The organism is Staphylococcus delphini, from assembly GCF_900636325.1.
Taxonomy (GTDB): Bacteria; Bacillota; Bacilli; order Staphylococcales; family Staphylococcaceae; genus Staphylococcus; species Staphylococcus delphini.
The window spans coordinates 230,687-346,029 of the sequence record NZ_LR134263.1 but is presented as its reverse complement, the minus strand read 5'-3'; the positions used below and the strand labels follow the sequence as shown (position 1 = coordinate 346,029).

90 protein-coding genes, 3 pseudogenes and 1 riboswitch (2 of these 94 running past the window's edge) are annotated in these 115,343 nt (G+C 38.9%); of the genes and pseudogenes, 38 read left to right on the top strand and 55 right to left on the bottom strand.

Annotation, left to right across the window (positions count from 1 at the left end; all coding sequences use genetic code 11):
• The 3 genes from EL101_RS01460 to deoC form a co-directional block, all read right to left on the bottom strand.
• Positions 1-4,074: the 5' portion of a Rib/alpha-like domain-containing protein gene (locus EL101_RS01460; RefSeq protein WP_126489868.1), read on the bottom strand. Its footprint begins 1,923 nt before the window's first position; only the first 4,074 of its 5,997 coding nucleotides appear in the window; the start codon lies at positions 4,072-4,074; its stop codon lies off the left edge, out of view.
• 609 nt (positions 4,075-4,683) lie between these two features.
• Positions 4,684-5,862, bottom strand: coding sequence for a phosphopentomutase (gene deoB / locus EL101_RS01455; RefSeq protein WP_096591218.1), 1,179 nt, complete (start codon positions 5,860-5,862; stop codon positions 4,684-4,686).
• 33 nt (positions 5,863-5,895) lie between these two features.
• Positions 5,896-6,558: a deoxyribose-phosphate aldolase gene (deoC, locus tag EL101_RS01450; RefSeq protein WP_014612903.1), complete on the bottom strand. Its 663-nt coding sequence runs from the start codon at positions 6,556-6,558 to the stop codon at positions 5,896-5,898.
• A gap of 333 nt (positions 6,559-6,891) precedes the next feature.
• On the opposite strand from deoC, the gene EL101_RS01445 reads away from it, so the two are divergent.
• From EL101_RS01445 to hisIE, 9 genes are read left to right on the top strand one after another with little or no spacing between them, the layout of a single operon-like run.
• Entirely contained in the window at positions 6,892-7,701 is an 810-nt protein-coding gene (locus EL101_RS01445; protein ID WP_096553937.1) for an ATP phosphoribosyltransferase regulatory subunit, read from the top strand.
• Positions 7,702-7,716: 15 nt separating this feature from the next.
• Positions 7,717-8,331, top strand: coding sequence for an ATP phosphoribosyltransferase (gene hisG / locus EL101_RS01440; RefSeq protein ID WP_019167086.1), 615 nt, complete (start codon positions 7,717-7,719; stop codon positions 8,329-8,331).
• Positions 8,321-9,580, top strand: coding sequence for a histidinol dehydrogenase (gene hisD, locus EL101_RS01435; RefSeq protein WP_096596386.1), 1,260 nt, complete (start codon positions 8,321-8,323; stop codon positions 9,578-9,580). Before hisG ends, hisD begins: the two co-directional genes overlap by 11 nt.
• On the top strand, positions 9,577-10,590 hold the full coding sequence (locus EL101_RS01430; protein WP_096596385.1) for a pyridoxal phosphate-dependent aminotransferase: 1,014 nt from the start codon (positions 9,577-9,579) through the stop codon (positions 10,588-10,590). The genes hisD and EL101_RS01430 overlap by 4 nt, the downstream gene beginning before the upstream one ends.
• Entirely contained in the window at positions 10,574-11,155 is a 582-nt protein-coding gene (gene hisB, locus EL101_RS01425; protein WP_096541832.1) for an imidazoleglycerol-phosphate dehydratase HisB, read from the top strand. The genes EL101_RS01430 and hisB overlap by 17 nt, the downstream gene beginning before the upstream one ends.
• The gene (hisH, locus tag EL101_RS01420; protein WP_096596384.1) at positions 11,152-11,727 is read left to right on the top strand and encodes an imidazole glycerol phosphate synthase subunit HisH; all 576 of its coding nucleotides are present in this window, start codon (positions 11,152-11,154) and stop codon (positions 11,725-11,727) included. The genes hisB and hisH overlap by 4 nt, the downstream gene beginning before the upstream one ends.
• Positions 11,720-12,424 carry a 1-(5-phosphoribosyl)-5-((5-phosphoribosylamino)methylideneamino)imidazole-4-carboxamide isomerase gene (gene hisA, locus EL101_RS01415; protein ID WP_096596383.1) on the top strand — a complete coding sequence of 235 codons (705 nt, stop codon included), beginning with the start codon at positions 11,720-11,722 and terminating at the stop codon, positions 12,422-12,424. Before hisH ends, hisA begins: the two co-directional genes overlap by 8 nt.
• The gene (gene hisF / locus EL101_RS13775; protein WP_096596382.1) at positions 12,421-13,185 is read left to right on the top strand and encodes an imidazole glycerol phosphate synthase subunit HisF; all 765 of its coding nucleotides are present in this window, start codon (positions 12,421-12,423) and stop codon (positions 13,183-13,185) included. Before hisA ends, hisF begins: the two co-directional genes overlap by 4 nt.
• Positions 13,176-13,805 carry a bifunctional phosphoribosyl-AMP cyclohydrolase/phosphoribosyl-ATP diphosphatase HisIE gene (gene hisIE / locus EL101_RS13770; protein WP_096596381.1) on the top strand — a complete coding sequence of 210 codons (630 nt, stop codon included), beginning with the start codon at positions 13,176-13,178 and terminating at the stop codon, positions 13,803-13,805. Before hisF ends, hisIE begins: the two co-directional genes overlap by 10 nt.
• A 246-nt stretch (positions 13,806-14,051) precedes the next feature.
• On the opposite strand, the pseudogene betA reads toward hisIE, so the two are convergent.
• Positions 14,052-15,745: pseudogene (gene betA, locus EL101_RS01400) on the bottom strand (choline dehydrogenase).
• A gap of 126 nt (positions 15,746-15,871) precedes the next feature.
• Positions 15,872-17,365: a betaine-aldehyde dehydrogenase gene (betB, locus tag EL101_RS01395; protein ID WP_096596380.1), complete on the bottom strand. Its 1,494-nt coding sequence runs from the start codon at positions 17,363-17,365 to the stop codon at positions 15,872-15,874.
• Between the two features lie 221 nt (positions 17,366-17,586).
• On the opposite strand from betB, the gene cudC reads away from it, so the two are divergent.
• Entirely contained in the window at positions 17,587-18,138 is a 552-nt protein-coding gene (gene cudC / locus EL101_RS01390) for a choline uptake/conversion transcriptional regulator CudC (protein ID WP_096541816.1), read from the top strand.
• A gap of 1,412 nt (positions 18,139-19,550) precedes the next feature.
• Here the strand turns inward: cudC and EL101_RS01385 are convergent.
• The 6 genes from EL101_RS01385 to EL101_RS01360 all read right to left on the bottom strand — a co-directional run bounded on the left by EL101_RS01385 (position 19,551) and on the right by EL101_RS01360 (position 28,744).
• Complete coding sequence (locus EL101_RS01385) at positions 19,551-21,155, bottom strand: BCCT family transporter (protein ID WP_096541926.1); 1,605 nt, start codon at positions 21,153-21,155, stop codon at positions 19,551-19,553.
• A gap of 412 nt (positions 21,156-21,567) precedes the next feature.
• Positions 21,568-22,890 (bottom strand): Nramp family divalent metal transporter, encoded by a 1,323-nt coding sequence (locus EL101_RS01380; protein WP_096596379.1) that lies wholly within the window; start codon positions 22,888-22,890, stop codon positions 21,568-21,570.
• 160 nt (positions 22,891-23,050) lie between these two features.
• Positions 23,051-25,915: a DEAD/DEAH box helicase gene (locus tag EL101_RS01375; protein WP_096596378.1), complete on the bottom strand. Its 2,865-nt coding sequence runs from the start codon at positions 25,913-25,915 to the stop codon at positions 23,051-23,053.
• A gap of 4 nt (positions 25,916-25,919) precedes the next feature.
• Positions 25,920-26,312 (bottom strand): (deoxy)nucleoside triphosphate pyrophosphohydrolase, encoded by a 393-nt coding sequence (locus EL101_RS01370; RefSeq protein WP_096541812.1) that lies wholly within the window; start codon positions 26,310-26,312, stop codon positions 25,920-25,922.
• A 148-nt stretch (positions 26,313-26,460) separates the two neighbouring features.
• Positions 26,461-27,882 carry an alkaline phosphatase gene (locus EL101_RS01365; RefSeq protein WP_096596377.1) on the bottom strand — a complete coding sequence of 474 codons (1,422 nt, stop codon included), beginning with the start codon at positions 27,880-27,882 and terminating at the stop codon, positions 26,461-26,463.
• Between the two features lie 133 nt (positions 27,883-28,015).
• Positions 28,016-28,744 carry a CPBP family intramembrane glutamic endopeptidase gene (locus EL101_RS01360; RefSeq protein ID WP_096596376.1) on the bottom strand — a complete coding sequence of 243 codons (729 nt, stop codon included), beginning with the start codon at positions 28,742-28,744 and terminating at the stop codon, positions 28,016-28,018.
• Between the two features lie 188 nt (positions 28,745-28,932).
• On the opposite strand from EL101_RS01360, the gene EL101_RS01355 reads away from it, so the two are divergent.
• Positions 28,933-29,565, top strand: a complete 633-nt coding sequence (locus tag EL101_RS01355; RefSeq protein WP_096596375.1) for a hypothetical protein — start codon at positions 28,933-28,935, stop codon at positions 29,563-29,565.
• A gap of 141 nt (positions 29,566-29,706) precedes the next feature.
• On the opposite strand, the gene lepB is transcribed toward EL101_RS01355, so the two are convergent.
• Both lepB and EL101_RS01345 read right to left on the bottom strand, forming a co-directional pair.
• On the bottom strand, positions 29,707-30,294 hold the full coding sequence (lepB, locus tag EL101_RS01350; protein ID WP_096596374.1) for a signal peptidase I: 588 nt from the start codon (positions 30,292-30,294) through the stop codon (positions 29,707-29,709).
• A gap of 108 nt (positions 30,295-30,402) precedes the next feature.
• Positions 30,403-30,951, bottom strand: coding sequence for a helix-turn-helix domain-containing protein (locus EL101_RS01345; RefSeq protein WP_096596373.1), 549 nt, complete (start codon positions 30,949-30,951; stop codon positions 30,403-30,405).
• A 108-nt stretch (positions 30,952-31,059) separates the two neighbouring features.
• Between EL101_RS01345 and EL101_RS01340 the strand changes: the two genes are divergently transcribed.
• Entirely contained in the window at positions 31,060-32,238 is a 1,179-nt protein-coding gene (locus EL101_RS01340; protein WP_096596372.1) for a CynX/NimT family MFS transporter, read from the top strand.
• 167 nt (positions 32,239-32,405) lie between these two features.
• Here the strand turns inward: EL101_RS01340 and EL101_RS01335 are convergent, their stop codons facing one another.
• The 3 genes from EL101_RS01335 to cls form a co-directional block, all read right to left on the bottom strand.
• Positions 32,406-33,416 carry a HoxN/HupN/NixA family nickel/cobalt transporter gene (locus tag EL101_RS01335; protein WP_096596371.1) on the bottom strand — a complete coding sequence of 337 codons (1,011 nt, stop codon included), beginning with the start codon at positions 33,414-33,416 and terminating at the stop codon, positions 32,406-32,408.
• A gap of 205 nt (positions 33,417-33,621) precedes the next feature.
• Positions 33,622-35,358, bottom strand: coding sequence for a phosphomethylpyrimidine synthase ThiC (gene thiC, locus EL101_RS01330; RefSeq protein WP_096596370.1), 1,737 nt, complete (start codon positions 35,356-35,358; stop codon positions 33,622-33,624).
• 195 nt (positions 35,359-35,553) lie between these two features.
• Positions 35,554-35,657, bottom strand: a riboswitch (TPP riboswitch).
• Between the two features lie 703 nt (positions 35,658-36,360).
• Positions 36,361-37,851, bottom strand: a complete 1,491-nt coding sequence (cls, locus tag EL101_RS01325) for a cardiolipin synthase (protein ID WP_096596369.1) — start codon at positions 37,849-37,851, stop codon at positions 36,361-36,363.
• Between the two features lie 144 nt (positions 37,852-37,995).
• Between cls and EL101_RS01320 the strand changes: the two genes are divergently transcribed.
• Complete coding sequence (locus EL101_RS01320; protein ID WP_096596368.1) at positions 37,996-38,844, top strand: alpha/beta hydrolase; 849 nt, start codon at positions 37,996-37,998, stop codon at positions 38,842-38,844.
• A gap of 83 nt (positions 38,845-38,927) precedes the next feature.
• Here the strand turns inward: EL101_RS01320 and EL101_RS01315 are convergent, their stop codons facing one another.
• Together EL101_RS01315 and EL101_RS13330 are read right to left on the bottom strand one after the other, a co-directional pair.
• Positions 38,928-40,118, bottom strand: a complete 1,191-nt coding sequence (locus tag EL101_RS01315) for an MFS transporter (RefSeq protein WP_096596367.1) — start codon at positions 40,116-40,118, stop codon at positions 38,928-38,930.
• 183 nt (positions 40,119-40,301) lie between these two features.
• A complete protein-coding gene (locus EL101_RS13330; protein WP_197718000.1) occupies positions 40,302-40,409 on the bottom strand; it encodes a hypothetical protein in 108 nt (35 codons plus the stop codon).
• 755 nt (positions 40,410-41,164) lie between these two features.
• Between EL101_RS13330 and EL101_RS01305 the strand changes: the two genes are divergently transcribed.
• Positions 41,165-42,112: a nucleoside hydrolase gene (locus tag EL101_RS01305; protein WP_096596366.1), complete on the top strand. Its 948-nt coding sequence runs from the start codon at positions 41,165-41,167 to the stop codon at positions 42,110-42,112.
• A gap of 68 nt (positions 42,113-42,180) precedes the next feature.
• On the opposite strand, the gene EL101_RS01300 is transcribed toward EL101_RS01305, so the two are convergent.
• Positions 42,181-45,177 (bottom strand): glycoside hydrolase family 2 TIM barrel-domain containing protein, encoded by a 2,997-nt coding sequence (locus EL101_RS01300; RefSeq protein WP_096596365.1) that lies wholly within the window; start codon positions 45,175-45,177, stop codon positions 42,181-42,183.
• A 26-nt stretch (positions 45,178-45,203) separates the two neighbouring features.
• Positions 45,204-46,574 (bottom strand): melibiose:sodium transporter MelB, encoded by a 1,371-nt coding sequence (melB, locus tag EL101_RS01295; protein ID WP_096596364.1) that lies wholly within the window; start codon positions 46,572-46,574, stop codon positions 45,204-45,206.
• Positions 46,575-47,139: 565 nt separating this feature from the next.
• Here melB and EL101_RS01290 point away from each other — a divergent pair.
• Positions 47,140-48,330: a YbfB/YjiJ family MFS transporter gene (locus EL101_RS01290; RefSeq protein WP_096596363.1), complete on the top strand. Its 1,191-nt coding sequence runs from the start codon at positions 47,140-47,142 to the stop codon at positions 48,328-48,330.
• A 155-nt stretch (positions 48,331-48,485) separates the two neighbouring features.
• Here EL101_RS01290 and EL101_RS01285 read toward each other — a convergent pair whose 3' ends face one another.
• On the bottom strand, positions 48,486-49,763 hold the full coding sequence (locus tag EL101_RS01285) for an anaerobic C4-dicarboxylate transporter family protein (protein WP_373364902.1): 1,278 nt from the start codon (positions 49,761-49,763) through the stop codon (positions 48,486-48,488).
• Between the two features lie 219 nt (positions 49,764-49,982).
• The gene (gene galU, locus EL101_RS01280) at positions 49,983-50,846 is read right to left on the bottom strand and encodes a UTP--glucose-1-phosphate uridylyltransferase GalU (protein WP_096596361.1); all 864 of its coding nucleotides are present in this window, start codon (positions 50,844-50,846) and stop codon (positions 49,983-49,985) included.
• 216 nt (positions 50,847-51,062) lie between these two features.
• Between galU and EL101_RS01275 the strand changes: the two genes are divergently transcribed.
• The 4 genes from EL101_RS01275 to EL101_RS01260 all read left to right on the top strand — a co-directional run bounded on the left by EL101_RS01275 (position 51,063) and on the right by EL101_RS01260 (position 55,662).
• Positions 51,063-52,256: an MFS transporter gene (locus EL101_RS01275; protein WP_096596360.1), complete on the top strand. Its 1,194-nt coding sequence runs from the start codon at positions 51,063-51,065 to the stop codon at positions 52,254-52,256.
• 166 nt (positions 52,257-52,422) lie between these two features.
• Positions 52,423-53,376, top strand: coding sequence for an extracellular solute-binding protein (locus tag EL101_RS01270; RefSeq protein ID WP_096596359.1), 954 nt, complete (start codon positions 52,423-52,425; stop codon positions 53,374-53,376).
• Positions 53,373-54,926 (top strand): sensor histidine kinase, encoded by a 1,554-nt coding sequence (locus EL101_RS01265; protein ID WP_096596358.1) that lies wholly within the window; start codon positions 53,373-53,375, stop codon positions 54,924-54,926. The genes EL101_RS01270 and EL101_RS01265 overlap by 4 nt, the downstream gene beginning before the upstream one ends.
• Positions 54,919-55,662, top strand: a complete 744-nt coding sequence (locus EL101_RS01260; protein WP_096596357.1) for a response regulator transcription factor — start codon at positions 54,919-54,921, stop codon at positions 55,660-55,662. Before EL101_RS01265 ends, EL101_RS01260 begins: the two co-directional genes overlap by 8 nt.
• Before the next feature lie 274 nt (positions 55,663-55,936).
• On the opposite strand, the gene uhpT is transcribed toward EL101_RS01260, so the two are convergent.
• Positions 55,937-57,316, bottom strand: a complete 1,380-nt coding sequence (gene uhpT / locus EL101_RS01255; protein WP_096596356.1) for a hexose-6-phosphate:phosphate antiporter UhpT — start codon at positions 57,314-57,316, stop codon at positions 55,937-55,939.
• A gap of 269 nt (positions 57,317-57,585) precedes the next feature.
• Here uhpT and EL101_RS01250 point away from each other — a divergent pair, with 269 nt between their 5' ends.
• Positions 57,586-58,521, top strand: coding sequence for a ketopantoate reductase family protein (locus EL101_RS01250; protein ID WP_096596355.1), 936 nt, complete (start codon positions 57,586-57,588; stop codon positions 58,519-58,521).
• Positions 58,522-59,012: 491 nt separating this feature from the next.
• Entirely contained in the window at positions 59,013-59,699 is a 687-nt protein-coding gene (locus EL101_RS01240) for an acetolactate decarboxylase (protein ID WP_096596354.1), read from the top strand.
• 307 nt (positions 59,700-60,006) lie between these two features.
• Here EL101_RS01240 and EL101_RS01235 read toward each other — a convergent pair whose 3' ends face one another.
• The 9 genes from EL101_RS01235 to EL101_RS01195 are packed head-to-tail and all read right to left on the bottom strand — an operon-like array spanning position 60,007 to position 70,617.
• On the bottom strand, positions 60,007-60,846 hold the full coding sequence (locus tag EL101_RS01235; RefSeq protein ID WP_096541761.1) for a class II fructose-bisphosphate aldolase: 840 nt from the start codon (positions 60,844-60,846) through the stop codon (positions 60,007-60,009).
• 14 nt (positions 60,847-60,860) lie between these two features.
• Entirely contained in the window at positions 60,861-61,862 is a 1,002-nt protein-coding gene (gene iolG, locus EL101_RS01230) for an inositol 2-dehydrogenase (protein ID WP_096596353.1), read from the bottom strand.
• On the bottom strand, positions 61,863-63,467 hold the full coding sequence (locus EL101_RS01225) for a solute:sodium symporter family transporter (protein WP_096596352.1): 1,605 nt from the start codon (positions 63,465-63,467) through the stop codon (positions 61,863-61,865).
• 45 nt (positions 63,468-63,512) lie between these two features.
• Complete coding sequence (iolE, locus tag EL101_RS01220; protein ID WP_096596351.1) at positions 63,513-64,394, bottom strand: myo-inosose-2 dehydratase; 882 nt, start codon at positions 64,392-64,394, stop codon at positions 63,513-63,515.
• A gap of 10 nt (positions 64,395-64,404) precedes the next feature.
• Positions 64,405-65,424 (bottom strand): Gfo/Idh/MocA family oxidoreductase, encoded by a 1,020-nt coding sequence (locus EL101_RS01215; RefSeq protein ID WP_096596350.1) that lies wholly within the window; start codon positions 65,422-65,424, stop codon positions 64,405-64,407.
• 13 nt (positions 65,425-65,437) lie between these two features.
• Positions 65,438-67,351 (bottom strand): 3D-(3,5/4)-trihydroxycyclohexane-1,2-dione acylhydrolase (decyclizing), encoded by a 1,914-nt coding sequence (iolD, locus tag EL101_RS01210; RefSeq protein ID WP_096596349.1) that lies wholly within the window; start codon positions 67,349-67,351, stop codon positions 65,438-65,440.
• Positions 67,352-67,361: 10 nt separating this feature from the next.
• A complete protein-coding gene (gene iolC / locus EL101_RS01205) occupies positions 67,362-68,324 on the bottom strand; it encodes a 5-dehydro-2-deoxygluconokinase (RefSeq protein ID WP_096533434.1) in 963 nt (320 codons plus the stop codon).
• A 12-nt stretch (positions 68,325-68,336) separates the two neighbouring features.
• Positions 68,337-69,149 (bottom strand): 5-deoxy-glucuronate isomerase, encoded by an 813-nt coding sequence (iolB, locus tag EL101_RS01200; protein ID WP_096596348.1) that lies wholly within the window; start codon positions 69,147-69,149, stop codon positions 68,337-68,339.
• 13 nt (positions 69,150-69,162) lie between these two features.
• The gene (locus EL101_RS01195; protein WP_096596347.1) at positions 69,163-70,617 is read right to left on the bottom strand and encodes a CoA-acylating methylmalonate-semialdehyde dehydrogenase; all 1,455 of its coding nucleotides are present in this window, start codon (positions 70,615-70,617) and stop codon (positions 69,163-69,165) included.
• Between the two features lie 203 nt (positions 70,618-70,820).
• On the opposite strand from EL101_RS01195, the gene EL101_RS01190 reads away from it, so the two are divergent.
• From EL101_RS01190 to EL101_RS01175, 4 genes and pseudogenes are all read left to right on the top strand, one after another.
• Complete coding sequence (locus EL101_RS01190) at positions 70,821-71,579, top strand: DeoR/GlpR family DNA-binding transcription regulator (protein ID WP_096596346.1); 759 nt, start codon at positions 70,821-70,823, stop codon at positions 71,577-71,579.
• Positions 71,580-71,942: 363 nt separating this feature from the next.
• Entirely contained in the window at positions 71,943-72,833 is an 891-nt protein-coding gene (locus EL101_RS01185) for a fructose bisphosphate aldolase (protein ID WP_096541741.1), read from the top strand.
• A gap of 127 nt (positions 72,834-72,960) precedes the next feature.
• A pseudogene (locus tag EL101_RS01180) lies at positions 72,961-73,239 on the top strand (M23 family metallopeptidase); the annotation flags it as partial.
• Between the two features lie 677 nt (positions 73,240-73,916).
• Entirely contained in the window at positions 73,917-75,140 is a 1,224-nt protein-coding gene (locus EL101_RS01175; protein ID WP_096598797.1) for an IS110 family RNA-guided transposase, read from the top strand.
• A 421-nt stretch (positions 75,141-75,561) separates the two neighbouring features.
• Here the strand turns inward: EL101_RS01175 and EL101_RS01170 are convergent, their stop codons facing one another.
• From EL101_RS01170 to nrdD, 4 genes are all read right to left on the bottom strand, one after another.
• Positions 75,562-76,761, bottom strand: coding sequence for an IS110 family RNA-guided transposase (locus EL101_RS01170; protein WP_338419000.1), 1,200 nt, complete (start codon positions 76,759-76,761; stop codon positions 75,562-75,564).
• Between the two features lie 267 nt (positions 76,762-77,028).
• Positions 77,029-78,627 carry a zinc ABC transporter substrate-binding lipoprotein AdcA gene (gene adcA / locus EL101_RS01165; RefSeq protein WP_096598393.1) on the bottom strand — a complete coding sequence of 533 codons (1,599 nt, stop codon included), beginning with the start codon at positions 78,625-78,627 and terminating at the stop codon, positions 77,029-77,031.
• 194 nt (positions 78,628-78,821) lie between these two features.
• Entirely contained in the window at positions 78,822-79,361 is a 540-nt protein-coding gene (nrdG, locus tag EL101_RS01160; RefSeq protein ID WP_096598391.1) for an anaerobic ribonucleoside-triphosphate reductase activating protein, read from the bottom strand.
• The gene (nrdD, locus tag EL101_RS01155) at positions 79,358-81,175 is read right to left on the bottom strand and encodes an anaerobic ribonucleoside-triphosphate reductase (protein ID WP_394371192.1); all 1,818 of its coding nucleotides are present in this window, start codon (positions 81,173-81,175) and stop codon (positions 79,358-79,360) included. The genes nrdG and nrdD overlap by 4 nt, the downstream gene beginning before the upstream one ends.
• Positions 81,176-82,000: 825 nt before the next feature.
• Here nrdD and EL101_RS01150 point away from each other — a divergent pair.
• The gene (locus tag EL101_RS01150) at positions 82,001-82,135 is read left to right on the top strand and encodes a type I toxin-antitoxin system Fst family toxin (RefSeq protein WP_414715323.1); all 135 of its coding nucleotides are present in this window, start codon (positions 82,001-82,003) and stop codon (positions 82,133-82,135) included.
• A gap of 132 nt (positions 82,136-82,267) precedes the next feature.
• Here the strand turns inward: EL101_RS01150 and EL101_RS01145 are convergent, their stop codons facing one another.
• From EL101_RS01145 to EL101_RS01065, 17 genes and pseudogenes are all read right to left on the bottom strand, one after another.
• A complete protein-coding gene (locus EL101_RS01145) occupies positions 82,268-83,629 on the bottom strand; it encodes a PTS ascorbate transporter subunit IIC (RefSeq protein WP_096598387.1) in 1,362 nt (453 codons plus the stop codon).
• An 18-nt stretch (positions 83,630-83,647) separates the two neighbouring features.
• Positions 83,648-83,932, bottom strand: coding sequence for a PTS sugar transporter subunit IIB (locus EL101_RS01140; protein WP_019167036.1), 285 nt, complete (start codon positions 83,930-83,932; stop codon positions 83,648-83,650).
• A complete protein-coding gene (locus tag EL101_RS01135) occupies positions 83,929-84,378 on the bottom strand; it encodes a PTS sugar transporter subunit IIA (RefSeq protein WP_096598385.1) in 450 nt (149 codons plus the stop codon). The genes EL101_RS01140 and EL101_RS01135 overlap by 4 nt, the downstream gene beginning before the upstream one ends.
• Positions 84,379-84,390: 12 nt before the next feature.
• Positions 84,391-86,325 carry a BglG family transcription antiterminator gene (locus EL101_RS01130; protein WP_096598383.1) on the bottom strand — a complete coding sequence of 645 codons (1,935 nt, stop codon included), beginning with the start codon at positions 86,323-86,325 and terminating at the stop codon, positions 84,391-84,393.
• 520 nt (positions 86,326-86,845) lie between these two features.
• The gene (locus tag EL101_RS01125; RefSeq protein ID WP_096598381.1) at positions 86,846-87,880 is read right to left on the bottom strand and encodes a sensor histidine kinase; all 1,035 of its coding nucleotides are present in this window, start codon (positions 87,878-87,880) and stop codon (positions 86,846-86,848) included.
• Positions 87,881-88,567: a response regulator transcription factor gene (locus EL101_RS01120; RefSeq protein WP_096598379.1), complete on the bottom strand. Its 687-nt coding sequence runs from the start codon at positions 88,565-88,567 to the stop codon at positions 87,881-87,883.
• Entirely contained in the window at positions 88,545-89,003 is a 459-nt protein-coding gene (locus tag EL101_RS01115) for a DoxX family membrane protein (RefSeq protein WP_019167024.1), read from the bottom strand. Before EL101_RS01115 ends, EL101_RS01120 begins: the two co-directional genes overlap by 23 nt.
• Positions 89,004-89,042: 39 nt before the next feature.
• Entirely contained in the window at positions 89,043-89,498 is a 456-nt protein-coding gene (locus EL101_RS01110; RefSeq protein ID WP_096598377.1) for a DM13 domain-containing protein, read from the bottom strand.
• A gap of 243 nt (positions 89,499-89,741) precedes the next feature.
• Positions 89,742-90,050 (bottom strand): TetR-like C-terminal domain-containing protein, encoded by a 309-nt coding sequence (locus EL101_RS01105; RefSeq protein WP_240622754.1) that lies wholly within the window; start codon positions 90,048-90,050, stop codon positions 89,742-89,744.
• Positions 90,051-90,135: 85 nt separating this feature from the next.
• A pseudogene (locus EL101_RS01100) lies at positions 90,136-90,705 on the bottom strand (MMPL family transporter); the annotation flags it as partial.
• Between the two features lie 2,479 nt (positions 90,706-93,184).
• Entirely contained in the window at positions 93,185-93,445 is a 261-nt protein-coding gene (locus tag EL101_RS01095) for a type II toxin-antitoxin system HicB family antitoxin (RefSeq protein WP_096598373.1), read from the bottom strand.
• A 113-nt stretch (positions 93,446-93,558) separates the two neighbouring features.
• The gene (locus EL101_RS01090) at positions 93,559-94,470 is read right to left on the bottom strand and encodes a D-ribose ABC transporter substrate-binding protein (RefSeq protein WP_096598371.1); all 912 of its coding nucleotides are present in this window, start codon (positions 94,468-94,470) and stop codon (positions 93,559-93,561) included.
• A gap of 18 nt (positions 94,471-94,488) precedes the next feature.
• Entirely contained in the window at positions 94,489-95,427 is a 939-nt protein-coding gene (locus EL101_RS01085; protein ID WP_096598369.1) for an ABC transporter permease subunit, read from the bottom strand.
• A complete protein-coding gene (locus EL101_RS01080) occupies positions 95,408-96,907 on the bottom strand; it encodes a sugar ABC transporter ATP-binding protein (protein ID WP_164715556.1) in 1,500 nt (499 codons plus the stop codon). Before EL101_RS01080 ends, EL101_RS01085 begins: the two co-directional genes overlap by 20 nt.
• 9 nt (positions 96,908-96,916) lie before the next feature.
• Entirely contained in the window at positions 96,917-97,306 is a 390-nt protein-coding gene (gene rbsD, locus EL101_RS01075) for a D-ribose pyranase (RefSeq protein ID WP_096598365.1), read from the bottom strand.
• Positions 97,299-98,183 carry a ribokinase gene (gene rbsK / locus EL101_RS01070; protein ID WP_096598363.1) on the bottom strand — a complete coding sequence of 295 codons (885 nt, stop codon included), beginning with the start codon at positions 98,181-98,183 and terminating at the stop codon, positions 97,299-97,301. The genes rbsD and rbsK overlap by 8 nt, the downstream gene beginning before the upstream one ends.
• Positions 98,183-99,154: a LacI family DNA-binding transcriptional regulator gene (locus EL101_RS01065; RefSeq protein ID WP_096598361.1), complete on the bottom strand. Its 972-nt coding sequence runs from the start codon at positions 99,152-99,154 to the stop codon at positions 98,183-98,185. Before EL101_RS01065 ends, rbsK begins: the two co-directional genes overlap by 1 nt.
• A 265-nt stretch (positions 99,155-99,419) precedes the next feature.
• Between EL101_RS01065 and EL101_RS01060 the strand changes: the two genes are divergently transcribed.
• Positions 99,420-99,935 (top strand): peroxiredoxin family protein, encoded by a 516-nt coding sequence (locus EL101_RS01060; RefSeq protein ID WP_096598359.1) that lies wholly within the window; start codon positions 99,420-99,422, stop codon positions 99,933-99,935.
• Between the two features lie 207 nt (positions 99,936-100,142).
• On the opposite strand, the gene EL101_RS01055 is transcribed toward EL101_RS01060, so the two are convergent.
• Complete coding sequence (locus EL101_RS01055) at positions 100,143-100,598, bottom strand: P-loop NTPase family protein (RefSeq protein WP_096598357.1); 456 nt, start codon at positions 100,596-100,598, stop codon at positions 100,143-100,145.
• 219 nt (positions 100,599-100,817) lie between these two features.
• On the opposite strand from EL101_RS01055, the gene EL101_RS01050 reads away from it, so the two are divergent.
• From EL101_RS01050 to EL101_RS01000, 11 genes are all read left to right on the top strand, one after another.
• Entirely contained in the window at positions 100,818-101,330 is a 513-nt protein-coding gene (locus EL101_RS01050) for a DUF4242 domain-containing protein (protein WP_096598355.1), read from the top strand.
• 159 nt (positions 101,331-101,489) lie between these two features.
• Complete coding sequence (locus tag EL101_RS01045) at positions 101,490-102,230, top strand: ABC transporter ATP-binding protein (RefSeq protein WP_096598353.1); 741 nt, start codon at positions 101,490-101,492, stop codon at positions 102,228-102,230.
• Positions 102,231-102,243: 13 nt separating this feature from the next.
• On the top strand, positions 102,244-103,191 hold the full coding sequence (locus EL101_RS01040; protein WP_096598351.1) for an ABC transporter substrate-binding protein: 948 nt from the start codon (positions 102,244-102,246) through the stop codon (positions 103,189-103,191).
• A 5-nt stretch (positions 103,192-103,196) separates the two neighbouring features.
• Positions 103,197-103,961 (top strand): ABC transporter permease, encoded by a 765-nt coding sequence (locus EL101_RS01035; RefSeq protein WP_096598349.1) that lies wholly within the window; start codon positions 103,197-103,199, stop codon positions 103,959-103,961.
• A gap of 15 nt (positions 103,962-103,976) precedes the next feature.
• Positions 103,977-105,020, top strand: coding sequence for an acyl-CoA dehydrogenase family protein (locus tag EL101_RS01030; RefSeq protein WP_096598347.1), 1,044 nt, complete (start codon positions 103,977-103,979; stop codon positions 105,018-105,020).
• 343 nt (positions 105,021-105,363) lie between these two features.
• Positions 105,364-106,536, top strand: coding sequence for an MFS transporter (locus EL101_RS01025; RefSeq protein WP_096598345.1), 1,173 nt, complete (start codon positions 105,364-105,366; stop codon positions 106,534-106,536).
• Between the two features lie 376 nt (positions 106,537-106,912).
• A complete protein-coding gene (fadX, locus tag EL101_RS01020; protein ID WP_096598341.1) occupies positions 106,913-108,484 on the top strand; it encodes a fatty acid degradation protein FadX in 1,572 nt (523 codons plus the stop codon).
• A gap of 18 nt (positions 108,485-108,502) precedes the next feature.
• The gene (fadD, locus tag EL101_RS01015) at positions 108,503-110,017 is read left to right on the top strand and encodes a long-chain-fatty-acid--CoA ligase FadD (RefSeq protein WP_096598339.1); all 1,515 of its coding nucleotides are present in this window, start codon (positions 108,503-108,505) and stop codon (positions 110,015-110,017) included.
• A gap of 42 nt (positions 110,018-110,059) precedes the next feature.
• The gene (gene fadE / locus EL101_RS01010) at positions 110,060-111,271 is read left to right on the top strand and encodes an acyl-CoA dehydrogenase FadE (RefSeq protein ID WP_096598337.1); all 1,212 of its coding nucleotides are present in this window, start codon (positions 110,060-110,062) and stop codon (positions 111,269-111,271) included.
• Positions 111,272-111,312: 41 nt separating this feature from the next.
• On the top strand, positions 111,313-113,574 hold the full coding sequence (gene fadB, locus EL101_RS01005) for a 3-hydroxyacyl-CoA dehydrogenase/crotonase FadB (protein WP_096598335.1): 2,262 nt from the start codon (positions 111,313-111,315) through the stop codon (positions 113,572-113,574).
• 24 nt (positions 113,575-113,598) lie between these two features.
• Positions 113,599-114,780: a thiolase family protein gene (locus tag EL101_RS01000; RefSeq protein ID WP_096598333.1), complete on the top strand. Its 1,182-nt coding sequence runs from the start codon at positions 113,599-113,601 to the stop codon at positions 114,778-114,780.
• A 98-nt stretch (positions 114,781-114,878) separates the two neighbouring features.
• Here the strand turns inward: EL101_RS01000 and gtfB are convergent, their stop codons facing one another.
• Positions 114,879-115,343, bottom strand: the 3' portion of a protein-coding gene (gtfB, locus tag EL101_RS00995) for an accessory Sec system glycosylation chaperone GtfB (RefSeq protein WP_096598331.1). Its footprint extends 867 nt past the window's final position; the window shows 465 of its 1,332 coding nt (coding positions 868-1,332); its start codon lies off the right edge, out of view; the stop codon is at positions 114,879-114,881.

Genomic DNA, 115,343 nt, shown 5'->3' with positions numbered 1-115,343 from the left:
TGTGCCGAAGTCTTTCGTAATTGGTGTTGTTTCTGGCGTGTACTTATCGTTATCCGCTTGTTCACCGATAGTCACTGGTACGGTGATGTGATCCGTTGTGCCGTCTGGATATTTTACTGTTACATCGATATCTGTTGTTCCTTCTTTTGAACCATCTGGTAATTGACTTGGATCATCAATTGTGATTGTCGGTTGATCTCCGTCTGTTGGATATCCTGGAACAGTAACTGAGCCTTTCACTTCATCTTCCGTTACTCCTGTGCCGAAGTCTTTCGTAATTGGTGTTGTTTCTGGCGTGTACTTATCGTTATCCGCTTGTTCACCGATAGTGACTGGTACTGTAGTGTGGTCCGTTGTGCCATCTGGATACGTTACTGTCACACTTACATCTGTCGTGCCTTCTTGTGAACCATCCGGTAATTGACTTGGATCATCAATTGTGATTGTTGGTTGATCTCCATCTGTTGGATAACCTGGAACAGTAACTGAGCCTTTCACTTCGTCTTCTGTGACACCTGTACCAAAGTCTTTCGTAATTGGTGTTGTTTCTGGTGTGTACTTATCATTATCTGCTTGGTCACCGATAGTCACTGGGACGGTGATGTGATCCGTTGTTCCGTCTGGATATTTTACTGTTACATCGATATCTGTTGTTCCTTCTTTTGAACCATCTGGTAATTGACTTGGATCATCAATTGTGATTGTTGGTTGATCTCCATCTGTTGGATATCCCGGAATTGTGATTGAACCTTTCACATCATCTTCTGTTACTGGCGTACCATGCTCTTTGTTGACACCTTCTGTTTCTGGCGTGTACTTATCGTTATCCGCTTGTTCACCGATAGTGACTGGTACTGTAGTGTGGTCCGTTGTGCCATCTGGATACGTTACTGTCACACTTACATCTGTCGTGCCTTCTTGTGAACCATCCGGTAATTGACTTGGATCATCAATTGTGATTGTTGGTTGATCTCCATCTGTTGGATAACCTGGAACAGTAACTGAGCCTTTCACTTCGTCTTCTGTGACACCTGTACCAAAGTCTTTCGTAATTGGCGTTGTTTCTGGCGTATACTTATCGTTATCCGCTTGTTTGCCTGTAACGACTGGTACTGTTAATTTGTCTGTTGAACCATCTGGATACGTTACTGTGACACCCACATTCACTGTACCTTCTTCTGTTCCATTTGGAATTTGAGTTGGGTCGTCAATCGTAATTGTCGGTTGATCTCCATCTGTTGGGTAATCCGGAATAGTGACTGCCCCTTTAATTTCATCTTCTGTTGCAGTAGTGCCATATTCCTTATTGATTGTTTCACTTGTCGGATCGTATTGTTCTGCAGTTGGCACAGCTTCTTGAACTAAAACTGATGCGAATACTGTTTCTTTTGAACCATCTGGATATGTGACGACAACAGGTACATTGTAATTACCTTTTTCCACATCTTGATTTGGTGAAATTGAAATCGAACCATCTTCATTAACAGTTGCCCATTCTGGTACATTATTACCACCTTCAAACTTTGTTCCATCTGGTAATGCTGCACCATCTTCATTTGTAGGTGTAGGAATTGTTACTGTTTGCTCTTGTTCAACTGTTGTTGTTGGATATACAGGTTCATAGGTTGTCGCATTTTCTTGTACTTGGACGATCAGTGAGTCTGCTGCAACGTCATTCCCTCCTGAAACGATATAAACTGTATAGATTTCACCTGTTTTCGCATCATCAGGAATAGTAAATGTGCCTGCCGCTTCAGCTTCCTCTACTGTAGTGACATCTCCACTCTTTTGAACGACATTCCCTTTTGAATCTCTCCACTCAACATGCGTAGGTAATGGTGACAATGCTGTAGAAGTCACATCAATGATAGCCGTATCGCCACGTTGTGCTGGGTTGGCTGTCACATCAAAGTTCGTGATGTCTACAGTTGTTTCAATTGTTTCTACAAGCGCAAAGTTCACATTCACCCAAGCATTTTTAGCTGGTCTATGATATGGCACTGTTTGTGGCACAAAAGATAAGTTACTGTTAGGCGAACGGAATAAAGGTGACGTGAATGATGAATAGCCTTTAACCAAGTTGCCTTTATTATCCAACACATAACCATAGAGATAATCTTTATTCAATGAGCCTGAAGGGAAACGTAATGTATACGCACCGCTTGCATCAGTTTTACCCGTCACTGTCGCAGAAATAAATTCTGGATGGTCAGTGAATAATTGGTGTGCTGCTGCCGCTTGTTGGTCTGTTGGTAACGATTCGACTTGTGCTTTATACGCTTGCGCACCAGCACTTGTTAATGAAGACATGACAACTTGATAACCTTCACGTGCAATATCGCCTGAGTTAAAGTTTGGACCTGTCGCAGAGTTCGCATAGTCACCTGAACCTGTCTCAGACCATACTTTACCACTGACAAATTCACTTGTGCTCGTTACTGCTGGGTTTGATATAGGTCCCTCATTGTCTTGAATCCATTTGCTTGGATCTGTAGTCATGTAATCGTTCGTTGGTATCACACCCATAAAAATACCTGTACGTTGCATGTTCGTACCGATAAGTGGAAATTGACCAATGTTATTACCTGTTACGGAATTAATATATGATCCAGGGAAGAAACCACCTGCTTGACGTAACATTGTCGCTGTATTACCGTCAGCTGTTTTGTAGTCATCAATCCATAAACGATAGTATTGACCACTTGTTGCGTTATATTTATGTGCTTTACCGTTTGAGTCTACCCATGCTTCACGCAAATCAAATGCATAAGCACCAGGACCTACTTGGCTACCACCACTTGAACTCAATTTGTTTGTCGTACTTGCTTGATACACCGGTGAAACTGCACCGTCCGTATCAATCCATTGCATATACACTTTTGTGCCTTCTGGAACAGCTGTTAAACCGTTTGACATTGTCGCTGGTGTCCCTGTATCCACAACCCAGGCACGACCTGACAATGTGTTTGCCGCATTTGTTGCGTCTGTTTGTGACTTGATGTAGCCATTTGCGAGTGCATCAGCCACAATGATGTTATCTTCTTCTGATACCACATCATTGCCAGAAGGACTATTCGCTAATGCTGCGCGGAACATTGGACTATTCTCAGTTAAAGCGATAGACTCTTCGTTCGTGAGTTCAGAATCTCTAGCTGCCAAAAGTGTCACACGTGGTGATAAGGCATCTTGTTGATCAGCTAAATCTTTAAGTAATGCGAAATAGACATCTTCTGCTGTTGGATTGTCTTGACTTAATTTCAAGCGTTCAACTGTTGCATCCACTTGTTCTGCTGAAAGGTTTGTGTTTTGAGTTAAATATTCACGTGTGTAGTTTGTTTTATCTTCTGTAGATGTTAATTGATTGAATTCATTTGAAAATTGTTCTTCTGGTGTAGTCATGGATGGATTTTCTTGCGTTGAGGATGTTTCTTCTTTTACAGGAGTTTGTGTCGTTGCTTCTTCATTTGTTGGCGCTTCTGCTGCTTGCTCTTCTGTTGACGCTTCTTCACTTGTTGGCGCTTCTACTGATTTCTCTTCCGTTGTCGCTTCTTCACTTGTTGGCGCCTCTTCTGATTGCTCTTCTGTTGTTGCTTCTTCATTTGTTGGCGCCTCTACTGATTTCTCTTCTGTTGTTGCTTCTTCATTTGTTGGCGCCTCTACTGATTTCTCTTCCGTTGTTGCTTCTTCATTTGTTGACGCTTCTACTGATTTCTCTTCCGTTGTTGCTTCTTCATTTGTTGGCGCCTCTACTGATTTCTCTTCTGTTGACACTTCTTCATTTGTTGGCGCCTCTTCTGATTTCTCTTCTGTTGACACTTCTTCATTTGTTGGCGCCTCTACAGTTGTACTTTCGTTGGTAGTTGCCTCTTCTGTACTATTTGAATTTCCGTTAGTTGTTTCTGCTTCTTGAGATGTTGCGTCTTCTACTGCTGCCGATGCATCATTTGAATGAATCCCAAAAATTAATGTTGCCCCAACAAGAATTGACGCAGTGCCCACTGAAAAACGACGTATCGCATATCGATTTTGACGGTTAGGTAAAAAATCAACACGCTTTTTTCTAGATTTTTTCATATAATTTATCATCTCCTTAATCAAATTAAATTGTGCTACGAATTAAAGAATATACCATTCTTTTGTATTACACAACTAAAAAAATAGGCGAATTAAGTAGAATGCTTTCATATAATTTATACAATTAATATTATTTGTTTTTTCTTACTTAATTTTTTTAGATTCCTCTTCTAAGCATACGAATGATAAAGTTTTTAAACACCTTTATCATTTTTAACAACTGTAATCTATTAAAAAATAATATGAACTTATTTGGTCTATCATGTGTTCCTGGAAAATAATTAATATATATAAACTTTAAAAATAAGCGTCTATACATATACTTTTTCACACTGGATATCATCCTGTATCACAGATGTATATCATTTCAATATTGATATCTTTTTAAATGATTTTTTATATAATTCAATGTGTTGTATATTTTTTATCAGCAATTTATGTATTGATTCGTATGTCATTGGATAAGTTTTAATCTCAATAAGACATCTGTTGATAATGTGTTGAAAAGTTTTTTGTATTGATTAAAAATTTCGACAGTCAAAAACTAGTGATGCCCCCAAAATAAAAAAGCAGCTGACACCCATTACAGGTATCAGCCACTCCTCTCAATTATTTCAATTCATTTAAATAGCTACGTCCAAACTCAGGCAATGTTACACCAAAGTTATCGGCAATTGTTGCACCGATTGAACTAAATGTTGTATCGCCTTCTAATGCATGTCCGCCTTTAAACTTCGGACTATACATGATGACTGGAATGTATTCACGTGTATGATCTGTACCCGGTGCCGTTGGGTCATTCCCGTGGTCCGCTGTAATGATCAATAAATCGTCTTCGCGCATCGCATCCATCAATTCTGGCAAACGATCGTCAAAATCTTTAATCGCTTGTGCATAGCCTGGCTTATCACGACGGTGACCATATAACGCATCAAAGTCAACTAAGTTTAAGAAGCTTAATCCTTTAAAATCTTTGTTGACGATGTTCATTAATTGATCCATACCGTCCATATTACTTTTCGTACGTACCGCTTCTGTTACACCTTCACCATCATAAATGTCGTTAATTTTACCAATCGCAATGACATCGTAGTCATTTTCTTTTAACGTATTCATCACGGTTTTACCAAATGGCTTCAATGCATAGTCATGACGGTTACTTGTACGCGTGAAGTTGCCAGGTTCACCCACGTATGGGCGCGCAATAATACGTCCAATTAAATATTTCGGATCTTTTGTCAATTCACGGACTTTTTCACAAATGTCATACAGTTCTTCTAACGGAATGACGTCTTCGTGTGCGGCAATTTGAAGTACAGGGTCAGCAGAAGTATAGACGATTAAGTCCCCTGTCTTCATTTGATGTTCGCCCCACTCGTCAATAATTTGTGTACCGGATGCTGGGCGGTTTGCGACAACTTTACGGCCTGACAGTTGTTCGATTTCTTGAACTAACTCTTCTGGAAAACCTTCTGGATACACTTTGAACGGTTGCATAATGTTCAAGCCCATAATTTCCCAGTGGCCTGTCATCGTGTCTTTGCCGACTGACGCTTCACTTAATTTTGTATAATACGCTAAAGGATGTTCAACAGCGTCAATCACTGGTAATGGCGCAATGTTCCCTAAGCCTAATTTTTCAAGGTTTGGTAACTTTTGATCAAATCCTTCAAGCGTATGTTTTAAAGTGTGTGAGCCTTCATCGTTAAAGTCTTTAGCGTCTGGGCCCTCTCCAATCCCAACTGAATCCATCACAATTAAATGAACGCGCTGAAAAGGTACTGTCATCTTAATCACTCCCACATTTATTGAATTCCTTGATTAATAATCTGAATCTACTTCTAAACCTTGCATAATTTGTACGCCGGCACTTGCACCGATACGTGTTGCACCTGCATCAATCATTGCTTTGAAATCTTCTAAGTTACGTACGCCACCAGCTGCTTTCACTTCTACTGATTCTCCCACTGTATCTTTCATTAACTTCACGTCTTCTGGTGTAGCACCACCTGTTGAGAAGCCTGTTGATGTTTTTACGAAATGTGCACCTGCTGCTTTAGTGAGCTCAGATGCTTTAACTTTTTCTTCTTCAGTTAAAAGTGCTGTTTCGATAATAACCTTAACTGTTTTACCTTCTGCAGCTTTAACGACCGCTTCAATATCTTTTTGCACGTCATCATAACGTTGGTCTTTTAATGCACCAATGTTGATCACCATGTCAATTTCATCTGCACCTTTACGGATCGCATCTTCTGTTTCAAATACTTTTGTTTCCGTCGTGTTCGCACCTAATGGGAAACCAATTACTGTACATACGAGCACATCTGAATCTGCTAATTTTTCTGCAGCATAAGCGATGTGTGTTGGATTAATACAAATCGATTTGAAATGATATGCTTTTGCTTCCTCAATAATTTTATCAATTTGTGCACGTGTTGATTCTGGTTTTAACAACGTGTGATCAATATATTTTTCGAAATTCATACGAAACGCTCCTTATTTTTATAATTTCTTGACCCTCTCAATTATACAATTAGATGCTTCAAAATACGATTTTTTTATTTTGGATTGATTGCGATAGAGTCGTATTGAATATGTGCGACGCTTGCTCGTACTTGAACCATTATGGCATGAGATACTGCCGTGTACAAATCGAACAATTTTGAGACAGTCTGATGATGAGCCTCACAGCAATCATCTATAACTAAAAATAAAATATTCAGAAAAATGTGTTGAAATCTGTAAACCTCTGTGCTACCATTGTCATATTCTATTCAAACACTTTAACTTGGTAGAGAACGAAAGCGAGGATGGACGATGGTACAACCTTTCATACAAAATAAACAATATGAAATTGATTTTTTAAAGTTAGCAGCAGCCAATGATTTCGAACCGATTGAGACTGCCTTTATCGAAACACTCGTGTGGGATGAACTGTCTCCAGACGATTTAAAACAAATGAAAGAGCGCAGTGTATGGCAAGCAGATGAGACATTATTTGCATTACGCAATGATTTCACCGATCAACTCGTGCGCTATTATCAACATTATCAACTGAGTCACCAGGCTGTAGCTTATACGGGACCGATTGTACGGCACCATCAAGTCCAAACACAACTTGGTCTGGAATGTTATCGACCACATATTCAAGAAATGTACCATGCTTTTGAGACGTTCCAACAATTTATCACGCAACACTTACAAGATGAAATTCAATATGTCGTAATTGGGCATTACCAGCTCATCGATTTATTGCTCGAGCATCAAGCTGAACGTGAACAGTTACTGACATGGGTGGAACAGCGCAATATTTCGGCACTTAAATCCGAGCTCGGCATCAGTCATCCGCTCGTACGGTTATTGCTCACACCGACACATCAGCAGCTCGAACTTTTAAATACGTTATATCCGCATGATCACGTCATTATTCGCAGTTTGAATCGTTGGCAAACTTACTTTAAATCGCTTCACATCGACACGATTCATCTCGATATTACACCGCAAGCCCCACGTTCATACTATAAAGAAACATTTATTCATGCTCATCTTAAAGATAGCGGGCGAACGTTATCAGGAGGCTATTACAACGGACCACTAGAAGGTTTCGGTTTAGGATTAACATTATGACGAGGAGGAATCGCTGTGCTTACAATCGCATTAGCTAAAGGTCGCCTACTCAAAAGTTTTATCGCCTATTTAGAATCACAAGGTCAAAACGATTTGGCGACACAATTAAAATCTAGAGAACGTCAGCTTCAAATTAAAGTACCACCTTTCCATTTTTTATTCGTTAAAGGCAATGACGTCCCTATTTACGTCGAACAAGGCATTGCTGATATTGGCATTACGGGCAGTGATATTCTCAACGAAACTCAATACGATGTCAATCAACTGCTTGCGCTCCCTTTTGGCCAATGTCACTTTTCAGTCGCAGCGTTTGACGAGACGACGGACTATCGTAAAGTCGCAACTTCATTTCCTAAAACAGCCGGAGATTATTTTAAAGCGACGGGACGCGATGTCGAACTGATCGAATTATCCGGGTCTATCGAACTTGCTTGCGTGATTGGCATGGTCGACGGCATCGTTGACATTGTTCAAACAGGGACGACATTGCGTTCGAACGGGTTAGTCGAAAAAGAACATATTGCAGAAATTCAAGCACAACTCATTACGAATCGACAAAGCTTTTTCACCCAATCATCAGAAATTGATGCATTTATAAACATGTTAGGAGTGTCGCTCATTGATCGTTAATAGCCAAACCTTTTTACAACAATTCGAAACAACAGAAACATTCAATCCTGAAGTTCACGCACAAGTCACTGCCATTTGTGAACGCGTGCGACGTGAAGGAAATCAAGCATTACATGACTATAATCAACAATTTGATGGCGTCAATGTAGAGACGTTGGAAGTGCCAAGATCTGACATCGAAGCGGCGTATTACAGTATAGATGAAGATTTACGTCACGCACTTGAACATAGTTTCCAAAGAATTCGAGATTATCAAACGCAAATCAAATACGACAATCAATATGCGACGCCTGAACTTTATGAAGTGTATCACCCGATTGAACGTGTCGGTATCTATGTGCCAGGTGGTAAAGCGAGCTACCCTTCCACTGTATTAATGACGGCCACACTCGCGAAAGTAGCAGGTGTGAAAAATATCAGTGTCGTCACGCCGCCTCAGTCGAATGGTGTTGCGCCGAGTGTACTCGCAGCATGTCATATTGCTGGTGTGGATCATGTATACCAAGTCGGCGGTGCACAAAGTATCGCAGCACTTGCTTATGGGACAGAAACCATCCCGAAAGTCGATAAAATTGTCGGTCCAGGCAATCAATATGTGGCTTATGCGAAAAAGGCATTGTACGGAGAAGTCGGTATCGATCAAATCGCAGGGCCGAGTGAAATTGCATTAATGATAGATGACACATGTGATTTAGATGCGATTGTCTATGATGTATTTGCTCAAGCAGAACATGATGAAATGGCACGAACATTTGTCATTTCAACAGATTTGGCATTGCTTGAAAGATTAGAAAGCCGTATCCAACAAACACTTAACGGTGCACCACGCCATGATATTTTAAAAGTCAGTTTGCAAGACCATCACTATCTGATTCACGCGACTGATTTTGAAGACAGTTGTCATGTGATGAATACCATTGCCCCAGAGCATGCGTCAATTCAAACCGTACAACCGGAAGCTTATTTACCACACATTCATTATGTCGGTAGCCTATTTTTAGGCGGCTATGCACCTGAAGCGATTGGGGACTATATTGCGGGACCGAGCCACGTCTTACCTACGCAACGGACCGCCCGCTTTCAACATGGTTTATCGGTCAATGACTTTTTAACGAAACATACGGTCATCCACTTATCAAAAGCAACCTATGAAAAAACGTATCGAGATGCTGCACGTATCGCACAAGATGAACAACTGTATCACCACCAACAATCATTAGAAATTAGACAAAGAGGTGACGACGCATGATTCGTATGAACAAAAATGAAAGTCCGATCAAACCATTATCGACAGAGATACTAACCGAACTCATTGAACAGTGTGACTATCACCACTATCCGGACGTAGCGTATGACCGTTTTCGTAAAGCTTATGCGCAATACTACGGTGATACTTTCACGCTCGAACAAATCACTTGTGGCAATGGCTCTGATGAACTGATTCAAAAGTTAATGCTCATCATGCCAGACGGTCCGTGTTTAACGCTTAACCCTGACTTTTTCATGTATCAAGATTACGCACGCCAAGTGAACCGCGATATTCAATTTGTGGATGCTACGCCAACGTTATCTTTTCCACTTGAAACCGTCTTGGACAAGATTCAAGCGATTCAACCGAGTTTCTTCATATTAAGTAATCCACACAATCCGACGGGTCACCGTTTTGATGAAAAATATCTTCTAGCGATTGCTGATGAAATGAAGCGACTTGGTGGTTACCTCGTCATTGATGAAGCGTATATTGACTTTTCGACACCACTCGATATTGCCTTAGAAGACCATATTTTAATCATGCGCACATTGTCGAAAGCTTATGCGATGGCTGGGTTACGTCTCGGTGTGTTGATCGGCACAGAACAAACGATTCAACGCGTTCGTCAAATTGAACACCCTTACCCACTCAGTGCACTGACGATGGCGATTGGGATTCACTTATTCGAAAATCAAGCAGATACAGAAGTCTTTGTGGCACATCAACGCCACTTGAGCGCACGTTTGAAAGCCATTTTACAAGACCATGCGAGTGCACATATGACGATTTACCCGAGCGAGACCAACTTTGTGCTAACTGCTGGACCAAAAGCAATGGCACTCGGACGCTATGTGGAACAACACGGCTTTCTTCCCCGTTTTTACAATGACCCATCTGAAGCAACGATGGCAGGATTTGTCCGCTATTCCATTGCGACAGAAGCACAGTTAGACCGTTTTGAACAAGTCGTCAAAGAATGGAGTGAACGTCATGACATATCAAATTAACCGTGAAACGAAAGAAACGAAAATTGCCATTGAACTTTCAGAAGCGCAAGAAACAAGCCATATCGATACGGGTGTCGGCTTTTTAGATCATATGTTAACACTACTCAGCTTTCACAGTGGGCTGTACTTCAATATAAATGTCGATGGTGATACGTGGGTGGATGATCACCATACCACTGAAGATATCGGTATCGTACTCGGTCAATTATTGTTACAACTGACGCGCGATAAAAAACATTTCGAGCGTTACGGTCAACAATATTTACCGATGGACGAAACGTTAGCGCGTGCTGTGGTCGATATTAGTGGACGCCCTTATTTAAACTTTAACGCGTCATTCAGTAAAGAAAAGGTCGGACAGTTTGATACAGAGTTAGTAGAAGAATTTTTCAGAGCGTTAGTCATCAATGCGCGACTTACGGTACACATCGATTTACTGCACCAAGGCAATACACATCATGAGATTGAAGCAGTATTCAAAGCATTCGCCCGCGCCTTAAAACAAGCATTACGTCCATCACAAGAAGCACGTATTCCTTCATCTAAAGGTGTGATTGAATCATGATTGTTATTGTAGATTACGGTTTAGGCAATATTTTAAATGTCCAACGCGCCGTGCAACATCTCGGGTATGATGTCGTTGTCTCACGTAATCCAGAAGTTATTGAACGTGCTGACCAGCTTATTTTACCTGGTGTCGGTCATTTTAAAGACGCGATGCAAGCTATTGACCGTTATGAACTGGCACCATTATTGAAACGACAACAAAAGCCCATTATCGGTATTTGTCTCGGAATGCAATTGCTCTATAGTTTTAGCGAAGAAGGTCATGTCCCTGGGCTCGGCTTTTTCGAAGGGCATGTGCGTGCGATTGACACACCTTACACAGTGCCGCATCTCGGTTGGAATCAGTTAAAAAGCGACGTCTCAGGTTTAGATAAAGACGTCTATTATGTGCATACGTACCAAGCGCCGATGAATGATGATGTTGTCGCCTATACAGATTACGGCACTCAAATTCCTGGTATCGTCCAACGCGGGACATATATCGGCATTCAATTTCATCCAGAAAAAAGCGGTAATTACGGCTTGGAGATCTTAGCACAAGCATTAAAAGGAGGATGGCAACATGATTAAAATTTGGCCTGCCATTGATTTAATTGAAGGCAAAAGTGTCCGCCTCACTGAAGGAGATTACAACACTTCTGAAGCGATGACGAGAAGTGCAGAAGACAGTATTCAATTTTACAATCAATTTGAAAGTGTCGACCGTATTCATATTATCGACCTCATCGGCGCTAAAGCACAACGCGCAATTGAAATGGATTATATTCAACAACTCATTCAAGCGAGTGACAAACCGATTGAAGTCGGCGGCGGCATTCGTGATGAGGCAACACTTCGCCGTTATTTTGATTCAGGTGTCGATTATTGTATTGTCGGTACACAAGCCATTACGAATACAGCATGGCTCGCTGAAATGAGTCAGTTATTTCCCGGGAAAATTTATGTGTCCGTCGATGCATATCGCACAGCAATCAAAATTAACGGCTGGACAGAAGATGCCGCGTTAGACTTATTTGACTATGTCGCTGAAATTGAAGATTTACCGTTAGGCGGCATCATTTATACAGATATTTCGAAAGATGGTAAATTAGCAGGTCCGAACTTTGAAATCACGGCACAACTTGCACAAGCGACTTCGTTACCTGTCGTCGCATCAGGAGGCATTCGTCATCGACAAGACCTTGAAAAGCTTGAAACTTCAGGTATCACTGCCGCAATTGTCGGTAAAGCCGCAAATCAAAGCGCATTTTGGGAGGGGTTAAGTTGATTAAAAAACGTATTATTCCTTGCCTCGATGTCAAAGATGGCCGCGTCGTGAAAGGCATTCAATTTAAAGGGTTACGAGACATTGGTGACCCTGTTGATTTAGCCATGTACTATAACGAAGCCGGTGCCGATGAACTCGTCTTTTTAGATATTTCTAAAACGGAACGAGGCCATGCTTTAACGTTAGATATTATCCAACAAACCGCTGAACAACTGTTTATCCCATTAACGGTTGGTGGCGGCATTGCTTCACTCGATGACATTTCTGATTTGTTAAAACATGGTGCCGACAAAGTGTCACTCAATTCTGCGGCGCTCAAAAATCCTGAACTGATTCGTCAAGCAAGTGAAAAGTTTGGACGACAATGCATTTGTATCGCGATTGACAGTCAATATGATCCAGCGTTAGATGATTATTTTTGCTGTACACATGGGGGTAAAAAGCGCACGGACAAACGCGTGTATGATTGGGTCCAAGAAGTCGAATCTCTCGGTGCAGGTGAGCTGCTCGTTACAAGCATGGATTTTGACGGGATGAAACAGGGCTTTGACCTAAAACATTTGAATGGGATTGCTGAACGTGTCAATATCCCGATTATTGCGTCGGGTGGTGGTGGCCATGCACGTCACTTTACCGAACTTTTCACACACACGTCTGTCTCAGCAGGACTTGCAGCAAGTATATTACACGACAAAGAAACGACTGTACACGAAATTAAACAAGAACTCGAAAATGGAGGTGTGCCTGTCAGATGGCCTTAAAACCAGATTTTTCAAAAGGATTACTCCCTGTCATTTTACAAGATGTCGATACAAAACAAGTATTGATGCTCGGCTATATGAATGAAGAAGCGTTCCAAAAAACGGTAGATGAAGCAGTCGCTTGGTTTTATTCTCGCTCCAAAGGTCGTCTATGGAAAAAAGGCGAATCGTCTGGACACATTCAAAAAGTGAAAGATATGTATTTAGACTGCGATCAAGATACATTGTTGCTGTTTGTCGAACCGATGGGCCCAACATGTCACACAGGCACACAAAGTTGTTTCGGGACAGAAAGCGGCTTTAATGTGCAACAACTAGAAGAAACAATTGCGACTCGTGCAAAAGAGACAGATAGTGGTTCGTATACACAGTACCTTTTGAATGAAGGAAAAGAGAAAATCACGAAGAAATTTGGCGAAGAAGCGTTTGAAGTCGTCATTGCGGCGACGAAAGATGACCGTGATGAATTGATTGCGGAAAGTGCGGATGTGTTATATCACTTGTTCGTGTTGCTACAAGCACAAGATGTGTCGTTTGCGGAGATTGAAGCGTTATTGGGTAAACGGCATGAGAAACGGAATAATTTTAAAGGTGAACGTCAAGATGTTGAGGAGTGGTAGGTTAAGCCTATACCTAACCTTGATGTTTTGCACGCCAGAGGGATCAGCTGAACTGGATAGTCCCACAAAGCTTCTGCAAATGTCAGCACCTGGGAAAGGGAGACCGTGGTGGCAATCTCCATATCATTTAAAATGGTGCATACTCAACGCAGTGTACTTCAAGTGCTGCATACACATTTTCAGTCTTAAATAAAAAAAACGATTGATTTTGAACACATCCAAAATCAATCGCTTTTTTATTAACACTTAATCAATCGCACCTGCATCTGGATCGCTCTTACCATGAATATAATAATCCACATATTCAGGTTCTAATGGTTGTCTACCACGGATAATGTCAGCTGCTTTTTCCGCTAACATGAGTACCGGTGAATGAATATTACCATTTGTCGTTGTTGGCATCACTGACGCATCCACGACACGTAAGTTTTCCATACCATGAACTTTCATTGTTAATGGGTCTACCACTGCCATTGGATCGCTCGCTGGCCCCATTTTCGCACTACATGATGGGTGCAATGCTGTTTCGGCATCACGACGCACCCAATCTAAAATTTCTTCATCTGTTTGTACGCTTGGTCCCGGTGAAATTTCGCCACCGTTAAATTTGTCTAATGCAGGTTGTTTTAAAATGTTACGTGCGACACGAATGGCTTCAACCCATTCACGTTTATCTTCTTCTGTTGATAAATAGTTAAACACAAATTTCGGTTTTACATACGGGTTCGTCGACGTAATTTTTAAACTACCGCGAGAGTTAGAGTACATTGGACCGACGTGCACTTGATAACCATGCGCCGTTTCTGCTTTTGACCGTCATAACGTACCGCTAATGGCAAGAAGTGGAACATTAAGTTTGGATAATCCACTTCGTCATTTGAACGTACGAAGCCGCCACCTTCAAAGTGGTTACTTGCGGCTGCACCAGTACGGCGTGTAAGCCATTCTAAACCAATGAACGGCATTTTCAGTTTATTTAAGCTTGGTTGCATGGACACAGGTTCTTTACATGTATGTTGGATGTAAACTTCTAAATGGTCTTCAAAGTTTTCACCCACACCTGGTAAATGAATGCGTGGTTCAATACCAAGTGAACGTAAATGTTCTGAGTCACCGATACCTGACAATTGCAATAATTGTGGTGTATTAAACGCACCGCCAGATAAAATCACTTCTTTCGCGAGCACTTTGTGTAAACGGCCGTTACGTTTGTATGTCACACCTGTAACCGTATTACCATCGAAGTGAAGCTTTTCTACAAATGCGCGTGTTTTTACTGTTAAATTCGGACGTTTCATCGCTGGACGTAAATACGCACGTGATGCTGATACACGACGACCGTTATGAATTTGACTATCGAATGGACCGAAACCTTCTTGGCGGAACCCATTCACGTCTTTTGTTTTGCGATAACCCGCTTCAACTGCCGCATCGAAAAAGGCGTGGAATAATGGATTATCAGCTGGACCACGACGTAATTTGATTGGACCATTTAAGCCACGAATCGGATCATCCGCATCTGCACCGAATGTCGTTTCTAAACGTTTGAAGTAAGGTAAACAATGGGCATAATCCCAAGTGTCCATGCCTTCAGGTTGCCCCCATTTTTCATAGTCTAACGGATTACCGCGTTGATAAATCATACCGTTAATCGAGCTTGACCCCCCTAACACTTTCCCGCGTGTGTGGAATACTTTACGGCCACCCATATGCGGTTCACCGTCTGTTTCGTATTTCCAGTCATAGAAACGATTGCCAGATGGATACATTAAAGCGGCAGGCATTTGAATTAATAAGTCCCATGGGTAGTCACTACGCCCCGCTTCAAGGACCAACACTTTTTTATCTTTGTCTTCGCTTAAACGTGCACCTAAAACGGACCCAGCACTACCGCCGCCGATAATGATATAGTCATACATTTTATCGTACGCTTTACTCATAACAAAAACTCCTCCACAACTTTGTATTTTCTCGTCTTTTTATGTACAAAAGTCATGAACTGTCGTGGTTGTCGGTACGTGATGTAAATCATGACTTTCTTCATCAATCTGTTCAACGTCCGTGTTTTAAGATTGGCTAAACCATTTCACTGGTTCAGGGTTCGTATTCATTAAAATATGTTTCGTTTCTAAATATTCTTCTAAACCTTGATGTCCGAGTTCACGGCCGATACCTGATTGTTTGTAGCCACCCCATGGCGCTTGTGCGAAATAAGGATGGAAGTCATTAATCCAAACGGTACCCATTCTCATTTTGCTTACGACGCGTTGGGCTTTACCGATATCTTTCGTAAAGACACCACCCGCAAGACCGTAAATCGAGTCGTTCGCTAAACGGATTGCTTCTTCTTCTGTCTCAAAGCCTTCCACTGTCACAACAGGACCAAATACCTCTTCTTGAACAATACGCATCGACGTGTCACAGTCTGTAATCACAGTTGGCTCAAAGAAAAAGCCATTTTGTAAGTCTTCGCGCTCTGGACGTTGACCGCCGACTGCAATCGTAGCGCCATCTTCTTTCGCAACTTCCATATAATTTTCAACTTTTGCGCGGTGTTCTGCTGAAATCAATGGTCCGAGTTCAGTTGATTTGTCAAAACCGTTACCTAAGCGGATTTTTTTCACCGCATCGATTAACGCTTTTTCGAATTTGTCTTTAATCGCATTATGAACGATAATACGCGAACCTGCTGAACATACTTGACCAGCGTGGAAAAAGCCACCATTCAACGCTTGGTCTACCGCAAGATCAAAGTCTGCATCATCAAAAATAATGTTTGGATTTTTACCGCCTAATTCAAGTGCGATGTTTGTCACATGATCCGCTGCTTTTTTCATAATGTGTTTACCTGTTTTAATACCACCCGTGAATGACACTAAGTCCACGTCAGGATGTGAAGATAAAACATCGCCAATTTCAGAACCTGCACCTAAAACTAAATTGATGACACCTTTTGGAAAACCAACTTCTTCCATTAACTCAAAAACACGAATTGTCGTTAAAGGTGTAATCTCACTTGGCTTCATCACAAGGGAACAACCTGTCGCTAATGCAGGCGCAATTTTCCATGATGCTTGTAATAACGGATAGTTCCAAGGTGTGATTTGTGTCACAACACCGATGGGCTCTTTCACAACTTTGCTTTCTGTATTTTCAATCGGTGAGTTAATCAATTCGCCACCGTCTTTATCTGCTAAACCTGCAAAATACATAAACACGTTATGAATGTCATCCATGTCGACTAATGACTCTTCATACGTTTTGCCTGTATCTAATGTTTCTAAATAAGCTAACTCTTCACGGTTTTCTTTAATTTTGTCCGCAATCGCACGTACTTTTTGGCCTTTCGTTTCACCCGTTTCGTTCGCATAATGCCCTTCGTCAAATGCGCGACGAGCGGCAAGGATGGCACGTTCAACATCTGCTTCAGTTCCTTCTGCCACCTCTAAAATGACCTCTTGATTGTACGGATTAATAATTTCACGTGTTGCTTTATTACTACTCTCGACCCATTCACCATCTATATATTGGCGACGAGATAATCGGTTTACAGCTTCCATCAGTATCCCTCCGTTAAGTTTGTTAAGTTTTTATTTAACGAATTTCACAAACTTAACTTTATCATATGAAAAATGACACTGTCAACTGCTAGCGATTGCTTTACACCTTCCTACAAAAAGCGTTAAATTGATAAAGAATGTTAGAAATTTTTTTAATTAATGACTCGCTTTTCTCAAGTTAAATGTTAAAATGTTTTATGATGATAGGAGGTGTCGTCATTATGGCACGTGCAAAAACATATGAAGCCAAATTAGAAGAAGCGAAAGATATTGTCATTAATTCTATCGCTGAGACGATGGACCTTTATGGCATTAATCGTAGCGTTGGGAATTTGTATGGCATTATGCTCTTTAAAGAAAGTATGACACTCGATGAAATGCGCCAAGAGTTACAGATGAGTAAGCCGAGTATGAGCGCGGGTGTGAAAAAGTTGCAAGAGTTCGATATTGTGAAGCAACGTCTGACACGCGGCAGTCGCAAACAACATTTTGAGGCTGAGAAAGATTTCTTTGAGTTTTTCTCCAATTTTTTCACGCAAAAATGGAATCGTGAAATTTCGATTAATTTGGCTGCGTTGAAAGAGTCTGAGGCAATGATTGATGAGATAATTGCGGCAGATGATGTGGCGGATGATGTGAAAGAAGAGGCGGTTGAGATTAAGGCACAGTTGGAAGATTCTCGTGTGTATTATTATTGGCTTGAGTCGATTAGTAATGCGTTGAAGAGTGGGAAGATTTTTGAGTATTTTCCTATTCCGGAGTCGAAGGAGTAGTGATGAAGCTTTATGCTGTATATGACTGACAGCATAAAGCTATTTTTGTATAGAAAATAAAATTCAAGTTTTGAGTAAGCACAGATTGCTTAATCGTGCTGCGCTTTCCGAGTCGCTGAACCCTTAACTAAATTCGGCTTGATTCAAGTGTACATTTGCTGAAGCCGAATTGGATTTTCGTGTTCAGCTGTTGACTCAGGAGTCTTGCACGATTTTGCAATCAGAGTTTTTGAGAGCCTTTTACTTTCTATCAGGGCTTTTGGTGTGATTTACACCACTTCGACTCTGAGTATAGGTAAAAATACTTCTGCATCTCTTTTCCTCTTCTTCTTGATTGGATTTGAGAGTGGGTATGGTGGGCATTCTTGCAATCTGGGGTGTGAGCAAGCTTTATTTTCTATCAGTGCTTATAAACTTACATCACTTCAACTTTGGGAGATGGATTAAATACTTCTGCATCTCTTTCCTTCTTCTTTTGATTGGATCTGAGAGTGGGTATAGTGAGCATTCTGACTGGCATTTAAAAAGTGTTGTCTTTTCTTTATCGTGGTGCTATAATTTGATTATCAAAAAAACACCTAGCAAGTGGGTTAAACTTGAGCTAGGTGCAAAAACATAGTAACATATTAGTGAGCTAGTAACTCAGCGTATGTTAATCATTATAGCCTATGATTAGGTGCTCTCGTTAGTGCCGTAACGGGAGCTTATTTTTTTGACTTTTTATACAAAACAATACTTTCTATTACAGTAATAGAAAGTATTGTTTTTTTCCGCAACCAATGATACAATTTAGACATTAAAAAAACACCTAGTCAGTCGGGAAAACTTGAGCTAGGTGCAAAAACATAGTAACATATTAGTGAGCTGGTAACTCAACGTATGTTAATCATTATAGCCTATGATTAGGTGCTCTCGTTATTGTAGTAACGGGAGCCTATTTTTTTGACTTTTTATACAAAACAATGGTCATGCATAAAGTGCCTATAATCGTCAAAGATATTGGAATATAAATATCTAAATTGATTATGATCGTCATATGCTACCACCCCACATCATTATAAATTTCATAGGTGTAGATGATGACATACGACTAATAGGCTGCTATGTTTTATGCAATTGATTATACTCAGATTTCCATCTTATTAAAAGAGTTAATATTTCACTTTAGTTGATGTATACATACTCCATTCAAGGTTCACTATAAAAGCTCATATATGTGCGCTCTCCATCCCTTATCACTATGTCTTACAAAAACTTCAATTCACGATAGTTTAGCATTTGATTAGCCCACCCCTATTCATGAATCAATTCGAAATATTTATCATTATAGACAACGTAACTCATGTAAAAATGGTGTAGGACGTTAAACTCTCTATGTTGAGATTTCTGTCCTACACCATTATTTTGTATCGCTATAAATTGTCGTCTTCTTCGTCTTCACCGACACGCAAAATTCTTAATGAGCGGCGTTCGATACGTTTAAAGCGATCGGCACGGCTTTGTAAGGCAATGCGATCTCCACCTAAAATCATCATAAAGGAAATCATAATGATGATAAAGATGACAATTAGTGGCACACCTGCAACGATAGAAGCGGTTTGTAAAATTTCTAACGCTTTTTCTCCTCCGACTAACATGAGTGAAAATGGGAGTAAACAAAGCGCAAATGCCCAGAATAAACGGTTTAACTTGATAGGTTCTCCTTTAACACGTGTTTGCGTAGCTGCCGCAACAATGTATGATGCTGAATCAAATGTTGTGACTAAGAATAAGAACGCTGACAAGATAAACAATCCGATAATGATTTTTGAGAATGGCAGTTGACTAATGACTTCGATGATTGTTGCTTCCGTACCGTGTGTATTTAAAAATTGGATGACATCGAATTGACCTGAGATTTGTAAATACACAGCGAAGTTTCCGAAAATACCGAAGAACAACACACAGCCGAATGTCCCGTAGACGATTGTCCCTAAAATGACTTCTTTTAACGTACGCCCTTTTGAAATACGCGCAATGAAAAGACCGATAAATGGCGCGTAAACAATCCACCATGACCAATAGAATATCGTCCATTGTTGTGGGAAGTTCGTCTCTTCACGACCTCCGATACCGCCGAATGGTTCGAGCCATGTCGCCATTTGGAAAAAGTTTTTCAACATGTTCCCAAAGCCTGTCACTGTTGTTTCCATAATAAAAATGGTTGGGCCAACGACAAAGATAAAGCCTAATAAAACAAATGATAGCCAGACATTCAAGTCACTGAGCACTTGAATCCCTTTTTTCAAACCTTGGTACGAACTGTAGGCAAATACGATTGTAATACAGATTAATACAATACTTTTGACGACCATACTTGACCCGTCGAAACCGAATAACTTTTCAAGACCTGCAGAAATCATCGGTACACCTAATGCGAGTGATGTCGCTGTACCGCCAATGAGTCCGAAAATGAATAAAATATCTACAATTTTACCTAACGCTTTATCTGTCTGCCCTTTTAAAATCGGACGACAAGCTTGGCTAATTTTGAAAACTGGTTGCTTTTTGACGAATACTAAATATGCGATCGGTAAGGCTGGCAAAACGTAAATCGCCCATGCGATAGGTCCCCAATGAAACATCCCATACATTGTCGCATAGTTTAAAGCTTCCTCAGAAAAGGGTTTCGCACTGTGTGGTGGTGCTTGGAAATAATAAGCCCACTCAATTACACCCCAGTACAAAATGTCTGAACCGATACCTGCGCAAAACAGCATCGAAGCCCACGCAAAGTCACTAAATTCTGGCTTGTCATTGGCACGACCTAAAGTGACCGAACCATATTTACCAAAAGCTATGTATAACACAAAACAAAAAATCGCAAGCCCCAATACGAGATAGATGGCCCCCATTTTGGATGTTACGAACCCATTCATCGCGACGACGACTGCACGACTTTGTTCAGGAAACACCATCATCGGTATGACGGCCATCAATAATACGATTGCCGTACCGATGAACACGACCCAGTCCATCAATTTATTATTTTTATGCAATTTTAAGCACCCCTTATTCTTTTTAACTCCTTTTCTGTTGATTCTTGATGTTAAACGTCTTGATACAAGCAATAGGTTATCGAAAATTAAATTTTAATGCAAATTTCATACATTCAATTTAATTGTCCGTTTTGAATATATATAACTTTTCAACAACCGAAATATTGTAAAAACGCCTTTATAAAGTACATAAATAATGTTAAAAATTTATTTAACGATTTAAATTGTGACTATTTATGCACATTTAATGAATATATATTTATTTGTAGTGGGTGCGTTTTCAGAGAGTAAAAGGAAACAAATTAAAACAACCTACTCGAATCATTTCGCATTTTTTAAAGCAAAAATAAGAGGCTTGAACAATGCATGTCCAAGCCCCGACTTAACCCTATTAACCGAGTTCGCCAAAAGTTGCGTAAATAAGATAGATATTCAAAACTGTTAAGATAATCGCCAATGCCCACGCAATGAAATTGACCCAACGCGGATTGGTAAAGTCTTTGCCCATAATTTTAGGATTATTGGTCGCAATGACTAACGGAATGACACTTAAAGGTAAGGCTAAACTTAAAAAGACTTGCGTAAAGATGAGTAGATTTTCGATTTTTTCAGTACTCGAACCGTATAACCATAAACAGAAAAAAACTGGAACCACCGCAATGATACGTGTCACAAGGCGTCGTACCCATTGTGCCATTTTCAAATGAACGAAACCTTCCATAATAATTTGGCCGGATAATGTGCCAGTGATCGTGGAGTTTTGTCCTGAAGCTAATAACGCTACGGCAAACAATGTACTCATCACCGCACCACCAATTACAGTAGATACTTCTGAATGTGTGAGGGCATCATATAAATCATAAAAACCACCGAGTGCTTCACCGCTTCCGAAAAACAGTGCTGCCCCTAAAATTAATAATAAACAGTTAACGATAAAAGCGAGTGACAATTGGACGTTTGAATCAATCGTCGCATATCGAATGGCTTCTCGTTTTTCTTCATCTGATTGACGTTCATAGTTTCGCGATTGCACGATAGATGAATGCAAGTATAAGTTATGTGGCATAATCGTCGCACCGATAATCCCTAATGCGATATATAAAGCACCGGGTTGTGTCACGACAGAAGATTGCGGTAAAAATCCACTGAACACATCGCCCCATACAGGATCTGACAAATAAACTTCAAAGACAAAAATGATAAACACGGTTAATACTAATACCGTAACGAGCGCTTCAATTTTACGAAAACCGAGCTTAATAATGGCTAAAAGTAAAAAGACGTCTAATACTGTCACCGTCACACCGAGCCATAGCGGAATATGAAAAAGTAAATTCAACGCAATCGCACTTCCGATAACCTCTGCAATATCCGTCGCCATAATCGCAAGTTCTGTGAAAAGCCATAAAACGACTGCCACTTTTTTAGAAGTCATCGCACGTGTGACTTGTGCTAAATCCATCCCACTCGCGATTCCTAAACGCGCACACATACTTTGGAGTAACATCGCAGCTAAACTCGAAATTAAAATGACCGACAACAGGATATAGCCATATTGCGCGCCCCCTGCCATCGACGTAATCCAGTTTCCCGGATCCATATAGCCTACCGCAACAAGGGCACCTGGTCCGAGAAAGAAAAACACTTTTTTCCATGACGGTGCATCACGATGATATGCGACCGTTCCATTAATCTCTTCTAAACTTTTTCTCATTTTACTCTACCTTTTCCTCTTCTATCTCTATCGTTAAATAACATATCCAAATTTTAAATTAGGATTGCCTAAATTGATAATGTTATTATATACAAATCGAGATAAAATTAAAAGCGACGCACATCGCAATCGCTTTTGTGAAATAGTATTCGATTGAGGGTTAGTGCTCGACAATATAACGATAAATATCGTCTCGAACAGGCGTTTCTAAATTAAAATGCATCGTGACAACGGGTTCTCCAGATTTCATCGTTGTTTCTTCCACGGTACCTTCAATGACATGCACACGTCCTAAATAATAGAAGTTTTTACCTTCTGCATCTTCTTTTTTAACAAATAGATATAGCGGAATGTTACGCGCTTGGTGATGAACGATATCATCTACTTCTGAAGATTTAAGTGAACGATTGGAACGGGTATACCATTTAAATTCACTTTGACTTATGAATGTGTCGCCATACTGTGTAGATGTCGTAATATCTTCTTGTTTATGATAAGTGACAAAAATAGGTACCATATGATGCCTTACTTGATAGCCATACATCGTACTCGACACATCTTTATCCCAATTCATTATTTTTACAAAGTCTTTACGGAAATACTTTTGATAGAGTATGAACTCATTTTGACCTTCAAATTTCATCTCATTGTTATATTGTCCAAGACGAATGATGTCCTCAACATAACGTTGAAATCGTTCATTTTTCAGTTGGCGTTGAAAATGTGCAGCCAATTCAATGACGTCACCTTTTCGATGAATGACTGGCGAACCGTATGACTTTTCAATATCGTTTTTAAAGTAGCTAAAATCCAAAATTTTTAACGTCGTCTCTATATCTGCGGGGGTCACTGCTGAATCAATCTGGTGCATGTATTCTAATAATTCTGCTATTCTCGCATCGCCTTCAATCAAACGTTGCAAAATGAAATGTTCTGTATTTTTTAATCCTGGTGCAACTTCTCTTGATAAAAATGTGAGATTTTTAAAAGCGTCTAGCTCTAAAACTTCTGTTGTATAACCACGTTTTTCAAGAAAATCATGATAGTTTTTGTATTTCTCTAAAATAATCAATGGATCAATCGCATTCTGGTCATTGAAATCCATCAGTAAAGGTTGACGACCAATGCGGCGTGCAACATTTTTATAGGCATCATCTAAAATTTTGACACTATTTAAAGTTGCTTTAGTCAGTGACTCGAAAATTTGTTTTTTCGCGACTTCTTCAAAATTAATTGTTGAAACGCCATTTAACACAGCCGGATTTGTTAAAAATTGACGATAGTTATCTTTGTGGTAACTTGGGTCTCCAGATAATGCAACCGGGATTAAGTAATTATTTTTATAGTTACCAATAAAATCTATCACTGTTACATAATCCTTATTGCTACTTTTACGGAGACCTCGACCGAGTTGTTGAACAAAAATAATACTCGATGTCGTCGCTCTGAGCATGACAACTTGGTTCACTTCAGGGATGTCGATACCTTCATTAAATAAATCCACTGTAATAATGTAATTCAATTCCCCTGAACGTAACTGTGTGATTACATCTGCACGGCGTTGTTGCGTATCCTCACCTGTAAGCGCCACTGATGGATAACCATAAGCCGATAACTTTTCAGCTAACGCATGCGCTTCATTTTTACGACTTACGAAAATAAGCCCTTTCAGCTGATCACCAGAGTAGCCGTAATATTTGGTGCGTTCAATGATATGTTGAACACGGGCGTCTGAGGCAAGCTTTTGAAGTGAAATCGTATCGTCGCTAATGATACCGTCCACCTCATAATCCGTGACACCAAAATAATGGAATGGGCATAAGATGTCATTTTCTAATGCTGCTTGCAAACGAATTTCATAAGCTATATTGTAATGAAACAGTTCAAAAATATTTAGTGTATCATTACGTTCAGGTGTCGCTGTCATACCTAAAATAAATTCAGGTATAAAGTAATCAAACACACGTCGATATGAGGCGGCAGCGACACGGTGCGCTTCATCAAACACGATGTAGTCAAAATGTTCACGTGAAAACTGCTCATAAATATCAGGTTTCGAAATCGTTTGAATCGTTGAAAACAAGTATTTTGCAGTGGTTTGTTTATCATTTCCAGTTAATAATCCAAATGCATCAGCGGGTTCATCTGCTAACACACGTCGATAATCTTCCATTGCTCTTCGCAAAATCCCTTCATTATGTACGATAAAAAGGAATTTTTCTGGTTGTACCTGTCTCACGTCAAGTGCAGACATGATTGTTTTCCCTGTACCTGTCGCTGAAATGATCAAGCCTCTACTTTCTCCTTGCTGTCTAATCATTTCCAGTTCTCTCAATGCTTCTTGTTGCATCATGTTCGGTATGATTGCTTGAGCTGATTGTAATTGCCGTTGTTTTTCAATTTGCGCTTGCTCTACCTCAAATATCGCTTGTCTCGTTTTCGGTTGGTACACTTGACGATAGTTTTCTATCCACGCCGCTGTTAATGGCTCACTTGTTTCCCATAATTGTTCAAATTGATTTTTAACTTTATGTACGATATCACCATTGCGATGAGATGAAAACATAATATTATGTTCGTAATTCACCTTTAATGCATGAGACGTCAGATTAGAACTGCCAACAATCATCGACGTATAGTAATCATGATCAAAAATATAACCTTTTGCATGAAAACCACTCACATTTGTGACACGCACATCTACATTTTCTAACTTCATTAACTCTTCATACATTTTAGGTGAATTAAACGATAAATAGTTAGAAGTTAAAATACGGCCCCTAACACCTTTCAGCTTCAATTCATAAAGATGTGTTTTCAAACTGGCTAAACCGCTCTCAGTTACAAATGCGACCGAAATACTAAATGATTCACAGCGATACAATTCATCAATAATTGTCGCTAATACATTTTCTTGTGCATTATTAATGAGAAGTTTAGGCAAAAAGTGACCTTGTTTTTCAATAGAACGATCAATAAAACCTTTATGTAACGAATTTTTAAAATCATCAAGTAAATGGTCCATCTCGTTACGCCTCGTTTACTATGATATCTACTGCTGGAACATCAGCTGGCGCCCATTCCAATTGATTCAAATCTTTGCTATCTAACCATTCAATCGCTCGGTGTTCAGTAAGTGTCGGCAAAGTCTCTTTCAATGTACAACGATATGTCGTTAACACGATGGTAGCAAAATCATATTCGTATTCAGTCGTTGTGACTTTGTCGCCCACTTCTAAATCACACTTCATTTCTTCACGAATTTCTCTCTTTAAAGCTTCAACGTCCGTTTCTCCTTGCTCAATTTTACCGCCTGGAAATTCCCATAATAAAGGTAAACTCATACTTTCACTTCTTTGCGCGCATAGCACTTTATGTTGATCAAAGATAACCGCACCTACGACATGAATCGTTTTCTTCATCAGGTATACCCCTTCCTCAAATTTCATTATATGTATTATAAATGATCTCATAAAATGTTTAAATGTGCATTATTTACTGCAAAAATTAAAAAAGACCAGGATAACGTGATATCCCAGTCTGTGTATCTTTATGTGTTCTTATTCACTGCTATTGCTTAACATCCCCAAAAAAGTTGAAGATGTTTTTCGCGTTGTCTGTGTTATCGATATTACCTTGGAATTGGTCAGCACCTGGTCCAAATGCGTAGGTGTTCACGTCTTCTCCAGTGTGACCATTTGTTGTCCAACCTGTATTGGATTTTTTGTTAATCGGTGCTTGAATGGCGTCCTCCAGTTTTTGTTGTTGTGCTTCATAGTCGTCACTTTCTTCATCTAACTTCTTCAATGCATCCGCTTCTTGTTGAATGGCTTTCATCTCTTTCTCACTCAAGTCAAATCCATATCCTGCTTGAATCGTTTCTTCTACACTTTTACCGTCAGCAATTTGTTCTGTCATCCATTTGCCTGAATGCTTCATTTGTTGAATCGGCTCTGGGTTCCATTCGTATGCACTGCCTTGCCCCATACTCAAGCCACCTGTTGAATGGTCAGCAGTTGCTACAACAAGTGTATCTGGATTTGCTTTGGCGTAATCAATCGCGTTCGCAAATGCTTTTTCGAATCCTTCCATTTCGGACATGACCCCTGTCACGTCATTCGCATGACCTTGTTTATCGATAGACGCCCCTTCTACCATTAAGAAGAAACCTTTATCATTTTTAGAAAGGCGCTCAAGTGCAGCATTTTGCATGTCTAACAATTCAGGTTGGTCCTCTTCTGCATCAATGGCGAGTGGCATGTTTTTATCCGCAAACAAACCAAGCAACTGGTCTTCCTTGGCGTTCTCTAGTTGTTGACGATTTGTGACGACGCCATAACCATCTTTTTTAAACTGGTCCGTGATATTTCCGTTTTCCTTACCAAAATATTTCGCACCGCCACCTAAAATGACGTCGACTTTATGTTGATTGTTAATACGTTGATCATAAAATTGATGGGCAATCTCATCTTTTTTATCACGGTCATCTATGTTAGCGGTATAAACGGCAGGTGTCGCATCTGTAATTTCAGCAGTTGAGACTAAGCCGGTTGATTTGCCTAACTTTTTCGCGCGTTCGAGTACAGATTCTAAGTCATTTTGCTCTTTATCCACACCGATTGCCCCATTATACGTTTTATGGCCAGAACTAAATGCCGTTCCTGCCGCTGCAGAATCGGTAATGTTTTCTTTATCATCATCGGAATACGTTTGTTGTGTCCCTACTAAATAATCATCAAAAGCTGTGTTTTCCACTTCTTTTGTGTCTGGATTATCCGCAAAGTAACGGTACGCCGTGTTGTAAGCTGGGCCCATGCCGTCTCCTACTAGGAAAATCACATTTTTAGGATGGCTCGTGTCCCCGTACATCGCCGCTTGTTGGCCTGGACCTTCACCTGAGCCTGAAGCGGATGCCACCTGTCCCGCTCCTAACGATGATGCGATCAGTGCACTCACGATGGATAATTGTGCAAACTGCCTTTTAAATTTCATAATTGTCATAACCCCCATAGCAAATATTCAATACACTGCCATTGTAATGAAACAATTTAAATATGGCGTGAGGTTATTATTAAAAGTATGTAAAAAAGGCAAAACAATTTATCTCGCCTTACCTTTTGAATGACTATGATGCATTGCCTGCTTTATAACGTTTCACTGTGTAAACCATAATTGGAATGACAACAACGAGTTCAACTGCAATCCCTATCAATGACACGGTATCGACTTGAGCACCTGTCAAAGGTTGCGCAATCAATACAAAATCCCATACAAAATGATAAATCATTAACGGAATAATGTTGCGAATTCGTATCGCAAGACAACTGAACACGAGACCAAATAAAAAGGTCGCTAATAACTGAATGGGAACCGCGGATAATGGTACACCTGCAAATACATTCACTGCATGCAGTAGCGCAAAAAATACGGCACTCATCACGATGCTGAATAACACACCGTGGCGTTCTAATAAGACAGGCAAGACGATACCTCTAAACATCAATTCTTCCGAAAAACCAACACATAACGTCGTCAACGCAATTAATCCTATCATTGGAAGGTGTCCTGTCCAGTTTCCTGTATATAAAAACAACCCTAACATCACGATAAAAATGATTATAAAAGGAATGAGCCACTTGGAAAATTGAAAGGGTGCAGATAATGCGGTTAATTTCAATTTTTTATAAACGCTAAAAGTCAATACTGCAAAAATGATTTCAAAAAAGACGATGACGCGCACCATTTCTGGGTCACTATAGCTGAAACCTAATGCGGACACCATCGCCATCCCTATACCCATGAGCACGATGTATATGACACCCGTCCCCACGGCAATTTGTTCTCTTTGAGTCATCAAAACATACCACCTATTTTTTAAGTTTGTTATTATCATACCAAAAATGATTTGAATTGCATTGGAAACAGATGAGAATGTTTATTTTACATACAATTTTTTCGTTATATTTTGCATTTTATAGTTGTTTCCAATTCTGCAACTAATTATAATGACAATATTAAAAGAAATAAAAGGAGGTTATTTTTTTGAAAAGCGACCTCACGTCTCGTAAACATAACCATGCCCATCCATCACAACACCGTCAACCCAACTATGAACCCTCTCCATCATCGAATCCGAAATGGCTTATTGCACTCATCATTTTACTGATTATCATTGTACTTGGTGGGATGATATATGGCGGTTACCGTTTGTCTCAAGTAAAGCTCCATTTCAACACGACTGAAAACAAAGCGACAACCACTCAAAGCGAGCAAGATACAGAAACCGTTCACCTCGATGTACTGTCATACGACTTCAGCCAAGACTTCATGCATAGTGACCGCATTGATGGTTATCAAAACTTTCATATCGGAGACACACGTAAAGATGTCGAGGCAACCCATGGCCCACCCAAAAAGACTGTTGAAATTGATGGTCGTGACGCCGCATCATATGGCGATCTTGCTATCAGTTATAATGCACAACACCAAGTCGAACATATTTATGTCACACCGCATGAAGTTACAACTGCACAATTTATCGGTGTCCATCAAGCGCCTAACATGACAGACGGCAATATATGGTATTACGATAGTCGCCAAGACAATCCCTATACTATCAAAGTGTACACACAAAATGATCAAGTCATCGCTATCGAAAACATTCCACAAATTTAATTGCTTCTAAAGTGTCTAGGAACGCACCGAATCGTTATCAATAAAAATGCAAACCAAAAAATCACGGTCACACTTCAAACAACGAAGTATAGCCGTGATTTTTACATTGCTTTAAATGCCGCCGTTTCACATGAAACATCCTTATGCTTCAACTTTTTCAAATGTGCCCGGATTAAACTGAAATTTCGCACGTTCTAACGGCCAATATCTCACCAATGCTTTGCCTACAATACGCTTGTGTGGCACGAGTCCTACTGTATACGAGCGACTATCGATACTGTTCATGCGATTGTCACCAAGGACGAGATAATGACCTTGAGGTATCGTTGTACTTCCATCTGAGCCCTCAATATCCGATACATCAAAGTTTTCGGTCAAAAATTCAGCTGCTTTTTCTTTTTGGTTCGCTTTTAAATAAGGTTCCTTTATCTTTTGACCGTTAATATACAATTGATCATTTTGATATACGACACGATCGCCCGGCAAACCTATAATCCGCTTAATAAAATCCCGTTCCGCATCTTCATGAAACACAATGACATCCCCGTGACTTAGCGTGTTGAGCTTTTTTGACAGTTGATTCACAATGACACGGTCACCTGTTTCGAATGTAGGATGCATAGAGGCGCCATTGACCGTGTAGGGTGTGAAAATCAACCATTTAACGAAACCGACAATTACTAGGGCGATGCCAATTACTATGAGTATATCTTTTGTTTCCTTTCTCATTCTATGCCCCTTTCATGCATACATTTTGATTGCTATGTTACTTGATTTTTCACAACGCCACAACAAGAGGCAGTCTACCGGCACACTTACCGTAGACTCCCTCCGCTATTAATATTGAATGGTCGCCGTAATTCTAAGCTGTTCCCCTGTTTGATTGCGATACGTATGCGCTGTATTGGCGTTAAAACTGATGGCTTGGCCCGCTTCAATTTCATAGTGTGTGTCTCCAACAGTAAGTGTTAAAGTGCCCTCATTCACAATAATGTACTCTTTCGCGCCTTCTTGATGTGCATCTGATTCGAGTATACTGTCCGCATCCATACGCATACAAAACATTTCAAACGCATGTGCCGCCTCATATGGAAAATACGGATAAACGACGACCGAGCGATCATCATTATAAATCGGCTGAATGTCTGAACGGTCTATTTTTTGAATCGCTTCATTTTCTTCACTAATTAATGAAGTCAATGGAATACGTAACCCATTTGCGATTTTCCATAATGTATTGATACTTGGATTCGCTGCCCCTTTTTCAATTTGACTAATCATTGTTTTACTAATACCAGTCAACTGTGCGATTTTATCTAAACTGAGACGATGTGCTTGACGGTAATATTGTAAGTTTTCTGCAACGACTGTGTTAATATTTTCCATTTTTGAGCCCCTTCTATTTACAATATAGTGAACATCATGTACGATATAGTGTGTTCTTTATATAGAACGTTTCGTCAATTATACCAAATATAGAGAGGAGTTGACACCTTGGAACAACAATCTAACCGTATTAACTGGTTGCTTTTTATCGGTATTATGCTCATTGCCGCTAATTTAAGAGCACCAATTACTTCAGTAGGCGTGGTATTACCCGCGATTAAAGATACATTAAACTTATCCAACACAGCCGTCAGCTTTATTTCCATTATTCCTTTATTAGCTTTTGCGATTATTTCATCACTTGTCGCTAAAGTAAGTCACCGTTTCGGAATGGCGCGTTCACTCTTTATCGCTTTACTTTTGATTCTATTCGGTGTCATTTTAAGAAGCATTACAGAAGTCAGTTTATTATATATTGGGACGATATTGATTGGGGTCGGCATTGCATTTGGGAATGTTCTTGCGCCTGGTATGATTAAATCCAAATTCCCGTATCGTATCGGCATTATGACAGGTTATTATACTGTTGTGATGAACATCTTTGGTGCACTCTCATCATATGGTGCCGCACCGTTACTTAAAAATTACAATTATAATGTTGCATTAGGCAGTATTGGCATCGTCTCGTTCATTGCTGTGCTTGTATGGACGTTCCAGTTACGTCATCATGCTGCACAAAAACAGGTCGACCTCTCAGATGCTGTCAATGTATGGAAATCACCACTCGCATGGCAAATTACGCTACTCATGGGTGGTCAGTCACTTATTTTCTATTCACTCATTAACTGGCTACCAGAATTTTTATTATCGTATGATATTCCGGTGTCACGTGCAGGCCTTTATTTATCGATATTACAAATTGCGATTATTCCATTCACTTTTGTTACACCGATTTATGCTGCACGACTTAAAAACCAAGTCTTACCTATCGCATTCACTGGCGTTCTCTTTACTGTCGCTATTTTAATCTTAATGTTTGCGCCGCGTATGGCACTCTTGTCATTAATCTTGATTGGTATTGCGCTGGGGATTGCATTCGGTTTGGTGAATACATTGTTTAGTTTACGTACCGAAAGTGGATTAACTGCAGCGAAATTGGCAGGGATGTCACAAGCAGTGGGTTATTTATTTGCATGTATTGGACCATTGTTCTTCGGTATTTTACACGATTGGACAGGACAATGGATCGTGTCGCTATCCGTATTACTCGTGACAGGTCTAGCGATTATGACAATTGGATCAAGATCAGGACGAAACACCACTATTGAAAAGACTTTAGAACCATAACGCTTGATTTGACTTAGCATATTTTCAACTTTCCCTGTTACATCAAGTGTCTCGAGTTGTTCTTGCAATCTGATCACTTTTCGTGAAATTTAAAAGACAGGCGTGGTTTGAATGATTTTTCAAACTGACGTCTGTCTTTCTGTTTGCTTAAAATAGCGCGTTTCGCATTAACCCCATCTTTCTTCAAAGCGGCCGACTTTCCACACGACTATCGCAATGATCCATGAAAGAATAAGCACGACGACTAATGCATAGCCGAGCCAACCGAAATCTAATTGGGTCACCCAGCCGAGAAAACCATTTTTCCAATGCCATTTTTCACCAAGTAATTGCATGATTTCTACGCCACCAATCAGTAGTGCGGCAACGACAGAAATGGCCGTCATCGTAATGTTATAGAAGATTTTACGTGCAGGTTTGTCAAATGCCCAATGATACGCGTTGGTCATCAATACCCCATCCAATGTGTCTAACAAGCTCATCCCCGCCGCAAACAATATAGGTAACGCGATAATCCCTAAAAACGGCACGGTATGTTGAGCAGCACCTGCTGATAATGCGAGTAACGATACTTCACTCGCCGTATCAAAACCAAGCCCAAATAAGAAACCTAATGGGAAGATGTGCCAACTTTTTTGAATAAACTGGAAGAGTGGTCGAACAAAACGCATGATTAAACCGCGTGATTCGATAAGTTCATCCATTTGTGCGTCTGTAATATTTCTTTGACGTAATTGACGGAATAATTGAATCAGTTGTATTAAAATGACTAAATTTAAAATACCAATGAGCAATAAAAAGACACCTGAAACAATCGTCCCAATTAATCCGCCTGTCGTTTGAAAGCTTTCCATATGACGTTGTGCCCAAGTCACCGCAATACCTAGTGCAGCCGCCATTAAGAATACAACAGACGAATGCCCTAATGAAAAGTAAAAACCTACACCCATTGGATTTTGTTTTTGTTGGAGTAATTTTCGCACGGTATTATCAATCGCCGCAATGTGGTCCGCATCAAACGCATGACGCAATCCGAGTGTGTACGCAATCACCCCCATACTCATTAATAACGGATATTGCGCGCCTCCAATCCACATTAAAACGATACCGACAATATGTAATAAAATGACAATGCCGAGATAAGGATAGGCATGTTTGATACTTTTTGTATGATTCATTTCATTTTCACCTTTTTCTATTTTCGGATAATAAAATCATACACCTTTTTTCTGCCATTTCAAGTTTTTAGATGTAGGGTATTGCAGAAAAACATTTAGAGAATAATGATATTTTTATTTAACACAAAACTTGTATGCCTATCAAGTGAGCAAAAATAATAAGAGCCAGGATCCAACTTCATCCTAGCTCTTGTGCTGATTTCGATTAATGGTAAATTTTACTGCCTTGTGCTTTAAATTCTTCGGCCATTTCTTGCATCCCTGCTAATTTGTCTTTATGCGCATCACGGATATTGTGAGAAATTCGCATTGAACAGAATTTCGGTCCACACATACTACAGAAATGTGCCACTTTAGCTGATTCTGCTGGCAATGTCTCATCATGAAAAGCACGTGCGCGTTCAGGATCAAGAGATAAGTTAAACTGATCGATCCATCTGAATTCAAAACGGGCTTTACTAATCGCATCATCTCGATCTGTCGCACCTGGTAATCCTTTGGCGATATCAGCGGCATGTGCGGCGATTTTGTACGTCACGACGCCATCACGCACGTCATCTTTATTTGGTAAGCCGAGATGCTCTTTAGGCGTCACATAACATAACATCGCTGTCCCATGACTTGCGATTTGCGCTGCACCAATAGCGGATGTAATGTGGTCATATGCTGGTGCAATATCCGTTGTTAATGGTCCAAGTGTGTAAAATGGCGCTTCTTTACAATAAAAGTCTGCCAACTCTTGGTTTTCTCTAATTTTATGCATCGGTACATGCCCAGGCCCTTCTATCATCACTTGGACATCATGTTCCCAAGCAATATCTGTCAACTCGCCTAACGTTTTCAGTTCAGCAATTTGGCTTTCGTCATTCGCATCATAAATCGAACCTGGACGTAAACCATCGCCTAATGACACCGCAATATCGTAACGGTTCAATATTTGACAAATTTCATCAAAATGCGTGTATAAAAAGCTTTCTTCGTGATGGGCCAAACACCATTGCGCCATAATTGAGCCACCACGAGACACGATGCCTGTTAAACGATCTACCGTTAATGGCACATAGCGGAGTAAGACACCAGCATGAATCGTAAAGTAATCGACACCTTGTTCAGCTTGTTCAATTAAAGTATCTCGATATATTTCCCAGGTTAAGTCTTCCGCGATACCGTTCACTTTTTCCAACGCTTGATAAATCGGCACCGTACCAACTGGAACTGGCGAGTTACGGATTAAATACTCCCGTGTCGCATGAATGTTTTTACCTGTCGATAAGTCCATCATCGTATCAGCACCCCAATGAATCGCCCAGACTAACTTTTCAATTTCTGCTTCAATGGACGACGATACAGCAGAGTTACCGATATTGGCATTAATCTTCACTTGAAAATTTTTACCGATAATCATGGGTTCTGATTCAGGATGATTGATGTTGTTCGGAATAATCGCGCGCCCTCTCGCAATCTCACCTCTGACAAATTCTGGACTGACATTTTCACGTGCTGCCACGAACTTCATTTCTTTAGTGATGATACCTTGTTTCGCATAATACATTTGTGTAACGCGTTTGCCCTCTTGTGCACGTCTCGGTTGATATTTGAATGGATGTTCAACAATATTTTTATGTGTTTCTGAATGGTAACCGTTGTCGATTGATTGCACACGACGGCCTTCATAATGCTCGACGTCTTGACGGGCTTCGATCCAATCTGTGCGCAGTGCTGGAATGCCTTTCGTAACATCGACTTCATACGTGTCATCATGATAAGGCCCCGCTGTATCATACACAACGAAAGGTTCATTTTCCGTTGTCCCTTGTTCAGTTACCGTTTCAGACAATGCGATTTGGCGAAACGGGACTTGGATATCCACATCCTCGCCTTGTTTAAAAATACGTTGACTCGCCGGAAAATTTTTCTTCAATTCAATTTGTTCTTGTTTCATTCAATAACCCCCTCTGACTTCACTAAGAGGCATTAACAACACTGAAAATAATAGGCAAAATAAAAACGCACTCAGAATAATTCTAAAGTGCGTACGAAAACGAACGAATTTATTAAAGTGCGTCAAAAGTGAGCCGAAATCATGTATGTGGCATCACGACACGATTCCGCCTGACAAGTGAACACCAGTCAGTCATGAAGGTTTCGTTTGCTTCCCTACGCTAGTATGATCTAGATCAGGTTCAAAGGGTTGAGGCGTTCACCTCTTTCAGCGCATTAATGGCACCCCTAGCAAGTTCCATATTTAAGTTTTACAACAGTATCGTATCACTAAAAATGTAAAATGACAATTACTATCATAAAATTGATTTAATTGTTTTATTTTTGTCATTTGGTTCATTTAGAGATTGTACTTTACTAAACAAACGAGAGGATGGGATATTATGTTTTCCCTTCTTCTACTACTTATCAGGTTATGATTGAATTATAATTATAAAACAGGTAAAAAATGATGATCAATGGGACTTTAAAAGTTGATGCTATTGATTTTTTTGATTTCATAAACTTGCCCTCAGTTTCCTATGTTTGACTGACGATTGCCCAGAAGGCTGAAACTCCTGAGGGGATACGTGCATAATGCTGACAGTCGCCTCTTTACTTTATTGGTGGGAGGTGTTTAACGCAGTAGCTGTCTGACTTCTCAATGCGCTCGCTTTTGAGAAGTCTAGTCAGCCTTGCGGGGGCAGAACGACGAAATCTTTGTTACACATGAGATTTCTGTACTGCTCCCAAAATCCACAATGAATGGGTGCGCTGGGAATCAATTTTGCTCATCGCTCGGTTCTGCTCAAATCCTAAGCGCTTTTGTCACAACCTCCCCTAAGAACGCGAAGCCATGAAGGCAATCAAAAACTACAAATCATAGGGAGGGCAAGTTAAACAAAATAATGTATCAATAGCATTCAATTCTTTTTATCTCCATCCCCTTACTTTTCACTTAGGTTTACAAAATAGGCGATAATAATTTTGCGATAGACTGCTTGAATTTCACCCAATTTGAGCGGGCGGCATAACGTTCTGGTGTCAGTTTTTGCGACACTTTTAAATCTTCTTTAAATGCTTCAATTAATGTTTGCGCAATCTCTTCGTTATACATAATCGCATTGACTTCAAAGTTCAATTTAAAGCTCCGTTCGTCCATATTCGCTGAACCGACCGATGCGACTTCACCATCAATGACCATCATTTTAGAGTGAATAAAGCCATTTTCATACGTGTACACGTTAACACCATCTTTCATCAGTTGTGCGACTGTCGTTAATGTCGCCCAGTGCACAAACGGCTGATCTGGCTTGTTAGGAACGATGAGATGAATGTCTACACCTGCTTTAGCGGCAATACGTAAGGCGTTCACATAACCAATGTCTGGCACGAAATAAGGTGAATGCATATAAATCGTGGACTTTGCATTCATAATCATTTTCAAATAAGCAAATTCCAGTTGTGGCCATTCGCGATCCGGTCCACTTAACCCGAGTTGTAATGCAACATTGCCGTCTTTCCGCGCATTTTTCGGGAAATAGCGTGAAATGTATTTCAACTGTTGGTCTTCATCGACTTGCGAGTTCCAATCGTGAATAAAGCTTAATTGTAATGCATCTACACCATCACCTTGAATGCGCAAATGGGTATCACGCCAGTAGCCCATTTTTTGATCTAAACCGAGATATTCATCGCCGACATTAAAGCCACCGACATACCCAATATCGCCATCAATCACAACATTTTTACGGTGGTTCCGGTTGTTCACACGGAAATTGATAAATGGAATGATTTTCGCATGGAAAAAGGCTTCCACTTCCACACCTGCATCGACCAAACCTTTTAATTTTGACTTTCTCAATTGTTTAGAACCGACTGCATCATACAACAACTTCACTTCGAGGCCTTCCCGAGCTTTGTCTTTCAAAATTTGTAGTATCTCAGTGCCTAATCCATCCATATTTAAAATATAAAACTCCATATGAATGTATTTTTGCGCTTCTTTCAAGTCTTGTTTCATTCGATTAAATAATTCATGGCCATCTGTAAAAATGGAGACATGATTGTTTTCACTTAAAAAGCTCGCTTCTCGCGTTAACATCATTTCAACCAAATCAGACTGCTTCTCTACTACAGGATTATCTGTACTAAACTGTTTATTTTTAAAGTCTTCTTTTTGATTTTTAACACGTGTCCTTGCATCTTCCACCTCTTTACTTTCATCATAGCGTGTTTGTTTCAATTTGACCGCCCGACCAAAGAAGAGATACAACAAGAAGCCAAATGTCGGCATAATAAAAAGTAGCAGTATCCATGCCCATGTCGAAGTGGCATCCCGACGATCTCTTTCCATAAAAATAATCACGAACGCGAGGACAATATTCACAAGAAAAACGGCGCCTAAAAAGATGCGATAAATCGTATTCACGGCAGGATCAAATATAAGCTGCATTGCGACAACCTCCTTTACACTGATTTCAGTCATGTCTCTTATATATCACATTCATCAATATATCACTTTTGAATATATCTTCATATTTTTCATGTTATTATTATTTTAGTATACACTGAAGTAAATAAATAAGGAGGTTTTTCAATGAATTATACTAAATACATTTCTTCTCAAGACGGCACGCAGCTTTATACGAAAATCAATACCGCCGATGAATTATTCCCTTTTGGTGATGAAACAATCAATGTCATTATTGTGCATGGTTTAGCTGAACATCTTGATCGTTACGATGAATTAACTGATTATTTGGTTAACTATGATTACAATGTCATTCGCTTCGATCAACGTGGTCATGGGCGTTCTGAAGGACCGAGAGCTTATTATGACAATAAAGACCAAATTATTGAAGATTTAACTGCTGTAGTAGACTATGTGAAAGCCCATTTTGAAGGTAAAATATTCTTAATCGGTCATAGTATGGGCGGTTTTGCTGTCTCTATGTTTGCGACACGTTTCCCTGGTCGTGTCGACGGCATCATTACATCAGGTGCAGTGACACGTGATAACAACCAATTGTTTGAAGAAGCGTATGGAGAACGTAAAATTCCAGCCGATACGTACTTTCCAAATGACATGAGCGACGGCCTATGTTCAGATCCACAAGTCGTTGAAAATTATCAGCGTGACGACCTCGTATTAAAAGAAGTATCAATGGGCTTAACCTACGCGATTATTGATGGCGTCATTGAATTAAAAAATAAACCTGATGACTTTGTAGATGATGTACTCATTATGCACGGTACAGCAGATGGCCTCGTCAATCCCCAAGATGCCTTACAATTTTATAGTGAAATCGCATCAGAACATAAATCATTACGCCTGTACGACGGTTTAGAACATGAACTTTTCAATGAATCTCATTACAAGAACGTCATTTTTGAAGATGTCGCAAGCTGGATTACAGAAGTCACCGCACGACAAAACAGGGATTGAATAAATAAATATTTATAAATACAGATAAATTTAGTGCTCTTTTGAAATCTAACCCATCGCTCATAAGCAGTATAGTGAATGGGTTAGACTTGCTCATATACGTCTTTAAACTTTATCTTGAATATAACTAATAAAATAAGCATACCTATCGAACAAAAGAAGTAAATTAAGAAATAATTCAATGGAATTAAGAAACCAAATAATACATAAGATACTGGAGTGATTGATGAACTCATACTTTGAATTATTGAGAAAACTCTAGATTTATAATTTTCATCAACAATCTTTTGTAGCATAACTTGGAAGGGTATATTGTTTAATGCAACTGAGAAGCCTAACAATAGATTTGATATTAATACAATAATAAATATGTAAAATTTAGTTATAGTATCAAAATAAGTCAGGGATACGATAAATAAAGACACGGCTTGTAGTAGCATTGAAAATAAATATAAAAATTTCAATCGATTTTGGATGTTTAAAATTGAAATTATTATTGAAGAAGCTACTATTGCACCCCCTAAAGTACCTTCCGCTAATCCCAAGTATTTAGCATTCATATTTAAATGATTAATTATTATAATCGGCAATCCTACAACAAGAGAATTACACAAGAAATTAATAAATAAGTTAATGATAAAAATAATCTTCAGGTTATTTATAGAAATCAAATGCTTTATCCCATCCAAAAAACTATGTATGAACTTCTGATTTCTACTTGTTATATTTCCTGATCTAAAATTTAAAAGTAATAATAAAAGGAAGGCAACAAACTCTGTAAACATATTGATTAATGCCAAATATTTCAAGTCAATTAGAGCGACTATGAAACCTCCTAATAAAGGTGTAATCAGAACTGACGAGGATTGTATTGTTTGTCTAATTGACACCACTTTTTCTAAATAATCTCCGGTTATAAACTTTAAATTAGAAGAAATAGTTGTTTTTACTATCGAGTCCACGAAGACTAAGACGACCATTACAAGAAATATTGTGTAAACTTCATCATTGTAAATTAAAAAGAAAATAAACAAAATACTGATACTTAAAAGTTGCCCTGTTATCAAAATTAATTTATTTGAATTTCTGTCAATTAAATTACCTAAAAAAGGTGATGAAACTGTTGTTATTACAGCAAGAATAGCCAAATAAGTACCAAAAGTAGACCCTGAATGACTTATTTTAAGTACATAAAAACCACACGCGAAGGTAAAAATTGAAGAAAAAAATATTGATATTGTTTCAAAACTTATTAATATTATTGATTTATTCATACTATCTCCCCTTTATAACAGTTTAATCTAAAAAACATTTTCGAAAACCTTTACATTTCTGAAAATTCTGCTAAATTATGTTTTGTGAGTAATATTAATAACAAATATGATAATGACTCACAATAAATTCAGCTGAATTATAAAAATGTCAATAGCGGTTTGAAAATGTCGTTTTTTTGCGGTTTAAGAATGACGTATGTTTAAACTTTTTTCACTTTTATAGTCTTTAAGTCGGTATGAATCGCCCCAACTAGAAAAAGGGATATTCGTCGTTATGATCGTGGATTTCATTTCATATCTTAGTGACATCAATTGATAGAAGAGGTCTACCTATTTTTCGCCTAGATACAGTGATACCTAATTTGTTTAATTCATTTTTAATTCGCCTTGTACCAAAGCTCTTTCGATTTGAGTTAAATACATTAATAAATTCATTAAATTCATATAAATCTGGAGGGTATTATGATTAAATTTTTATTGATTTTAGTATTAACAATTGTAATTTATCTTTTGGGTAAACACACATATGTATGTTTCTAGAAAATTAAAAGAAAGCAGCATAACAAAAAACAACTATGTGGTTAAAAACATTTTGCTTTCTTCTAATCATGAAGGTCTTGATGTTTTTGATATTATAGTTGTTCTTGTTATAACTTTTTCTATTTTTTATAGGTGACCATTAGCTTCATACCATGATTTGATGTGCTTATTTTTTCCAGAGAATTTTTTACATGCACTTTTTACTCCGTATCTATACATAACTTGGGCAAAAGCTGTTTATCTATTTTCATATCTACTTTTATTACTAACACAACACTTACTAATTTTTTAGGAATTGCAATTAACAACTTGCCTATATTGTTCACTAGTAATTTTACCATATCAAAAATTAAGAAATGATTCCTATAATTCGATAGAAAAAATTTTCCTGTATTTTCGACATTCCACCGAACTTCTACGGTACAGACTTGCGTATGCATACGTGACATTGTACATTTTAGACAGAGCGTGTGAGACGACTCAATTTATATTTGAAGGAGAACGACATGAAACCAGTTTATTTCAACCATGATGGTGGTGTAGATGATTTAATTTCGTTATTTTTACTTTTACATATGGAAGATGTGCAACTTATCGGTGTGAGCGCTATTGGGGCAGACAGTTATGTAGAACCTGCAGAAAGTGCATCTCGAAAAATCATTAACCGTTTCTCAAAATATCCATTAGACGTGGCAGCTTCAGAAGAGCGAGGTAAAAATCCATTTCCGAAAGATTGGCGTATGCATGCCTTTTTCATGGATGCATTACCGATTTTAAATGAACGTGTGCCGGTACAATCTCGTTTGAGAGACGTTCATGCTTATGAAGATATCATTGAGCGTGTGGAAAAAGCTGAACAACCGGTCACTTTACTATTTACAGGACCATTGACAGACTTAGCGAAAGCGTTAGAAGTGGCACCACATATTACACAAAATATTGAACGTTTGGTATGGATGGGCGGTACATTTTTAGAACGTGGTAATGTCGAAGAACCTGAACACGATGGCACAGCGGAGTGGAATGCCTTTTGGGATCCTGAAGCTGTAGAAACGGTGTTCAACAGTGACATTGTGATTGATATGGTTGCCTTGGAAAGTACGAACCAAGTGCCATTAACTTTAGATGTCCGTCAAATGTGGGCAGATGAACGTCACTATCCAGGTGTGGACTTTTTAGGTGTAAGTTATGCGGCAGTGCCACCACTGACTCATTTCCAAACGAACTCTACTTATTTTTTATGGGATGTATTGACGACAGCTTATATCGGTAAACCTGAGCTCGTTAAAAAGGAAAAAGTGAAGGCGTCTGTTTATACGAAAGGACCGAGTCAAGGCCGCACGTATCTTGATGAAGTACATGGTCGCGAAATTCAAGTGATCAATCATGTCGAACGTGATGCCTTTTTCCAATATATTACGGATTTAGCGAAAAAAGTCAGCACGGATTTATAAGTCACACTTAATAAAAAGAGGCTATGGATGTTTTATAGAAAAATAAAATATCCAAGCCTCTTCTTTTTTTATTCTGTTATTGAAGTTTGTTCGTAAAATTTGAGTTTAAAGTCAAAGTGATAATGTTCTTGCAATAAACCGTACTGCTCGGGTAATTCCGGTCCACAACTATTCGTGCCGATACCGCTTTGTGCTGCATCAATATGCAAATAGCTCACGCCTGTTTCTTCTAATTCGTCATCATGATTTGCTTCGGTCAACATCGCATCGGCATAAGGTTTTGCGTTCACACTGAGTGGCGTCTCTGACCAAACCGCACATGTATAGTTTGCGTCACGTAAGCCTATATAGGTCGTATCGATATGTGCACCGACCTCTTGAGGGAAGACGGGATGTTCATATTGATCACGCACTGTCGTATGAAAAGCAGCTAAATAACTCGCTTCTTGCTTATCTTGATAGCTTTCAAATGGGCCTTGTCCGTAATACGTCAATGCTTGGAAGCGGTCCGGCAAGCTGAACGTTACACCTAACCTTGGTAAGCTCGGCATGCGCACGTCTTTCTTTAATTGATGTGCCACATGAATCGTGCCGTCTTCGTATACCGTCCATGTGACTGTCCCTTCAACTAAACGCGGACGTGAGGCTTCCACCATACTCATATCAAATGTGATCATCACATGGTTTGCTTCTCTTTGCACATTCGTTTGATACACTTTCGGATAAGCTGTATCATATTTCGCTGTACGCCAACCTTGTTGCATTTGAATATCATTGTCCGTCGGCGCACGCCAAATGTTCAACTGGCTCCCTTCTGACAGTAACGTTGTCTGTTGATGAGACACTTGTTGCAAGCCACCTGACCGTTTATCAAATATATAGCACCAAGATCCACGCGCCACTTGAACCGTCTTTCCTGTCTCTTTTACATCTAAAGCATCGATATTGGTTTCCGGTACAAAATGCGTACTCGCGAGACGTTGAAACATGATTTGGTCATGACCTAACACTTCACCTGGCGTCAATAAAGGATGGTCTGCTTTTAAAATATATTGAATCGTGCATGTGCTCAAGTCGTTCATATCATGATGAAGATATGGCGTAATATCTATCTCACCTTGCTCATGTGGTTCAATATGAGGCGCATCCACTGTCAATGTGGCTGTCTCACCTGTTTTCGTTGTCACCGTTATTTGAAGCACCACATAGTCATGAATATTCGTAAAGTCCAATTTGTTTTTAAACGTTAAACGCGTGCCTTCATGTGCTACACAAACGAGTGGACGATGCACTTGTTGAAATTCGTAATAACCTGCATGTGGCGTACGATGTGGACTCACGATACCATCCACACAAAAATGACCGTCATGCACCTTTTCACCAAAATCGCCGCCGTAACGATACATTGGACGTCCGTCTTTCATTCCTACTTGTACTGCATGGTCGCACCATTCCCATACAAAACCGCCGATAAAACTGTCATAACGTTCCATCAACTCATGATACGCCTTTAACCCACCTGGCGAATTCCCCATCGCATGGGCATATTCACATAAAACGAAAGGCTTATCCAAGTTCGGTTTCGTTAAATAACGCGCTTCAATTTCTTCAGGTGACGGATACATGCGTGAAATCATATCTAAATTTGAGCGATCATGATGTGGTGCGGCATAATGGGCCCCTTCATAATGGAGTGGACGTGATGCATCCAACGCCTTCGCATGTGCGAGACCTCGTTCCATATTACAACCATAACCAGATTCATTGCCCATTGACCACGAAATAATCGAACTGAAATTTTTAAACGGCACAATCGATGCATCAATACGATCAACAACGGCTTGTTCATAACGGGGATCGTCCATAATCAAATTGAAGTCATCTAAGTTTTCATCGCCGTATAACAAAACCACGCCATGTGTTTCTAAATCCGCTTCGCTCATCACATAAAAGCCATATTGATCGGTTAATTCATAAAAGCGCGGACTTTTCGGATAATGTGCCGTACGAATCGCATTGAAATTTGCCTTTTTCATTAACGTTAAATCTTCAATCAATTGCGCTTCTGATACCGTATAACCCGTTTGTGGATGACTGTCATGATAGTTGACGCCACGCAGTTTGACAGATTGCCCATTGATCCAAAGTTGTTGTTGCGCAATCTTCACTTCTCGAATACCGACACGCTGAACGAAATATTCGCCATTCGCTTCAATAATCAACGTATATAAATCAGGATGTTCAGCACTCCATAGTCGCGGTTCCGGCACAGAAATACGCGTCGTTGTCTCATTTAATGTCCCTTCCGTTATGCGACGTTGGTCCGGATTTAGTAATTGATAATGGAGCGTCACACCATCTGCCACATCTTGTACAGTGACATCGATATAACCGACACCCTCACCGATCGTCGTATGAATTTGGTAATCATTCAAACGTTCACGCTGACGTCCAACAATGTACACATCACGATAAATACCCGAATGCCTGAACATATCTTGGTCTTCAAAATAGGTCGCATCAGAATATTTCAATACGAGTACTGCAATATGGTTGTCACCTTCCGTCACCCATTCAGTCACATCAAATTGAGAAAGTGCGTGCGAAATCTGTGCGTAACCAACGAATGCGCCATTGACCCAAATGTAATGCGCCCCGCTAATCCCTTCAAACGCCAAATGATAATCGAGCGACTCTTGGTACTTTTTAATCGTAAAAGTCTTTTCGTAGTAACCGCATGAAGACGTCTCTGGCACATGTGGCAAATCATAAGGTATCGGAAATTGGACATTGCAATACTGCAGTTGATCATAACCTTTTAATTGCCACACACTTGGTACATTGATTGCGTCTTTTTGCGCATAATCTGAACGTTGATGAAACTGCTCGAGTGACGTAAAATATTGAAAATCCCATTCCCCATTCAATGACGTCACACGCTGCATGTGATGACGCTCGGGATATGCTTGATATTCCTCTATACTTGTGTAAGGGCGTTTGTATGCTGTTCGCGGTAACATGTTCACGTGCTGTATGTCGACATCTGTATGAAAATGTAAGTCCATAAAAGAACCTCCTCGTCTCTATTTGACTAATCATGTGACTGTTCTCTTTGACGCCTAATCGTTAATGTCCGTTCGATATCTCGCAAGTAGTCGCCTTTAAGATGGAATGCTTTATGGTATAACAATGCACTGATGAGCACGAGTACGATAGGCATCACGATCACCATCATACGTAAGCCCTGTTGCGTCGCCATCGTTTGTGTTTCGTTCGGTACAAAACCTAAGATTGATAACCCTAAACCGACGATTAATGCAGAAATCGCCTGGGAAGTTTTCGTCAAAAATGTATTCGTTGACGTAATAATACTTTCATTACGATGACCAAACTTCACTTCACCACAGTCAATCACATCTGCAATCGCAATCGTCGTCATCCCAATCATAAAACCTGTCCCAATTCTTAAAGCAATCGCACCGATGATAACCCAAATGACAACTTTTGGAGCGAGCCAACCGAAGATCAAAATCATTGTGAGACCTCCAACGATACTTATAATCGCACTATTAAAAGCAGTTTGACGCCCAACTTTACCAATCCATAATGGCAGCAATAATAAACCCGCCATTTCCGCTAAAATCATCGCATTGAAATATGAAAAAAAGTGCGGCATCGCAACCACATATTTAAAATAGTAGATGATCGTCCCGTTAAGTGTTTGAACACACAGGTTGAATGTTAAAAGGACGCCCATCATTGCGAGTAACTCTTTATTTTGAAATATAATCCGCTTCACATCTCGAAAACGGACTTTAATTCCCTCTTGCATCTCCATTGTGCGTTCTTCCGGTACAACAATCACCGTCACTGCAATCGTCACGATAAAGACCACACTACAAAGCACTGCAAATATAAAAATCCCTGTCGCTGCATTGCCATTTCCTAACTGTTCAATCAAATATAAGCCGAACGTTCCAACTGTAAACGCCGCGAGACTCGCAAAGAAACGTGGAATAACCGATAGTGCCTCACGTTCTTTCGCTTGATGTGTCAAATTCGGCAACCAAGACCAGTACGGAATGTCCATCATCGTATAGGTCATGCCCCATAAAATGTACATCACAGCAATGTAGACATACATCCATATGCCGGGCAAATCAAAATGGGTGAATAGCAGTACGGTCACTATCGCATTGATAACTGTACCGATGACAAGCCACGTCTTAAACTTGCCAAAACGATTGTGCGTATTATCGACAATCATCCCCATAAACGGGTCATTGAGCGCATCCCATATTCTCGCAATAAAAAAGAGTACACCGACAAACGCTGGGGAAAGACCGACAATATCAGTGATGTAGTACATGAGGTAAAGGCTGACGATATTGAAGATGGCGTCTTTGCCTATTGCACCAAAGCCAAATGATAGTTTTTGTATTTTTGATAATTGTTGTTTCAAACGCTGATACCTTCTTTCTCTCTATTTAAAAGCGCTTTCATATACGATAAGATAGCACGTTTGTTTGAAGTATAAAATTGTGTCATGGAGATAATTCTTGTCATAATGTTTCCTGTTTTGGAAAGTTTTTGAAACATTATTCAAATTTCAACGTCTTTAATTGAAAGCACAAGCCGAATGTCGATGTAAGTTCAAAATATACCTCATCTACTTTCAACTTAATGTCAATATTAGCAGTCCAGTATCAGGTGACCTCGCATTTATACAAATGACAATCAAATATGAATCTTGATTTGTGCAATTGCACAACGATTTTTAAGTCATATCGTCATCTCCATGATGCATCACCTTTCTTATTAAAACGCTCTCATTTGATAGTGAAATTGCAGGAAAACTCAACTATCCCAACGCTTTCTTCACTTTGATTTAAAAACATTTTTAAAATTCAAATTGTTGTCAATCATCGTTTTCTTTAATTTTATTAATAATTAATAGATTTTGATATATTCATATGCATAAAATTCGCGTATAATAGGAACATCTTTACCATTTAGGAGGGATCCATTTGAGAGAAATACAAGATCTCAGAATTCATGGTTATCGTCAATTAATATTAGGGATGATGGCGCTGTTTATCGTGATTGCGTTAGGCCGTTTTGCTTATACACCGATCTTACCGTTTATGCAGTTGGATACTGGACTCGACAATAAAAGTGTCGGCCTATTAGCAACATTTAACTATTTAGGTTATTTAATCGGTGCTATGTTACCTATTTTTTACATAATGAAAAATAAAGTTTTCGACTTAAAGTGTTATCTTCTATTAAATGTCGCCACGATGTTATTGTTTGGGGTGACAGATCACTTTGTCATTTGGTCGCTCCTTCGTTTACTGAACGGGATTTCCAGTGGTGCTGTATTTGTACTCGCATCTAATATTGTATTGGAAGCCTTACATTTAGCACGTCGTGAAGGGATTGCTGGCCTGTTATATAGCGCAGTCGGTCTCGGTTTATTTTCGAGCAGCTTATTTATTTTCTTATATACAGATGTGACCCATTGGCGCGAAACGTGGATTTGGTTAGGTAGTGCGGCTTTCATTTTAACGCTCATCATTATCGTACGTTTACGTGAAAATCCAACATCACCCGAACCTGCATCTCATGAGGCACATGGTCCCGATAAAGTGATACGTTATTCTAAAAAGTTTTATATTCCCTTTGCAATCGCTTATTTTTGTGAAGGTGCCGGTTATATCATTACAGGGACTTTTCTCGTTGCAATTGTTAAAACGATGCCGACGTTATCGGAATATGCGGCGCTCAGTTGGATGTTTGTCGGACTTGGTGCTATTCCAGCTACTGTCTTATGGTCCATGATTGGTCAACGCATTGGTATTTGTCTTTCAGTAATCCTCGCATTTTTATTACAAATTGTTGCGGTGCTGATGCCTATCTTTACAGTCAATGCCTTTGCAATTGCGCTCAGTTCAATGATTTTCGGTGCGACGTTTTTAGGACTGACAACCCTTTTCATGTCGAAGTCGCACCAGATTACATTTGAAACGAAAGGCAACAACTTAGTCGCAGTGATGACATTGATTTACAGTGTCGGACAAATGATCGCTCCTTACATTTCAGGTATATTAATTGAACATACGCAAAGCTACAATGATGCACTGATCTTTGCTGCCGCGATTTTAGTCGTCGGTATATTGAGCAGTCTGTACAGTAAACGCTATGCTCATCCGATGTAATGCACAATAATAACAAAAAACACCCTCAATCTATCCGCATTTGATAGCTTTGGGGGTGTTTTTATATGTCGATGGATTCATTGTCTTCTTACGTTAAAACTTCCGCACATCTGAACGCGCAGCACAGTTTAACAATCCAAAGTTTTCACTTTTCATTACATGCCTAAAATCGTCTTAATCGTCAATCCTATCACGACAGTTGTTGTAATTAAGAAAAATCCTGGAATTAAGAAGCTTGTTATTTTTGTCGAACGCGTCTCATCTACATCTACCGCAAATAAAATCGTCGGCTGTGCGGGAATCACAAAGTTGACGTTTAACGTTTGCACAATCGCAATGAAAAACATCGGTGGAATACCTAAACTCAACACAATTGGCACCATAATCGAAGCCGTTGCAGATTGAGAAATGACAATCATTGCTACTAAACCGACTAAGATAATGATGAGCCATGGTGCTTGAGCAATGAGTCCACCAATTCCGTTTTCCATCATGGCACGGTTCGATGGTGCACTGAATATCGTTGCCCCTAACCAACCAGGTCCTAACACCGCAAAAATCGCACCAATTGCGGCTTGTGTAATATGTGTGGTCAATATTTGGTTCGGTTGGACTTTGACGAGTAGTAGATTAATCATCGCACTCATGTACATAAATAATTGCACTAAATCCGTCATTTGAAGTTCGACGACTTTACCGTCCACTTGGAATTTCGGTCCAACTTCTGGGAAAATACCGAAAAGCAAAATAAAGCCCACTGCGACGATAAACGCAAATACACCTAATTTCACCCGTGTATCGTACTGTTTCGTCGTTTTTTCTTGATCCACAACCATTTTTTGAAGCATCGTTTGTGCCTGTTGTTCATCAATCTTAGTACGGCCGACAAATGTGTTAAAACAACTGAGCACTAACATACTCAACAATGCTGTCGGGAGTACGATAGAAAGGTATTGCCCCATTGAAATGCCTAAACCTGCAAACTCTGAAATCATGTACGCCGTTGCTGAAGCTGCTGGACTACAAAGCAAGGCAATGTTCGCCGTCAATACAGAAGCGGTCAATGCTTTTTTCGGTTGAATACGCGCCTTTAATGCTGTTTTCGCAATAATCGGTTCTAGTGATAATGCAATATTCGTTGTACCGATACCGAAAACAAACACAAATACAATCATGGGTGCAATAAAAATAATAGACTTCGGAAAACGTTCAATCATTTTTGAAGCGAGGTGCACTAAGTAATCAATCCCGCCTGTCGCTTGTAACGTCCCACCTGCAATACCGATAGATAAAATGATCAATACTGCAGTGACTGGTGCTGAGCCCGGTGGTAAACCAAAACCAAAAATCATTACAATTTGGGCTACAAGTGCAAAAATCCCGCAACCGAGTGCCCCAGCAGTACGTAGGCCCAATACAATCGCGAGAATCATTATTAAAATTTCTATCGTAAAAAGAAGCATCTTTTTCTTCCTCTTTTCTAAATTTTCATGTGAACATTCTAACACAGTTACGTTATCACTTTAATATGTAAAACTGCAAATTCATGTCTAAAATAGAACAATTGCATCATATTATTGTCTCATATGAAAAGAACACGATAGTCACTTTAAATTATTTTTGCATTATTATAATATGTGTTTAATTTGTTATCATTGCACTTCTTTTAAAAATGCACGAATTTCGTCAGCCATTTCTGCATCGCGTAAAGCAAATTGAATCGTTGTTTTGACGAAGCCGACTTTTTCACCCACATCAAATCGCTCACCTTCAAAACGGTAGGCAAACACTTGTTGTGACTGATTTAAACGCTCAATCGCATCGGTTAATTGAATTTCACCGCCAGCACCCTCTTCTTGATTTTCCAAATAATCGAAAATATCCGGTGTTAATACGTAGCGGCCCATAATCGCCAAATTAGATGGTGCTGCACCAAAGGCTGGCTTTTCAACAAATTGCGTCACTTCGTACAAACGCTCTTGTTGGTTTTTCGGGTCAACAATTCCATAGCGATGCGTTTCACGTTCAGGCACTTCTTGCACACCGATAACGGATTTACCTGTGCGTTCATATTCTTCCATCAACTGTTGAATCGCTGGCGTCTCGGATTCGACAATATCATCACCTAGCAATACCGCAAAAGGCTCGTCTCCGATAAATTGTTTCGCCGTCCAAATCGCATGCCCTAACCCTTTTTGTTCTTTTTGACGGACGTAAAACATATTCGCCAATTGTGTCGCATGTTGAACCTTTTCTAACAAGTCCTCTTTCCCTTTTTCAGCCAAGTTCATTTCGAGCTCGATTTGATTGTCAAAATGATCTTCAATCGCACGTTTATGTTTACCAGTAACGATAATAATATCTTCAATGCCCGCACGCACCGCTTCTTCCACAATATATTGAATCGTCGGCTTATCTAAAATCGGTAACATCTCTTTCGGCATGGCTTTCGTCGCAGGTAAAAAACGTGTACCTAAACCTGCTGCGGGAATCACTGCTTTCGTTATTTTCTTCATTGTGCGTTCCACCTAACTTTTCTATTTATTTCGAACAGATTAATATTTCATTTTCTTACGTACAAATGTCGTTACTAGTTTATCATGTCTTTTTTAATAATCATAACGTCCAGTGAAACGACATTGAATTATTTCAAAACTTTTTTCGAATTTTCTGAATTAACTATTTCTTTTCCTCCTGTTTCGATATATTCTATATAAAAAGGAGGCAATGTTATGCACAATATAGTTAAACTACTCTGTTTCGACACGCTTTCCACTTTCATGTCTTCCATTTTTTCTTTCGCCTGTAGCTTTTATATTTTGACGTTAACTGGTTCTGGTTCATTATTTGGAACTTATTTGGGCGCTATTGCGATTATCGAGACGCTGGCATTGCCTTTAATCGGTACGTTTATTGATAGGGTTGCGCACAAACGACTTCTTATGATCGGCCAAAGTATCAGTACTGGCATCCTGTTATTATTTGCGTTTGCATTTACTGAAAATATACCGATGATTTTCGTGACCATGATTGTGCTTGTCTTCGTGGATATGATTGTGTCATCGATTGTGAGTTCTAATTTACAACTCATCTCAGGGGAATATTTAGAAAAGTTGATTTCTTATCGTCAAATCGTGACTTCTGCCTCAGGAATTTTATCACCGATTTTGGGCGGCTTACTTGTAGCGATATTGTCAATTCAAAATATCGCACTCATCAATTCGGTTACTGAGTTTTTATGTTTATTACTGTTGTCACTCCTCACATTTAAAAATGCAGACGTTGTGCAACAGCAACAAACTTTCTCTCAAAATTTTAAGGATGGTCTGAAATACATTGCACGTTTCAATAATTTGAAAGCCATCACTGTCACAGCAGCATTTGTCAATTTTCTTGTAACTTCTATCATGATTGGTGTCCCTTTTATGATTTTGCAGCAGTTGCATTTAACGTCTAAGCATCTGGGTCTGTTCGAAAGTATTTTCAGCGGATCAGTCTTAGCAAGTGGGCTCTTTTTCTCAATCTTTACGCTTAAAAACCATTACAAACGATATATCAGTACATCGATTACAGTACTTGCTTTTGTTTTAGTCGCATTCGGAATCGCTCCAATGTTTCAAGAGCTCCCATGGCTCAGTTTCGGTATTATTGCATTCGCTACAATTGTCGCTGGGTTTGCCGTCAACCTTAATAACATTCCGCTTCAAATTTTATTACAAAAGGAAGTGGAAGAACGGTATAAAACAAGAGTTTTCGCATTACTAGGTAGTCTTTCCATGGGGTTAAGACCAGCCGCTTTAGTATTTTTCGGATTTGTCATTCCACTACATACTACCCTCGCGTTTGTTATATCTGGCATTGTATTACTGTGGGTTTTACTCTATTTTCGAAAGCGTTTTGCTGAAAACACCTCTATATTTGAATAATGCATTCACCTCCTTACGTCATCATGATAGAGGAGGTTTTTTATTTCTCATTCGTTTGCACTCATTCGCAATCATAAGAAAGTGATAATATTAATTTTTTTCTCTACAAAATAAATAAATATTGGTAAGATAAATACAATACTTGAGATAGGAAAGGATTATACGAATGAAAAAATGGCTATGCTGTCTGCTCATGTTACTTCTTTGTGGTTGTCAACAAGATACATCGAATACGAACGATACATTAACCATTTATTCACCTTATCCGAAACATTTGATTCAACCTATACTCAAAGACTTTGAACATCAAGAAAATGTGAAGGTAACAGTAATTGAAGATTCGACACAAGTTTTATTATCGAAAATTCATCTGACGCCGAAACATGCACGCGGAGATATTTTTGTAGGTGGGGTGTTAAGTGAAACTATCGAGCATCCTGAAGATTTTGTGCCTTATAAAGCGCCTGAACTATCGAAGTTTCGCATTACTTTGTCAGACCAACCTATCGTCACACCGTTTATATTAATGCCAACAGTGATTGTTGTGAACACGGACTTACAAGGCGATATTCACATCAATGGCTATACAGACCTAATGCAACCGGCACTCAAACAAAAAGTTGCTTATTCGAACCCTAAAACGACAACGACAGGCTATCAACATATGCGCGGGTTATACCACATTCATGGCAATAGTGACGCGATTCATCAATTCCGTCAACAAGCAGTCGAACTTCCGAAGTCTTCTGATGTGATTGCTCAAGTGGCTCAAGGGCGCTATTATGCTGGACTCAGTTACGAACAAGATGCGCGCACTTGGCTTCAAAAAGGCTATCCGTTAAAGGTCATCTATCCGGATGAAGGTACCGTGCTCAATATAGACGGTATTGCGTTAGTGAACAGTCAACACCCACACCCTAAAAGAACTGCACTCATACATTACTTAACAAGCTATACTGTACAACAACGGCTAGCCCAGCAAGATGGGGTAAAACCGATACGTCGTGATGTCTCAGAAATCAAAGAACCCGGAATCGCTCAATTACGAGATATTCCAGTCATCCCTGAAACTGCATTGCCACATGAAACTCATCAAAAATTTTTGGAGCGTGTAGAATGAAAACGTATCAACCTTATCGTTATCAATTGCGTCGTTCGCTGTTTATTTCGACGATTTTGCCAGTTTTCCTTGTGATTTTACTTGGACTCGTCAGTTTTTACACTTTATATATTTGGGTGGAACATCGACATATTCACCAACATTTGCACGAAGCTGAACATGATTTAGCACATACTGAAAATCAAATTAAAACGACCCTTCAAACCGAAAAATCGACATTACAACAACTCGATTTATCCAAAAAGTCTGATGTGACCACTTTCAAACGTCTATTGCTTGGACTTGTGCATCAACAGCCTGGTATGGTCTATTACGTGGTCGATAATGGGAAAACGTCCATTACGAACAATTATGAAAAGAAAGATGTCCATCAGTTGTACTTAATGCATCAGCAGCGTATTCAACTGTTGCATGAAAGTGTCGCGCTGTCTTTCTACCTTGCGCAAACGCCACATATGGAAGAAATTCAAGACCGCTATAGCCATACGACTTTAATTTTGGATCGCTTTGATAATATTTTGTATTCCAACTCGGAACATTTTCATGTCGATGATGCTTTTCCACCCCCACCATTCGGTTTTATATCAGAACGTATTCGACTGAATGATAAAGGTGAGCAAATGATTCAATTTAAAGATATCCACGACGCATTAGAAGATGGACTGCGATTGTTAGCCATTATTAGTATTGCTTTCGTGCTGTTAATGATTTTTGGTTTTATGAATGCACATCGCATGGCCAAACGCCAAACAAGGGATATCGAATTAATGATTGAGCGTATCAACCTAGCACAACGTCGTGAACTCGGCGCATATCAACCTTTAGGCCAACCGAGTGAACTTGAAGAGATCAACACGTACATTTATGAATTAGTCGAATCGAACGAAACACTCATTCACTCAATCGAACAGACAGAACAGCAATTACGGAAAATACAATTAAAGGAAATCGAGCGTCAATTTCAGCCGCATTTTCTCTTTAATACGATGCAAACGATACAATATTTAATTACACTGTCACCGCGTCAAGCCCAAAAAGTAGTACAACAGTTGTCACAAATGTTGCGTTATACATTGCGCGTCAAGACAGACAAAGTGCCATTAAAAGAAGAACTTGCGTATATTCAAAAATATGTCACCATTCAAAATATCCGCTTCGATGACAGTATTACGTTAAATATAGATATGGACCCGCGTCTTGAAAACGAGCCGATTCACAAAATGATGATTCACCCTTTAATTGAAAATGCGATTAAGCACGGTCGTGAATCCGAACCATTAATCATCACGATACGTATTAAGCAAACCGCCAAATATTTACGTATTTTCGTCCATGATAATGGGGTGGGCATGACGGTGGACAGACGTGCGCAAGTGAGACAAATGTTGCAAGAAAATGTCTTTGATACGTCACATTTAGGTTTGAATCATCTTAACCATAAAGTACAAATTCAATATGGTGCACGTGCAAGATTGAGGATTTTTTCGGCTTATCAACAAGGGACATTCATCGCGTTTCAACTACCAAGAGAGGAGCAAACTGATGTATAAAGTGGTCATTTGTGATGATGAACGTATTATTCGTGAAGGACTGAAGCAGGTCATCTCGTGGGAAGACTATCATTTTCATGAAGTGTGGCTCGCTAAAGATGGCATCGAAGGGTTATCACTGATTCGAGAACATCAGCCTGACCTTGTGATTACAGACATTCGCATGCCACGGATGGATGGGGTCGAACTGTTAGAAGCGATTAAAGACTTGCCGTGTCAAAAGATGATTTTATCAAGTTATGATGACTTTGAATACATGCAAGCAGGAATTCATCATCACGTGTTAGATTATTTATTGAAACCGATTGATCCAGAGCAGTTACATCAACGTTTAGCGCAATTTGTTCCACCTGCCCACGAACAAAAAGCATTATTGACGACAACGTTACCTATATTTCAACCGTTAATGAAATTAGAGTATCCCGACTATTACGTCAATCACGTCGTTCATCATATTCATCATCATTATGATCAAAAATGGCAAAGCAATGCATTAGCCACAGAGCTCGGCGTGAGCGAATCGTATTTAATGCGGATTTTTAAAACTCATGTCGGAATTACGATGTTAGATTATTTAAATCGTTATCGAATTTATCAAGCGATGTCATTGTTGCAAAGTGGGGATAAACATTATGAAATTGCGCATAAAGTCGGCTTTTCTGATTACAAAAGTTTCAGTTATCATTTTAAAAAGTATTTGAAAATGTCACCGCGAGAATATATGCGTTCAAAATAATGCATGAACACTGCGTATGGTTCACCACTTCATTCACTGATGACATCGACTTGCACTAAAACGTTTTATAAGTTGTTCATCATGATTCGAATACAAGCTAACTTCTGTCATATTAAACATATAAATCTATATAAAAGCACACCTATGAATTGAAAAATCAAGGGGCTTAGCATTAAGGTTTCCCAACCTCTATCCTACTCACAGACGTATCATTTATGAATTGGAAAGTGAAGGAGCTTAGACGATTTGAATGTCTAAGCCCCTCGATTGTATGTTAAATATTTAAACTTCTAATTTTCTTTTCTTCAAAATAAGCGACAAGACCAAGTAAGACAATACCTATAAAGAGTGCGGCATAAAAGACGATAAACACATCTGCCCAACCGCTTAATGTATAACCGAATACTGTTAATCCATTACGCTGAGGGTCTGCAATTGCTGCAAGTCCAACTTTCGCCATTGAATCACCAAATAAATACGCAAACGAGCCGGTCATCCCATTCGCTACACTGATTGCATTTTTCGGTACAAAGCCTGTTAATGCGACACCAATTAATAATTGCGGTCCAAAAATAAGTGCACCTAAAGCAAATAATGAAACGTTAACCATTGTCACACTTGTAGCATGTGTATAGAAATGCACGACAAATATAATTAAAAACATACATCCGATTGCTACAACGGCACGACGTCCTTTGAGTAAATCCGACACATAACCCCATAATAAGCTTGCGACTAATGCACCAATTTCAAAGTAAAATATCGTATTCACCGCATCTGCCTTATCAAAATGAAGATATTCCGATACGTACAATGGCGCCCAGTTGTCGATACCAATTCTCACGATATATACAAAAACGTTAGATACACACAAAATCCAAATGACAGGATTCTTTAAAATATATTTCGTGAAAATCTGCCACTTCGTCATATCTTGTGCATCAATATTTTCTTGTTCGACAGGCTCTTCCCAAATCTCTTCAGCACGATTCCAACCGAGTTCTTCAGGATCATCCTTACCAATAAACAGTGTCGCTATCCCAATTATTAATGCGATGACTGATGGGAACACAAACATCCCAATGACACTACCATGGAAGAAAACGTTCGCTCCCCATAACGCAAGACCCCCTGCAATGGCACCACCAATATTATGTGATGTATTCCAGAAACCTAAATAACGACCGCGCTTTGTACGTGGCGCCCAACGTGAGATCGTTGAGTAACTTGCTGGCCCACCGACCGATTGGAATATCCCATTTAACCCCCATAAAACAATCAATAAGCCCATTACAGAACCAAAGTAACTTAATACAAATCCCATAATTAAAACGACTGTTGCAGATAAAACGAGTAAAAAGGAAATGATTTTTTTCGTATTCCGACCATCTACAAAATAACCGAGTAACGTCTTCCCTAATCCATATGTAATACTAAATGCTAAACCGATATACCCGAGTTGTAACGTCGTCAACCCAATCTCTTCTTTAAGTAAAGGTTGCGCCGCCTTAAAGTTATTACGAATCAAATACATCGCCATGTAAGCGAAAAATACAACGAAGAAAGCTTGCAAGAAATAACGTAGCCAAAGTTTACGTTGCATTGAAAGCGGAATCCCTTTGTTAGGAATCTTTTGAATGTCGAAAAAGTTCATGTTGTTCACCTCTGTCTTCATTTAACTTCACTATAGCACCGGGTGTAAGCGCTTAATATCCTAAAAATTATCGTTTTATCCGAAATACTGAACAAAGGCATTGGACTGAATGACTTAATCTACACTTTCGGCTTTCTTGTTGTGAATTTCAATATTTCATCACATATAACACGAAATTTCGAAATTATCAGTAACTTTTTATTGACGGATACAAAAAATGAAATCTACACTTAAGTTGTAACCATTTTTATATAAGGAGGAATTGTTTTATGAAAAAAATTGCTATTGCTGGTGCAGGGGCTATGGGTGGACGTATCGGGAGCCAAATTAAAGAAGCCGGCTACGATGTAAAATTGATTGATATGTGGGAAGAACATGTGAATGCAATCAATGAAAAAGGACTTGAAATCCAAACAGAAACTGATACTTACACGCTAGAGATTCCTGCTGTTTTGCCATATCAAGTAAACGAAACATTTGATTTAGTGATTATTTTGACGAAATCAATGCAAGCTGAACAAATGTTGCGTACACTTTACGACAACAACGCAATCAATGAAGATACCGCCCTATTGTCTATGATGAATGGTTTAGGTCATGGCGATCGTCTCTCTGCTATCGTTCCAAAAACACAAATTTTCTTAGCTGTAACAATGTGGACAGCTGGTTTGCGTGGACCAGGTCAATTGTTATTAGAAGGACAAGGTTCTATTGAATTCCAACGTGCTGATGGTCAAGCGGATGAACGTACAGAACGTATTAATCAAGTGTTTAATGACGCAAAATTAAACGCTCAAATTAGTGACAATGTATTTAAGTCCATTTGGAGTAAAGCGACATTAAACAGTGTTTTAAACCCGCTTTGTACGATTTTAGACAAAACGATTAATGAATTCAGCCAATATGAAAAAGCACGTGACATTGTTAAACCTCTCATTGCAGAAATCGTCGCAGTTGCAGAAGCGCGCGGTGTCTCATTAAGTGCGGAAGCGTTACTTGAAAAAATTGAAGCGGCATATCCAAATGAAGCACAAGGTTTACACTACCCTTCCATGCATCAAGATTTGTACAACGGGCGCTATACAGAAGTCGACTACTTGAACGGTCAAATCGCAAAGTACGGTCGTGAACTCGGTATTGCTACACCGAATAACGAAATGCTGACACACTTGATTCATGAATTAGAAATGAAACATGTGAAATAAGCAACGACAATTTAACCATCTTGAAATGGGTAAGTATGTTGGCCAAGGAAATCCTCTTTTTTACCCCAATAGGTCAACATACTTACCTTTTTATGCTTTTTTTATTTTTTTACTTTCTTTAACATCTTACTGTTGAAATGCATACGAAGCTGTTGAAACATATTGCATTGGATTTTGCACATTTGACACATGAAAATGGGTCACACAACAACAGAAACGTATATATATTTAGTTTAAATTTTGACATAAAAAGCCCGATAATATGCGCATTATACCATTGTTAGAAAAATTTATGTCATTTTTTCAGAAAATTATGTTGATTTTTTTACTGGCCGCGTTTATACTCTTTACATAGCAAGCAACAAAATATATTTTAAAATCTTATTCGTCGACGAAGCGCTTTGCTATCTTTGGCCAATGAGGCACAGAATTAAAATCGGAAGTCTGTGATATTTCAGATTGTATTGAGAAAGAAAAAGGAGGCTGATCCAATGAAAGAATATCGTCATTATATTCATCAAGTTGGCACGATGAAATCCTTATTAGAAGGTCACCTAGAAAGTGAAGTCACGATTGCTGAACTGTTACGTTACGGTGATTATGGCTTTGGAACATTGAATCATGCAGATGGCGATTTTGTGATTATTGATGGTCAGCCCGTTCATATGAATCAGTTTGATGAGCATCACGGCCTTAATGGTAGAGAGAAAGTACCGTATGGCGCCATTTACCGTGACCATGCTCAATTGACTTTTGACATCACTGACATGCATCATACCTATGTTTTTGAAAGAATCAAACAAAAGTTCGAAAGTAATCAGTTGTTTTCCATGACAAGAATATACGGTGACTTGAGTGATTTACATCTCAGCATTTATGAAAAACACCCAGTCATTGAACCATCGTCTCAACACATACAACCGATTACTTTATCCGAAGTTGAACGTACAATTCGTGAAATCAAAGGCACTATTTTAGTTCTATATACACCCCATGAGCTGAGTGGCATTCATCCGCCTGGGTTTAGCGCCTATTTCGTTTCAGAGCATCATCATATTGTTGGAAAAGTGATGAGCTTTAACGTTGTAGCAGCGCGTGCATCATTCCAAAGTTTTGACGGGTTCTCAGTCATCTGTCCATCCGTTGAACCATTGTTTATTCCATATTTCCCTGAATAAACAAACATTAAGTATTTGACACGATATCATATGACGCCTTAGCAAATAAATCATTAAGAAGGATGAGTTTCCACCAAAATCGATGCAGTGAAAGTATTCAAAATTTATTCCATCATCAATGTCAGATGACTTGTCTTGAATTAAATGAAATGCGCAATTTTAGACGTCAGCCATGTATTCGCTACTGTACCATGCATAATCCAACAATGCGTGGTGCAGTGGTTTTTTTATGAAATAAGACTGTGTGACATAACGCCAAAATAGCGATGACAACCCGTATCATGTACAAGTTATCACCGCTTATTTTTTACGCTTTATTTGTAGATCCACATTTATCAATAATATTTTCTACCGTGCTTTGAATCGTTGTGATTGTTGGAGAGATGATTGTTTTAGGATTAAACAATTCTGGATTTTCATTCAGTATTGTTCTCATTTTCCCGCTCCATTCAATATTAATCTCTGTGTTAAAATTAATCTTACTATGACCATACTGAATGGCTCGTTTTAAATCATTATCAGATAGTCCAGAAGCTCCATGTAACACAAGTGGCATCTGTAACCTTTCGTTAAGTTCTTGCATCACTTCAAAACCTAGTTGTGGTTCACCTTTATATTTGCCGTGCACCGATCCAAGAGCTGGAGCCAAACTGTCAATATGGGTTTGACTCACAATTTCTAGACAATCATCTATTGAAGCATAGGCGATTTGATGTTCCATTCCATCTTCATTACCGCCAATTGCTCCAATTTCACCTTCCGTATTAATGCCGCTTTCATGTGCATATTTAACCACTTTATTTGTGTTTAAGATATTTTCCGCTAACGGTAATTGCGAACCGTCATACATGACTGAATCATATCCCGCATCGATAGCTTTATAACATGACTCTACTGAACTTCCGTGGTCTAAGTGAACGTAATAAGGTATCGTGATATTTAAACTTTTAGCCTTTAAATGAATTAATTGGTTAATAAACTCGTAACCACCTAAAAAATCAATAATTTTATCAGTTGTTCCAAGTATGATAGGTGAGTTCTTTTTTTCAGCTGCTAAAAGAATCCCTTCAATCCAAATTAATCCATTAACATTGATTTGAGGAACTGCATAATGTTCTTTATAGGCTTTAGTTAATGCCTCTTTCATATAAGTCCCCCTTTTTATGAATTGATTTTTACTGGCATACCTTTGATTAACGATTCTTTACATTTTTCTGCGATTTCTTGGGCTTTTAATCCATCTATAATTGAACATGACACATTTTCATCGTTAATAATCGATTCTATAAATGCATTCATCTCGATTTCATACGCTTTTTTATAGCGCTCTAAAAAGAAGAACGGTGGGTTATCTTGCTTAATACCATCAGCATATGCAAATGTGAGTGTATTTGTATTTTCGTTTCCAGCAGAAATTGACCCTTTATCTCCAAGTACCTCTATACGTTGATCATACCCATATACACTTCTTCTACAATTTTCTATGACACATAAAGCCCCATTTTCAAAAGTGAGCGTTACAATAGCTGTATCGATATCATTGATTTCTTTAAGGTCTGGATTTACTAGAGCAGCACCTTTCGCATAAACTTCAACAACTTCTGATTGCATAAGATATCGAGCCATATCAAAGTCATGGATAGACATATCCATAAATAGTCCGCCTGAATGTTTCACGTATTCAATTGGTGGTGGCGCCGGGTCTCTTGAAGTAATTCTTAAAGATTGGATTTCTCCAAGTGTTCGATCCTTTAAAGCCTTTTGAAGCGTTGAGAAGTTGCGGTCAAATCGTCTATTGAAGCCCATTTGCAACTTAACCCCTGCTTCTTCAACACACTTAACTGCTTCCAATGATTCAGATAAAGTTAAGCTAATTGGCTTTTCACAGAAGATGTGTTTACCTTTTTCACAAGCCGCTTTAATAATATCTACATGTGTATCTGTTGGAGAACAAATAATTACAGCATCGACTTCAGGGTCATTCAAAATATCATGATGGTCTTTTGTACTGTTTTCAATTCCTTGTTGTTCAATCCAATCTGCTAATTTATCACAATTGATATCAGATACCCATTTGATTCTAATATTCGGATGTTTTCTAAGATAATCGATGTGAAGTTGTCCAATTCTTCCTGCACCGATAACACCTATAGTTAATTTCATTTAGTTCCCTCCTATTCCAGCTAATACAAGTGGTGAAAAGATTGTATATGTCACGATCACAATAATGATAATAATGATGCCAACGACATAGCGATGTTTCCAAGGGGTAATATCAACTTTTGCGTAATTGGCGTCAAAGTCAAATGCATTTGAAGGTTTAATTTTGTTAAAGATTAATAAAATCAATAAATCGATAAAGAATAATACACTTAATACATATAAGAAATGGATGTCAGTCAACAACACTTTGGAAAGCGCATACATAACAATGTGAAAAACAAACATTACTTTTGCACCTTGATGTGATGTACGTTTAGCAAAAAAGCCGACTAAAATTAATACTAACAACGGCATGTTATAAACACCGTTAAATTCCTGTACAACTGCATATAATCCTTGAGGGAAAAGCGAAATCATTGGTGCAAGAATAACAACAATAATCCCAACGACAACAGTCATAATACGGCCAACTCTCGATACTTTTTCGTTAGATGCTTCTTTATTGATGACTGATTTGTAAAAGTCTAATGAGAATAAAGTCGCTGTGCTGTTTAACGATCCGACAAATGAACTTAAAATCGCACCAAAAATAACGGCTCCAAATAATCCATATGCCCATTCAGGTAAAACTTCATTAACTAACATTGGATATGCATTATCAGGATTATCGACTTGATTGCCTAACATATTGAAAGCAAGAATACCTGGGAAAACTAAGAATAATGCACCAAAAATTTTGAATATACCGACATACATTGCACCTTTTTGTGCTTCTTTAAGACTTTGACCAGCAAGTGCTTTTTGAACAATCATTTGGTTTGTACACCAGAAGAATAAGTTGTTAAAGAACATACCAAAGAATAATGTAGGCCAAGGAACAATTTTTGAATCAATAGCGCCAATTGAGTTTAATTTTTCAGGTGTGTTTTGAACGACTTTGTCAAAGCCTTGTAAAAAGCTGCCATCCCCAAAGATAATAAGGCCTAAAATAGGTATTGAAAGACCACCAACGAGCAAACCGACACCGTAAATAGAATCACTGTGTGCACTCAATGAAAGACCACCAATAAATAAGTAAATAATACCAACGACACCTATAATTGTAGAAATTAAAATAACTGCTGTAGAGTTACTTACATTCAAAATGCCACTCACGTTAAAAATTTTATTAAATACGAGCGCTCCTGAATAAAGTACAACAGGTAAAAATGAAACGACATATGTGAATATAAATAACATTGACACTAATTTTTTAGTAAAAGAATCGTAACGTAATTCAACAAAATCAGATATTGTATCAATCCCATATCTGAAATACTTAGGTAAAAATACCCATGCCAATATCACAATAGCTATGGCTGCAGTCACTTCCCAAGCCATTACTTCCATCCCAGCAACAAAACTTTGACCGTTCTGACCAACAATTTGCTCAGTAGATAAATTTGTCATGATGATTGTGGAAGCAATGGTAAATCCAGTTAAGCTTCTTCCTCCCATGAAAAAACCATCAGCATTCCTCGTATCTATCTTTCTACTTCTAACAAAGGCATAAAGCCCCACTAAAAAAACCACTAAAACAAAAGAAACAATTGAAAATAAACCCATATTTTCCACCCCTTAGAAGCATACAGCTCCCTAAATATTCAATTTTTATATCGCATTGATATACTCTTTCGCTTTTTTCGCATATACGAATGGGTTAGCAACTGCAGGATCTTGTTCCGCTTCTACTACAATCCATCCAGAATAGTCCGACTCATAAATCATTTCCAAAATTGGTTTGAAATCAATATCACCATCTCCTGGAACTGTAAATGCACCTTGTTTCACTGCTTCTAAAAACGACAAATTCTCTTTTTTCACGTGTTCAACGATAGTGCTGCGTATGTCTTTAAAATGTATATGATGAATTCTATCCGTATATAAATTAAAGATGTCCACAATATCTTCACCAGAAAAATGTAAGTGCCCTGTGTCATATAACAAAGAAACAAGTTTTGGGTCCGTTGCGTCCATAAGTTTCTTTATTTCTTCTGTAGTTTGTACACCTGTTCCCATATGATGGTGATAAACAATTTTCATACCATTATCTCTGGCGATAGAACCCAATCGATGTAAACCATCAATGAGTTTTTTCCATTCTTCATCATTGAACGTAGGTTTAAACTTAAACAGTGGGCAATTGATATCTCCTTGAATACTTTTACCTTGCTCCGAAACAACAATCACTTTTGCACCTAATGCTTTTAAAAAGTTCATATGATCAATAAAGGATTTTTCTGTTTCTTCGTAAGGTTTTGTAGTTAAATATAAACTTAACCACGCACTTGCTACCGATAAATTTCTAGGTTTCAAGTAAGACTTTAATACTTCTGCATCTTTAGGATATTTATTGCCGATTTCTGTTCCTTCATATCCAGCTAGTGCCATTTCGCTAATACATTGTTCAAATGAATTTTCTTTCCCCAACTCTGGCAAGTCATCATTTGTCCATGCAATCGGAGCACATGCATATTTAATAAATTGTGTCACTTTTCTCACCTCATAGATAAATTACTTTCTTCTCATCAAATGACTTTTGCATTGCAATGGCTACTTCTGTGCTTTTCAAGCCATCTATCCCTGTCACCACAGAATTTTTATTACCTATAATTGCATCTACAAATGTTTGAATTTCATTTATGAATGCTTCTCTAAAGCGTTCAGGAAAATGATGAGAAGTAGGTCGTACGACACCATTACTGTCGTAAAGTGTGACGAGATTTTTTTCTGGTGCATTACCAATTCTTAACATTCCTTTTGTACCTATTAATTCAGTCTCAACGTGATAACCGTGCATTGCATTCCTGCCTGCTAACAGATAAACAATGACTTCATTTTCCAATTCGGCTAAGCATGCACCCGTTTCGAGTTCTGAATACTCTGATAATTTAGGCGCGGCAATATTATTTCCTAATGCATATACAGATTTGAACTCTGAATTAGAAAACCATCGAATTAAGTCAATATCATGAATAGACATATCAAGGAAAATACCACCACTTGCTGCGTTACTAGCAAATGCAATAAAGGAATCAAGGCCTGAATGAGGATCAATTCCATAACACCTAATAGAAGTTAACTCTCCTAATTCCCCTCTTTCAATCAATTCTTTGGCATATTGATAAGAAGCATCAAACCTTCTCATAAATCCTAATTGAAATACTAAATTTTGCTTTTCTTCAATCTTTTGAACGACACTTTCGATACTTCTCATTTCTAGTCCAATAGGTTTTTCAGAAAATACATGTAAGCCTTTTTCTAATGCTTGTGTAATTTGCACCGTATGAAATCCACTTGGTGAAACAATAATGACGGCATCCAACTCGTCATTATTGATCATATCTGTGTAAGAATCATAGCAATGCCTTACCCCAAGAACATTTCGTGCAAAATCCAATTCCTCTTGTACAATTGAAGCTACAGCCCATAATTCAGCATTGGGGATATGATTCACAACGTTTTGAGCGTGTACTTTTCCTAGTCTCCCCAGACCAACCTGTCCAATTTTAATCGTTGTCATATCGTATCCTCCGTCAATATTTCTTAGCTTTCATCATTTTTTGTTTCTTTTCTTCAAATGCTTTAAGAATTTTTGGGTTTTCACTCACTTCCGAAACACCAACATTCCAGAATGATTGATAGCCTTTAGTCATCGTCTTAGGCAACGTTTTAATTTCAAACAACGTACTATTTTTTTGTACTCTTGCCTCTTTCACTGCGTTTTCTAATGCATTTAAATGATTCAGTTTATAACCTTTTGCACCATATCCCTCTGCTACTTTTTGATAATCAACATTGAGAACATCACCATTTGGCATCGAGAATTCAGTACAGAAGCTATTACCGCCGTTCCCCATTTGTAAATTATTAATACAGCCAAACCCACTATTATCAAATAGCACTACATTTATTTTCTGGTGATACTGTAATGCGGTTACAAGCTCTGAATGCAGCATTAAAAAGCTACCATCTCCGACAAATGCATAAACTTCTTTCTCTGGTTCAGCTAATTTAGCACCTAATGCCCCCGCAATTTCATATCCCATAGTCGAATAACCATACTCCATATGATAAGTATTGAACTTCTGAGATTCCCACAATCTTTCCAAGTCTCCAGGAAGTGAGCCGGCAGCTGCAACAATAATGGCATCTTCTTCAATTAAATGATTTAAATGAATCAGTGCATTGGTTTGTGGAAGTTGTGTATTGAGCTGAGATACATACTTTTGAAATTTTGCTTTTTCAAAATCATCCTCAATTTCAGATCGATATTTTTCATGATTGATATCAATTTTTGCCAAACGACGACGCTCTTCTTGCCACTTTTCTTTAAGCATTTCAATTTCATTAGCATTTTTCTGCGATGCCCTTGTTAATCCGACGGCAATCTCTTCTAGTGCACATTTAGCGTCACCTAAAACATCTACACCATCTAACTTCAGCGCATCACTACGATTGACGTTTATATTAATGAATGATGCATTTTCAAAATTAAAGGCTGTTTTTGAACCTGTAGTAAAATCTGAATATCTAGTACCTATGCCTATGACAACATCGGCATCCTTGACATATTCATTGGCTGCCAAATTGCCAGTAACACCAACGCCACCTAAGTTAAATTTAAAATTCGCTTCAACAGTGGACTTACCGGCTTGTGTTTCAACAATTCCGATATGATGGTTTTCGCTTAACTGTTTAATAATTTTCTGCGCTTCAGAGTACTTTGCGCCTCCTCCAACGACAAATAAAGGTTGTTCAGCACGATTAATCAACTCAATCGCTGTTTCAACTGATCGTTTGCTAGGTTTTAAACGATCTATATAATGTATTCTCTTTTTGAAAAAAGAAACTGGAAATGCATATGATTCCCCTTGAACATCCTGACTTAACGCAATTGTAGCTGGACCAGCAGTAGCAGGATTCGTCATGACTTCAAAAGCTCTTAAAAGCGCGCTCATAATTTGCTCTGGACGTGTAATACGATCAAAGTACCTTGATACAGGCTTCAATGCGTCATTTGTTGTCACACCGATACTATAAGGTTGTTCTATTTGTTGAAGTACAGGATCTGGTTGTCTTGTTGCAAAAGTATCCCCAGGTAAAAACAGTACAGGAATATGGTTCGCTAAGGCCGTTCCTGCAGCAGTTACTAAATTAGCTGAGCCTGGGCCAACAGAAGTTGTGACAGCATAGATTTTTCTTCTTAACTTTTGTTTACTAAAAGCCGTCGCAATATGAGCCATTCCCTGTTCATTCTTCCCCTGTATAATATTCAACTTGTCTTGATATTGATACAACGCTTCACCAAGTCCTAATACATTACCATGCCCAAAAATGTTGATAACGCCTTCGACAAAGCGAGATTCATGACCATCGACAGATATATATTGGTTTGCTAAAAATTTAGCGATTGCTTCACCTGTTGTTAGTTGAATTGTGTTCGACATCTTAACACTCCTAACTTTGCTCTTGAATGAGCGCTTCTATTTTCTCAATTGTAGGCATCGCTTCACTTGAACTGTGACTACTCACCACTATTGCTGCAGACGCCGCACCATATTGTAAAGCTGTTTGGATATTTTGCGTTTTAATTAATCCATATAAAAATGCCGCTGCATATGAATCTCCTGCTCCGAAAGTCTTAAGAACATTAGCTTTATACGCTTTACCAGTGTAAAAGTCACCTGTACTTGTATAAGCATTAGAACCTTGCACACCGTGTTTAATTACAACTAACTCTGCGTTGCCATTCTTAAAAATACTCTCACTGATTTCAACATCTGATAATGATTGGAACGAAAGTATTTTGTTAAATTCATCTCTAGTACCAATCACGATATCCACTTGCTGAACTAACAATTCATAATAAAGTGATGTTTCTTCTTCATTTCTCCATGAGTAGGGTCTATAATCCAACTCAAAAATTGTCTTTACTTGATATTTTTTAGCAATAAGCAATGCTTTGATTACAGCTTCACGGGATGGCGATTGTGATAACGCAACACCAGAAATTAATAAATATTGACTATTCTTAATATAATTTTCATCAACATTTTCAGGTTTCAAGTTAAGATCTGCTACGTTTTCTCTATACATCAAAATATTTGATTCTTCAGGACTCAATATTTCAGTGAATGTTAATCCGGATTTATGTCCATCTTTATCAATAGAAATTTGTGACGTATCCACGCCAACTTCTTGCAAATAATGAGTTATAAAACGCCCATGTTGATCATCCGAAACGTTGGCAATCAATCCCACATTAAGTCCTAATTTTGATGCGCCTATAACAATATTAGTTGGAGAACCTCCTACATATTTGCTAAAGGTTTTCGTTTCTTCCATTGGTCTATTGATTTCAACAGAATTGAGATCAATGGCCGCTCGACCTATCGCAACAATATGCTTTTTTTCGCTCATGCTACTTTCCTCCTAATCTCTATCAATGATCCATTCATGTTCTTTTGCATTATTAAACTTCCAAATTTTCTTAGGACCCGCCATTACGTTTAAGTAATAACTATCATATCCATCAGGCACACCTACAGGATGATAACCTTTAGGAACGACTACGACATCTCGATGTTCAACAGTCATTGTTTCATCAATACTTCTATCGTCGGTATAAACACGTTGGAACACAAAACCTTGTTGAGGATTCATTTCGTGATAGTAAACCTCTTCAAGGAGAGACTCATTTGGTAAATTATCAACATCGTGTTTATGTGGAGGATAGCTCGACCAGTTTCCTTGATTTGTATACACTTCAACAACTAATAAATTTTCACTCGCTTCATGAGAATCAGGCAATATGTTGTGTACATGTCTTTGATTTGCATATTTACCACGATCTTCTACTGTATTATCTTCTGCTTTAATCAATTGCGTCGGTCTTTGCACACTACATTTTGAATAGCATAATATGATTGTTGCATCATCTATAGCGGTTACCGATAGAGTTCGTTCTTTTGATGCATAAACACTATCAGTTGGTACTCTATCAAAAGCAGTTTTTCTACGTCCTAAGTTTTCAAAATTTTGATTATCTACTTTAATATTTACTTTACCTGTGTGAACAACGACACAGACTTCAAGTTGTTTCGTCTCAAAAACGTGTTCCGATTCTTTTACAAGGTCAAGTACTTCAAATCCAATATAATCTAGATTCAAATCACTCATCTGATGTTGATGAACAAATGATATTTCATGATCTAAATGTCTAGCTTTTTTAAGTAAATAAGACATTGACATGCCTCCTTTAAAATCTTGGTTCACCTTGACGTGCTGTAACAACTTTTCGATGTGTGTAGAATTCAACACTATCTTTACCATTACAGTGAAGTGATCCAAAGAATGAAGATTTCCAACCAGAGAACGGGAAAATTGCCATAGGTGCAGGTACACCAAGATTAATTCCTAACATTCCAGCGTCAATATTTTCTCTAAAGTATCTGATTGAAGAAGCACTATCTGTAAATAAGCAAGCGCCGTTAGCAAATTCAGATTGGTTTGCTAGTTGAATACCTTCTTTAAGTGATTTCACTTTAACTAATGAAAGTACTGGAGCAAATATTTCATCTTTCCAAATCGTCATATCAGTCGTGATATTTTCAAAAATAGTAGGTTTAACGAAATAGCCTTCTTCGTTGTTATCCTCTCGACCATCTAATACAAGTGTGGCACCTTCTTCAACACCGATATCTACATATTTCAATGTTCTCGCTTTATTTTCTTTTCTAATAACCGGGCCTAAAAAGACATTATCTTCAATACCATTACCAATAACGATATCTTGAGCTGCTTGTACTAGTTTTTCTTTAAATGTGTCATAAACACCTTCTTGTACTGCAACTACCGCCGCTGCCATACATCTTTCACCCGCAGAACCAAAAGCTGCACCAATGACATCTTTAACCGCGTTATCGATATCTGCATCATCTAAGACAATCGTATGGTTTTTAGCTCCAGTTAAGCACTGTACTCTTTTTAAGTTTGCAGTTCCTTTTTTATATACAATTTCGCCAACAGTTTTTGATCCAACAAATGAAATCGCTTTAATATTTTCGTTTTCACATATACCATTCACAACATCTACTGTGCCATGTACAACATTAAATACACCTGCTGGTAAGCCTGCTTCTTCTAATAATTCTACGAGTTTGTTTACTAATAATGGTGTGCGTTCAGAAGGTTTAATAATAAATGAATTGCCTAATGCAATAGCCATTGGGAACATCCAACAAGGCACCATCATTGGGAAGTTAAACGGTGTAATACCTCCTACAACACCTACTGGATATTTATAGCTTGTTCCTTCAATATTTGTAGCAATACTTGATAAAGAGTCACCCATCATTAAAGTTGGTGCAGCACATGCAAATTCAACATTTTCAATTCCACGTTGTACTTCACCAAGTGCTTCTTGCGTATTTTTACCATTTTCTTTAGTGATAATATTCGCTAATATTTCTTTATTTTCAATAAGTAGCTGTTGAAACTTAAATAGGATACGTGCTCTTTTAGGTACAGCTACCTCCTTCCATTTTAAGAACGCTTCTTGAGCTACTTTTGCTGCTTCATCAAGTTCTTCTCTCGTTGAAACCGGTACATATGCAATCACTTCTTTTGTTGCAGGATTCAATACTTCAATCTTTTCTTCGGATTTTGATTCAACCCATTTGCCACCAATATAGTTTTTTAAAAGTTCAGCCATAAACTTTACCTCCTTAATTAGTAAGCGCTTTCATAGCGAGATAAAAATATTAATATATGAGTAACTTTTGATTAAATGTTGGTCATATATTGATTTTTATTCTATATTAGTCACAATTATCTGTCAACTTATTGATTAACTTTTGCTTGTAGATTGTTATTTCTTCAATTTTTGGGTATATTCATATTAACGGAGGAATTGCAATGAAAGCCAAACGTATTGTTGAAATTGAACATTTCATAAATAATAAAAATGCTGTCACTTTAGAGGAACTTAGTAAAAATTTTAATGTCTCAATTAATACTATTAGAAGAGATATCAACCAATTAGTGAAAATGGATAAAGTTAAGAAAGTTTATGGAGGTGTTGAATCAGTAAATATTTCCCATTCAAGCGCAACTGATTTTAATGACCGTAACATTGAACACTCAGAAGATAAAAGACATATAGGACAATTAGCAGCTCAAAAATTAGAAGCTGGAGATGTAGTGTATATCGATACTGGGACAACTACAATGCACATTCTTGACTATATCGATAAAGCCTTACCCTTAACAGTTATTACCAATAGCCTAGATGTGATGAATAAGGCAGTACAATTAGAAAATATAGATTTATTTATTATCGGCGAACAATTTAAAAAAACAACCCGCTCTTTTATAGGCGTAGATCGCCACTCCTTATTAAATAAGATGAATATTCAAAAGGCTTTTATGGCAGCAACAGGAATCAACGTCCCAAATGGTTTAAGTAATTCAGAGGTAGAAGAAAATTATATCAAACAACTTGTTATGAAGAAAAGCAAACAAAAATATATTTGTGTAGACTCAAGTAAGATGAATAAAAGTACTCTATTGACTTATGCCCCTCTTGATATTGTTCATTCAATCATCACAAATCAGCCATTACCAGAAAACATTGCTGACTTCGCTGAAAAAAACGGCATCGAAGTTTACTATTAGTTTTATTCTAGCCTGTCAATGATGAGCGGGATTGAAATTTTTATTTACTCTATTATGATATTTCATTTTCCCGCTTTTCAATGATGCCTATTTAACTTCCAAGCAATTCCACGATTTTTCACAATTCGTCAGAAGCGCTCTCCCTATTAATACTCACTTTTATGCGTTTTTAGGAATTTCTTCAAATCAATATCACATTCCTCTTTTTCAAAATGTTCACTTTATAGACAAAATGTATTCATGCCTGTTATGACAGCGTTTTATTGTTGTTTTTTCAATTTTTTGTTATTCCATTTTATTTGAATCTGTTATCATAATTCGGCATACTAGACTTAGAAAAATGTTTCGAGGAGGAAAGTCAGTATGAATCAAGAACAATTTGATAAAGTTAAAAATGGAAATGGATTTATCGCGGCCCTTGACCAAAGTGGTGGTAGTACACCTAAAGCGTTACGTGGCTACGGTGTTTCAGAAGATCAATACACTAATGATGACGAAATGTTCAAACTCGTTCATGACATGCGTACGCGTATTGTGACTTCTCCGTCATTTACTGCAGATAAAGTGCTTGGTGCGATTTTATTCGAACAAACGATGGATCGTGAAGTAGAAGGTAAGCACACTGGTGAATATTTAGCTGAAAAAGGTATTGTGCCTTTCTTAAAAGTAGATAAAGGTCTTGAAGATAAAGAAAATGGCGTTCAACTCATGAAGCCTATTCCTGAGTTAGACAGTTTATTAGATCGTGCGAATGAACACAAAATCTTCGGTACAAAAATGCGTTCTAACATTTTAGAATTCAATAAAGAAGGTATCGATGCAGTTGTTGAACAACAATTTGGTATTGCACGCCAAATCATTTCAAAAGGTCTCGTGCCGATTATCGAGCCTGAAGTGAATATTGATGCAGAACAAAAAGCTGAAATTGAAGCATATTTAGCTGAATCTATTCAAAAACAATTAGACAAGCTTGGTTCTGAAGATTATGTGATGTTAAAGATTACCATCCCAACTCAAAAAAATCAATATCAATCATTAATTAACCATCCAAATGTTGTTCGTGTTGTCGCATTATCAGGTGGTTACAGCCTTGAAAAAGCGAATGAATTCTTAAAATCAAATGACGGCTTAATCGCAAGTTTCTCACGTGCATTAATTAATGACTTACGTGTGAGCCAATCAGACGAAGAATTTGATCGCTTATTAGGTCAAACGATTGATGCCATTTACGACGCATCAGTTAACAAAGTCTAAGTTATACCACGAACTTTTAACGAATGAATCAATTTCAATTATGGATAGCGTCGATTTGACTTAAACAGTGAAATCATGACGTTATCCATATTTTTTATTTTACAAAGTGACTACAACTGCAAATTTACTCACAGATGGTAAAGTCATTCAAAGTGGTTGGAGTAACTATGGTGGCGGTAACCAAGTCACAATTCAAGAAGCCAACAGTGACAAATATCAATGGTACATGCATATGAATAAATTAAATGTACAAGCGGGTGACCAAGTGCAAGCCGGTGACCCAATCGGATTATCAGGGAGTACAGGGAATTCAACTGCGCCTCACCTGCACTTCCAACGCATGGATGGCGGCGTTGGCAATCAATATGCAGTCAATCCAACAAGCTATTTAAACCAAAAATCATAAATTCAAATGATAGAGAGAAAGGCTGGGAGCAAAATATCTCAGCCTTTTTTGCGACCGAATGTAGGAACATCCAAACCACCCCAAACGCAAAAAGGAGCTGGGGCATTAAGTTTCCTCAGCTCCTTTACTATATTTTGTTGTGTATACCAAGGGATGGGGCTAGAAAAAATTAAGCCTCAAGCTATACATAGATTGCATATTCATTAATGACTTTAAAACGGTCGGAAAATGAGCGTGAATGGGATAAAAATTGATGCTATTGTTTTCTTAATTTCATAAACTTGCCTTCAGTTCTGTGTATTTGATATAAGATTGCCCAGAAGGCTGAGACTCCTGAGGGATCAGCTGGTCCGGAAAATCCACTAACGCTTCAACAAATGTAACAGTTTAATCTAGCGTTAGTTAGTTGAAGGACCAGCCCCTAGGAAACATATTAAGATAGTAGTGAAGAAATTATGACGATAGTTTCTTCACTACTTATTTTTTATAATAGGTAGTTGAGAGAAGTTAAATCGAGCTTCGCGTGGATTTAAAATTCGTTAGGAAACTGATTGGCTTCACTCCCTTATGAATTTTGTTTCAATATGTAGGCTCTAGAAGTCGTGTAAGAAAATAAAGTGATTAAGGATTAAGGGTGAAGGTTTGCTTATCTCAAGACTTAATTAAGGAGGCATTTTATGCATATTTTTGGTATTGATATCAGTAAAGCATCGGCATTTGTGGCCCATTATGAAGATGAAACATTCGTTAAAGAATTGGACTTATTCTATGATTCAAAGAACTTACTTCAGTTCTACACATATTTAAAATGTTTTGAAGATAAGTTATTGATATTCGAAGCAACAGGTGTTTATTCAACAATTATTCGTCAATTTTGTATCAATCATAATATTAAACATATTTGTATAAACCCCTTAGAAGCACACTTTAAGATGAAGTCATTAAGAAGATATAAGACAGATAAGGTGGATGCACATAAACTCGCTCATTTAGGCTTTACACTAGATGAAAAATACATTATTCATCACACTTCAGATGAAGATATTGAGAGAAAGAGTTACACACGTTTAATCATGCGTATTGAGGACGATTTAACTAAATTAAAAACGAGACTTAAAGAGAGGCTATCTCAAGTATTCCCGTCACTTCAAGACTTAGTGAAGCACAACTATAATATTCCTAACTTAAGGCTTATCAATTTATTTGCACATCCTCAATTCGTCTTAAATTTGACTAAACAACAACTCAAAAAGCTCATTAAGCAGCACAATAACTGCCAAAAGACACATCTTGAAAATCTGACTATCAAGCTTGTTGAATGGGCTCAAAACACATATATTACCGTCCACGAAGAGCACCCACTTGTCGAAGAAATCAAAGATATTACTGAAGATTTAATTCGACTCATTGGTAGAAAAAAGAATTATGTCGCTAAACTCAAAAAATTATGTGCTGATCAAAAATTATATCACGTCTTATTAAGTATCAATGGTGTTGGAGAACAAAATGCGGCTTTACTCACAGGGGAATTAGGGAATATTGATCGCTTTGAGACGAATAAGCAACTCAATGCGTTTGTTGGTATCGATATCGTCAGATATGAATCAGGAACGGTTTATAAAAAAGACCGTATTAATCGGCGTGGCAGTAGTGTAGCACGAAAAATTCTCTATCAAATGGTTGAGCTTTTTATTATGAATCAACACCGTCAGCAGAATCATATTTGCGATTATTACTATAAATTAAAAGAGCCACCTTACAATAAACATCATAAAGTGGCCATGATTGCTTGTGTGAACAAGCTCATTAAAGTTATGCATTACTTAAACACTACAAACTCAAGATATGACTTTGAACGTGCTACAAGGCATTTAAAGGATAACTCAATAAAGCCTTCCTAGGATAACCACTTCCATTAGCCAAGCACTATGCACATCTTGAGTTATATACACAGGAAAATTCTACACTAGTCATACTCGTTATGACTAAATAACTCAAAATTTTCCTACACATTCAGTATAACACCTAGAAAAAATTTTTAAAATTAGCTAGGTGTAGTTCAGTGATGCCAAAATACTAAAAAAACACTTGCAAAACAGTAAGAACGCGAAGCCATCAGGGCAATCAAAAAAGCAATTCATAGTGAAAGGGCAAGTTTAACACAAATATTGCATCAATAGCATCAAAAATTTTTATGTCCCATCCCCCTTTTCCTACGATTTGTCAAGGGCGTGTTAATTAAAAATGACATTACTGAACTAGACCGTCCAATTTTTACTTTTTTGAATAAGGTGTTATGATGTATATGATTATATGGTTTCGTTAGTGGGGTGCTTTCTGATAATCATATAATTTATCATTGACTATCAAGTAGTGAATGGTCTTTAATAAGCGATTGATACTCGCTATTACGGCAGTCTTGTGGGGTTTCCCATGAGGCTGCTCTCTTAATTTGTAATAATAATCCACAATATGGCTTTGATAATGATTTCTTCCCCTAATAATGTTCATAATGATCAAATACAATAAACGTCTCGCTTTTTTATTTCCTCTTTTGTTGATTGTATCTCTACTTTTTGAAGTTCCTGATTGATAACGTTTAATATCAATACCTACAAATGCATTCAGTTGTTTATTTGTTTTAAAATTTCTAATATCACCAAGCTCCCCAATAAGCAATGCAGCTGTGAGTTCTCCGATGCCAGGAATTGAAATAATGTTTTCAAACTCAGTCGTTTTTTTTGCTAGATCAATCATTTCCTGATCAAATACTTTCTTTTCTTCTATCGCAATAAGCAGTTTGTCACATAGGTATTGGACTTTTTTTATTAGAAAAGAAGACTTGTCCACATTCGGAAAACTATTATTCTTGATCTCAATTAATTTTTGGGCATACTTGTGAGCTTTATTAACTGAAATGCCTTTATCAGTTGAATGAAGCACTTTTTCGACTAATTCATCATCAGACAACATGCTTACATAATCAGGATGAGGAAATGTTTTAGCTATATTTAATGCGATTTTTGAATATCTGTTAGTAAATAACTTTTCTAACCCTGGAAATGTTTGATGTAGTGTTTCGACTAACTCAACTTTGAGACGATTTTGGTTCGTCTCCATTTCTAAGTGAAAGCGTGCACGTTCTCTCAGTTCAAAGTATATCTCTTCAGACTGACGTTGTACCTTTGAATCTTTCATTCTAAAGGCAAGAAGTGCAAGTTTATGTGCGTCTGATTTATCTGTTTTCCATGACCTTAATGAACTCATTTTGAACTTGGCTTCTAGGGGATTCATTTCTAAGTAATCTATTTTGTGAACTGCACAGAAGCGTTTCATGCCCCTTGAATAAATACCTGTTGATTCAAAGAGGATAAATAGGGAATCAAGATGCTTGATATAATTTTCAAGATGACGATAGCCATTTTGATTATTTTGAATGACCAATTCTTTAACCAAAACTTCATCCTTATAATGTGCGACCACACTTTCTGACTTACTTACATCAATGCCTAAACAGTTGATAAAAATCATACCTTTCTTTATTGAATTGAGAAGATTTTAACTTTACTTAGCCTTTTTCATTTCATTTTCCTATACACGGTTTCTAGAACCCAACATACTTCAATCGAATTTCAAAAGGAGAGTAAAGCTGATCAGTTTATTTTACGGATTCAAAGATCCACGGAGCTGCTCGATCTACTTCTCTCTACAACTATAAAAAATAGCTGTGAAGAAATCTATCGTCATAAATTTCTTCACAGCTAATCTTAGTATGTTTAATTCGAAATATTAATGTTCTAACATTTCATCCTTCACTTGTTCTTTTGTAAGATTCGCTGGATAATACGTTGGCCAGTTCTCTAACTCTTTCAATACTTTATCACGGTCATTGCCAGTAAAGATGTGGAAATGTCCTGTTTTCGTAGGTGCAATATTATGGTCGCTAAATTGTACATATTTTGGTAATCCATCTTTAGCGTCACCTTCAAGTTTGAATGTGTAACGCACGCCACGATTACCACCAGAATATTTCAAAATATCTTTACCGTCATAACTGTACATACCTGTCACAGACTTACCATTTTTCGTAAATGTAATTTGGTTATCTGTAATTTTAATTTTTTCTACGTCAGTTTTGTAACCTTTATCGTAGTATGCTTTATATTCTTTCGCAGATTTGTCACCTTTATCTTCTGCTTTATGTTCAAATACTTCATCAAGCGTGCCATCTTTCAATAATGGGTAAACTGATTGCCATTCACCTGCATAATCTGATAAATCACGATCTTTCACTTGGTCGTCTTTGAAGTAGCCGTCTTGGATTGCTTTACTATGTTTGTTCGCTGCTTTCTCATCTTCAACTTTAATTTTATCGTTGAGTGCTTTTTCGATGCTTTTTACATTTTCTTTCATCAATGATTGATATGTCGCATCTTTCGCTTGGTCATTAGATACAGCTTCCATATTGTTGAATTTCAATGGTTTCGCATTCGTTTCTTTACGAATAGTGTCTGTCACTTTGTTTGCGACATTTTCTTCATAAAGAATGTATTTCGCACCTGTATCATTAATTTCTTTCACAATTTCAGTAAGTTCTTTTTGTGATGGATCTTCAGCGTTTAAGCTTTGAACCCCTTTTTGTACGAAGCCATAACGGTCAGCTAAATAACCTAATGATTCATGAGAAATAAATACTGCATGACCTTGGTGATCTTTTGTCACATCTTTTAACTCTTTATCAATGCCATCTAAGTCTTTTAATACTTTGTCGGCATTTTTTTCATATTCTGCTTTATGTTTTGGATCACGTTTACTCAAGTCATCACGAATCGCTGTCACAAACTTTTTATCCATTTGTGGGTCTAACCATACGTGTGGGTCATAACCGCCATGATGGTGATGCTCATGTTCTTCGTGCGCTTCACCGTGCTCGTGTCCCTCTTCACCATGCTCATCATGATCGCCATGTTCTTCGTGTTCGCCGTGCTCTTCATGTTCACCATGTTCATGTTGATCTGTTAATAATGTGGCTTTATCTAAGCTGTTCTCTAATGATAATTTATGATCATCTTTTTTAATCGCGCTCGCTACTTTTTTCGCTACAGGGTCTAAATCGTCGCCAGTATAAATGAATAAATCAGATTTACTTGCATCGATAATATCTTTTTGTGTCGGTTCAAAACTGTGTAAGTCTGTTCCTTTAGGATAAATTGAATCGACAGTCACATGCTCGCCACCAATTTGCTTCACAAAAGATTGTAATGGGAACACAGTTGTTGTGACTTTAAGTTGATCTTTTGATGCTTTGTCGTCCCCATCTTGGCCACACGCCGCGAGAACAGTTCCTGATAACAGCACTGTCGCCAATACTTTCAAACCTTTTTTCATAATGTGGTCTCCTCCCAAACAAACAGTAATGATTTCGATTTAAAATTATACGCTAATCTCATAAGAAGTGCAATAACTATTTTCATGTAGAATTTCAGTAAAAAAGCCTACCTCAACAGATAGACTTTTACTTTCAAACATGATGTTAAATTTTTCTTCTCATTTTGTAAAAAAATGGCTCTGACATGTTCCTCTTATTCAATATAAATCGACTGACTCATTTGTGTCGTATTCAGCCATTGTTGAACATCGATGACACGTTGATTCAGTGAACCTTTGTAGGGTAAATTTGGACGATATAGTGATTGTACGAACATTCCATCGACAATGACATCGGCTTGTTTTATCACTTCTGTACGCGCATCATCGGCACACCATAAATATTCGAATAGAAAGCCGGTCCATATCCATAACGACTTTTTACGACCATAACGTGCACGAAATGCTTGAACGAGTGGCGCAACAATTTTTAAATTACTAAAGGGTTCTCCACCTAAAATACTCAATCCCGCAATGTATTCTGGTGCACATGCATCGAGTACTTCATCCATCACTGCATCGGTCATCGCCTCACCATAACGAAAATGCTGGGCGGCTTTGTTGTAGCAACCTTGACATTGAAATGGACAACCAGAGACATACACACTGCATCGGACGCCTTCCCCATCGACAAAACTTTGGTATTCGATTTTCGCGATATAACCTGCGCCAGTGATAACATCCAGTACACTCATGATTGACGCACCTTCAAATGTTTAACCCGTGCACACATTTCTTTATGGCGGCCTTCAATCGTCGGGCGTTGCACAGGATTACCAAGATAGCCACATGTCCGTTTCACCACATCGACCGTTTCTGGATTTTGGTTGCCACATTCCGGACAACGATATCCTGTCTCTGTCGTATCAAAATCACCTTCAAAACCACAATCATAACAACGATCAATCGGAATATTCGTACCTAAATAACTTACGCGGTCATACGCATAATCCCAAACCGTTTCGAGTGCCTTCACATTATGATCTAATTTAGGATACTCGCAGTAATGAATATAACCCCCCGACGCTAAATAAGGATAGTCTTTCTCAAAATCTAACTTTTCAAACGGTGTCACATCTTTACGTACATCATAATGGAATGAATTTTGATAATACCCTTTATCTGTAATATCTGGTATGTCACCAAATGCTTCACGGTCCAAGCGACAAAAACGGTCTGTCAATGACTCACTTGGCGTACTATAAATGCTAAACCACACGTCATATTGCGCTGTCCACTCAAGTTGATAATTTTTCATTTGCTTTAAAATCGTTAACGTAAAATCTTTCGCTTCAGGATTCGTCTCCCAATTCGGTCCAAAGAAGACGGTCGCTGCTTCATATAAACCGATATATCCCATTGAAATGGTTGCACGTTGTTGATTAAAAAATGTATCAACCGGGTCCTCTTCATTAATTCGGTATTTAAAAGCACCACGTTTGTATAAAATGGGCGCATTGTTCGGCACCGCTTCTTTCACACGTTCAATACGATAAAGAAGCGCATCATGTAACACTTGCATCCGTTCATCAAACAACTCCCAAAAACGCGTCATGTCTCCAGCTGACTCAATCGCAATACGCGGAATATTCAACGTGACCACACCTAAATTACAGCGACCATTATTTTCAAACTCACCTTGCGCATTTTGCCACGCAGGTAAAAACGAACGACATCCCATCGGTGCTTTAAAGTCTCCTAAAAGTTCGACCGTCTTGTCATAATTCAAAATATCCGGGTACATCCGCTTCATGGCACATTGTAACGCTAGCTGTTTAATGTCATAATTCGGGTCTTCGGGGGCGAAATTTGTCCCTTTTTTAATGGAAAACACGAGTTTTGGAAAAATTGCTGTAATGCGATCTTTACCGAGTCCTTTAATCCGTGTCTTTAAAATCGCCTTCTGTACTTTGCGACTCAGTTCGTCCACACCTAGTCCAAACCCTAGCGTAACGAAAGGTGTCTGTCCATTCGAAGTATAGAGCGTATTAATTTCATATTCTAAACTTTCTACTGCATCAGCAATGTCTTGTGTTACCCGTTTATCTACATACGCATCGATTTGATCATCTTTCACAAATTCACGGGCCACTTCACGATGTTTTTCCTCATTAAAATGTGCATAATGGCTCAACAATTCGTCAACACGGTCGATGGTACAACCGCCGTACTGACTACTCGACACATTCGCAATAATTTGAACAAGTTGCGCCGCGGCCGTTTGAATCGACTTTGGAGAAGTGACTTGTGCATTACCAATTTGAAAACCATTCGCCATCATCCCTTCCGCATCGATTAAGCAACAGTTTGTGAGCGGTTGGAATGGGTGATAATCTAAATCGTGAAAGTGAATTTCACCTTTTTGATGCGCCATTGCAACATGTGGAGGCAATAAATGTTGTAACGCATATGATTTTGAAACAACTCCGGCAGTCAAATCACGCATCGTAGAAAAAGTCTCACTATCTTTATTTGCATTTTCGTTTACAATCGTTGGATCTTTTGTCATTAAACCTGTCAATTGCTTTTCAAGTTGTGTCAAAATATCACTCTTTTCTATATATAGTGTCTATAAACAATCATAAACACTATATGTAGTGCTTTTCAAATGATATCTGAAGCATTAACTGATTTGTCATTTCTTTTTTAACATTATGTGAACAAAGTATTGTGAGAGAGAAGGTGCCAAAATGAACTTCATCGTACGATTGTTTTTAGTTAAATCACGTGTATCGTCGTTAGATTTGTTGGGGATGGATTTTAAATATGAGGAAAATCTCTATGTATTATCGCATTGTGAGAAACGAGTCAGATGAGAAATAAGCGATGATAAAAACCCCCTCACTTTGAATAAAAAAGTGAAGGGGTCATGTGTGAAATCTTTTTTCACTATATAGCCACTACTTTAAGTGGCTGTACTGTTGCTTTAATTGTCCATTGGCTATGAAATAAAAATAACGGTAAAAAAATAGGCGATTGTAGCCACACCATTAAAAACCCCTCTCACTCTAGGACAGTGAGGAAGTGAGGTGTAAACCTATTGTGAAATTTTACATCTTTATCATAACCTTTCTTCATAAAAATTACAACTCTATTGATAAAAACTAATTTTACTCACATATGTTTATAGGCGCTTATCACAAAATTTTTAAAAGTGACGTCAATGAACGTCGAACAATTGAAATATCACGCGATGTGAGATTGATTTTTAAAAAACAGAGAACCATTCATCAGCAGAAAAACAATAAACGACTATTTTTATATTATAACTTTGTTTTTGTATTTACAATGTTATATAATAGGGTGTCGCCTATCCTTTAGGTGTCATTTTGACATGGAAGGGAGGTGTAGGGAGATGTGCGAGTTTTTTGCGCATTACGCACTTACTGTTTTAAGTGGGTGCACCGTTGCTTTATTTGCCTATTGGCTACACAATAAAGACAACGGCAAAAAAAATAGGCGACTGTAGCCACACCAGTAAAAAACCCCCTCACTGATCCAGAGTGAGGGGGTTTGGTGTAGTACTAAATGTACGAGTTTTTATGACACTATTATAACGTCTCTTTAAGCAAAGTGCAAGTTTATTTTAAATGCAGCTGTATTAAGATTTTGTCGCTTCTGAAGCTGTACGACCGCGCTTTTGTAATACAATCGCAACGACAGCTGTAATGATAATACCGATGATCAGACCCACAATGCCTAAATATTTGACGATATTACCAAATACAATACCAACAACTAAAAAGTCAGTATCTGAGAAAGTCGTTGAAGCGAGTCCTAAATCTCCTAAGAATGGCAAGAAGAGTAAAGGTAAAAACGTAATCAGTAGACCATTTAAAGCTGAACCCGCAATAGCCCCTTTAATGCCACCACGTGCATTACCAAACACACCTGAAGTCGCACCTAAGAAGAAGTGTGGGACAACACCTGGTAAAATCACTACACCACCAATTAAAAACATGACAAACATACCAAGGACACCTGTTAAAAAGCTGACGAAAAATCCAATCAATACTGCATTTTGCGCATATGGGAATACAATCGGACAATCCAATGCTGGCTTCGAATGTGGGACCAACATTTCTGAAATCCCCTTAAATGCTGGTACAATTTCGGCCAAAATCAAGCGGACGCCCGTCAAAATGATAAACACACCTGCTGCAAACGTAACCCCTTGAATGAGCGAAAAGACGATAAAGTTTTGATCTTTACTAATTTCATCGTGTACATATCCGACGCCAGCAAATAAACTCGCAATAAGATACAGCAAAATCATCGTTAACGAAATGCTGATTGTACTTTCTCGTAAAAAGCTCAAACCTTTAGGAAAGTTAATCTCTTCCGTCGATTTAGAACGGCCTTTAAACAATTTTCCGACCTCACCGGCTGCCCAATAACTCACTGTCCCAAAATGGCCTAATGCGACTTGATCATTGCCTGTAATTTTACGCATCGTCTGTTGTGCCAATGCTGGAAATACAGCCATTATCAACCCTAAAATCAAAGCACCTAAGACAACCGTTAACACGCCTTTAATATGCCCTACCGTTAAAATAATGGCTAAAAACGCGGCCATGTAAAACGTATGATGTCCAGTTAAGAAAATAAACTTCAAATTCGATACGCGCGCAATTAAAATATTCACTAACATGCCAAACACCATAATAAGTGCTGCTGTTGTCCCATATTTTTCTAAAGCTATCGAGATAATCGCTTCATTGTTTGGCACGACACCTTGGACCCCGAATGCATGTTGGAAAATCTTGCCGAATGGTTCTAATGATTGCACGACTACACTAGCACCTGCACTTAACACGAGAAACCCTAGAATCGTTTTAATTGTTCCTGATGTCACCACTGACGCTGGCTTTTTCTGTACCACTAAGCCGATGAATGCAATTAAAGCAACAAGTATCGCAGGTTGGCTGAGTACATCAACTATTAAATCAAGTATCGTTTGCATAGACAACACTCCTTATTTTTAAATGACATCTAACGTCTCGAATTTATCTGTTAATTTTCTTTCTAACTCTGCTTTATCTAAAATATTGTCTAAAATGAGCACATCCCCAAGTCGTGCCGCATTTTCTTCTAAGTCACGTCCACAAATAAACAAATCTGCCATTTCTGGACTTGCACTCATAATGTCACTATGTTCCACATCGACCGCTTGTTTTAGCGTTAACTGTTTCAACACTTCTTGGACATTCATTTCGACCATAAAACTACTGCCTAAACCGTGACCACATACCACTAAAATTTTCATCTTTGCTCTACTCCTTTTATAATTGATAATATTTCTGCTTCATTTTGACTTTGAATTAAATGATTTACCGTTGCCACATCGCCTAAAATCCGTGCCAAGCTTTGTAAAATATCCAAATGTGAATGCGTGTCTACTGCACTAAATACAAAAACCAAACTAGCATAATGACTTTTTTTACCAAAATTAATATGCTGATTGAGCTTCAACAAACTGACCCCGACTTTGTTCACATTGCCATTAGGTCTCGCATGGGCAATCGCAATCTCAGGTGCAATAACGATATAAGGCCCATGTCGATACACACTATCAATCATCGCGTCTACATAACTTTGACTAAAATATGCTTGATCTACGAGGGGTTGAGATGCTTCTTTAATCGCTTCTTCCCACGATGCCACACATTCTCTCACATTAATCTTATCTTCTGTCAGCATTTCTAAGGACATATTCGGCCTCCTTTACAAACACGCTAATTTATTTTTCAATCCCGTCAAATCTCCATTTAAAAGTTGGACGCGCATCGTATCATCCATCAATATGTCACTCAGTTCTTTCAAAGCAGTTAAATGTTTCTGTGGTTCATCCGTCGCTAAGCCAATCATCACCTTTACCGGATCAAATCGCTCATGTCCAAAGTAAACACCTTGATCAAAATAAAACAAAGTCATGCCTACTCCGTTCAACGCATATTCTGTACTGCCGTGAAGTAACGCAACATGTGGACTGATGACCATATATGTACCAAACTCATCCAACTTATTGATAATTTCTTTTTTGTACTGTTCATGAATCATGCCGGCTTGCTCTAACGGTCGCATCACTTCAGCAATCGCCTCATTGCGAGACATCTTTTGGTGAATCGTCCCCAAAAATTCAGGTTTCATCACTTGTTTCAACTGCAAGCCTTGTCGTGATAAATGAAGTGCAAAGCGTTCCCGTTCTTTATTAATAATGTCATTGAGCTGTTCTCTATCTTTCTCATCCAAAAACGGCGTCACTTTAACACATTTAATGGCTTCCAATTCAATCGGTACTGTCGTAATGACGTAATCCACGTAACGCTTTTTCAACTGTGCTTCATCAATTTGATACAACGAATAAGCATCTAAAATATCAAACTCTGGGTAAATTTTTCGTAACTTCTCTTTTAACAATTGTGACGTTCCAATACCAGAGCCACACAATAATACAATTTTGATTTTTCTGCCTCTATGTTGTGTCAATCTTTCAATTGCTGAAGCGACATGAAGTGTTAAGTATGCAAGTTCATCATCTGTAAATTCAACCTTGTATAATTCTTCAAAAATCCAAATATTGTCGGTGATCACTTCAGTTATTTCCATATACTGTGCATAAATCTCTTGTTTAATAGGATTATGTTGAACGAAACGATACGTTAATCGATTGAGTGCAGGTGCCAAATGTAGATAAAGATTATTGAGTAATTTCGTATCTTTAATCAAGTCAATGCCTAAGCTCGCACTCATTCTTTCGACAAATTGATGAATGAGAATTTTAAGTTCTTCCGTGCCAACATGAGCATTTTCAATTTTTAACTTTTTAGCACTCAATAAATGAAGCGCAATGAACATCGTTTCTGATATTGGAAACGCAATGGCATCATGTTGTTCGACTTCGACTGCAATCGCTTGAGCAACCCGAAATGCATCCGTCTCTATCAATGCTGTGAGTGCTTCTTTCGGGGGTTCCATCGTAAAATGCTTTTTAATCCGCTGTATCGCAATGAGCAAATGAATCACCAAGCCATCAATCGCAATTTGAAAGAGTGGATAACCCTTTTCTTCTAACGTATGAATCACCATTTGTCGCATCCATTGCATATCTTCATCTTCAAAGAGCGTCTTCCGTACTAATTCGTTTGTCGACTTCACATAATCATGAATGACGAGACCGTAAGCTTTTCGATAGTTCCCTTCATCTCCATCAATGACAAACCCTTTATTTTTCACATAACGTAAAGTTAACGCCTGCGCTTGAAGCCAGTCTGTCACATCTTTCAAATCATCTACAATCGTCCGTCGCGACACATTGACCAAAGTAGATAACATCCGAGAATTCACAGGTGCCTTTGCTTCAAACAGATGTAATAAAATGTGTAAATGCCGCTCACTTTTCGTAAAATGCACATCTGGAAATGTCGCCTGATTCATCTGCCGAATCGCACTCAAATCTTTACAATCAATTTTAATGCCGTTACTTTTACTCCTTTGAATTTGTAAATGCAATGCTTCCTTCATAAACTCAATGTACTCAATATCATATTGAATCGTTCTTTCGGAGCGCTCAAATTCGTTTGCCAATTCAGCAATGGAAATGAAATCTTGAGCTTTGATGACTTTGTTTAAAATTTCAAATTGTCTGTTCGTTAGCAACGTTCAACCTCCTATGTCATTATTGTAATAGCTCCAGTCGTTTGATAGATGTGCAATTCACTTCAGTTCTCAATACGAAATTTTGCATATGTAGCTCGAAGGAAACGACAGAACCTACTACACGTGCACCTCCGTACTACACTGCAGTTGTATTTATTAAAACCTTAAACGATTCATAATCAAAGAGGTTTCAAAAACATAAAATCATGATTAATATGAAAATGGATAAGTTTGAACATACAGGAAATTGAAATAAAGGAAGAAATCATCAAGAAATAACACCTGTTTATAGACATCTTTAAAGTGGCGAAACCGTATGAGAGAGCTGTGCAATTGCAACAACATGGGGACGGTGGTGAGGTGGAAGATGGTAGGTTGTGAAAAGGGGAGGCTATATTTCTGAACGTTTAGCTTTCCACACACCAAAAAAGACGCTAGGACTATGCCTAACGCCTGTAATATCTATCTATAATTTATGAAAGGTTTGAGAAGTACTGAGTTTGAGAATTATTATCTATATTTAATATACTTTTGGAGGGAAGCGTAATGTGATTGTCGTACCTTGTCCATATGTGCTACTCACTTCAATGTGACCACCAATTTGATGGGCTAAAGTTTGGGCAATATATAAACCAAGGCCGGAACCACCTGTATCTTTATGTCGAGAACTTTCTACGCGAAAAGTTCGTTCAAATATATTCTTAATATCCGATTCCAAAATACCCATACCTTGATCGATGACGGAGATGGCGATTTCATCATGATCTTCAATGACCTTCACAGCTAAGGGCGAACCGTGATCTGAAAATTTAAGCGCGTTGTCGATGAAGTTCATGAGGATGCGTTCTATCGCGCGCTGGTCTTGAATGAAAGGTTTGATATTTTGTGCAATTTCTACATCAAGTTGTCTATTTTCATGGTGTAATTTCTGTGAATAAATTTCAAAAATTGGGATAAGCAATTGATCCATATGAATGAGCGTCTGTTCGCTTTCTTGATGATTCACTGTGATGACATCCGTCAGATCGTCAAACATTCTCGACAGCCGGTCTGACTGACTTATGAGAATATTGTATGCTTTTTGCATATCTCGTTCACTATGAATAATGCCGTCTCGCAATCCTTCTGTATAGGATTTAATGCTTGCTAAGGGTGTTTTTAAATCATGGGCAAGATTTTGGACTAAGTTCATCTTTTCCTCTTGCTCTTCTTTGATAAGGTTCATCTGCTCTTGAATTTTATCGACCATTTGATCAAAAGACTCACTCAATTGTTGTATTTCTTTAGGGGCATGGATTTTCGTCTTTTCTGTCTCAAATTGGCCTCGCGCTATTTTTTGCGTTTTTTCGTTTAATCTTTCTATCTTTTTAATCATGGGGACTGTGAAAAAGATACCGATAATCAGTGTCATCATACCGGAAAGAAACGAACAAATCGTCAACAAAATTGTGAGTGGCCCGTCAAACCACATCAATTTATATAGCGTGTAAAATAAAAATGTCGTTGTGATAATAGTAACGATAAACGAATAAATCAGTTGTTTACGTATCGTCATTTAAAATTGCCTCTGAAATTTATAGCCAAGCCCCCATACCGTTGCGATGATATAGTCGTCATAGCCATATTTTTCTAATTTTTCACGTATACGATGGACATGTACATTCAATGTATTCATGTCTTCGTAGTACTCGTAACCCCAAACTTGTTCTAACAAATCTGTTTTGGATAATGCGACAGATTCATTATTTGCAAAGTGCCATAACAATTCGAACTCTTTGATGCGAAAAGGAATGACTTCCCCTTCAAATTCTGCGGTTTTGTTTAAGTTATTTAATACGAGTCTGCCACAACGAATCGTTTCTTGTGTGGAAGGACTTGTGACGTTGACACGATTCAATAAGTTTTTGACACGTATCACTAACTCACGGGGACTGAAGGGTTTCTTGACGTAATCATCTGCCCCTAACATTAAACCGAATATGGTGTCTTGTTCGCTTGTTTTTGCTGTTAAATAAACATATGGGATATCGAGTCCTTTATTTTTCATCTCACGTACCACTTCGTAACCGTTGACTTCTGGCATCATAATGTCAATCACCATGACATCGATATTTGTGCCTAACATCTCGAGTGCCTCAGCGCCGTTTGATGCGGTCGTCACGTGGTAACCTTCGTATTCAAAATAGGTTTTACATATTTCTCTGATGTCTTGCTCGTCATCAACTATGAGTATGTGCGCCATGTTCATCATTCCTTATATTTTTACGTTTGATGAAATGATTTAAACTTAGTGCTGCCAATGTTTCTCTATTCATTAATAAAATAACGAAGAACAACAATTGCAGTGGGTATGTAAAAATCATATCAGCTAAAATATAATTTAACATAATGAACACGCCAAAGAAACTCGCAGTATAGGACATGACGCCTAAGATGAGTCCTAAACCAATCGCAATTTCGCCAATTTGGACCATCCATTTGAAAATTTCCAGATGATTTGCAACTGCAAACTCAAAAAATGTCTTATACCATTGTGGGGAGTCTTGGTTGTCGCGAATGACTGAAACGAGTCCATCAATCGCAAACCCACCTGTCAATTTTTCAAATCCTTGCATCAATATATAAAAACCTGATCCTAATCGAATAAGGAGAATTAAGACTTTATAAGCGATTGCCATATGTCACACTCCTTTCTTCATGATGTCTCGTCTTGTTGATTATTTAAGTTCTGCTGATCCAAAAATAACGTGCGCTTTGTCACAGTAAATTGTTACTGTATCATAGTCTGCTGCGTTAACGTCTTTAAGATCGAAAGTTTGTGTTGCTTCATCATATTTGACTTCATCTAATTGAACGCCTTTTTTGATGTCGTTACCTTTTGTTAAGTAAACGTGTAAGTCTGGACCTTTAGATGATTCGTAGTTTGTTAACATTAACTTACCATCTTTAATCTCAGCGTTACCTTTTACCATTTCGTTGTTTTCACCTTTGAATGTGCCTTTTTTCATCACTTTTGCATTGTCTGATGCTTTAGACTCATCCATTTTTTTGTCCTTCATAGATGTTTCAGCCTTGTTATCTTCTTTGGCTTTATCCATGTTGTCGTTGCCACAAGCACCAAGCAAGAATGTTGTCGCTAAAGCACCTGAAACTAATGCCATTTTCATTTTCATAACAAATTCCTTCTTTCCATTTGGGATTACATGTATCATGATAATGCCTCAAAGCCGTAATTGACATAAACTAGGTATTAATAATTATTAACTAAATATTAACATCATCTTATTAATCATTTTATATTTAAATAAATACTAAAGATGGTATCATTTTGGATTGAGTGATTAGACATTCACTTCTCTTCAATATAAAAAAGACTGGCGAGACGTCGTTATGCGTCCACCAGCCTCATAATATTTCTATTGATTTCCCCTGCTATCACCTTTGAAAATGACTTCTAATGTGGCTGCCATTTCTTCTACATCGATTTGATAATCATTTTCTAACCACCGCTTCAACACTTCAATCAGCCCACTACTATAAAAATCACTCATCAATATCGGATGTTCTGCTTCTCTAATTTGACGTATAATCGGATCATTATTTTCTTCATTCTGTTCTGCATCATCTCGCATCAGCCGGCTGACGAGTTTGACCAAATCTCCAAAAATATCAACGCGATTATCTGTCGTCATAATATTTTTGAACAACTTTTTGTTTTCTGCCATGAATGTCAACATGTTATAAAAGAATGGCCGTTGTGCTTCACTATGCGCGTAGTTGTCCACACTCTCAGAAATCTCGAGACTCACGTAATACAATAAATGCCACGACAATCCCAATCAGTTCAGACGCGCCACCGACTTCAGGATTTGCGGCCATGCGGTCTGTCGTTTCGATTTGGATGTTATGTTTTTCTTTTAAATCATCTATCTCTTTTTGAACCGTTTCTTTCGACTGTTCCTTTAAATCTGTTTGCGGTACAACGTAATTAATATCCGCAATAGCTGTATTTTTTTCATCATTGATTTGTTTCGTTTCATACGGACTCGACACATGTTGAATGTCATCGTCTTGATGTTCAATATGTGTCAATGCCTTTTCAATATCTGACTTGAGTCCCTTATCATTGATGCCATCATCTTTATTTGTATGAAAAACAATGCGCATCGATGCCTTCTCACTATCTTGATGGAAGGCTTCATTAATTTTATCATTCGTATCTAACGACTTCAGACCATTCATCGTTAAATCACTTTGAAATTTAGGGGCATTGATGATAAGTGGCGTCATAATGATGACAAGTGCCATCAACCAACCTAATATTCCTAACCATCGATGTTCGGCAATCCACTTACCAAACTTGTACAACCATTTTGACACAATGTTTCCTCCTTCAGACATTTTGATTCAGTATAATGAACACTTTACCTCGTAGGTCGTAACGTTCCAACCAACAAAGCAAAGTAAGCGTTGAAAAAAACAACATATTTTCGAAATTGTTGCTCATACATCAATATGCTTTACCCATTCATTTCTCACCTTAAAAAAACCTGATGTCTAAAGGCTCAAACACTTGTCTATACAGATATTTCAAGAATATTTTTAGGTTTGCCTAACTTTTTTATTTACAAAACCTATCCGATGTGCTATCTTAAAAGTGTTCAATTCGATAAACACATATCACATGTCATACTCTGTAATGGCTTGGCTTTTTTGTAGCGATTCATCTGGTCTCAAAGGCATAACTTGAGCCCTATGCGTACACTGTGATGACCGCATGAACGATACAACCAAGCATCTGATATCCGTGATTTATCATTGAACAATTCAATTAAGGCAATGTCGCATTAGCCCTGCACAACTTGTCTTGATTGATGGTGGAAACACGTCATGCGACTTGATATATGTTATTGTGCGCACAATGATATCAAAGCTTTACATGACAAAGTAACAATGCTGATACCTATCTCAACATTGTTCGCATTTCAATCAAATCCGTTACTTGAAGCCAAGGGTCAAGAATCATACACATATCAGTCATTCCTAAAAAGACTACAGTAAGCAAGCATTCATATTTCCCTTAGTAAGTAAAAGCCAAGTTGAACAATCTCAGCATAGTTGATGACAGATTGTTGCAACGGAAATGTTTATCCTCCATAACTAAAGTAAGATTGAACAGCAGGTATGAATCCTATTGAACAGTTGACGATACGCCTATGTTATCCCTCTAGTACATAGGCGAAACCGACATCAACTGTAACATGTTGACAAATGCCATGATATTTAATAGCCCTTGATATCGTGACATGCGTTAGGTTGTTACGTTATACCCCTAAAATTGCGTAACGCCTCCAAAAATTACAACTTGATTCTATAGTTAAGGTTGTTGGTATAGTGATACACTCCCTTTCATCTATAGCAACATACCGACATCTTGTATCATTTTTACAACTCTAGATAATTAAAAAAATCATCTTAAAATCTTAAAACCTTTAGCCCCCTGATGTGCTTCATCTCACATCAGGGGCATTTTTTATGGTGTGATGGGTTTGAGCATTGGGTGGGTTTGAGCATTTGAGGAGTTTAAGCATTTGAGGGGTTTGAGCATTGGGTGATACAGACGTTGTTTTAAACCGTTGGCTACGCCCACCATGGCTCCCTTTCCTAGGGGCTGGCCCTACAACTAAATTCGGCTTGATTGAAATGAACACTTGATTGATGCCGAATTGGATTTTCCGGGCCAGCTGATCCCTCAGGAGTGTCGCATGGTTGGTAGCTTGCATCGGGACATTCCTCTTTGTGGCAAATTTGCTCATTTCACCCTCTGTTACACTCAGTCACCCTACTTGCTGTATGTGGAGATGAAGGACAGCAAGGCATCAGTTTTAATTTTTTCCCTTTGAAATGTGATACTGGTAAAAGTGATGAAGCACAGCATTGGCAATCAATTAACCCTTTCGAAAACATGCCTCACCTCAATTTGATTGAAATGAACACTTGATGATTACCGAATTGGATTTTGGGAGCAGTACAGAAATCTCATGTGCAACAAAGATTTCGTCGTACTGCCCCCGCAAGTATGACTAGACTTCTCAAAAGCGAGCGCATTGAGAAGTCAGACAGCTACTGCGATAAACAGGAACCACTATTAAAAAGTAGAAATCATATTTAGATATTTATTTTATCCCTCAGGAGTGTCGCATGGTTGGTAGCTTGCATCGGGACTTTTCTCTTTGTGGAACATTTGCTCATTTCACCCTCTGTTACACTCAGTCACCCTACTTGCCGTGTGTGGAGATGAAGGACAGCAAGGCATCAGTTTTAATTTTTCCCTTTAAAATGTGATACTGGTAAAAGTGATGAAGCACAGCATTGGCAATCAATTAACCCTTTCGAAAACATGCCTCACCTCAATTTGATTGAAATGAACACTTGATGATTACCGAATTGGATTTTGGGAGCAGTACAGAAATCTCATGTGCAACAAAGATTTCGTCGTACTGCCCCCGCAAGTATGACTAGACTTCTCAAAAGCGAGCGCATTGAGAAGTCAGACAGCTACTGCGATAAACAGGAACCACTATTAAAAAGTAGAAATCATATTTAGATATTTATTTTATCCCTCAGTCGTGTCGCATGGTTGGTAGCTTGCATCGGGACTTTTCTCTTTGTGGAGCATTTGCTCATTTCACCCTCTGTTACATTCAGTCACCCTACTTGCCGTGTGTGGAGATGAAGGACAGCAAGGCTCTGTTTTTAAATTTTCTTCCCTTTAAAATGTGAGGCATCATAAAAACAGACGTATGTGAGATTTCTCCCAAACATACGTCTGTTTTTGATAAATATGTTGTTTAATGACTTATTGATTCGTTTCAACAGTGACTAAATGTAGTTGCTCATTCGTATTAAGGTTATTCATGAGCTCTTGAAATTTTGATGGTGTAGATATTTCATCGTTGTCATCTTCCATTACTAATAGGTACCCCTCCAAAGCATCTTGTGCCATCAATACAGCTTCTTCAATATCACTTCCGCATGTCATAGCACCTGGCAAATCAGGAAAATATACATTGTAATCCGTACCTTCTTCCTGTAACACTGCATAGAAATGGTATTTCATATCAATCCTTCCATATTTAAACTATCTACGTATATCGAGAAATGAACAAACGTTTCGAGTTATCTATTATATCTTATAACTCCTATAACTTTATTTCTATTCACTTCCAACCTCTACTGTGTGACTAATTTCAGTGGGATTTTAATAGATGCAGCGACTTTTTTACCATCCATCAACTGAAGTATTGATGTTACTGCTTTTTGTCCCATCACATCAGGTTGTTGTGCGACTGTTGCATTCAACTGTTTATTTTTAATCGACTTCATCGCATCTTCATTACCGTCAAAACCAACGACTAAAATATCCTTATCTCCAATTGCTTCAATCGCACCTAATGCCATCTCATCATTATGCGCAAAAATCGCTTGAATATCTGGATGTGCTTGAATCATATTTTGTGCGACGTTCAATCCTTCAGCACGATCAAATTTCGCGCTTTGTTTAGAAACGACTTCTAATTGTTGATCTGCGACTTCATGGAATCCTTTACCGCGTTCGCGTGTTGCACTTGCGCCAGGGACACCTTCTAATTCTGCCACTTTTGCATTTTCACCGAGTTGTTCCACAATAAAGTTCGCACCCATTTTACCACCCTCAACGTTATCAGAAGCAATAAATGTCGCCACTTTACCTTTATCGACAGAACGATCTAATGTAATAACTGGAATACCTTCATGGTTCGCCGATTCAACTGCACTTGAAATGGCACTTGAATCAGTTGGATTGACGATTAAATAATCCACTTGTTGTTGCACTAAGTCTTCAATGTCATTCGTTTGTTTTGCTGAATCATCACGTGCATCCACGACTTTAACTTTCATTCCATTTTTCTTTGCTTCTTTTTCGATACCATTTTTAATTGACACAAAGAATGGATTATTCAATGTCGAAATACTGACACCTATAGTAATATCCGACTTTTTCTTATTCGTCTTACCAGATTGATCCTTTTTCACAGGAGACTCTAATGAACACGCTGCTAAAAATACGACGACAGTAAGTAAAATTATTGCTAGTCTTTTCATCATTTTTGCCTCTTTCGCTTATTTTTTTCTATCAATTAATACTGCAATGAGAATTACAATCCCTTTAACGACTTGTTGATAGAATGACGATACACCTAATAAGTTCAAACCGTTGTTTAATACACCAATGATGAGTACACCGATTAATGTCCCTACAATACGTCCTTTACCGCCTGTTAATGATGTCCCACCTAACACAACAGCGGCGATAGCATCTAATTCATAAGCTGTACCGGCAGTCGGTTGCGCTGAGTTCAAACGTGATGTCAAAATCGCACCCGCTAATGCTGACATTAAACCAGAAATACCGTAAATTAAAACTTTAATGCGGTCGACTTTAATTCCTGAAATCAAAGCCGCTGTTTCGTTACCACCAATGGCATATGTATGGCGTCCAAGCGTCGTACGGTGCAAAATGATAAATAGGATAACAAATGCAATTGTCATTGTCACTGCTGGTACTGGGATACCGAAGAAATAACCTTTACCAAACAATTGAAAAAGATAATTGTCCCCTAAATTGGTAATCGGATTCCCGTCAGTCACAACAAGTGTTAAGCCACGGAAAATTGTCATCGTTGCTAATGTAGCGATGAACGGTGCCATTTTACCTTTTGTGACGAATAAGCCATTGACTACACCTAAAATAAAACCGATCAATACGCCGATAATTATTGCGATAATCGGATCAAGACCGCTCGTAATCATCAATGCAATAAAAGCTGATGATAATGCTAAAATCGACCCTACTGATAAGTCGATGCCGCCTGTTAAAATCACGAAAGTCATCCCAAAAGCAATGAGCCCGTTAATAGAAACTTGACGTAATAAGTTAAGTAAATTGGATAAGTCTAAAAATGCGGTATTCAGTATACTAATAATGACAACAAGTAAAATCAAACCGACAAATGGTAATATTTTTTCGAAAAACGGTGCTTTAGCCGTTAACTGTTTCATTTAAAGTCCCCCCTGTTGCTAATGTCATAATGTTCTCTTCTGTGATGGCATCGCCTTTTAAATGACCTGCGACCTTGCCTTCATGAACAACCATAACGCGATCACTCATGCCGATAACTTCTGGTAATTCTGAGGAAATCATAATAATCGACACACCCCGTTCAGTCAGTTCATTCATTAATTGATAAATTTCACGTTTGGCACCGACATCTATACCTCGTGTCGGCTCATCAAAAATAATGATATTCGGGCCAGTCCCAATCCATTTAGCTAAGACGACTTTTTGTTGGTTCCCCCCTGACAATGCCGCAACAGGTCGTTCATCATCCCCCTTTATGTTTAAACGGTCTTGCATCGTTTTAACAAAAGCTTTCGTGCTCTTCGTATCGACAAAGCCATATTTCGCAAAACTTTTAAGTGATGGTAAAACCATATTGTCACGAATTGAAAAGTCTAATATGAGCCCTTCATCTTTACGGCGTTCGGTAATCATAGCAAGTCCGTGCGCCATCGCATCTTGAGGAGAACTGATTTTGACCGCCTTACCTCTAATTTTGATAGCGTTTTCATTTTTATCTATGCCAAATAAACTTCGCATCATTTCGGTACGTCCGGCACCCATTAAACCACTAACGCCTAAAATTTCGCCTTCATTCAAATGAAACGCAGCATGTTCAATGTGATAATCTTGATGGTTTAAAGCTTCCACTTCTAATACAGGTGATTGTTCTACGTAATCCCGTGTCGGATACTGCTCATCAATATCTCGGCCGACCATAGCTCTCACAATTTCTGGGTAAGAGGTCTCTGTAGTTGCACGATACAGTACTGTTTTACCATCTCGCATCACTGTAATTTCATCCGATATTTCAAAAATTTCAGCCATTCGATGTGAAATATATACAAAGGCTACTCCTTGTGATTTCAAACGACGCATTAATTTAAATAGTGCTTGAATTTCGTTATCCGTCAGTGTAGCAGTTGGTTCATCCATAATAATCATTTTGGCATCTGTCATGAGTGCCTTTGCAATTTCTATCATCTGTTGCTCACCAATAGAACAATATTTGGCTAATTTATTAAACGGAATATGAAAATCTAACGTATCAAAAATGTGTTTTGCTTGAGCACGCATCGCTTTTTGATCTAAAAAACCTAAAGCATTGCGTTTTTCTTTACCAACAAATAAATTTTCGATAACAGTCAATTCCGGCCAAATATTGAGCTCTTGATGAATAAAGGTAATTCCTTCAGCTTCAGCTTGCTTTGGATTATCAAACGTTATCGGCTGATCAAAGTACGTTAATGTACCTTGATCTTTTTGATGAATGCCGACTAACACTTTCATTAATGTTGATTTTCCAGCACCGTTTTCACCCATTAACGCATGAACGGACCCTTCTTTCAATGTAAAATCTACCCCTTGTAATACTTTGTTTGTGCCAAATGATTTATGAATATTCGTCATTTGAATCATCATTGTCACCCCTTAGAAAATCACACCACTTTTTAAAATGATATTGGCATATGGTGTTGCCTCGCCTGTTCGAATAATTGCTTTTGCATGGCGTGTTTGCTTTTTAAATTTTTCATGTGAGACCATTTCAAGCGTTGGAAAATCGTTTTTAACTTTTTGATACAATGCTTCATTTTCCTCTACCATTTCACGAGCGACAACGACTTGTTCTATGGCCATATGATGCATGAGTTCTTCATACACTTCTTCAAATGATGGCGTACCTTCTTTCAATGCGATATCAATCCGTTTCACCCCGTCTGGAATCGGGAGTCCACAATCCGCTATAACGATTTCATCTGTGTGACCTAATCTGCTTAGTACACGCGAAATCTCACTGTTTAATGTGCCAAATTTATACATTTAATTCACCTTCCAAATCCGCAAAATATGGCATGCCACCTTGTGCACCCATGCCTGTGACTGAATGACTTGCCGCTAAGTTAGCAAATTCAATCGCTTGCGTTAACGGATAATCTTTTTGTAATCCAACTGCTAATGCGCCGTTAAATGTATCTCCTGCACCTGTCGTATCTTTGACTGCTCTTTTGAAGCTTGGGACTTTAACGATTTGTTCACCGTTATGATACATTGCCCCTTCTGAACCAAGTGTCACAATCAGTTTGTTTGGATATTGTGCCGCGGCTTCTTCAATGGCCATACCTTCAAATAGATGCGCACTTTCCGTTTCATTAGGCGTAATATAATGTGCTTGTTCGATGACTTTTGCAGGTACTTCACGATAAGGTGCTGGATTTAAAATAGAGACAATATCGTGTTGCGCACAGTAATCAATGACATGTGCGACTGTTTCTGCTGGAATTTCTTGTTGAATCAGCACAATGTCCCCCGCTTCCATACGCGCCAAGTACGGCTGAATACGTTCTGGTGTGACATAACTATTCGCTGATGGCACAACGATAATACGATTGTCTTGTTGTGATAACGTAATATGTGCTGTTCCAGATGGTTCACCTTCAATCACTTCGATACCATCTACTTGCACACCATTGTCTTTAAAGTTTTGTTGAATTTGCGCACCGAATGTATCTTCACCGACACAACCGATCATATGCACTTGTTCACCGAGACGTGCTGCCGCAACAGCTTGGTTCGCACCTTTGCCTCCAGGTGTTGTGAAGAAGTCCTTACCTAACACTGTCTCACCTTGTTCTGGTACTACTTGTGAAGAGACTACTAAATCCATAGACATACTTCCAATGACATAAATTTGACGCATCATTCATTCCTCCTTGTCGTTTCTCTTTCTATTAATGTGACATCTAACACTGTTTTTCTTTCTATATTGCTTTGACCTTCAATTTGGGCGATTAATTTTTGAGCTGCGCGTTCCCCTAACGTATATGCCGGTTGTCGCACAGTGGTTAATCCAGGCACAAACCATTCCGCGAGTGGCATGTCATCATAACCAACCACTTGTATCATTTCGGGTACACGTTGTCCATCATAATAAAGCCATTTCAATACACGAAATGCCGCCACATCATGACTACAAATCACACTGTCAATGTTGTTTTCATGCACTAAATTTAAAAAATGGGCCTCAGTCATAGCTAAATCTGATATTTCAAATACTGTACAGCCCGCTTCTTGTAATACTTTGCGTGCTGTTTCATACCGCTGTTGAAATGATTGATAACTTTGATCTTGATACACAATCAACACGCGCTGGCCCTCGCCACGGAGTACCACTTCAGCTTGCAAACGTCCCCCTTGTTGATGATCGGCTTCAACACAATAGTCATCCGCTGTCACTCGATCGACGAGCACATGGGGCCGCTCATCACTTTGGAGCTGTTCAAAGGCATGCGCTGTTGACAGTTGCGACGCGATAATACCACTGCAATGATTTGCTTTGAACGTTGCCAAATAGTTCAACTCTTTATGCTCATTCATCGCACCATTTCCAATCATAATGTGATAACCGTGCGCCATTGCTGTATCTTCTACGCCACGTGCCACTTGTGTAAAGAATGGGTTGCTCATATCTGGTAACAATAAACCCAGAACTTTAGATTGTTTCATATTCAAAGTACGAGCCACTTCATTTGGCGCATAGTCTAACTGTTGAATGGCTGCATCAATTTTAGCCTTCGTCGCAGCTTTTACATAACCACTCTGATTCATCGCTCGAGATACAGTCGCTACCGACACACCCGCCAAAGCTGCCACTTCTTTTATTGTCGCCATCGCACACCTCCTATTGTGGAAACGTTTACATACAAATTAACATGAGTTTCAAAAAGGTGCAAGATAAAGTCTCATATTCATTGTGAAAACTAAGACTTCCCGCACACTGCCAGCAGTCCAAACGTCATTTTTTGTTCAAAAATCAATTTGTTTTTGCTCGATTACAAGCACGCTACTCCGTCCTATCACGCAACAATGTTATATTAGAAATTACAGAAATAGCTTATTAGTATGTCAACATTACAGAAAAAAGGAGCGCATGATAATGACAGAATTTAGATTAGGCGATCAAATGCCGAACTTCCAATTGAATACAACAGATGGTGCGACATTTGATTTTCAAAAATTTCAACAAGGCCATCCAAATCAATGGTATTTTGTGATCAATTTCCGTGGTGCTTGGTGTCCAATATGTGTGGATGAGATTGAAAGTTTAGTGGCAAATAAAGGTTACTTTGAAGGGAAAAATATTCAAATCATTTTAACTTCAGATGATTCAGCAGATAATCTTCGTCAATTGGTAGCGGACAAAGCCGTACCATTTCCAGTGCTGGTTGACGACAACAATGATTTTGCGAATGCTTATGGTGTTTATAGTCATCCAGATGATGCGATTTATAATGATCACGGTAAGCATAATGAGCCTGCATATTTCTTAATCTCAGAGGACAATCGTTTGCTTTATCAACAAAAACAGACGAATCCTTTTGGTCGTCCAACATTAGTGGAGTTGAGAAAGATTATTCAATATATCCAAAAAAGTTATAAAAAGGCTGAGTAGTAGAAAAGAGCCGTTAACTTAAATTTCAGAAGCATGTCGTTGTAATGACAAATTAGATGATTGCTTTAAGTATGTCGAATAATACTTTGAAAGGGGATGGGACATTGAGTTTCACATCCCCTTTCGTTTTAGCTTTTGACAGTCTTTTATATGTTGTCCCCCCACGACTTGAATCCTCAGTCATTCGCTTCAACCCCGAGTCATCATTCATCTTCGCCATAGTTCACAATGGTCGGCATGGCGTCGATAAATACGCAAGATTCTCTCTGTTTTCTGATGCTCATATTGCCAAATGTAACGGATAAATTCCCAACTGATGATGTCTGGGTTGTCTCCAGTTTGAGGATGAATCTTGCGCATCACATAGCGACGAATGACGCGTAAAATACAACGCCAACGTGCATCCGTAAGCCATATTAACAAATCTGCGCGCGCTAATCTGTCGTCTAATGTCGCTTCATATGTGCCATCCATTACCCATGCGTCTGCCTTCACAATTTCAGTGACTTGTTGTTGCAACACTTCTGCCGGTACAAGCGCATCACCCTCCCATGCATAGCGATCCAAATGAAATGTGGGTATGTTGAGCGCCCTTCCAATTTTCACACATAACGTCGATTTTCCCGAACCGGGCATACCTAAAATCACAATACGTCGATACACATTTATTCCCCCTCTACGGATATTCACTTTATTATAAACTACTAAAGCTGTGACACCGTAATAATAATATTTTTACTCATCAAATGTTTCAACACCGTACAATGATCTCTATTGTTTCGCGTTTGTCAAAAAATTCTGATTTATTTTTGATTAATCCCTTGTATTCTGATAGGAATTAATGTAATATATCCATATTAAAAAGGGTTGGAGGTCTCATTTATGTCATTATACTTATTGGAAACTCAAGATTTATCATTCGCCAAAACATCAGCAGAATTAGAAGCAAAGGTACAATCACTTTCTGAACAAGGAGGCCCAGAATTGATTGAAGTCCAAGTGACAGAAGATTTATCACATGGCTATTTCATTGTAGAGGGCAACAGTGAAGAAGAGGCAAAACAATTTTTAGAAGATGCGTCTATTCAAGTCAGCTTAGTGAAAGAAGTACGCCTTGTCGGCAAAGATTTAGAGGAAGTGAAACAAGGCGACGTTTCTATCGACTATTTAGTCACTTGGAACATCCCAGAAGGCATTACAATGGAGCAATATTTAGAACGTAAAAAGAAAAATTCCGTCCATTATGAAGAAGTGCCTGAAGTTCAATTCCAAAGAACTTACGTTTGCGAAGATATGACAAAGTGCGTCTGCCTCTATAATGCACCAGATGAAGATGCGGTTCGTCGTGCACGTGAAGCTGTGAATACACCGATTGACGGCATCGAAAAAATTTAACGTCATTTAGGCGTCCATGCACAGGACACATTTGGGAGCGGGAAATGCGTCGTCAGTGAGCGATTGGGTTTTAGATATCACATACTGTCGATGCCCTTTTCTCGCTCTTTCTTATCACTATAATTCTTAGTGTTTTAATAAGATTTAGGAGGTGGCACCGTGATTGAAATTAAAGCACTGCAGCATGATTTTGGGGCACATCGGGTCATTCAAAATTTTAATTTAACCATACCGACTGGAAAGATTGTGAGCTTGATTGGTAAAAGTGGTTGCGGCAAATCGACGTTACTCAATATTATCGGTGGATTTTTAACACCGACATCAGGTGACATCATCATCAATCAGACACCAAAGACGGCGCCATCACCGGACTGCTTAATGCTATTTCAACATCATAATTTATTACCTTGGAAAACGATTAACGACAATATTAGGCTCGGCTTAAATCAAAGTGTATCCAATACGCACATCAATACCTATTTATCGACTGTCGGGTTAGCTAATAAAGGGACGCACTTCCCTGCTGAGCTGTCTGGCGGGATGCAGCAACGTGTCGCCATTTGTCGTGCACTGATTCATCAACCTCGTGTCGTTTTATTAGACGAACCCCTCGGCGCACTGGATGCCTTTACACGTTATAAATTGCAAGATGAATTGGTTAAATTACGCACACATACAGATGCAACACTGATCCTCGTGACGCATGACATTGACGAAGCACTCTATTTATCCGATGAAATTGTCTTACTCGGGGACGGGGCGCGCATTATCAATCAATATACCGTGCATCAATCTCATCCGAGAAACCGTAATGATGCGGCATTATTGTCAATTCGCCATCAAATCATGGAAGATTTCGCACTCAATCATCACATGGCGGAACCAGAATATCATTTGTAAAGGAGCGCTATAGATGAGAAAAAGATTACTTATTTTATTGAGCATCGCCCTTTTCATCGTGACGGGTTGTACGCCAAATTCTCAAAATCATGCAAGCCATGATAAAAAAGTGCTGAAAATAGGCTACTTGCCGATCACACATGCGGCGAATTTGATGATGACGAAAGAAATTAAAAAGAACAATCCGTATTACGACGTCGAATTGGTCCGTTTTAACAATTGGCCTGATCTGATGGATGCATTGAACAGCGGGCGAATAGATGGTGCCTCTACGTTAATCGAACTGGCGATGAAAGCAAAATCGAAAGGTTCCCCAATCAAAGCAGTGGCACTCGGCCATCATGAAGGGAATGTCGTCCTCGGTCAAAACGGCCATGATTTGCATGACTTTAACAATAAAGATGATTATGCGTTTGCGATTCCACATCGTTATTCCACACATTATTTACTGTTAGAAGAAATGCGCAAACAGCTTCATGTTCATGACGGCCATTTTCATTATCACGAAATGGCACCTGCTGAAATGCCTGCCGCACTCAGTGAACAACGTATTGACGGTTATTCCGTGGCAGAACCATTCGGCGCACTCGGTGAAAAGCTTGGAAAAGGTCACTTATTGCAACACGGCAGCGATATTATGCCTGATGCGTATTGTTGTGTCCTCGTCTTACAAGAAGATGTCATTCAACACCATCATCAAGCCGCTCAACAGTTTGTCAGTGATTACAAAAAAGCGGGTTATCAATTAGATGATACAGCCAAAAGTGTGGATGTCATGTCGAAATATTACAAACAAGACCGCAAAATTTTAGAACAATCTGCAAGGTGGACGTCTTATGGAGATTTAACGATCCAACGAGCGGGCTACGATAAAATTGCACAACTCGTGAAGTCTCATCAGTTATTTGACGCACCTTCATACGCGCAATTTGTCGATGATTCATTATATGAGAAAGGGTGATTCACATGATAGCAACCGTATTTAAAAATTATTTACGCCCTTTCTATACTTTCGTCTTGTTCTTATTAATTTGGCAATGTGTGATTTGGATTGGTGATTATCAACCGGTCTTGTTGCCTGGTCCTATTCAAGTCGCACAAAGTATTGGCCATTTCATCATAACCGGGGAAATATTTGTCCATCTGAGTATTAGTTTATATCGCTTTATTGTCGGGTTTTTAATCGCTGTCTTACTCGCCATTCCACTCGGCATTTTGTTAGGGCGCAACCGAATGCTTTATCAAGCGATTGAACCTTTACTACAAACGATTCGACCTATTTCACCGATTGCGTGGTCTCCTTTTATCGTACTCTGGTTCGGGATTGGCAGTTTACCAGCGATTTTCATCATTTTTATCGCTGCTTTCTTTCCTATCATTTTCAACACGATTAAAGGTGTGCGTACGATTGATAATCATTATTTAAAAATTGCCGATAACTTGAACTTACGTGGCTGGGCATTATATCGTGACATTATTTTTCCTGGCGCATTTAAACATATCATGTCAGGCATTCATGTCGCGGTCGGCACAAGTTGGATTTTCTTAGTGTCAGGAGAAATGATCGGCGCACAGTCTGGACTCGGTTTTCTCATTGTCGACTCTCGCAATATGTTGAACTTAGAAGATGTTTTATCCGCCATCTTTTTCATCGGTCTTTTCGGTTTTCTTATTGACCGTCTTATTAGTTATTTGGAACGTCTCATTTTAAAACGCTTTGGAGAATCTTAATAAAGGAGTAATCAGATGACTACGTTAGAAACTTTAATCGAACAAAAACTGGACCCTTACTTAATCGACATTGATCACGGACAATATTACGCACAAGACTTTATCGCACAATTATTTAAAGACGGCCATTTTTCTAAAGATGATCTTAAACAAAATGCCTTGGTGATTGAAAAAGTCGCATACTCATGCTTGACAACAGCCTTTTGTTTATGGTGCCAACTCGCCTTTTCAACATATTTAAAACAAGCGCAACAACCGGCATTACACGAAGATTTACAACAACAAATTTTATCTGGCCAAGCGTTAGGCGCAACAGGCTTGTCTAACCCGATGAAGTCGTTCAATGCATTAGAAACTTTCAACTTAACGCATCATTATGAAGGTGAACAACTGATCGTCAACGGAAAATTGCCAGCAGTGAGCAATATTGGCGCGTCGCATTATTTCGGTGCCATATCACAAAATACAGAGACGAACGAACTCGTAATGTTTATTCTACAAGCGAATACAGATGGCCTCACACTGGAAGAAAAATCCAACTTCTTAGGGGTCAACGGTTCAGCCACTTTCAGCATGACATTCGACAATGTGGCCGTACCAGCATCACAAATCATTACGAAAGATGCCGAACAATTTGCGGCAACGATTCGCCCGCAGTTCGTCACTTTACAAATCCCTATCGCATTAGGTGCCATTCAAAGTTCGCTCGACTTAATCGATCAATTTTCAAACGCACAAAATGGCATTAATGCGTATTTAGAGTATGATGTTGCACATTACAAAAAGCAGTTTGACACGTTACGCGAGCAATATTATGCATTGTTAGATCAAGCGCAAGATGACTTAAGTGAACATTTACTCGAAATCATTCAATTGAAAAAAGCACTCGGCTATTTATTGTTAGAAGTGAACCAAGCGTCAATGGTGAATGGCGGTTCTCGGGCTTATTCGCCAAAAGCGCCACAAGCACGCAAGTTGAAGGAAGGCTTTTTCTTTGCGGCACTCACACCCACATTACGCCATTTAGGCAAACTTGAAGAAACATTACAGACGACGTAACAAACTCAAACGCGTCACCCAATCAAAAGTGAAGTCACCCTTTTACAAAATGATGCTTTTCCTAGGCTATGTCTCAGCTCACCCTCATTTGTTAACTATCATACAAAAATGCCGGTGAGTTGAGGCAAATCATTTTGGGAAAGGGAGACCAAAGGAAGTCATATCCCGTGAAGCAATTGTAAAGTTCAACAATTTGTAATACTCCGGCTTTTGTTCAACACAGTGCGCATCAATGTTGTCCACCCCGTCCTTCCAATACCTCTTATTTAACATGTCGCCTACGATGTTCTATACTAAATACATATCAACCTACTTCTATTGCCAACAAAAGGTGGTCCTGTTTATGCAAGAAAAACTTTGGTCTAAAGACTTTATTTTCATCACGTTGACCAACTTTTTAATGTACATGATTCACTATATGCTCATTGTAACAGTGACAGTGTTCACAATTAATGAATTCCATACTTCTGAAAGTATCGGCGGTCTTGCATCAGGTATTTTCATTATCGGTATGTTAATAGGACGGCTTGCTTCTGGGCGTATCGTCGATGCAATTCAACCTAAAAAAGTACTCGTTTATGGTGTTATTTTTTCAATTGTCACAGTCGCACTTTATTTTGTCATCCAAACACTCGCCCTATTATTAATAGTGCGTTTTATCCATGGTATCGCATTTGGCTTTTCTTCTACTGCGACAGGTGCCATTTCGTCTCGTATTGTACCGGAAGCACGTAAAGGGGAAGGCATCGGTTACTACGCTTTAAGTGTGACAACCGCTTCTGCTGTGGGACCGTTTTTGGGTATTTTATTCAACCAATCATTCGGTTTCCGCTCGATATTCACACTCGGTTTAGGTGTGATTATACTGGCATTCATACTTGCAGTTGCCTTGAAACCTTTACCTCAAGTAGAAACGTCAATGAAAAGTACACCGCTGAAAGGGATTGGCGCATTTATTCAAAAAGATGCCATGCCCCTCTCTTTCGTCTTAGCTGTGATTGGTGTCGCCTATTCAAGTGTACTCTCATTCTTATCTGTGTATACAGAAACAATGGATTTACCGACAGCGGCCAGCATTTTCTTTATCGTGTACGCCATCAGTGCGTTTGTGACCAGACCTTTCACTGGCAGAATTTTTGACCAATATGGCCACAATGCAATGATGTATCCTGTCATAATTATTTTCGCAATCGGCCTCGTCATATTAAGCAGTGCACAAGGGACGTGGCTCATCGCATTATCGGCTATTTTTATCGGTATTGGTTACGGAACGATTGTGCCGAGTGGTCAAGCTATCGTCGTGCAACAGGCCCCTCGCCATCAAGTCGGCCTTGCGACATCAACATTTTATATTTTCTTAGACTTTGGCGCAGGTTTCGGCCCCTTTTTATTAGGTTATATCATTTCAATGTGGGGGTTCCATACGCTTTACGTTGCCATGGCCATATTAGCACTCATCGCACTCGTACTCTATTATGTCGTACATGGACGTCATGTCGCTCAACACTCAAAATAACACTTAAAGGACTGGCCATCACAAAGGGCTAGTCCTTTTATTTTTGAACGCCCTATCCTTATTCTTTCACCCCAAAGGATAACTAAGGGTAAGTCATCGGTCATTAACATAGAATCACAAGGAACGGTCCTCCAATCATTTGCGACTACATAAAATGATGTCCCCCTCCCTATACCGAATGCCCAATTGAAAATTTTTTCCTCCTCCAATGTAAACGCCTGAAAACAGTGTCACCACGCATTTCATCGCACCAAATTTTGTGTCGTTGTTGTGACTATTATCTGAAAATACAAATTTTTTATTTTTACAATTGTTGTAACTGTGTTATATTTCATGTAAGGGCTTACATAAAAAGTGTAAAAGGAGGCTCTGTGATATGGAAAAGTGTACATGGACAACGATTCCATCACTGATAAAAAAAGGTGATGTGGTAGGTCTGGCGGCGCTGACTGTTTCTAATTTACCGGCAGCACTGCTTGCATCGTTAATTGAACATTATGATCAGCATCAAGAACCAAAACACCTGACGATGATGATGGCAAATGATGTGAGTAGTCGTGGGTTAGCAATTGAATTAGATGACTTCGTTGCACGACACATGGTAGACCGTGTCATCATGAGTATTATGACCGCTTCCCCACGGACAGCACAAGCGATCAAAAACAACGAATTGGAAGCTTATTTTTTGCCACAAGGCGTGATTGCTACACACTACCGTCAAACCAACGCTATCACACCTGGCGTGATTACAAAGATTGGCTTGAACACCCATATCGACCCACGCTATCAAGGGGGGCGCATCAATGATAAGACGACTTCATCACTCGTCTCTTTTCTGAATATTGATGGTGAGGATTTTCTGCATTATCAATTGCCACCGTTAGATGTCGCATTGCTTCGAGGTACATTTGCCGATGAACAAGGGAACATTTATATGGACGAAGAAGCGCATCTCGGTGAAAGTTACAGTTTAGCACTCAATGCAAAGGCCAATGGGGGTACCGTTATCGTACAAGTGAAAGCTATTGTTGATAACAGTCAACGAAATCCGAATCACGTATATATTCCTGGTTCACTTATTGATTACGTTTATGTCGTTGAAGATACTTCCTACCATCGACAAGTCGTCCAAACACCGTACCAACCTACATTGTCTGGACAAGCCCGTATCGATACCATACCCGAATCCCCACTGCCCTTTAGCGTACGAAAAGTGATGTTGCGCCGTGCAGCCCAATTTTTAAACGTTGGGGACACGATCAGCATCGGTTATGGCATCAACAACGAATTGACAAACCTTCTGCATGAGGAACATGTCAATGATCTCGTCCAGCCTATTATGGACATTGGTATTTTTGGAGGTTTTATCGGGAGTCGAGAACATTTCGGGATGAACTACAATTCCGACGTTCGCATGCGGCATGAATTGACATGGGACTATATCTACAACGGGGGTGTTTCCATTGCATTAATGAGTTTTGCGGAAGTCGACCAACATGGCAATGTCAACGTCTCCTACTTCGGCAATCGCATGAATGGTTGTGGTGGCTTTATCGACATTAGTCAATCTGTACAAAAGTTGATTTTGACCGGCACACTCATCGCTGGCGCCAAGCTCAGTATAGAAGGCCAACGCTTATCGGTAGTAGAAGAAGGCCATACACAAAAATTTGTGGAGACGGTCAGTAACATTGATTTCAATGCATCGTACGCCAAGTCATTACATCAAGAAGTCTTTTTCGTGACAGACCGCGCTGTATTCGAACTGCAAGATGACGGCCTCACTTTGATAGAAGTCGCACCAGGACTAGACATCGAACAAGATATTATCGCTCAAATGGGCTTTACACCACAGATTTCACCACATTTAAAACAGATGGATGCCTCGATGTATCAACGACATTGGGGGCTATTACGACAGAGGATTCAGTCAAACAAAACAGTCTAAACAAGGGGGTATTGAGAGATGAATTTCGATTGGATTAAAACACGTGCAGACTTTGATATTGAGAAACCCGCAGTCATTGATCACCTTAAAGGAACATCATGGTCATACCAGCAACTGAATATCCGTGCAGATAATATGGCACATTATTTAACTCAGCAAGGCATTCGAAAAGGGGATGTCGTCGGTGTACTTGCACCTAACGATGTTGCATTGTTAGATTTACTGTTCGCTTGTTTCAAAATGGGGGCTGTCTTTTTACCGATTAACTGGCGACTCAGCCCAAAAGAAATTGCAGCGATTGTCGAGGATTCCACTTTAAAATTATTATTTTACGCTGAAAAGCATTTAAGTTCGCTGAGTGAAGTCAATCCTGAATACTTGCATATGGACATTGATTCCGATGCATACAACCAGATTGTTGACCCCTCACAACATTCTGTCTTCAAAGCCATTGCTGTAGAGTCCACAGACCTGGCTGCATTGATTTATACAAGTGGTACAACCGGCGTTCCTAAAGGGGTCATGTTTTCCTATGAATCATTCGTGCATAATGGCGCCAATATTGAACTGACTTACAAATTCAACTCAGACTACCTCACAATTATTTCCACGCCGATGTTTCATGTTTTAGGTTTTAACGATACGGTGTTGCCAACGTTAATGGCAGGCGGCACGTTAGTCTTACAACGCTATTTCAATGGCGAAGAACTGAACGACATGATTGCACAATATCACCCAGACTTCCTCATCATGATTCCAACGATGTATTACAGCACATTGACACAAAAAAATTTCAATCCGAATGACTTTAGAGCGATGAAATATGTCATTCAAGGAGGCTCTCAACCGTTACCGAGTATTCAACAAGCCTTCAAAAAATACGGTATTAACATTATTAACGGATACGGCCTCACTGAAGCGCCACTCGTCATGGTTAACACGCCTGACAATGCCCGACATAAGCCGATGAGTATTGGGAAAGCGGTGATGTTTGTCGATGCGAAAGTGCTAGATGATGACAAAAATGAAGTCGCAAACGGTGAAATTGGTGAACTGGCTATTCGTGCCAAAAATGTTACGCCAGGTTATTGGAATAAACCTGAAGAGACCGCCAAAATTTTCCACGAACAGTATTTACTCACTGGTGATTTAGCGAAAAAGGATGAGGAAGGCGACATTTTCATTATCGACCGTAAAAAAGAACTCATCATTACTGGAGGTGAAAACGTCTTACCATCAGAAGTTGAAAATGTACTTGCTGAACATCCACTCATTGATCGCTGTGTCGTCGTTGGTTACGAACATCCGAAATACGGTGAATCCATTGCAGCGGCGATTATTTTACGAGAGCAACCTGACGATTATGTAGACCAACTCGACCAACATATGCGTGGACGATTAGCTGGATACAAAGTGCCACGCATGTATTTGCCGGTCACACATATGCCACTCAATTCAACCCAAAAGCCGGATAAAATAACCATCGCGAAAATGATGAATGAAAAAGCACAACAACAAGCAGCTGAACAATAATAAGCAAGTCACACGAAGATCACTATGAGGAGGTATTCTTTTATGACTACAGACAAAACAGCAGTATTAAAACAATTATATCCTGAAGATATTTTAAGTATTGCGAAAGGTTTAACAGAGGGCGAAGTGGCCTTGTTACAACAGCTCAATGACTTGTTAGAAAACAAATACCGTTCAAACATCAATCAACATTGGGTCGATGCAACCGTACCAGAAGACTACTTCAAAGATATAGGGGAACTCCATTACTTTACAAACCCCCTCCTCTATCAAGGGCGCGAAAAGGCAAAGACACCGAGTCAATTATTTCAATTTTTCATGTCCTATACGATTGCACGCTTTGACGTCTCATTGGCTACATTGCTCGGCGTCCATCAAGGATTAGGTCACAATACATTTCTATTTGGCGGAAGTCCCGAACAGGTCGCAAAATATGTACCCAAACTCCAGTCACACGAACTGCGCACTTGTTTTGCTTTGACTGAGCCAAATCATGGTTCGGACGTTGCAGGCGGCCTTGAAACAGTAGCCGAACGTCATGGCGATAAATGGGTCATTCATGGCGCGAAAAAATGGATTGGTGGTGCGCATGTGTCCGATGTCATTCCAGTCTTTGCGGTCAACAAAGAGACGGGCAAACCGCATTGCTTTATCATCACACCGGACCAAGAGGGTGTAGAAATTGACGTGCTTCAACATAAAATCGCCTTACGTATCGTTCCTAACGCAGAAATCCGACTCAATGGGGTGAGTGTGAATGAAGCAGATCGGCTCCAAAACATCACGAGCTTTAAAGACATCGCCAAAATTTTATACTCTACACGTGCTGGTGTTGCTTATATGGCAACAGGTGCACTTGCCGGAACGCTACGCGCAACACTCGACTATGTCAAACAACGCAAACAATTCGGAAAGTCCATCAGCCAGTATCAACTGATTCAAGAAAAACTCGCAATGATCCAAGGCAATCTGACACATGCCATGGCAATGAGCGCACAATTAGCACGTATGCAAGAAAATGGTGAATACGATGAAGTAGCAACCTCGACTGCGAAAATGATGAATGCGCTTCGTCTACGTGAATCTGTCGCAATGGGACGTGGGATTACAGGGGGCAACGGCATACTCGCTGGCGAACAAGATATCGCACGCTTTTTCTCAGATGCTGAAGCCATTTATACGTATGAAGGTACGCATGAAATGAATGCCCTCGTGATTGGTCGTGCACTGACAGGCGTCTCTGCATTCGTATAAAGCAATGTGTAACCAAGTAAAAAATATGGGAGGAATTGACGATGACAATTAGAAAAGTGACTGTCCTCGGCGCAGGGACAATGGGCGCACAACTTGCCGCTGTCCTTGTGAATGCAGGACTTCAAGTGAAATTATTAGATATTGTTTTGGACGAACAGGCACCCAACAAAATATCCAAAGCCGCTTATGATAAGATCACACATCCTAAAAAGCCATTATTATTTGACCTTGCACTCGCATCGAACCTCAGCTATGGCAATTTTAGAGACGACTTAGCTCACGATGATGCGGACCTTTATTTAGAAGCAGTCAAAGAAGACTTAGATGTAAAACATCAATTATGGCAACAAGTAGCAAAAACAGCCAAACCAGACGCATACTTTGCGACGAACACATCGGGCATCCCGATCGAGGCCATTGCCGAAGCCTTTCACACCAAAGATCGCGCACGCTTTTTTGGCTTACATTTCTTCAATCCACCCCGCATCATGAAACTCGTCGAACTCATTCCGAACCGTGCGACGAAGCCAAACATTATCGATGACATTCAAAATTTTGTCCAAGAAGTGCTCGGCAAAGGGGCTATCGTCGCCCATGATGTCCCAGGTTTTGTCGCGAACCGCATCGGCACACAAACGATGAATGATATTATGTATCGGGCAGAACAACAAGGTTTCTCGATTACAGAAGTCGATGCACTCACTGGCAAATTCATCGGGCGCCCCAAAACTGGGACATATGCCCTATCTGATCTTGTCGGCCTAGACATTGCAGTATCCGTCATTCGCGGTTTACAACAAGTCCCTGAAGAAGCGCCATACTTCCATGATATTCAAGTCGTGAACACATTGTATGAAGCAGGCGCACTCGGACGAAAAACAAAACAAGGCTTTTACAAAAAAGATCGTAAGCACAAACAGCGTCTCGTCTATGACCCGGACAAACAAGATTATGTTCCAGTGACGCAACCTGAACTGCCTATTCTTTCAGCTTTCACTAAGTCATTGGCGCAAAATTTAGATGTGATTTTTAATGCCACAGACAAAGGCGGACAATTTTTGTGGGAAACATTACGTAACAATTTTTATTACGCGGCACTCAATGTTCCAAAAGCAACCAACGACTTTCGCGACATTGATCGTGCACTCGTTTGGGGATTCAACTGGGCGTTAGGTCCTTTCCAGCTCTGGGATTTAATGGGGTTTGACCGTGTGAAAACGCGCATCGAATCTGAACTCGGTCCATTACCTACATGGGTTCATCAACGTGCGCATGGATTTTATGCAGAAGGAGAAACAATCGCATACGTTACACCGATCGAACAGCAACTCGACCAAATCCTGTGGCAGCGTAAAGATTCCCAACTTGCCATTGTGAATGAAAACCAACTCTTGTTGAAACTGCGCAGTCAAAATAACGTCATTACAGCTGCTTTTAACGATGACTTGGTCGAAGCAATTGAGATGCTAGAACATGAGCCTTATTCTAGCATGGTCATCTATGCAGACGGCCCCCATTTTAGTGTCGGGGCAAACCTTCATGCAATGAAAAAAGCACATGAAACCCATCAAATCAACGAACAAATTGCACCGGCGATTGATCAATTACACACGACTTTCAATCGACTTAAATACAGCAAGAAACCGATTGTCACAGCCATTCAAGGTCGTGTCCTCGGTGGCGGTTGCGAACTTGTGTTACATTCACCCTTTGTCGTCGCAAGCAGTGAAACATATATCGGACTCGTTGAAGCAGGCGTCGGTTTATTACCAAGTGGTGGCGGCCTTGCAGAAATGAGTGACCGTATTTTACAAACGTCACATATGATGAACGATAAACATGCGGCTATGACCCAATTGCTCATGACAGTGGGCTTAGCAAAAGTATCCACGCATGCCTTTGAAGCACAGCGTTACGGCTTCTTGCGCCCAACAGATACGATCATTTTCAATGAAGCGCGCCGTGTCGAAATTGCTTTACAACGGGCACAATTTGAGGCAAACGCGCATTATATAGCGCCACCAAAAAGACAATATATCGCATTAGGACAAGATTTTCTAGCACTCGCACAAGGGCAACTCGATGCACAACGGCTTGGCCACTACATCAGTGATCATGATTACAACATCGCCCTACGCATTGCGACCGTGTTATCAGGTGGAGACCTTCCACGAAACACTTATATTAATCAACGCTATATTCAAAAACTAGAAAAAGTCCATTTTCTAGAACTCATTCAAACAGAAAAAACATACGACAGAATCGCCTATATGCTGAAACATGGTAAACCATTACGAAACTAATCAAAAATAGAGAGGATGATTGACATGCGGGAAGCTTATATTGTCGCTTACGGCCGTTCTGCAGTGGCTAAAGCAAAAAATGGGGCACTCTTTCACGAACGTCCTGATGATGTTGCGGCCGAAGTATTAAAAGGCGTGCTTGACCGTGTCGATGGCACATTTCACCCTGATATGGTAGAAGATGTCATAGTCGGCAATGCCTTTCCTGAAGGGTTACAAGGTCAAAATATAGCACGAACGATTGCCTTACGTGCCGGCTTATCTCATACCGTACCAGGACAAACTGTGAATCGCTACTGCTCATCTGGCTTACAAACCATTGCACTCGCAGCAAATCAAATACGAGCGGGGCAAGGAGACATACTTGTCGCTGGCGGTGTTGAGTTGATGAGTGCTGTACCTATGGGAGGCAACGAACCGACAAACAATCCAACGCTGCAACAACAAGATATCGGAGCCTCACATCCGATGGGACTCACTGCTGAAAATGTCGCTGAAACTTATCATGTCTCACGTGAAGATCAAGAGACATATGCAGTCGAAAGTCACCGCCGTGCAACGTTAGCACAACAAAATGGCAAGTTTGATGATGAAATTATCCCTATTTGTGTTAAACAAGTCACTTATGATCAAAACGGACCACACGTTCATACGACACTTTTTGATACTGATGAACTTGTCAGACCAGAGACAAATGCTGAAACACTTGCAACATTACCCACTGTTTTCAAAGCAGATGGGACAGTCACAGCGGGAACATCCGCCCCGCTTTCAGATGGTGTCGGTTTTGTCGTTATCATGTCAGGTGAAAAAGTTAAAGCACTCGGTGTTACACCGATTGCGAAATTTATCGGATTTAAGGCTGTCGGCGTGGACCCGAAACTGATGGGCATTGGCCCTGCCTATGCTATTCCTGAAGTGTTAGCAACGACAGGCTTAACGTTAGATGATATTGATTTAGTAGAATTGAACGAAGCATTCGCCTCACAGACACTCGCTTCGATGCGAGAAGTTGGGCTTACACCACAAAACACAAATGTGAATGGAGGCGCCATCGCACTCGGTCATCCACTCGGTGCGACTGGTGCGATATTAACCGCACGTTTGTTGGCGGAAATGCGCAAACGCTCAGATGTCCGCTATGGTATGGTGACGATGTGTATCGGTGTGGGCATGGGGGCAGCAGGCATATTTGAAAAGGTCTGATTGCATCCAAACTTGAAACAAATTATCTTTGTACATGCATAAAAAGCGGGAGCACATCGGGGGTTGATATCCCTTTGTGTTCCCGCTTCTCTATCGATTTATCTTTTAAATACTTGATTGAATGTATCCACTGTCGTTTCGTTCGCATGCGTTTGTTGATAATGTTGACGCACTTTAAAATAGCGTTTCTTACGGTTGATATCTTTCAATGCTTGAATTAATTCGGCTGCCTCATTCTCTTTCGTAAACAAGTTTTCCGGCGCCGTAAATCGAGGGTTATGCGCAGTCGCTTCATACCCCAAAATCAACATCTGATGGTCAAACGCCTTCCGTACTGCGTTGACAATTTCTTTACCTTCGTTGATATCTAAATACACATCACATTGATGGTACACACTTTCAATCGTATCGCGTTCAATCGCTTGATACAGCTGTACATTCGGATAGCGATCAAATTGTGTTAATTTTGAAGACATTTCCGTCACCGCACCAATATAGAAATGGGCAAATGGGCATGCTTCGATGATCGCCTGTAAATGCTCGATTTGATCGGAATTCGTCAT

Bases quoted from the DNA above. Each gene is read 5' to 3' on its own strand.
- deoB (WP_096591218.1), bottom strand. From the start codon at position 5,862: ATGACAGTACCTTTTCAGCGCGTTCATTTAATTGTGATGGATTCAGTT.
- deoC (WP_014612903.1), bottom strand. From the start codon at position 6,558: ATGAATTTCGAAAAATATATTGATCACACGTTGTTAAAACCAGAATCA.
- EL101_RS01445 (WP_096553937.1), top strand. From the start codon at position 6,892: ATGGTACAACCTTTCATACAAAATAAACAATATGAAATTGATTTTTTA.
- EL101_RS01430 (WP_096596385.1), top strand. From the start codon at position 9,577: ATGATTCGTATGAACAAAAATGAAAGTCCGATCAAACCATTATCGACA.
- hisB (WP_096541832.1), top strand. From the start codon at position 10,574: ATGACATATCAAATTAACCGTGAAACGAAAGAAACGAAAATTGCCATT.
- hisH (WP_096596384.1), top strand. From the start codon at position 11,152: ATGATTGTTATTGTAGATTACGGTTTAGGCAATATTTTAAATGTCCAA.
- hisA (WP_096596383.1), top strand. From the start codon at position 11,720: ATGATTAAAATTTGGCCTGCCATTGATTTAATTGAAGGCAAAAGTGTC.
- hisIE (WP_096596381.1), top strand. From the start codon at position 13,176: ATGGCCTTAAAACCAGATTTTTCAAAAGGATTACTCCCTGTCATTTTA.
- betB (WP_096596380.1), bottom strand. From the start codon at position 17,365: ATGGAAGCTGTAAACCGATTATCTCGTCGCCAATATATAGATGGTGAA.
- cudC (WP_096541816.1), top strand. From the start codon at position 17,587: ATGGCACGTGCAAAAACATATGAAGCCAAATTAGAAGAAGCGAAAGAT.
- EL101_RS01385 (WP_096541926.1), bottom strand. From the start codon at position 21,155: ATGGACTGGGTCGTGTTCATCGGTACGGCAATCGTATTATTGATGGCC.
- EL101_RS01380 (WP_096596379.1), bottom strand. From the start codon at position 22,890: ATGAGAAAAAGTTTAGAAGAGATTAATGGAACGGTCGCATATCATCGT.
- EL101_RS01375 (WP_096596378.1), bottom strand. From the start codon at position 25,915: ATGGACCATTTACTTGATGATTTTAAAAATTCGTTACATAAAGGTTTT.
- EL101_RS01370 (WP_096541812.1), bottom strand. From the start codon at position 26,312: ATGAAGAAAACGATTCATGTCGTAGGTGCGGTTATCTTTGATCAACAT.
- EL101_RS01365 (WP_096596377.1), bottom strand. From the start codon at position 27,882: ATGAAATTTAAAAGGCAGTTTGCACAATTATCCATCGTGAGTGCACTG.
- EL101_RS01360 (WP_096596376.1), bottom strand. From the start codon at position 28,744: ATGACTCAAAGAGAACAAATTGCCGTGGGGACGGGTGTCATATACATC.
- lepB (WP_096596374.1), bottom strand. From the start codon at position 30,294: ATGAGAAAGGAAACAAAAGATATACTCATAGTAATTGGCATCGCCCTA.
- EL101_RS01345 (WP_096596373.1), bottom strand. From the start codon at position 30,951: ATGGAAAATATTAACACAGTCGTTGCAGAAAACTTACAATATTACCGT.
- EL101_RS01335 (WP_096596371.1), bottom strand. From the start codon at position 33,416: ATGAATCATACAAAAAGTATCAAACATGCCTATCCTTATCTCGGCATT.
- thiC (WP_096596370.1), bottom strand. From the start codon at position 35,358: ATGAAACAAGAACAAATTGAATTGAAGAAAAATTTTCCGGCGAGTCAA.
- cls (WP_096596369.1), bottom strand. From the start codon at position 37,851: ATGCAGCTTATATTTGATCCTGCCGTGAATACGATTTATCGCATCTTT.
- EL101_RS01320 (WP_096596368.1), top strand. From the start codon at position 37,996: ATGAATTATACTAAATACATTTCTTCTCAAGACGGCACGCAGCTTTAT.
- EL101_RS01315 (WP_096596367.1), bottom strand. From the start codon at position 40,118: ATGAATAAATCAATAATATTAATAAGTTTTGAAACAATATCAATATTT.
- EL101_RS13330 (WP_197718000.1), bottom strand. From the start codon at position 40,409: ATGAAATCCACGATCATAACGACGAATATCCCTTTTTCTAGTTGGGGC.
- EL101_RS01305 (WP_096596366.1), top strand. From the start codon at position 41,165: ATGAAACCAGTTTATTTCAACCATGATGGTGGTGTAGATGATTTAATT.
- EL101_RS01300 (WP_096596365.1), bottom strand. From the start codon at position 45,177: ATGGACTTACATTTTCATACAGATGTCGACATACAGCACGTGAACATG.
- EL101_RS01285 (WP_373364902.1), bottom strand. From the start codon at position 49,763: ATGATTCTCGCGATTGTATTGGGCCTACGTACTGCTGGGGCACTCGGT.
- galU (WP_096596361.1), bottom strand. From the start codon at position 50,846: ATGAAGAAAATAACGAAAGCAGTGATTCCCGCAGCAGGTTTAGGTACA.
- EL101_RS01275 (WP_096596360.1), top strand. From the start codon at position 51,063: ATGCACAATATAGTTAAACTACTCTGTTTCGACACGCTTTCCACTTTC.
- EL101_RS01270 (WP_096596359.1), top strand. From the start codon at position 52,423: ATGAAAAAATGGCTATGCTGTCTGCTCATGTTACTTCTTTGTGGTTGT.
- EL101_RS01265 (WP_096596358.1), top strand. From the start codon at position 53,373: ATGAAAACGTATCAACCTTATCGTTATCAATTGCGTCGTTCGCTGTTT.
- EL101_RS01260 (WP_096596357.1), top strand. From the start codon at position 54,919: ATGTATAAAGTGGTCATTTGTGATGATGAACGTATTATTCGTGAAGGA.
- uhpT (WP_096596356.1), bottom strand. From the start codon at position 57,316: ATGAACTTTTTCGACATTCAAAAGATTCCTAACAAAGGGATTCCGCTT.
- EL101_RS01250 (WP_096596355.1), top strand. From the start codon at position 57,586: ATGAAAAAAATTGCTATTGCTGGTGCAGGGGCTATGGGTGGACGTATC.
- EL101_RS01240 (WP_096596354.1), top strand. From the start codon at position 59,013: ATGAAAGAATATCGTCATTATATTCATCAAGTTGGCACGATGAAATCC.
- EL101_RS01235 (WP_096541761.1), bottom strand. From the start codon at position 60,846: ATGAAAGAGGCATTAACTAAAGCCTATAAAGAACATTATGCAGTTCCT.
- iolG (WP_096596353.1), bottom strand. From the start codon at position 61,862: ATGAAATTAACTATAGGTGTTATCGGTGCAGGAAGAATTGGACAACTT.
- EL101_RS01225 (WP_096596352.1), bottom strand. From the start codon at position 63,467: ATGGGTTTATTTTCAATTGTTTCTTTTGTTTTAGTGGTTTTTTTAGTG.
- EL101_RS01215 (WP_096596350.1), bottom strand. From the start codon at position 65,424: ATGACAACGATTAAAATTGGACAGGTTGGTCTGGGGAGACTAGGAAAA.
- iolD (WP_096596349.1), bottom strand. From the start codon at position 67,351: ATGTCGAACACAATTCAACTAACAACAGGTGAAGCAATCGCTAAATTT.
- iolC (WP_096533434.1), bottom strand. From the start codon at position 68,324: ATGAGCGAAAAAAAGCATATTGTTGCGATAGGTCGAGCGGCCATTGAT.
- iolB (WP_096596348.1), bottom strand. From the start codon at position 69,149: ATGTCTTATTTACTTAAAAAAGCTAGACATTTAGATCATGAAATATCA.
- EL101_RS01195 (WP_096596347.1), bottom strand. From the start codon at position 70,617: ATGGCTGAACTTTTAAAAAACTATATTGGTGGCAAATGGGTTGAATCA.
- EL101_RS01190 (WP_096596346.1), top strand. From the start codon at position 70,821: ATGAAAGCCAAACGTATTGTTGAAATTGAACATTTCATAAATAATAAA.
- EL101_RS01185 (WP_096541741.1), top strand. From the start codon at position 71,943: ATGAATCAAGAACAATTTGATAAAGTTAAAAATGGAAATGGATTTATC.
- EL101_RS01175 (WP_096598797.1), top strand. From the start codon at position 73,917: ATGCATATTTTTGGTATTGATATCAGTAAAGCATCGGCATTTGTGGCC.
- adcA (WP_096598393.1), bottom strand. From the start codon at position 78,627: ATGAAAAAAGGTTTGAAAGTATTGGCGACAGTGCTGTTATCAGGAACT.
- nrdG (WP_096598391.1), bottom strand. From the start codon at position 79,361: ATGAGTGTACTGGATGTTATCACTGGCGCAGGTTATATCGCGAAAATC.
- nrdD (WP_394371192.1), bottom strand. From the start codon at position 81,175: ATGACAAAAGATCCAACGATTGTAAACGAAAATGCAAATAAAGATAGT.
- EL101_RS01150 (WP_414715323.1), top strand. From the start codon at position 82,001: ATGGAAGGGAGGTGTAGGGAGATGTGCGAGTTTTTTGCGCATTACGCA.
- EL101_RS01145 (WP_096598387.1), bottom strand. From the start codon at position 83,629: ATGCAAACGATACTTGATTTAATAGTTGATGTACTCAGCCAACCTGCG.
- EL101_RS01140 (WP_019167036.1), bottom strand. From the start codon at position 83,932: ATGAAAATTTTAGTGGTATGTGGTCACGGTTTAGGCAGTAGTTTTATG.
- EL101_RS01135 (WP_096598385.1), bottom strand. From the start codon at position 84,378: ATGTCCTTAGAAATGCTGACAGAAGATAAGATTAATGTGAGAGAATGT.
- EL101_RS01125 (WP_096598381.1), bottom strand. From the start codon at position 87,880: ATGACGATACGTAAACAACTGATTTATTCGTTTATCGTTACTATTATC.
- EL101_RS01120 (WP_096598379.1), bottom strand. From the start codon at position 88,567: ATGGCGCACATACTCATAGTTGATGACGAGCAAGACATCAGAGAAATA.
- EL101_RS01115 (WP_019167024.1), bottom strand. From the start codon at position 89,003: ATGGCAATCGCTTATAAAGTCTTAATTCTCCTTATTCGATTAGGATCA.
- EL101_RS01110 (WP_096598377.1), bottom strand. From the start codon at position 89,498: ATGAAAATGAAAATGGCATTAGTTTCAGGTGCTTTAGCGACAACATTC.
- EL101_RS01105 (WP_240622754.1), bottom strand. From the start codon at position 90,050: ATGGCAGAAAACAAAAAGTTGTTCAAAAATATTATGACGACAGATAAT.
- EL101_RS01095 (WP_096598373.1), bottom strand. From the start codon at position 93,445: ATGAAATACCATTTCTATGCAGTGTTACAGGAAGAAGGTACGGATTAC.
- EL101_RS01090 (WP_096598371.1), bottom strand. From the start codon at position 94,470: ATGAAAAGACTAGCAATAATTTTACTTACTGTCGTCGTATTTTTAGCA.
- EL101_RS01085 (WP_096598369.1), bottom strand. From the start codon at position 95,427: ATGAAACAGTTAACGGCTAAAGCACCGTTTTTCGAAAAAATATTACCA.
- EL101_RS01080 (WP_164715556.1), bottom strand. From the start codon at position 96,907: ATGATGATTCAAATGACGAATATTCATAAATCATTTGGCACAAACAAA.
- rbsD (WP_096598365.1), bottom strand. From the start codon at position 97,306: ATGTATAAATTTGGCACATTAAACAGTGAGATTTCGCGTGTACTAAGC.
- rbsK (WP_096598363.1), bottom strand. From the start codon at position 98,183: ATGCGTCAAATTTATGTCATTGGAAGTATGTCTATGGATTTAGTAGTC.
- EL101_RS01065 (WP_096598361.1), bottom strand. From the start codon at position 99,154: ATGGCGACAATAAAAGAAGTGGCAGCTTTGGCGGGTGTGTCGGTAGCG.
- EL101_RS01060 (WP_096598359.1), top strand. From the start codon at position 99,420: ATGACAGAATTTAGATTAGGCGATCAAATGCCGAACTTCCAATTGAAT.
- EL101_RS01050 (WP_096598355.1), top strand. From the start codon at position 100,818: ATGTCATTATACTTATTGGAAACTCAAGATTTATCATTCGCCAAAACA.
- EL101_RS01040 (WP_096598351.1), top strand. From the start codon at position 102,244: ATGAGAAAAAGATTACTTATTTTATTGAGCATCGCCCTTTTCATCGTG.
- EL101_RS01035 (WP_096598349.1), top strand. From the start codon at position 103,197: ATGATAGCAACCGTATTTAAAAATTATTTACGCCCTTTCTATACTTTC.
- EL101_RS01030 (WP_096598347.1), top strand. From the start codon at position 103,977: ATGACTACGTTAGAAACTTTAATCGAACAAAAACTGGACCCTTACTTA.
- EL101_RS01025 (WP_096598345.1), top strand. From the start codon at position 105,364: ATGCAAGAAAAACTTTGGTCTAAAGACTTTATTTTCATCACGTTGACC.
- fadX (WP_096598341.1), top strand. From the start codon at position 106,913: ATGGAAAAGTGTACATGGACAACGATTCCATCACTGATAAAAAAAGGT.
- fadD (WP_096598339.1), top strand. From the start codon at position 108,503: ATGAATTTCGATTGGATTAAAACACGTGCAGACTTTGATATTGAGAAA.
- fadE (WP_096598337.1), top strand. From the start codon at position 110,060: ATGACTACAGACAAAACAGCAGTATTAAAACAATTATATCCTGAAGAT.
- fadB (WP_096598335.1), top strand. From the start codon at position 111,313: ATGACAATTAGAAAAGTGACTGTCCTCGGCGCAGGGACAATGGGCGCA.
- EL101_RS01000 (WP_096598333.1), top strand. From the start codon at position 113,599: ATGCGGGAAGCTTATATTGTCGCTTACGGCCGTTCTGCAGTGGCTAAA.